This window comes from Nitrosomonas sp. Is24 (genome assembly GCF_033063335.1).
Classification (GTDB): domain Bacteria; phylum Pseudomonadota; class Gammaproteobacteria; order Burkholderiales; family Nitrosomonadaceae; genus Nitrosomonas.
In genome coordinates, this window is the sequence record NZ_JAWJZG010000001.1 from 1152672 (window position 1) to 1268014 (window position 115343).

At 49.6% G+C, this 115343-nt stretch carries 108 protein-coding genes, 1 tRNA gene and 1 pseudogene (2 of these 110 cut by a window edge); 42 read left to right on the forward strand and 68 right to left on the reverse strand.

All coding sequences use genetic code 11. From position 1 onward, the window contains the following. Positions 1 to 1211, forward strand: the 3' portion of a protein-coding gene (locus R2103_RS05125) for a diguanylate cyclase (RefSeq protein ID WP_317530433.1). 454 nt of this gene lie to the left of the window's left edge; 1211 of the gene's 1665 nt are visible here — the last part of the coding sequence; the start codon falls outside the window, past its left edge; its stop codon occupies positions 1209 to 1211. Between the two features lie 127 nt (positions 1212 to 1338). Here the strand turns inward: R2103_RS05125 and R2103_RS05130 are convergent, their stop codons facing one another. Beyond that, positions 1339 to 2166, reverse strand: coding sequence for an SH3 domain-containing protein (locus R2103_RS05130; protein WP_317530434.1), 828 nt, complete (start codon positions 2164 to 2166; stop codon positions 1339 to 1341). Positions 2167 to 2509: 343 nt separating this feature from the next. On the opposite strand from R2103_RS05130, the gene R2103_RS05135 reads away from it, so the two are divergent. The 4 genes from R2103_RS05135 to R2103_RS05150 all read left to right on the forward strand — a co-directional run bounded on the left by R2103_RS05135 (position 2510) and on the right by R2103_RS05150 (position 5642). Next, the gene (locus R2103_RS05135; protein WP_317530435.1) at positions 2510 to 2950 is read left to right on the forward strand and encodes a universal stress protein; all 441 of its coding nucleotides are present in this window, start codon (positions 2510 to 2512) and stop codon (positions 2948 to 2950) included. Positions 2951 to 2998: 48 nt separating this feature from the next. Beyond that, positions 2999 to 3772 (forward strand): DUF4126 family protein, encoded by a 774-nt coding sequence (locus R2103_RS05140; protein WP_132428627.1) that lies wholly within the window; start codon positions 2999 to 3001, stop codon positions 3770 to 3772. 88 nt (positions 3773 to 3860) lie between these two features. Further along, positions 3861 to 4997: an elongation factor P maturation arginine rhamnosyltransferase EarP gene (gene earP, locus R2103_RS05145; RefSeq protein ID WP_317530436.1), complete on the forward strand. Its 1137-nt coding sequence runs from the start codon at positions 3861 to 3863 to the stop codon at positions 4995 to 4997. Between the two features lie 81 nt (positions 4998 to 5078). Beyond that, complete coding sequence (locus R2103_RS05150; RefSeq protein WP_317530437.1) at positions 5079 to 5642, forward strand: elongation factor P; 564 nt, start codon at positions 5079 to 5081, stop codon at positions 5640 to 5642. Between the two features lie 59 nt (positions 5643 to 5701). Here R2103_RS05150 and R2103_RS05155 read toward each other — a convergent pair whose 3' ends face one another. From R2103_RS05155 to iscR, 8 genes are all read right to left on the reverse strand, one after another. Then, the gene (locus R2103_RS05155; protein ID WP_132428621.1) at positions 5702 to 6262 is read right to left on the reverse strand and encodes a NifU family protein; all 561 of its coding nucleotides are present in this window, start codon (positions 6260 to 6262) and stop codon (positions 5702 to 5704) included. Between the two features lie 112 nt (positions 6263 to 6374). Then, positions 6375 to 6854, reverse strand: a complete 480-nt coding sequence (gene sufU / locus R2103_RS05160; protein ID WP_317530438.1) for a Fe-S cluster assembly sulfur transfer protein SufU — start codon at positions 6852 to 6854, stop codon at positions 6375 to 6377. Then, a complete protein-coding gene (locus tag R2103_RS05165; protein ID WP_317530439.1) occupies positions 6854 to 8113 on the reverse strand; it encodes a cysteine desulfurase in 1260 nt (419 codons plus the stop codon). Before R2103_RS05165 ends, sufU begins: the two co-directional genes overlap by 1 nt. Further along, on the reverse strand, positions 8110 to 9417 hold the full coding sequence (gene sufD / locus R2103_RS05170) for a Fe-S cluster assembly protein SufD (protein ID WP_317530440.1): 1308 nt from the start codon (positions 9415 to 9417) through the stop codon (positions 8110 to 8112). The genes R2103_RS05165 and sufD overlap by 4 nt, the downstream gene beginning before the upstream one ends. Continuing rightward, a complete protein-coding gene (gene sufC, locus R2103_RS05175) occupies positions 9414 to 10208 on the reverse strand; it encodes a Fe-S cluster assembly ATPase SufC (RefSeq protein WP_317530441.1) in 795 nt (264 codons plus the stop codon). The genes sufD and sufC overlap by 4 nt, the downstream gene beginning before the upstream one ends. After that, positions 10205 to 11641 (reverse strand): Fe-S cluster assembly protein SufB, encoded by a 1437-nt coding sequence (gene sufB / locus R2103_RS05180; RefSeq protein ID WP_090449356.1) that lies wholly within the window; start codon positions 11639 to 11641, stop codon positions 10205 to 10207. Before sufB ends, sufC begins: the two co-directional genes overlap by 4 nt. A 121-nt stretch (positions 11642 to 11762) precedes the next feature. Next, the gene (locus tag R2103_RS05185) at positions 11763 to 12104 is read right to left on the reverse strand and encodes a HesB/IscA family protein (RefSeq protein ID WP_317530442.1); all 342 of its coding nucleotides are present in this window, start codon (positions 12102 to 12104) and stop codon (positions 11763 to 11765) included. Positions 12105 to 12287: 183 nt separating this feature from the next. Further along, entirely contained in the window at positions 12288 to 12749 is a 462-nt protein-coding gene (iscR, locus tag R2103_RS05190) for a Fe-S cluster assembly transcriptional regulator IscR (RefSeq protein WP_108699241.1), read from the reverse strand. 418 nt (positions 12750 to 13167) lie between these two features. On the opposite strand from iscR, the gene R2103_RS05195 reads away from it, so the two are divergent. Next, the gene (locus R2103_RS05195; RefSeq protein WP_317530443.1) at positions 13168 to 13560 is read left to right on the forward strand and encodes a hypothetical protein; all 393 of its coding nucleotides are present in this window, start codon (positions 13168 to 13170) and stop codon (positions 13558 to 13560) included. Positions 13561 to 13677: 117 nt separating this feature from the next. Here the strand turns inward: R2103_RS05195 and R2103_RS05200 are convergent, their stop codons facing one another. Continuing rightward, a complete protein-coding gene (locus R2103_RS05200; protein WP_317530444.1) occupies positions 13678 to 15126 on the reverse strand; it encodes an undecaprenyl-phosphate glucose phosphotransferase in 1449 nt (482 codons plus the stop codon). After that, a complete protein-coding gene (epsL, locus tag R2103_RS05205) occupies positions 15123 to 16409 on the reverse strand; it encodes an XrtB/PEP-CTERM-associated polysaccharide biosynthesis outer membrane protein EpsL (protein ID WP_317530445.1) in 1287 nt (428 codons plus the stop codon). The genes R2103_RS05200 and epsL overlap by 4 nt, the downstream gene beginning before the upstream one ends. Before the next feature lie 392 nt (positions 16410 to 16801). On the opposite strand from epsL, the gene R2103_RS05210 reads away from it, so the two are divergent. Then, entirely contained in the window at positions 16802 to 20557 is a 3756-nt protein-coding gene (locus R2103_RS05210) for an ATP-binding protein (RefSeq protein WP_317530446.1), read from the forward strand. A gap of 10 nt (positions 20558 to 20567) precedes the next feature. Here R2103_RS05210 and R2103_RS05215 read toward each other — a convergent pair whose 3' ends face one another. The 5 genes from R2103_RS05215 to R2103_RS05235 all read right to left on the reverse strand — a co-directional run bounded on the left by R2103_RS05215 (position 20568) and on the right by R2103_RS05235 (position 25611). Next, positions 20568 to 21800, reverse strand: a complete 1233-nt coding sequence (locus R2103_RS05215; protein WP_317530447.1) for an EAL domain-containing protein — start codon at positions 21798 to 21800, stop codon at positions 20568 to 20570. Positions 21801 to 22006: 206 nt separating this feature from the next. Continuing rightward, complete coding sequence (locus R2103_RS05220; RefSeq protein ID WP_317530448.1) at positions 22007 to 22588, reverse strand: hypothetical protein; 582 nt, start codon at positions 22586 to 22588, stop codon at positions 22007 to 22009. Next, positions 22585 to 23025, reverse strand: coding sequence for a hypothetical protein (locus tag R2103_RS05225; RefSeq protein WP_317530449.1), 441 nt, complete (start codon positions 23023 to 23025; stop codon positions 22585 to 22587). The genes R2103_RS05220 and R2103_RS05225 overlap by 4 nt, the downstream gene beginning before the upstream one ends. Before the next feature lie 219 nt (positions 23026 to 23244). Continuing rightward, positions 23245 to 23826 (reverse strand): hypothetical protein, encoded by a 582-nt coding sequence (locus tag R2103_RS05230; protein ID WP_317530450.1) that lies wholly within the window; start codon positions 23824 to 23826, stop codon positions 23245 to 23247. A gap of 276 nt (positions 23827 to 24102) precedes the next feature. After that, positions 24103 to 25611 (reverse strand): NAD(P)H-hydrate dehydratase, encoded by a 1509-nt coding sequence (locus tag R2103_RS05235; protein WP_317530451.1) that lies wholly within the window; start codon positions 25609 to 25611, stop codon positions 24103 to 24105. 91 nt (positions 25612 to 25702) lie between these two features. On the opposite strand from R2103_RS05235, the gene purL reads away from it, so the two are divergent. The 3 genes from purL (at position 25703) to R2103_RS05250 (ending at position 33013) form a co-directional block, all read left to right on the forward strand. Then, on the forward strand, positions 25703 to 29689 hold the full coding sequence (purL, locus tag R2103_RS05240; protein ID WP_317530452.1) for a phosphoribosylformylglycinamidine synthase: 3987 nt from the start codon (positions 25703 to 25705) through the stop codon (positions 29687 to 29689). 44 nt (positions 29690 to 29733) lie between these two features. Beyond that, a complete protein-coding gene (locus R2103_RS05245) occupies positions 29734 to 30957 on the forward strand; it encodes a ChaN family lipoprotein (protein WP_317530453.1) in 1224 nt (407 codons plus the stop codon). A gap of 97 nt (positions 30958 to 31054) precedes the next feature. Continuing rightward, positions 31055 to 33013 (forward strand): M1 family metallopeptidase, encoded by a 1959-nt coding sequence (locus R2103_RS05250; RefSeq protein WP_317530454.1) that lies wholly within the window; start codon positions 31055 to 31057, stop codon positions 33011 to 33013. Positions 33014 to 33925: 912 nt separating this feature from the next. Here R2103_RS05250 and R2103_RS05255 read toward each other — a convergent pair. Both R2103_RS05255 and R2103_RS05260 read right to left on the reverse strand, forming a co-directional pair. Continuing rightward, positions 33926 to 34516: a pyruvate-binding protein gene (locus R2103_RS05255; protein WP_317530455.1), complete on the reverse strand. Its 591-nt coding sequence runs from the start codon at positions 34514 to 34516 to the stop codon at positions 33926 to 33928. Positions 34517 to 34767: 251 nt separating this feature from the next. Further along, positions 34768 to 35529, reverse strand: coding sequence for a DUF5765 domain-containing protein (locus R2103_RS05260; protein ID WP_317530456.1), 762 nt, complete (start codon positions 35527 to 35529; stop codon positions 34768 to 34770). Between the two features lie 317 nt (positions 35530 to 35846). Here R2103_RS05260 and R2103_RS05265 point away from each other — a divergent pair. Next, positions 35847 to 36964 (forward strand): IS3 family transposase gene (locus R2103_RS05265; RefSeq protein ID WP_411172575.1). Its coding sequence is split into 2 segments (ribosomal slippage): positions 35847 to 36108 and positions 36108 to 36964, totalling 1119 coding nucleotides; the frame shifts between segments, so codons are not numbered across the junction. A 119-nt stretch (positions 36965 to 37083) separates the two neighbouring features. Continuing rightward, positions 37084 to 37617 (forward strand): annotated as a pseudogene (locus R2103_RS05270) (type II toxin-antitoxin system HipA family toxin). A gap of 221 nt (positions 37618 to 37838) precedes the next feature. Here the strand turns inward: R2103_RS05270 and R2103_RS05275 are convergent. The 5 genes from R2103_RS05275 to R2103_RS05295 form a co-directional block, all read right to left on the reverse strand. Further along, entirely contained in the window at positions 37839 to 38723 is an 885-nt protein-coding gene (locus R2103_RS05275) for a hypothetical protein (protein ID WP_317530457.1), read from the reverse strand. Between the two features lie 560 nt (positions 38724 to 39283). After that, complete coding sequence (locus R2103_RS05280) at positions 39284 to 39436, reverse strand: ATP-binding cassette domain-containing protein (protein ID WP_317530458.1); 153 nt, start codon at positions 39434 to 39436, stop codon at positions 39284 to 39286. A 50-nt stretch (positions 39437 to 39486) separates the two neighbouring features. Continuing rightward, positions 39487 to 39900, reverse strand: coding sequence for a hypothetical protein (locus tag R2103_RS05285; protein WP_317530459.1), 414 nt, complete (start codon positions 39898 to 39900; stop codon positions 39487 to 39489). An 83-nt stretch (positions 39901 to 39983) separates the two neighbouring features. Next, positions 39984 to 40484, reverse strand: a complete 501-nt coding sequence (locus tag R2103_RS05290) for a hypothetical protein (protein WP_317530460.1) — start codon at positions 40482 to 40484, stop codon at positions 39984 to 39986. 485 nt (positions 40485 to 40969) lie between these two features. Then, the gene (locus R2103_RS05295; protein ID WP_317530461.1) at positions 40970 to 42574 is read right to left on the reverse strand and encodes an ABC-F family ATPase; all 1605 of its coding nucleotides are present in this window, start codon (positions 42572 to 42574) and stop codon (positions 40970 to 40972) included. A 732-nt stretch (positions 42575 to 43306) separates the two neighbouring features. Between R2103_RS05295 and R2103_RS05300 the strand changes: the two genes are divergently transcribed. From R2103_RS05300 to R2103_RS05315, 4 genes are all read left to right on the forward strand, one after another. Further along, positions 43307 to 44731: a hypothetical protein gene (locus tag R2103_RS05300; RefSeq protein WP_317530462.1), complete on the forward strand. Its 1425-nt coding sequence runs from the start codon at positions 43307 to 43309 to the stop codon at positions 44729 to 44731. Positions 44732 to 45446: 715 nt separating this feature from the next. Next, complete coding sequence (locus tag R2103_RS05305) at positions 45447 to 46154, forward strand: hypothetical protein (RefSeq protein WP_317530463.1); 708 nt, start codon at positions 45447 to 45449, stop codon at positions 46152 to 46154. Positions 46155 to 46302: 148 nt separating this feature from the next. Continuing rightward, positions 46303 to 46779: a VOC family protein gene (locus R2103_RS05310; protein ID WP_317532060.1), complete on the forward strand. Its 477-nt coding sequence runs from the start codon at positions 46303 to 46305 to the stop codon at positions 46777 to 46779. A 94-nt stretch (positions 46780 to 46873) separates the two neighbouring features. Then, positions 46874 to 47725: a PA4780 family RIO1-like protein kinase gene (locus tag R2103_RS05315; protein ID WP_317530464.1), complete on the forward strand. Its 852-nt coding sequence runs from the start codon at positions 46874 to 46876 to the stop codon at positions 47723 to 47725. Here the strand turns inward: R2103_RS05315 and R2103_RS05320 are convergent. Next, positions 47722 to 48360 carry a glutathione S-transferase family protein gene (locus R2103_RS05320; RefSeq protein ID WP_317530465.1) on the reverse strand — a complete coding sequence of 213 codons (639 nt, stop codon included), beginning with the start codon at positions 48358 to 48360 and terminating at the stop codon, positions 47722 to 47724. The two genes, R2103_RS05315 and R2103_RS05320, sit on opposite strands and share 4 nt — an antisense overlap. A 298-nt stretch (positions 48361 to 48658) precedes the next feature. Here R2103_RS05320 and R2103_RS05325 point away from each other — a divergent pair, with 298 nt between their 5' ends. Next, positions 48659 to 50344: a GIY-YIG nuclease family protein gene (locus tag R2103_RS05325; RefSeq protein ID WP_317530466.1), complete on the forward strand. Its 1686-nt coding sequence runs from the start codon at positions 48659 to 48661 to the stop codon at positions 50342 to 50344. A gap of 193 nt (positions 50345 to 50537) precedes the next feature. Here the strand turns inward: R2103_RS05325 and R2103_RS05330 are convergent, their stop codons facing one another. The 6 genes from R2103_RS05330 to R2103_RS05355 form a co-directional block, all read right to left on the reverse strand. Further along, entirely contained in the window at positions 50538 to 52736 is a 2199-nt protein-coding gene (locus R2103_RS05330; RefSeq protein ID WP_317530467.1) for an endonuclease/exonuclease/phosphatase family protein, read from the reverse strand. Positions 52737 to 52787: 51 nt separating this feature from the next. Continuing rightward, the gene (locus R2103_RS05335) at positions 52788 to 53738 is read right to left on the reverse strand and encodes an alpha/beta hydrolase (RefSeq protein ID WP_317530468.1); all 951 of its coding nucleotides are present in this window, start codon (positions 53736 to 53738) and stop codon (positions 52788 to 52790) included. Continuing rightward, the gene (locus tag R2103_RS05340; RefSeq protein ID WP_317530469.1) at positions 53735 to 54127 is read right to left on the reverse strand and encodes a hypothetical protein; all 393 of its coding nucleotides are present in this window, start codon (positions 54125 to 54127) and stop codon (positions 53735 to 53737) included. Before R2103_RS05340 ends, R2103_RS05335 begins: the two co-directional genes overlap by 4 nt. A gap of 136 nt (positions 54128 to 54263) precedes the next feature. Further along, positions 54264 to 55517: an OFA family MFS transporter gene (locus R2103_RS05345; protein WP_317530470.1), complete on the reverse strand. Its 1254-nt coding sequence runs from the start codon at positions 55515 to 55517 to the stop codon at positions 54264 to 54266. 295 nt (positions 55518 to 55812) lie between these two features. After that, on the reverse strand, positions 55813 to 56670 hold the full coding sequence (locus R2103_RS05350) for a porin family protein (protein ID WP_317530471.1): 858 nt from the start codon (positions 56668 to 56670) through the stop codon (positions 55813 to 55815). A 607-nt stretch (positions 56671 to 57277) separates the two neighbouring features. Then, a complete protein-coding gene (locus R2103_RS05355) occupies positions 57278 to 58243 on the reverse strand; it encodes a methyltransferase domain-containing protein (protein WP_317530472.1) in 966 nt (321 codons plus the stop codon). 210 nt (positions 58244 to 58453) lie between these two features. On the opposite strand from R2103_RS05355, the gene R2103_RS05360 reads away from it, so the two are divergent. The 3 genes from R2103_RS05360 (at position 58454) to flhC (ending at position 59820) form a co-directional block, all read left to right on the forward strand. Next, positions 58454 to 58789, forward strand: coding sequence for a hypothetical protein (locus R2103_RS05360; protein ID WP_317530473.1), 336 nt, complete (start codon positions 58454 to 58456; stop codon positions 58787 to 58789). A 145-nt stretch (positions 58790 to 58934) separates the two neighbouring features. Further along, positions 58935 to 59252, forward strand: a complete 318-nt coding sequence (flhD, locus tag R2103_RS05365; RefSeq protein ID WP_317530474.1) for a flagellar transcriptional regulator FlhD — start codon at positions 58935 to 58937, stop codon at positions 59250 to 59252. A gap of 31 nt (positions 59253 to 59283) precedes the next feature. Beyond that, complete coding sequence (flhC, locus tag R2103_RS05370) at positions 59284 to 59820, forward strand: flagellar transcriptional regulator FlhC (RefSeq protein ID WP_317530475.1); 537 nt, start codon at positions 59284 to 59286, stop codon at positions 59818 to 59820. A 29-nt stretch (positions 59821 to 59849) separates the two neighbouring features. Here flhC and R2103_RS05375 read toward each other — a convergent pair whose 3' ends face one another. Next, on the reverse strand, positions 59850 to 61043 hold the full coding sequence (locus R2103_RS05375; RefSeq protein WP_317530476.1) for a pyridoxal phosphate-dependent aminotransferase: 1194 nt from the start codon (positions 61041 to 61043) through the stop codon (positions 59850 to 59852). A 78-nt stretch (positions 61044 to 61121) separates the two neighbouring features. On the opposite strand from R2103_RS05375, the gene uvrB reads away from it, so the two are divergent. Continuing rightward, on the forward strand, positions 61122 to 63152 hold the full coding sequence (uvrB, locus tag R2103_RS05380; RefSeq protein ID WP_132427534.1) for an excinuclease ABC subunit UvrB: 2031 nt from the start codon (positions 61122 to 61124) through the stop codon (positions 63150 to 63152). Positions 63153 to 63158: 6 nt separating this feature from the next. Here uvrB and R2103_RS05385 read toward each other — a convergent pair whose 3' ends face one another. The 6 genes from R2103_RS05385 to R2103_RS05410 all read right to left on the reverse strand — a co-directional run bounded on the left by R2103_RS05385 (position 63159) and on the right by R2103_RS05410 (position 67567). Further along, a complete protein-coding gene (locus tag R2103_RS05385) occupies positions 63159 to 63515 on the reverse strand; it encodes a hypothetical protein (protein ID WP_317530477.1) in 357 nt (118 codons plus the stop codon). 50 nt (positions 63516 to 63565) lie between these two features. After that, positions 63566 to 64390 (reverse strand): RNA methyltransferase, encoded by an 825-nt coding sequence (locus R2103_RS05390; protein ID WP_317530478.1) that lies wholly within the window; start codon positions 64388 to 64390, stop codon positions 63566 to 63568. 44 nt (positions 64391 to 64434) lie between these two features. Further along, a complete protein-coding gene (gene hisD / locus R2103_RS05395) occupies positions 64435 to 65739 on the reverse strand; it encodes a histidinol dehydrogenase (protein WP_317532061.1) in 1305 nt (434 codons plus the stop codon). Positions 65740 to 65773: 34 nt separating this feature from the next. After that, positions 65774 to 66418 (reverse strand): ATP phosphoribosyltransferase, encoded by a 645-nt coding sequence (gene hisG, locus R2103_RS05400; RefSeq protein ID WP_317530479.1) that lies wholly within the window; start codon positions 66416 to 66418, stop codon positions 65774 to 65776. 11 nt (positions 66419 to 66429) lie between these two features. After that, the gene (locus R2103_RS05405) at positions 66430 to 67071 is read right to left on the reverse strand and encodes a superoxide dismutase (RefSeq protein ID WP_317530480.1); all 642 of its coding nucleotides are present in this window, start codon (positions 67069 to 67071) and stop codon (positions 66430 to 66432) included. A 64-nt stretch (positions 67072 to 67135) separates the two neighbouring features. Continuing rightward, positions 67136 to 67567 (reverse strand): biopolymer transporter ExbD, encoded by a 432-nt coding sequence (locus R2103_RS05410; RefSeq protein WP_317530481.1) that lies wholly within the window; start codon positions 67565 to 67567, stop codon positions 67136 to 67138. A 228-nt stretch (positions 67568 to 67795) separates the two neighbouring features. Here R2103_RS05410 and purE point away from each other — a divergent pair, with 228 nt between their 5' ends. The 6 genes from purE to R2103_RS05440 all read left to right on the forward strand — a co-directional run bounded on the left by purE (position 67796) and on the right by R2103_RS05440 (position 76115). Next, positions 67796 to 68284 carry a 5-(carboxyamino)imidazole ribonucleotide mutase gene (purE, locus tag R2103_RS05415; RefSeq protein WP_317530482.1) on the forward strand — a complete coding sequence of 163 codons (489 nt, stop codon included), beginning with the start codon at positions 67796 to 67798 and terminating at the stop codon, positions 68282 to 68284. Then, complete coding sequence (locus R2103_RS05420) at positions 68284 to 69417, forward strand: 5-(carboxyamino)imidazole ribonucleotide synthase (protein ID WP_317530483.1); 1134 nt, start codon at positions 68284 to 68286, stop codon at positions 69415 to 69417. The genes purE and R2103_RS05420 overlap by 1 nt, the downstream gene beginning before the upstream one ends. Positions 69418 to 69428: 11 nt before the next feature. Continuing rightward, positions 69429 to 70319 (forward strand): phosphoribosylaminoimidazolesuccinocarboxamide synthase, encoded by an 891-nt coding sequence (locus R2103_RS05425; protein WP_317532062.1) that lies wholly within the window; start codon positions 69429 to 69431, stop codon positions 70317 to 70319. 126 nt (positions 70320 to 70445) lie between these two features. Continuing rightward, the gene (locus R2103_RS05430) at positions 70446 to 72911 is read left to right on the forward strand and encodes a DUF4062 domain-containing protein (protein WP_317530484.1); all 2466 of its coding nucleotides are present in this window, start codon (positions 70446 to 70448) and stop codon (positions 72909 to 72911) included. A 148-nt stretch (positions 72912 to 73059) separates the two neighbouring features. Continuing rightward, positions 73060 to 73269: a type II toxin-antitoxin system HicB family antitoxin gene (locus tag R2103_RS05435; RefSeq protein WP_317530485.1), complete on the forward strand. Its 210-nt coding sequence runs from the start codon at positions 73060 to 73062 to the stop codon at positions 73267 to 73269. A gap of 695 nt (positions 73270 to 73964) precedes the next feature. Then, positions 73965 to 76115, forward strand: coding sequence for a fatty acid cis/trans isomerase (locus R2103_RS05440; RefSeq protein ID WP_317530486.1), 2151 nt, complete (start codon positions 73965 to 73967; stop codon positions 76113 to 76115). 66 nt (positions 76116 to 76181) lie between these two features. Here the strand turns inward: R2103_RS05440 and R2103_RS05445 are convergent, their stop codons facing one another. From R2103_RS05445 to R2103_RS05485, 9 genes are all read right to left on the reverse strand, one after another. Beyond that, positions 76182 to 77684 carry an aldehyde dehydrogenase family protein gene (locus R2103_RS05445; protein ID WP_317530487.1) on the reverse strand — a complete coding sequence of 501 codons (1503 nt, stop codon included), beginning with the start codon at positions 77682 to 77684 and terminating at the stop codon, positions 76182 to 76184. Between the two features lie 62 nt (positions 77685 to 77746). After that, positions 77747 to 78856 (reverse strand): NAD(P)-dependent alcohol dehydrogenase, encoded by a 1110-nt coding sequence (locus tag R2103_RS05450; RefSeq protein ID WP_317530488.1) that lies wholly within the window; start codon positions 78854 to 78856, stop codon positions 77747 to 77749. Between the two features lie 48 nt (positions 78857 to 78904). Next, positions 78905 to 80449 (reverse strand): FAD-binding oxidoreductase, encoded by a 1545-nt coding sequence (locus R2103_RS05455; protein WP_317530489.1) that lies wholly within the window; start codon positions 80447 to 80449, stop codon positions 78905 to 78907. Positions 80450 to 80461: 12 nt separating this feature from the next. Then, positions 80462 to 81391 (reverse strand): hypothetical protein, encoded by a 930-nt coding sequence (locus R2103_RS05460; protein WP_317530490.1) that lies wholly within the window; start codon positions 81389 to 81391, stop codon positions 80462 to 80464. Between the two features lie 14 nt (positions 81392 to 81405). Next, complete coding sequence (locus tag R2103_RS05465) at positions 81406 to 81735, reverse strand: cytochrome c (RefSeq protein WP_317530491.1); 330 nt, start codon at positions 81733 to 81735, stop codon at positions 81406 to 81408. Between the two features lie 114 nt (positions 81736 to 81849). Next, positions 81850 to 82668, reverse strand: coding sequence for a class III extradiol ring-cleavage dioxygenase (locus tag R2103_RS05470; RefSeq protein ID WP_317530492.1), 819 nt, complete (start codon positions 82666 to 82668; stop codon positions 81850 to 81852). 59 nt (positions 82669 to 82727) lie between these two features. Continuing rightward, entirely contained in the window at positions 82728 to 83330 is a 603-nt protein-coding gene (gene wrbA, locus R2103_RS05475; protein WP_317530493.1) for an NAD(P)H:quinone oxidoreductase, read from the reverse strand. Positions 83331 to 83448: 118 nt separating this feature from the next. Beyond that, positions 83449 to 83613, reverse strand: a complete 165-nt coding sequence (locus R2103_RS05480) for a hypothetical protein (RefSeq protein ID WP_317530494.1) — start codon at positions 83611 to 83613, stop codon at positions 83449 to 83451. Between the two features lie 80 nt (positions 83614 to 83693). Next, complete coding sequence (locus R2103_RS05485) at positions 83694 to 83900, reverse strand: hypothetical protein (RefSeq protein WP_317530495.1); 207 nt, start codon at positions 83898 to 83900, stop codon at positions 83694 to 83696. 276 nt (positions 83901 to 84176) lie between these two features. On the opposite strand from R2103_RS05485, the gene arfB reads away from it, so the two are divergent. After that, entirely contained in the window at positions 84177 to 84590 is a 414-nt protein-coding gene (gene arfB, locus R2103_RS05490; RefSeq protein WP_411172542.1) for an alternative ribosome rescue aminoacyl-tRNA hydrolase ArfB, read from the forward strand. Between the two features lie 248 nt (positions 84591 to 84838). Here the strand turns inward: arfB and R2103_RS05495 are convergent, their stop codons facing one another. The 4 genes from R2103_RS05495 to R2103_RS05510 all read right to left on the reverse strand — a co-directional run bounded on the left by R2103_RS05495 (position 84839) and on the right by R2103_RS05510 (position 87152). After that, on the reverse strand, positions 84839 to 85057 hold the full coding sequence (locus R2103_RS05495; RefSeq protein WP_317530497.1) for a hypothetical protein: 219 nt from the start codon (positions 85055 to 85057) through the stop codon (positions 84839 to 84841). 68 nt (positions 85058 to 85125) lie between these two features. Beyond that, positions 85126 to 85413 (reverse strand): hypothetical protein, encoded by a 288-nt coding sequence (locus tag R2103_RS05500; protein WP_317530498.1) that lies wholly within the window; start codon positions 85411 to 85413, stop codon positions 85126 to 85128. 7 nt (positions 85414 to 85420) lie between these two features. After that, on the reverse strand, positions 85421 to 85789 hold the full coding sequence (locus R2103_RS05505) for a hypothetical protein (protein ID WP_317530499.1): 369 nt from the start codon (positions 85787 to 85789) through the stop codon (positions 85421 to 85423). A gap of 4 nt (positions 85790 to 85793) precedes the next feature. Continuing rightward, positions 85794 to 87152, reverse strand: coding sequence for a DUF3631 domain-containing protein (locus R2103_RS05510; RefSeq protein WP_317530500.1), 1359 nt, complete (start codon positions 87150 to 87152; stop codon positions 85794 to 85796). A 36-nt stretch (positions 87153 to 87188) separates the two neighbouring features. Here R2103_RS05510 and R2103_RS05515 point away from each other — a divergent pair, with 36 nt between their 5' ends. Next, positions 87189 to 88418, forward strand: coding sequence for an IS256 family transposase (locus R2103_RS05515; RefSeq protein WP_317530501.1), 1230 nt, complete (start codon positions 87189 to 87191; stop codon positions 88416 to 88418). On the opposite strand, the gene R2103_RS05520 is transcribed toward R2103_RS05515, so the two are convergent. The 10 genes from R2103_RS05520 to lpxK all read right to left on the reverse strand — a co-directional run bounded on the left by R2103_RS05520 (position 88415) and on the right by lpxK (position 95101). Then, positions 88415 to 88606, reverse strand: coding sequence for a hypothetical protein (locus R2103_RS05520; protein ID WP_317530502.1), 192 nt, complete (start codon positions 88604 to 88606; stop codon positions 88415 to 88417). The two genes, R2103_RS05515 and R2103_RS05520, sit on opposite strands and share 4 nt — an antisense overlap. Beyond that, positions 88606 to 89076 carry a hypothetical protein gene (locus R2103_RS05525; RefSeq protein WP_317530503.1) on the reverse strand — a complete coding sequence of 157 codons (471 nt, stop codon included), beginning with the start codon at positions 89074 to 89076 and terminating at the stop codon, positions 88606 to 88608. Before R2103_RS05525 ends, R2103_RS05520 begins: the two co-directional genes overlap by 1 nt. Before the next feature lie 17 nt (positions 89077 to 89093). After that, entirely contained in the window at positions 89094 to 89324 is a 231-nt protein-coding gene (locus R2103_RS05530; protein ID WP_317530504.1) for a transcriptional regulator, read from the reverse strand. Between the two features lie 259 nt (positions 89325 to 89583). Continuing rightward, a complete protein-coding gene (locus R2103_RS05535) occupies positions 89584 to 90201 on the reverse strand; it encodes a hypothetical protein (RefSeq protein ID WP_317530505.1) in 618 nt (205 codons plus the stop codon). Positions 90202 to 90315: 114 nt separating this feature from the next. Further along, positions 90316 to 90798, reverse strand: coding sequence for a hypothetical protein (locus tag R2103_RS05540; protein WP_317530506.1), 483 nt, complete (start codon positions 90796 to 90798; stop codon positions 90316 to 90318). 105 nt (positions 90799 to 90903) lie between these two features. Next, positions 90904 to 91590: a site-specific integrase gene (locus R2103_RS05545; RefSeq protein WP_317530507.1), complete on the reverse strand. Its 687-nt coding sequence runs from the start codon at positions 91588 to 91590 to the stop codon at positions 90904 to 90906. A 17-nt stretch (positions 91591 to 91607) separates the two neighbouring features. Next, positions 91608 to 92111, reverse strand: a complete 504-nt coding sequence (locus R2103_RS05550; protein WP_317530508.1) for an integrase arm-type DNA-binding domain-containing protein — start codon at positions 92109 to 92111, stop codon at positions 91608 to 91610. A gap of 196 nt (positions 92112 to 92307) precedes the next feature. After that, positions 92308 to 92400: transfer RNA gene (locus R2103_RS05555), tRNA-Ser, on the reverse strand. A 51-nt stretch (positions 92401 to 92451) separates the two neighbouring features. After that, positions 92452 to 93681 (reverse strand): aspartate kinase, encoded by a 1230-nt coding sequence (locus R2103_RS05560; protein WP_090317052.1) that lies wholly within the window; start codon positions 93679 to 93681, stop codon positions 92452 to 92454. Between the two features lie 418 nt (positions 93682 to 94099). After that, positions 94100 to 95101 carry a tetraacyldisaccharide 4'-kinase gene (gene lpxK / locus R2103_RS05565; protein ID WP_317530509.1) on the reverse strand — a complete coding sequence of 334 codons (1002 nt, stop codon included), beginning with the start codon at positions 95099 to 95101 and terminating at the stop codon, positions 94100 to 94102. A 225-nt stretch (positions 95102 to 95326) separates the two neighbouring features. Between lpxK and R2103_RS05570 the strand changes: the two genes are divergently transcribed. The 8 genes from R2103_RS05570 (at position 95327) to R2103_RS05605 (ending at position 101615) form a co-directional block, all read left to right on the forward strand. Further along, positions 95327 to 96217, forward strand: a complete 891-nt coding sequence (locus R2103_RS05570; RefSeq protein WP_317530510.1) for an alpha/beta hydrolase — start codon at positions 95327 to 95329, stop codon at positions 96215 to 96217. A gap of 512 nt (positions 96218 to 96729) precedes the next feature. After that, on the forward strand, positions 96730 to 97173 hold the full coding sequence (locus R2103_RS05575) for a M67 family metallopeptidase (protein WP_317530511.1): 444 nt from the start codon (positions 96730 to 96732) through the stop codon (positions 97171 to 97173). 68 nt (positions 97174 to 97241) lie between these two features. Continuing rightward, on the forward strand, positions 97242 to 97514 hold the full coding sequence (locus tag R2103_RS05580) for a MoaD/ThiS family protein (RefSeq protein ID WP_317530512.1): 273 nt from the start codon (positions 97242 to 97244) through the stop codon (positions 97512 to 97514). A gap of 115 nt (positions 97515 to 97629) precedes the next feature. Then, complete coding sequence (locus tag R2103_RS05585) at positions 97630 to 98085, forward strand: hypothetical protein (protein ID WP_317530513.1); 456 nt, start codon at positions 97630 to 97632, stop codon at positions 98083 to 98085. Next, entirely contained in the window at positions 98042 to 98731 is a 690-nt protein-coding gene (locus tag R2103_RS05590; RefSeq protein ID WP_317530514.1) for a hypothetical protein, read from the forward strand. Before R2103_RS05585 ends, R2103_RS05590 begins: the two co-directional genes overlap by 44 nt. A gap of 422 nt (positions 98732 to 99153) precedes the next feature. Beyond that, complete coding sequence (locus R2103_RS05595) at positions 99154 to 99945, forward strand: FxDxF family PEP-CTERM protein (protein ID WP_317530515.1); 792 nt, start codon at positions 99154 to 99156, stop codon at positions 99943 to 99945. A gap of 133 nt (positions 99946 to 100078) precedes the next feature. Next, complete coding sequence (locus R2103_RS05600; protein WP_317530516.1) at positions 100079 to 100672, forward strand: hypothetical protein; 594 nt, start codon at positions 100079 to 100081, stop codon at positions 100670 to 100672. Between the two features lie 127 nt (positions 100673 to 100799). After that, complete coding sequence (locus R2103_RS05605; protein WP_317530517.1) at positions 100800 to 101615, forward strand: amidohydrolase family protein; 816 nt, start codon at positions 100800 to 100802, stop codon at positions 101613 to 101615. A gap of 82 nt (positions 101616 to 101697) precedes the next feature. On the opposite strand, the gene R2103_RS05610 is transcribed toward R2103_RS05605, so the two are convergent. Both R2103_RS05610 and R2103_RS05615 read right to left on the reverse strand, forming a co-directional pair. Continuing rightward, the gene (locus tag R2103_RS05610; RefSeq protein ID WP_411172602.1) at positions 101698 to 103299 is read right to left on the reverse strand and encodes an alginate export family protein; all 1602 of its coding nucleotides are present in this window, start codon (positions 103297 to 103299) and stop codon (positions 101698 to 101700) included. A gap of 475 nt (positions 103300 to 103774) precedes the next feature. Then, positions 103775 to 104614 carry a radical SAM protein gene (locus R2103_RS05615; RefSeq protein ID WP_317530519.1) on the reverse strand — a complete coding sequence of 280 codons (840 nt, stop codon included), beginning with the start codon at positions 104612 to 104614 and terminating at the stop codon, positions 103775 to 103777. A gap of 63 nt (positions 104615 to 104677) precedes the next feature. Here R2103_RS05615 and queD point away from each other — a divergent pair, with 63 nt between their 5' ends. From queD to ald, 5 genes are read left to right on the forward strand one after another with little or no spacing between them, the layout of a single operon-like run. Next, positions 104678 to 105127 (forward strand): 6-carboxytetrahydropterin synthase QueD, encoded by a 450-nt coding sequence (gene queD / locus R2103_RS05620; RefSeq protein ID WP_317530520.1) that lies wholly within the window; start codon positions 104678 to 104680, stop codon positions 105125 to 105127. Between the two features lie 22 nt (positions 105128 to 105149). Further along, positions 105150 to 105932, forward strand: a complete 783-nt coding sequence (locus tag R2103_RS05625) for a TatD family hydrolase (protein WP_317530521.1) — start codon at positions 105150 to 105152, stop codon at positions 105930 to 105932. After that, on the forward strand, positions 105916 to 106569 hold the full coding sequence (locus R2103_RS05630) for an ankyrin repeat domain-containing protein (RefSeq protein WP_317530522.1): 654 nt from the start codon (positions 105916 to 105918) through the stop codon (positions 106567 to 106569). The genes R2103_RS05625 and R2103_RS05630 overlap by 17 nt, the downstream gene beginning before the upstream one ends. A 39-nt stretch (positions 106570 to 106608) precedes the next feature. Then, entirely contained in the window at positions 106609 to 107349 is a 741-nt protein-coding gene (locus R2103_RS05635; RefSeq protein ID WP_317530523.1) for an SDR family oxidoreductase, read from the forward strand. A gap of 22 nt (positions 107350 to 107371) precedes the next feature. Further along, the gene (gene ald, locus R2103_RS05640; protein ID WP_317530524.1) at positions 107372 to 108490 is read left to right on the forward strand and encodes an alanine dehydrogenase; all 1119 of its coding nucleotides are present in this window, start codon (positions 107372 to 107374) and stop codon (positions 108488 to 108490) included. Positions 108491 to 108555: 65 nt separating this feature from the next. On the opposite strand, the gene R2103_RS05645 is transcribed toward ald, so the two are convergent. The 6 genes from R2103_RS05645 to R2103_RS05670 all read right to left on the reverse strand — a co-directional run. Beyond that, positions 108556 to 108990, reverse strand: a complete 435-nt coding sequence (locus R2103_RS05645; RefSeq protein ID WP_317530525.1) for an HNH endonuclease domain-containing protein — start codon at positions 108988 to 108990, stop codon at positions 108556 to 108558. Between the two features lie 184 nt (positions 108991 to 109174). After that, the gene (locus R2103_RS05650; protein ID WP_317530526.1) at positions 109175 to 110041 is read right to left on the reverse strand and encodes a YicC/YloC family endoribonuclease; all 867 of its coding nucleotides are present in this window, start codon (positions 110039 to 110041) and stop codon (positions 109175 to 109177) included. Next, on the reverse strand, positions 110038 to 111105 hold the full coding sequence (locus R2103_RS05655; RefSeq protein WP_317530527.1) for a hypothetical protein: 1068 nt from the start codon (positions 111103 to 111105) through the stop codon (positions 110038 to 110040). Before R2103_RS05655 ends, R2103_RS05650 begins: the two co-directional genes overlap by 4 nt. A 3-nt stretch (positions 111106 to 111108) precedes the next feature. Next, positions 111109 to 112719 carry a peptide chain release factor 3 gene (locus R2103_RS05660; RefSeq protein ID WP_317530528.1) on the reverse strand — a complete coding sequence of 537 codons (1611 nt, stop codon included), beginning with the start codon at positions 112717 to 112719 and terminating at the stop codon, positions 111109 to 111111. Next, positions 112709 to 114781: an ABC transporter ATP-binding protein gene (locus R2103_RS05665; RefSeq protein ID WP_317530529.1), complete on the reverse strand. Its 2073-nt coding sequence runs from the start codon at positions 114779 to 114781 to the stop codon at positions 112709 to 112711. Before R2103_RS05665 ends, R2103_RS05660 begins: the two co-directional genes overlap by 11 nt. After that, a protein-coding gene (locus R2103_RS05670) for an ABC transporter permease (RefSeq protein WP_317530530.1) crosses the window boundary here: on the reverse strand, positions 114778 to 115343 show its end. The gene runs 943 nt beyond the window's last position; only the last 566 of its 1509 coding nucleotides appear in the window; the start codon falls outside the window, past its right edge; it ends in the stop codon at positions 114778 to 114780. The genes R2103_RS05665 and R2103_RS05670 overlap by 4 nt, the downstream gene beginning before the upstream one ends.

The window sequence follows — 115343 nt, forward strand, 5'->3', positions numbered from 1 at the left end:
TTGGGCCACCGCAGTGGAATGCGGATTATGCAACGGCCGTGCTGAGCATCGCGGTGCCCATATTGTCGGTGGACGATTTTATTTTGGGTGCGCTGATCGTGACGTTTGATTTGCGCGATATCCAGTCAAATTTAAAGGACAAGATCAAATCGCCGCCTGGCGATGTTCTGCTTCTGGACAAGGGTGGCAACGTCATGCTGGCCAGCGATGCCGCGATTGTCAATCCGGATAACCCGGTGTCGCTTGATGCGGAAGTAATAAAACGGTTGCGCGATAACCCGGGAGAATACGAGATATTCCGGGGACTGCGGCAGGAAAAAGTTGCCGGTCTGGCGTATGTGTCGGAAAAACCGCTGATTACTATTATTGCCACCAGAAGTCATCAATTGATCTATGCGTTTTGGGAACAACAGCGCAATTTATTCGTTGGTCTGATCAGTATCATCATCCTGGTGGTCGCCGCTATCGCTTTCCAAATGAGTCATGCGATTGTCGTTCCATTGCGAAGATTGATCGATGCCACCGGAAAAATTGTGCAAGGCGATCTCAACGTTGAATTGACGAGCACGCAGCGCAATGAGCTCGGGCAGCTGACACAGATGTTCAATCAGATGACAAATCAGTTGCGTCTGGATCAAGCGAAAATCGAGGAAGCGAGTGCTGCCATGCAGCAAAAGAACGCGCTCTTGGAAACGCTATCGGTTACCGACAGCCTTACGGGGTTATTTAATCGCAATAAACTGAATGCCATCATCAATGATCAATTGGCGAGATATGAGCGCAACAAGCGGCCGTTTTCCGTCCTGATGATCGATGTCGATCATTTCAAAACATTGAACGATAGCCTCGGGCATGTCGCCGGGGATGAAATCATTGCAGGGATAGCAAAAAAGATTTCGCAATCGATCCGCAACGTCGATTTTGCAGCCCGTTTTGGCGGCGACGAGTTTATTATCATTCTGGCGGATACCGCCATCAGTGAAGCGCTGAAGACTGCGGAACGCATCCGGGCGCATGCAGCAAGCGTGCATTGCGGCGCGATCAACAAGACGCTCAAAGTAACGCTCAGCATCGGCGTCATTCAAAGTGAACCGGAAGACATATCGCTGACCATTTTGTTGTCCAGGGTCGACGGCGCGTTGTATGAAGCTAAGCGCTCGGGGCGTGATCGAGTGTACAGCGTACAGCCTAAATCCGATTCAGCTACATAGACTTGCGGGCTGTTGAAAGAACGTTTTGCGTTGCCGCTGCAATGAACTACAAACGCATCATGCATTCACACGCCTAAATTGCCTTTCTGACCTGTTTTGCCCCTCGGAAATGTTTCTTAACGCCCTGCTAAGGATGGTGATTTTTGCCCGCTTCTAGACCGGTATTGAGAACCCAGCCTTGTTTCTGGTCGACTTGAACGCGTAACCATGAACCCTGACTGGCATTCGCTATGACCACGGTATTTTTTTTCAGCGTGGTCACTAATTGCGCCTTGGCGCTTGGCAATTTGCGTAAATTGATGTTTGCCTTGGTGTGTAATTTTATCGGTGTGTGAAATTCCAGCAGCGAGTTATTTTCATCAGCTGTTTTTTTGTGATTGGGGGTTGTGATCAAACTGATCAATTGCTTGGCCTGGGTAATATAATTCATGGCCGAGGCATACTGATCCTTGGCAAACAGTACCGAGGCGGTATCGACCAAATGCTTGGCTTGAATTTGCAGCACTTGGTCCGCTGGAGAAACCTTCGTTTGTTTCAGGTTTGCCAGTGCCACCTCGGTTTCCGCGATGGCAGAGGCGGTGCCGGGTTTGGTTGCGAGTCTGTGCAGCTTGACTTGTGCCCGCGTTGCTTCCTTGTTGACTTCTCGCAGTACTTGCGCCTGATTTTTCTGGCGTATTTGCTGATTCTTGATTAATTCGTCTTTTTCCGCGAGCAATTTTTCCAGGCGAGCGATTTCCTTGCGTAGATTTTCTTCCTGTGAAGCAGTGACGGGTGCTGTTTCAATAACCGGAGCGGGAAGTTGCTCCTGGGAAGCGCATCCGGTAAAACTCAGGGCAATAATGATAACAATCGGCAGATTCGATAATGAATAAGCCTCTTTACAAACACGTGGTAATGACGCTTGAAACCAAAGCTTTGTCGTCTTATTGTTCTGTAATTCTGACTGATTCAGCATACTATCTTCCCGGTGGATTTAATCGCTGTATCCGTATCGTTTCTGGCAACGAATAGTAAAATGCGATGGGGTTCAGTGGATACGAGAAAAATAAGATTCTCAGTTGATTATTTTATAATCCGGTAAATCAAGCATTCATAAAGAACGCAAAAGGTACCAAAATTAAGTGTACTGAAGAATTGGCCGGTTTTCCAGGTGTTCAGGCATACTGGGAGAAAGAAATTCGCTGTATGCATTTTTATTGTTTCAAAATACAATGCGGTACCGTCACTATCCGGGTTATGCGCAAACTTTCTCATTTTGATAAAGTATCTGAATATATTACTACTTTCACGGAGGTGTCATGTATCAGCGAATTTTAGTGCCGGTTGACGGCAGTGCAACATCCGGGCGCGCATTGGCCGAAGCGGTTAAATTTGCGCAACAGCACAAGGCACGTGTGGAAGTGGTGCATGTACTGGAGGAAATCGGGTATTTTGATGAGGAGAATTATCTCAATTATGCCGAGCTGGTCGATTCGTTGAGACACAGCGGCGAGAAAATACTTGCCGAAGTGCAGATGAAATTAAAACAAGCCGGGGTGCCGGTGGAGACAAAGTTACTCGAAGCCAATGGGGAACGTGTCGCCCATGTGATTACCGCCGAAGCGAAAAATACGCAAGCGGATCTGATCATTGTGGGGACCCATGGCCGATCCGGTTTTAGCCGCCTGTTGCTGGGTAGTGTTGCAGAAGGAATACTGCGCACGGCGGATATCCCGATCCTTCTGATCCGTGGCGGCTGATCTTCGCTATCAAGAATAAGCTTAGGTATTCATTAAGAAAATCAGATTATGGAAAATTACGAAGCATTATTGACGACAATCGCCTTGATGATGGGTGTTTCCTGGGCGAGCGGCATCAATCTGTATGCGGTTTTGCTGGTGCTGGGCTGGGGCGGTTCGACCGGTCATATCGATCTGCCAGCTGAGCTGACGGTATTGGAGGATCCCTTGGTGATCGGTGCTGCTGCCGTGATGTATTTCATCGAATTTTTTATCGACAAAATACCCGGTATGGATTCCGCCTGGGACTCCATTCAAACGTTTGTGCGCATTCCGGCTGGCGCCATGCTGGCGGCAGGCGCGGTCGGCGATGTGACACCGGCGCTTGAGATTGCGGCCGGTATTCTGGGAGGCAGCTTGGCCGCTACAAGTCATGCGACCAAGGCAGGCACAAGGTTATTGATCAATACCTCGCCTGAACCTTTTACCAACTGGTCAGCTTCGCTCACGGGCGATTTTATGGTGTTCTCAGGCATGTGGACTGCAGTGAGGCACCCGGAAATCTTTCTCATCCTGCTGGTCATTTTTATCGGTATTGCCATTTGGTTACTACCGAAGTTATGGTACTTGATCAAAGTGGTGCTCGCCAAAATAGGAAAATTTCTTGGCTTGGTAAAAGCCGGGCCGGTTACCTCCGCTGAATTAGACACCGGCATTCCCGTGCAGAGACATCATCACTTGTCGGCATTGGAACGGTTACAACAACTGCGCGACCAAGGGGCTCTGACGGAACAGGAATTTGAACAGCAGAAGGAAAAGATTTTGAACGAGGGGCACCATTGAGCTCATCCTGCCTTGGCAATGTTGTGCAAAATAGCGTAACACCTTTATCAATGCGTGCCGGAAACGTGTTTTTATAATCCGGAGTCTGATGCAACGCCGCTGGGATATTTTTTGCACGGTTGTCGATAACTTTGGCGATATCGGTGTGTGTTGGCGTTTGGCAAAGCAATTAACACAGGATCGTAACCAAATGGTGCGGTTATGGGTCGACGATTTACGGTGTTTTTCCTGCATTGCACCGGACGTGAATCCGGAAATTCAACAGCAGAACGTGCAAGCTGTTGAAATCTGTCATTGGCAGAAGACATTTCCGGATGTCGAACCGGCCGATGTGGTGATTGAAGCGTTCGCCTGCGAGCTGCCGGATGTATATATCGCCGCGATGGTGCGCAAGGACAAGCGGCCCGTCTGGATCAATCTGGAATACCTCAGTGCCGAGCCCTGGGTTGCGCAATATCACCGCCTGCCTTCACCGCATCCACGCTTTCCTTTAACCAAGACATTCTTCTTCCCTGGATTTGTGCCGGGTACAGGCGGATTGTTGCGGGAAAAGAATTTACTGGCGCAAAGAGAGGTTTTTGATTTTGCTGCGGAGCAAGCGTTTCTGGATCAAAAAGGCCTGTGTGAGCGCCGGTCCGGTGAGATCCGCATTGCGCTGTTTTGTTACGACACAGCGCCGGTTGAGGATTTGATCGGTGTTTTGTCAGAATCTTCAAGCCCGGTTTTGCTGATTGTGCCGCAGGGGCGTGTGGCGGATCGCATCGTGGCAATCTTAAGTCATGTTGCCTCGCCCAATGGGTCATTAATCAAACATAAGCAGTTAACCGTGCAGATCGTTCCATTTATGGCGCAAAATGATTTCGATCGGTTGCTGTGGAGTTGCGATATCAATTTTGTGCGCGGTGAAGATTCCTTTGTACGTGCGCAGTGGGCAAGCAATCCTTTTATCTGGAATATTTACCCGCAAGCGGAAGGCGTGCATTGGAAAAAGCTGGAAGCGTTTCTTGATTTCTATACTGTGGATATGCCGCCGGAAATGGCCAGCGTGGTTCGCGAAATGTGGTTTTGCTGGAATGGCGCAGATGAGATCAATAAAGATGTGTGGATGAACTTCTTGGGGTTGCGTGAGTCTCTGATGCAGCATAATAAAAAATGGGTTAAACAATTGCTCGAGCAGGATGATTTAGTATCCGGTCTGGTGCAGTTTGTTGAAAATCAGCTATAATTCGCCGTTTTTAAATCGGATGTTGGCGCCGCAACATAACATCAACTTTGCTTATAACTTAATTTTGGAATCGACAGAAATATGAAAACCGCAATGGAACTACGCTCAGGTAACGTCATCATGGTTGGTAATGATCCCATGGTTGTGCAACGAGCGGAATTTACCAAATCTGGCCGTAACGCATCTGTGGTTAAAATGAAGCTGAAAAATTTGTTTTCCAGCACCACGACGGAAACAGTTTACAAAGCAGATGAAAAATTTGACTTGGTCGTTCTCGATAGAAAAGACTGTACTTACAGCTACTATGCCGATCCCCTCTATGTTTTCATGGACGCCGATTTCAATCAGATCGAAGTGGAAGCGGACAATATGCCGGATGTCCTGAATTATCTGATCGATGGCATGACAGATGTGTGTCAGGTCACTTTCTACGATGGTAAAGCGATTTCCGTTGAGTTGCCGAATACGATTGTGCGTGACGTGGAATATACCGAACCTGCGGTGCGGGGAGATACCACCGGGAAAATCATGAAGCCAGCCCGGCTCGTGGGATCGGGTTATGAAATCCAGGTTCCGGGTTTTGTGGAAATTGGTGACAAGATCGAAATTGATCCGCATAACAACGAATTCAGAAAACGTGTTTGATCGATCACTGTGATCTACACAATAAAAAAGGTGACTGAGGTCACCTTTTTTATTGGGTGCTAACTGGCGATGACTTGGATATCCGGTTCAAGCGTTTTCAGCATGTTCTCAATCCCCCTCAGGGTACCGGATATCGAACTGGGGCACGTGCCGCACGCGCCTTGATAATGAATGCGCAAAATATTGCCTTCCAGGCCCAGGATATGCAAATCGCCGCCATCGTGCTGCAAGTACGGGCGCACTTCTTCATCCAGCAGGACATTGATTTTCTCCAGCCGCAATTGATCTTCCGGACTTAAATCGGCGAGTGCATTACTCGCAGCCGCTACGGTTTCGGCGGATTGCGCCGTGGCAGCGGGCGCCGCACGGATAGGATCGGCGATTTCGCGCGCCAGATCCTGCCAATTGGCGTCTCCGTCTTGAGTGACGGTGATCCAATGATCGATGTAAAAAACATTCGTGACATGATCGATATCGAATAGCGCGGAAGCCAATGGATCGTCCTTGGCCGCTTCGGCGTTATCGTACGAGCGTGCAACACCCCATGTCAGTGGTTCCTTGAGGATAAACTTCAAAGCGTTTTTATTCGGCGTACCTTCAATATCAGCAATTTTTGGCATTTTGATGGGTGTTAATATTGAGTCCAGCAGTTAATCAATGGGGCTACACAGGGCCGCAATATGAGATCGAATCGACATATACGAACCTGGCGTTGAACGTTGTTTTGTTATATCAAGAATGATTCGGCAGCGTTGGCGCGGAATCGTCTGCTTCAGTCGATGCGCTGTCGAGCGAATTCAATGCGGCATGTAATGTATGCCACGGTAAAATCGCGCATTTAACCCGTGTCGGCAGATCCCGTATGCCGGAGAAAACAGTCAACCGGCCCAGATGATGCGGTTGATTGGTATCCAATTTTCCGGTAGCCAGTTCACGGAATTCATGAATCAGTATTTCCGCATTTTCACGTGATTTTCCCTTGACCGCTGCGGTCATCATCGAAGCGGATGCTTTGCAGATGGCGCAGGATTCACCTTGAAACGCGATGTTATTGATCTGATCATCTTCCAGTTGCAGCGTAATATCGAGGCGATCACCGCAGAGCGGATTATGCCCGGTGGCATGATGGCTGGCATGATCCAGCTTACCGTAGTTGCGTGGTTTCCGGTTATGGTCAAGGATGACCTCTTGATACAGTGAATTGGTATGCATTATAAAAAAATCTTTTGGACAGTTTTTATGCCCGCCACCAAAGCATCGACTTCTGTTTTCTTATTATAAAAAGCAAATGAGGCGCGGGAAGTGGCCGGTACATTAAAGCGTTGCATGACGGGCTGGGCGCAGTGATGCCCGGTACGGACTGCAACGCCATCCTGATTCAGGATGGTGCCGATATCATGCGGATGAATGCCGTCGATGGCGAAGGAAATCACCGCGGTTTTCTCCGCGGCGGTGCCGATGATCCTGACCCCAGGAATGTCATTGAGGCACGCCGTGGCATACTCCAGCAGTCCTGATTCATAAGCGGCGATTTGTTCGATACCGATCGCCGTTAAATAATCAACGGCTGCACCGAAACCGATGGCGGCAGCGATGGGTGGCGTGCCAGCCTCGAATTTATGCGGAATGGTGTTATAGATCGTTTTCTCAAATGTGACGGAAGTGATCATATCGCCGCCGCCTTTAAACGGTTGCATCGCTTCAAGCAAGGCTGCTTTGCCGTAGAGGATGCCGATGCCGGTCGGGCCGCACAATTTATGAGCGGAAAAGGTGTAAAAATCGCAATCGAGCGCTTGCACGTCGATGGTGATATGCGGAGCTGCCTGCGCGCCGTCAATCAATACCGGCACACCGTGCCGATGCGCGAAATCGATCATTCCTTTGATGGGATTGATCGTGCCGAGTGCATTTGATACGTGGATCAAGCCGACAAACTTGGTGCGTTCGTTAAATAGTTTCTCATATTCATCAACTTCCAGTTCACCCTTGTCATTGACTGGAACAACACGGATCGTTGCGCCTTTCTCGTTAGCCAGCATTTGCCACGGCACGATGTTGGAGTGATGCTCCAATGTGGTCAGAATGATTTCATCGCCTGCTTTGATGAATTTCCGGCCATAACCATGCATTACCAGGTTAATGGAATCGGTCGTGCCGCTGGTGAAAATGACTTCCCGGTCTTCGCGAGCATTGATGAATTGCTGCAACTTGCAGCGCGCGTTGTGATACTCCAGCGTGGCGACTTCGGATAAATAATGAACAGCACGGTTGATGTTGGCGTGCTGCGTTGTCTGGTATCGCACCAAGCGATCAATCACCTGTTGCGGCATTTGACTGGATGCCGCATTGTCAAGGTAGGCTAAGGGCTTGTCATCAATCTTGAGTTGCAGAATCGGAAAATCGGCACGGATCTTTTCCCAATCAGGGCTGGAAGAAACGTCAGATTTCAATGAGGCATTCACTGGCGTCATGATGGGTTACTCTGCGTTTGATCGAGTACCGTTTGCTCGAGTTGTTGTCTAAGCGAAGAGACAGGAATACGGCTGATAATTTCGGCACCAAAGGCATACGTTAATAAATTGCGTGCGGCGGTTTCTGACAAACCCCGGCTGCGCAAATAAAAAATTTCTTCCTGATCGAGCTGGCCGACCGTTGCACCGTGTGAGCATTTCACATCATCGGCAAAAATCTCCAGCTGCGGCTTGGTATCCACTTGTGCTGTTTTACTCAGCAATAAGTTACGGCTGGATTGCGATGAGTTAGTGCGTTGCGCCTGAGGGCGTACGATAATTTTTCCATTAAACACGGCATGCGCCGCGTTATCGGCGATGCACTTGTGTTGCTGATGGCTGGTGCCATTCGGTTTGACATGATCGATACAAGTATGGGTATCGGCCAGCTGGCGATCCGATATCAAAGTCAATCCGTCTATGGTGCATTCAGCTGCTTCATCGGTTAAGCGTACATCCAGGTTATAGCGGGAAATCTGCGATCCTAGCGAAATGCTGACCGATTGATAATTACTGGCATGGGCGAGCGATACCGCGCAATTCGCGAAATGAAAAGCTTTTGCGCTTTCGCGCTGCACGCGTATATGCTTGGCCTGCGCGTTAGCGGCCAGACTGATTTCCGTGACTGAATTGGTAATGTAAGCCGCGTGCTGAAGCGTGACGTAATCTTCAATCAACGTCACATGACTACCCGCTTCGCCGATTAACAAGCAACGTGGATAACTGGTGACTTCATGTTGCGTTGCAATGAACAACAGGTGAACCGGTTCAGCAATGACGGTATTTTTGGGCACGATGACGACGGCGCCATCCTGCAGAAAAGCGGTATTCAATGCGGCAAACACATTGTAATCAAATGGCACGTATTGACCCAAATGAGATTCCAGGGTCGATGCCTGTGCGGATAACAAAGCCGATAGATTGCCAGCGATGAGTGCCGCGGGTTCGGCGATGGCCGATAATGGCTGTGAGAAGTGACCGTCAACAAACACCAGGCGATTTTTGGCATCGTCCAGAAAAAAATGCTGAATGTCTTCTATTTTCAGGGTTGAATCCGGCTGCGATGGCCGGTAGGGCAGAGCAGTGAGCGGCGAAATATCCGTGAAGCGCCATTCCTCATCACGCTTGGTCGGCAGTTTTTGTGTGCTGACGCAATCGATGGCCTGAGCGCGCAATTGATTCAGCCAAGCGCGTGATTCAGCCGGTTTTGCCTGCCAGGACTTCAGCAGGCATTCAAGGTAGCTGGTACCGATTGCTTCACTCATGCGCTAACTCCGGCAGCTGACTGCTTGTTCGCATTGATCCAGTCATAACCGCGTGTTTCCAATTCCAATGCGAGCTCTTTGCCGCCGGTCATGACAATGCGGCCTGCCTGCATGACATGCACAAAATCGGGCACGATATAATCCAATAAGCGCTGATAATGAGTTACCAGAATCGTTGCATTGTCTTTGTTGGTGATCCGGTTGACGCCATTGGCGACGATTCTGAGCGCATCAATATCGAGCCCCGAGTCGGTTTCATCGAGTATGCTCAATCTGGGTTCCAGTAACGCCATCTGCAAGATTTCGTTACGTTTCTTTTCACCGCCGGAAAAGCCTTCATTGACGCTGCGATCGAGGAAATCGGGTTTCATTTCCAGTAATTTCATTTTCTCGCGCACAAAATCGTCGAACTCGAGCGGATCCAATTCTTCTTTGCCGCGTTGCGTTTGCACCGTATTATAGGCAAGACGGAGGAATTGCGTATTGGCTACGCCTGGAATTTCAATGGGATATTGGAAAGCCAGAAATAATCCGGCACGGGCACGTTCTTCGGGGGGTAATTCCAACAAGTTTTTATCTTCAAATTGAATCGATCCGCCGGTGACTTCATACGCGGAATGGCCTGCCAGCACTTTGGCAAAAGTGCTTTTACCCGATCCATTCAAGCCCATGATGGCATGTATTTCACCGCTTCTTACCGTAAGATCGATCCCTTTGAGAATTTCAGTGCCGTTGATGCTGGCGCGCAGGCCTTGCACTGAAAGGATGGTGGGACTATTTGCAATAATCATCCGACACTGCCCTCCAGTTTGAAGCTCAGAAGCTTGGTGGCTTCAACCGCGAATTCCATCGGCAATTGTTGAAATACATCTTTGCAGAAACCATTGATAATCATTGAGACAGCTTCTTCGGCGTCAATGCCGCGTTGTGAAAAGTAAAAGAGCTGATCTTCACCGATTTTTGACGTGGAAGCTTCATGCTCAACCTTGGCGCTGTTATTGTGCACCTGAATATACGGAAACGTATGCGCGCCACATTGATCACCGATCAGCATGGAGTCGCATTGCGAATAGTTGCGTGCACCTTCCGCAGTTGGCGCGATCCGCACCAACCCGCGATAGCTGCTATTGGAATGACCTGCGGTGATGCCTTTGCTGACGATGGTGCTGCGTGTGTTTTTTCCAATATGAATCATTTTGGTGCCGGTATCAGCCTGTTGATAATTGTTTGTGACGGCCACCGAATAAAACTCACCGACGGAGTTATCGCCGCGCAAAATGCAGGAGGGATATTTCCATGTGATCGCAGAGCCGGTCTCCACTTGCGTCCAGGAAATGCGCGAATTGACGCCTTTGGCCAGTCCTCGTTTCGTGACGAAGTTATAGATACCGCCGACACCATTTTCATCACCGGCATACCAATTTTGTACCGTTGAATATTTAATATCCGCATTATCCAAGGCGATCAGTTCAACAACAGCAGCATGCAGTTGATTCGTATCGAATCGCGGAGCAGTGCAGCCTTCTAGATAGGAAACGGATGCACCTTCTTCCGCTATGATGAGCGTTCTTTCAAATTGCCCGGAACCTTCCGTGTTAATGCGGAAATAGGTTGATAAATCCATGGGGCATTTGACGCCTTTCGGAATGAAACAGAAAGAACCATCGGTGAATACTGCGGAATTCAAGGCTGCAAAGTAATTGTCGCCAACCGGCACAACAGACCCCAGGTATTTCTGAATGAGCTCAGGGTGAGTATGTACTGCTTCCGAGATGGAACAGAAAATAATGCCTACTTCCGCCAGTTTTTGCTTGTAAGTGGTGGCCACTGAAACACTATCGAATATCACATCGACAGCGACACCGGCCAGTGCAGCGCGTTCGTGCATCGGCACGCCCAGCTTTTCAAATGTGCGTAATAATTCAGGATCGACTTCGTCCATGCTGGCCAGTTTTTTCTTCGGCTTTGGTGCTGAATAGTAGCTGATATCCTGGAAATCGATTTTTGGATAGTGCACATTCTGCCATTCGGGTGCGGTCATGGTCAGCCATTTTTCATAGGCTTTCAGACGGAATGACAAAAGCCACTCGGGTTCATTTTTTTTAGCCGATATTAACCGGATTATTTCTTCATTTAATCCCTTAGGGGCGATATCGGACTCAATATCGGTAACGAAGCCATGTTTGTACGGTTGATTAACCAGACTTTGCAATACTGCACTCATTTGGTTTATTCCTTTTTAGTATCTTTTGTTTGAAACAGATCGCTTTGAATCTTAAATTGCCGGATAGCTGGTTTGGTTAATTCGCAAATTGAGAAACCATTGTAATTGAAGTTGTTGTTGCTTAAATCTTAGCAGATTCTTTAACACTGAAACTATCGCCGCAGCCGCAGGTATTATCAATATTAGGATTGATAAATTTGAAAGAATAATTAAGACCTTCTTTGGTAAAATCAATTTGCGATCCGTCCAGATAAGGCAAGCTGTTGGTATCTACAACCACCTTGGTTTCATGAGACTCGAATAATTGATCATTCGAATTGATCTCATCCGCATAGTCAAAGGTATAAGCAAAGCCCGAACAGCCGGATTTCTTGATTCCGACGCGCAGGGCAAAACCCTTACCCCGTTTTGCAAGTTGTTGCCGGACATGTTTCGCGGCATTTTCAGTTAATGTGATTGGCATAACAGTTCAATTTTCTCAATTTAAAATCAGGTGCGATACTTTAATTTTATGAATTTCGTGCTATTAAACGGGCTTCAGATATCAATGAAGTTACCGGAAAATTGGACACGGATTCAATTAAAATGTTCTGTAAAGTATTGTGATTTCATGGCAAATTGAGTGCTTTGATCAACTGGTTTCAATTTACGCAGCGGTTGATTCACGCATATCAAGGAGCGGCATAATGGTGTCACCTTGTTGATTGATTTGATTATCAACCAATTCTTTAAGTGTTACCGCACCCAGATATTCGAAAATAAGTTCATTCAGTTTTGCCCATAAGTCATGTGTCATGCACTTTCCGTCGTTATGACAATTTTCTTTACCACCACATTGGGTTGCGTCAATAGGCTCATCGACGGCGAGAATGATATCGGCCACCGAAACTTTGTCCAAATCTTTCGCCAAGCAGTAACCGCCCCCAGGACCACGAACACTATCCACAAGCTCAGATTGGCGCAATTTTGCGAACAGCTGCTCCAAATACGAGAGCGAGATTTTTTGCCGTTGACTGATGTCAGCTAGCGTTACGGGATGATTGCTTTGTTGTAAAGCAAGATCTAATAGTGCAGTTACTGCAAATCTTCCTTTCGTTGTTAATCTCATGATTGACTCCTTGTAAGAATCGGATGGGTTGATGGTTATATATAAAATACTTGTTGTTAAATAATACTTGATCAATATAGTCAACTATACAATACCCGATTGATTTAGTCAACTATAAATCTTTTTTATGTGAAGCTTGCAGGGATTTGCTGGGAATGCACTCTTGGTTAATGGTTAACTGGATGATAGATAAGTGAAAACAAAATGAATAAATTTGTTATGGGGTGAGACTACAAATAGAACTAATTTAGCTATAATCATCAAGCTCTAAAATAGCCTGGAAAATAAAAAAGAGTGATCGGTTTTGTGCATGCATACTCGATTTTTGCTGACGTCGAATACATGAATTCATGATCGTTTTTGATGGTTTTATAAGTTTGGATAATCTTTAAATTATTTTGTTAAGAGGGAGAGGAATATGAGTATGGAAAGTGAGTTTAGAATGAGATTCGGAGGTTTTTGGAACTCCCTCATTTTGCTCTTTGTGATTATTGTTTGTCTTCGCTTCTCAAGTCTTGAGTTCGCTGACGAGAATCTGACCAAGCGAATCTTTTGTGCGCTGCATCTATTTCTAGGCTGTATTGCCACGGGTGTGTTACTGGGGATATTAAAAATATTTTTGGCGTTTTCCAATCAGACATACACGCGTGCTCCGGCATCGGCCAATTTTGCACGGGGTCTCAAATATGGAATTGTTGCTGGCGGTTTAATGATACTTATCGTTGGCGTGCTGCAATTGAATAATTTCTTGGGTGTATTCCAACCTATATTGAATGGATTGGTAGCGAAATTGACTGCTATTTTTGTATAAGCAGTAAAGGGAAGGGCCAGTTAGAATGGCTGGCCTTTTTCAATTGGAATATTGTCTTTCAAAGATTTTTATCGTGTTTCTTCATCCGATGACATTGTCATATCGAATTTTCCTAAGTTAGTAAGCATTATCTTTTTTGAAGACGACCAAGACGGTTTTGAAGATGATCCAGAGGTCGAGCCAGATGGACCAATTTTTGAGGTAGTAGAGATCGTGTTCGATGCGGGCTTTCATTTTTTCCAGCACATCGGTTTCACCGCGCCAGCCGTTGACCTGGGCCCAGCCGGTGATGCCGGGTTTGGCCATATGGCGCAGCATATAACCCTTGATCAGCTTACGGTAGAGCTCATTATGCGCCACTGCGTGCGGACGCGGGCCGACGATACTCATTTTGCCTTCCAGCACATTAAAGAACTGCGGTAACTCATCCAATGACGTGCGGCGCAGGAAGCCGCCGATTTTGGTTAGCCGCTGATCGTTCTGCTTCGCTTGTTGAATCGTGGCGCCATCCTCGGTCACCGTCATCGAGCGGAACTTGTACACGATGATTTCTTCCCCATTCAAACCATAGCGGCGCTGCTTGAAGATCACCGGGCCGGGCGACGTGACTTTCACCGCCAAGGCAATACACGCCATGATGGGTGATAGCAAAATAATGATCAGCACAGCCAATATAAAGTCACTGATACTTTTCACCACCCCGTCGACACCGATGAAAGGCGACTCGTTCATGGCCACGACCGGCGTATCGCCGATGTACTCGAAACGCGCCTGCATCAAATCGAAGATATAAATATCGGGCAGAAAATAGATCGACGACGTGGTATCCGGCAACTCATCCATCAATTTCTGAATGCGCGGCTGCGACGACATCGGCAGACTGATGAACACCATCTCGGTATTATGTTTCTTGATATAAGGCACGACATCGTCCAATCCCCCCAAACGCGAACCGAAATCGTCCGGTCTGGTGATGGCAACGGCGGACGAGGGATCATCCGGCTCATCGGACTGGGAGCCGAAGTTGCCGGCGGCGATGCGTGAACTGTTGCGCTCATCGAAGAAACCCTGATAACTGATCAGCAAAAAGGGCAGCTCGGCAATGTGACGAATGAACGCCAGACTGTTTTCATTCGCCCCGATCACAATCGCCGAACGCAATTTACCCTTGTTGTACAGATTGTTGATAATGCTTCGCACCGTAATGTGGCTCGCAATCAGCATCAACGGCGTGACGATGAACCAAGTCAGCAGCACTTGCGGAGAAAATTGGTTGTGAAATTTGGTGGCATACCCCAGAAACACCAGGATAGTGATAATCATCAGCCAACCCACCACCGTATCGCGCATATAAGCAAACAAACGCCCCTTGCGCCAATTGCGGTAAATGAGAATGCGCTCGTAAATGTAGGTGGAAACGAAAAAGGTAATGATGACCAGCACCAGGTAGTAACTGGTGAAATCTTCATCGTACAACCAAGCGGTCAGTATCAGCATGCTCCAGATGATAAAAGGATCGAGCAGATGCTTGAAAAAGGCTACTATCGGTAAATCGTTAACTGTCATCGTTTTCCGTACGTGTATTGCAGATTGATATTGGCGCCATTGGCGTTAAATCCGCCCAATCTGTTATTGGTTTGTAAATCATTGTGATAAACCGAAGCCATCAGCTGCAAACCAGGGTAGGGGGCGTATATGAGTTTTACCGCGGCATTGCGAAGCGTATTGTGCGTGCCGATCGGTGCGAAGGAATCGGTAAAGATTGAAAAGTTATCAAACTTCAGATCCTGATAGGAAAAATCTCCTTGGAGTTTCACTTTTTGTGTGATATCCCAATACGGTATAAAACTGCCCCCGGTGTTAAGGCTGAAGCTAGCGGTAAGCATTTGCAGTGCAGCGGTCTCGCGCCAACCGCTCACCGATAATCCAACCCGGTCGGTGAGTTGCCAGCTATAGATTAGGCGGGCATTAAATCCGTTAAAGTCACGTACGGGGAAACTTGCATTGGTACGCTCTACCCATCCGCCCGTTCCGTAAAGATTCGATTTAGCGGTTACGGCCCAGTTGATTTTTGCCAATGCCTCTTTCTGATGATAGCTATTGTCTGTTAATGAACCATCGGCTGCCAGGACACGAACCGGAAAATCACCGATGGTGCCGCGAAACAGCACGCCGATGGTATTTCTGCCCGATGTCACAAAATCGATTCCGCCTTCGAAGCGATCTTCAATACGGTTAAGAAAGCGCAAGTTGGGACTGTTTGAATTGAGATCGTAGCGGGTGTAAGCGCCATTCAAACGCCAGCGTGGATGGAGACTCCAGCTGGCGTTAAAAAACTCGGTTTGCTCGGTTCTCACATTTTTAACACCCGGTTGAAACAAAAACGGCGCCAGTGACTGCACATAACTGGCACCCATATTACCTTCCAGGCGATTGCCAAGAAACCAATGCCAGCTGCCACTGAAATTCTTCAGGTTATTATTCATCTGATCGAATTTCTCAAAGCGGGTATGCGACCAGTTTAAATTCGCATTCAAGCGTTGCCGCCCGACCTCTTTCTCAAACATCACACCGCCGGTAAAACGGTGGGAGATATCAAAAAGGTTACTCGTGCCAAGCAACGGCACAGGATTCATGCCATCACGTATACGTAACATATTGTCGTCCGCGGTGAAGCCATAGCTGCCGAAAGGTTGTATCAGCTTACCAAATGCAGCGGCCCATGCGGTGTGGCTGCACAGCAGCAATACCATCCCCGCAGCCGTGAGCGCCTGCAGCCGGGTGGTTCGTGAGAAGCAGATTGCGATAGGCGTAATGGACTGAGTGATACGAGTAAATGTAACTTCCATGAATTGATGGTTCATTAACTTGAGATTCTCAGAGTTTCCAGTGGACAAAAATCAATGCGTTTGACACAACGACACAACCTAACCTTCCCATAGCATGTTCTCATAAAATTATTTCTAACAACACTTTTTTATTCTTTTGCTTTCCTTAACCGGTACTTCTTACAGTTTGGATGAGATTCATGAATCAAATTAAGTATCGGCTGTGGTGCGGAAATAATTGTGGATGGGATTACGGCATCCGAGCGCAGTAAGATTAGCCGGGATAATATAAGCCGCTCTCAATAGCACTTAATCAACCCAAAACTGTCTTTGTTTCATCCTGTTTGATTTTCTGATCAAATACAGGAGAATAGGCTAAAAAACCGGTTTGCAGCTCATGCAAGGAGGAACTGATGAAATTCACTTCACTGACACAGCGTTTTGCTGTTTGGTTCACATTGGTTTCTTTGCTGCCCATATTGGTGATTGGCAATAGCCTGCTACATACTTTTGAGAAGGAAATAAAAAAATCGGCTATCCGGAATGTTTCTGCGATCGCCGATAAAAAGATCGAGCAGATCGATAGCTACTTGAAGGAGCGCTTTCTTGATTCCAGCTTGGTGCGTGATTCCAGCACGACACATAATGCTCTGATGGAATTTACCAGAATATTTGAGCAAAGCGGGGTGGATTCAGATGATTACCGCCAATTGGACGCCAGTTACCGTGAAAATTTCAAGCGTTTTGTTGAGGAAGCGAAATATTACGATATTTTTCTTATTTCCACTAAAGGCGATATCGTCTATACACAGGCACATGAATCCGATTTTGCCACTAACTTGCTCACAGGTCCTTATCGCGATACGGCACTCGGTAAAGTTACCCGTTATGCACTGGATAATTTAAAAAGCAGCATCTCAGATTTTGAGCGCTATGCGCCATCTCGCGGTGCTATCGCAGCATTTGTTGCGACGCCGGTAATAATAAACGGTGAAATTAAAGGGGTACTGGCGCTGCAAATCTTTAGTGAACGTGTATTTGCTGTGATTGCGAACAATGTCGGGCTGAGCGAGAGTGGTGAAACAGTTGTGGTGCGCCTAGAGGACGATCAGACCGCATTGGTCATGGCACCGTTAAAATACGATTCCGCTGCGGCGCTGGAGCGCAGAATTTCTCTCAAGATACCTTCTGCGGAGTCTATCCGGAATGCCCTGAGCGGTGATTCCGGGGGGGCGCTGACTCTAGATTACCGCGGCAAGGAAGTGGTTGCCGCCTGGCGCTACTTGCCGCTCATGAGATGGGGCATCGTGGTGCATATTGATGCCGATGAAGCGTTCGCCTCCGTGCACAAAGTGCATTATGTTGGTTTGATGATTCTGGTTTTGACGTTACTCGCCGCGCTATTGGGGGCCGTTCTGTTTAACCGCCGTGTTGTTGATCCTCTGAAGCATTTGAACCGTAGCGCCATGGAGATTTCGGCGGGTAATTTGCATCAGCGCGTGGCAATTGAAGGCTGGGATGAAATGCGGCAATTAGCGAATACCTTCAACTTCATGGTGGAGCAGCTGAATGCCAGCGATCAGGAACGCAGCAAAGCGGAAGGAAATCTGGTGCAGCTCAATCTGGAACTGGAGCACCGCGTTGCAGCGCGGACCGACGATTTGCAGCGCGCCAATGTGGCTTTGGCGATCAAAGAAGAAGAAATGCGTTCGGTGGTCGAACATATGGTGGATTGCGTGGTGACCACCAATGAAATCGGCACGATACTTTCCGCCAATCCGGTGATGGAAAAATTATTCGGTTACAGCCACGAGGAAATGATCGGTCAGAATATATCCATTATCGTGCCCGAGCCGGATCGCAGCAAACATATCGGCTATATGGAAAACTATTGCCGCACCGGGCATGGTCAGGAGTATGTCGGCCGTGCTTATTTATCCGGTTCGCATGGGATCGGTTTGGGCCGGGAAGTGGAAGGCGTGCGCAAGGACGGGGAGCGGATTGAATTGTATCTTGCGGTCAGTGAATATTTTGTCGCAGGGAAGCGGCATTTTACCGGTGTCATGCGTGATATCCGCGAACATGTGCACATCATGAAGGAACTCAGGCAAGCCCGAATAGAAGCGGAGCAAGCCAGTAAAGCCAAATCGGCGTTTCTGGCCGCCATGAGCCATGAAATCCGCACACCGATGAATGGTGTGATCGGTATGATCGACGTGCTCAGGCAGACCAGTTTAAGCGGTTATCAAATGGAAATGGCCAATCTGATCCGTGATTCCGCTTATGCCTTGCTGGCCATTATTGAAGATATTCTGGATTTCTCCAAAATCGAAGCGGGTAAGCTGGAAATCGAAAAAATTCCGATGCCGCTGGCCAGCATCATCGAGAATGCGTGCGGCATGCTGGCGCATTTGGCGCTGAGTAAGAAGGTGGAGCTGACGCTATTCATCGATCCCGCGATCCCGGAAAATGTCTTGGGCGATCCGCTACGCTTGCGCCAAGTACTGGTGAATATCATTAATAACGCGATCAAGTTTTCCAGTAAACAGGAAAAACAAGGCAAAGTCTCGGTGCGGGTATTACTGACGGAATCCAATCCGGATCAGGTGTTGGTGACCTTCCAGGTAACCGATAACGGCATTGGCATGGATAAGGAAACGCAGGAAAAGCTTTTCAAATCATTTTCCCAAGGCGACCCTTCCACCACAAGGCGCTTTGGCGGAACCGGACTTGGCTTGGCGATTTCCCATCATCTCGCGGAGCTGATGGATGCGGAAATAACCGTGCAAAGCGAGCCGGAACAAGGCTCGACCTTTATCATACAAATGCCCTTCAAACCGCTGCCGGCAGCTGCCGTTGCCGACCATAAGATCGAAGATCTGGAAGGTATGAATTGCTTGATCCTGGGTGACAACGATAGTCTGAGCAATGATCTGGCTGTTTACTTAAAAAGCGCCGGTGCGCAAGTTGAGCAAGTGACCGATCTTGACCGGGTTGATCAGTTTATTCAGGAGCTCGCGCCGGGTTTGTGGCTCGTTGTCATTGACGCCGGACAGCATGTTCCACTCATCAAGGAATTGCGTGCCGCGTTTAACGCCCGTTCAAAAAAAATAACAGGCGCAGCGAAAACCGGGCCGGAAACATCGCAATCTTCCATCGAACCGCGCTTTGTCGTGATCAAACGCGGCCGCCGCCGGCAAGCACGTATCGAGGATATCGATATCATTACGCTGGACGGCGATGTCATGTACCGCCAATCGTTACTGCGCGCGATGGCGATCGCTGCCGGTAAGGTGGAAATGAACACGGAAACCGCGCCGGTTGTCAATTTACTGAAATCCGGACCGGTGCCGATGCCGCGCGAAGAAGCCTTGCGGCAGGGTAAGCTCATCTTGGTGGCGGAGGATAACGACATCAATCAGAAAGTCATCCGCCAGCAGCTCAACTTGCTCGGCTATGCAGCGGATATTGCCAACGATGGGCGTGAAGCGCTAAAACGATTGCAGAACTGCAATTATGCGTTGCTGTTGACCGATTTGCATATGCCCGAAATGGACGGTTTTGAATTGACGCAGGAAATCCGCTCCCAAAATTCCGTCTGGAAGCACATGCCGATTGTCGCGCTGACCGCCAATGCGCTGAAAGGCGAAAGGGAGCATTGCCTGAACGCCGGTATGGACGATTATCTGAGCAAACCGGTGCAGCTTGACGATTTACGCCGGGTTCTGGAGCAGTATCTGCCGGGTGACAAACCGGCTGCAGCGGCGCAATCCGTTATTCCCGCAAACGTGACCGTACGCGAAATGGAAATAGCCACAGTGCCGGTCGACGTGCAGGTGCTGGAAAAATTAGTCGGTGATGATCCGGCGATGATCCAAGACATGCTGCGGGATTTTCGCGCCAGCGCGGAAAAAATCGCAACCGAATTGCACGCCGCCTATCAAGCAGGCCAGTTTGCTGCGGCCGGATCATTGGCGCATAAACTTAAATCGTCTGCGCGTTCGGTGGGCGCGCTGGCGCTGGGTGAGCTATGCGCGGCGATGGAGCAAGCGGGGAAAAAGAACGATGCGGCGGAATTGGCTGTGCTGTTGCCGCAGTTTGACGTGCAGCTGATTGCGGTCAAATCATATCTCGATATGTTGTGCACGCAAGACGAGAAAAACGCCTGATACAGCTTGTCTAGGATGCCGGGGAATTATCCAGTAACCCGGCGCGTACCCTGTTTTGCCATTCATCCATCCAGCGGGGCAAGTCATCGGCAAGCAGCGGTTCGGATATAAAATTCCCTTGCGCCATATCGCATCCCGTCTCGCGTAACAGTTCCCAATCGTTGCGATCCTCAACGCCTTCCGCGACGATGTCCATGCCGAGCTGTTTGCCCATCGCCAAGCTGGCATCGTAAATGGCGCGCAGGGTATCGTCGCTCCAAGCGCGATGCACAAACCCCTGGTCGATCTTCAGTTCATTGAATGGAATATCGCGCAGTTGTGCCAGGGATGAGTGTCCGGTGCCGAAATCGTCAATGGATAAATGAAACCGTTTGAGCCGCAGGCGGGTGAGAATTTCCAGCGGAATGCGCGCGTCCGGCCCCATGACCTGACTTTCGGTGATTTCGATGACGATTTTTTGCGGCGGCAGATTATTCTCGTTGACGAGATTGACCACCATGTCTTGAAAATTCAAAGAAGCGAGATTTTCCATGGTGACATTGATGGACACGCGCAATGTGAGCCCGCTTTGGTGCCATTTCCCCGCCTGAACGATCGCTTGTGTCAACACCAAACGTGTCAGATCGTCGATCAGATTGTTGTCTTCCGCAATGTGAATAAACCGGTCCGGCATGATCACGCCATCTTGCGGGTGATGCCAGCGCACCAGCGTTTCCACGCCAATGACGTCACCGTTTTCAACCGATACCTTGGGTTGGTAATAATTCACCAGCTCCTGACGGGCAATGGCCGATTTAATATCGTCCGCGCTATAAATTTTACGGCTGGGTGACAATGGATTCACTGCATCCGCTGTCCATCCTAGCAGTATTTCCGCTAATTTAACGGGATCGACGGGTTTATGCACATAACCGAGCATCGATATCTTGTGCGCGTGGACCAGCCTCTCAGCGGTTTTTAACATCCGTTCATCTTCGCCGCTGACTAAAATCAGCTTGCCGTGATATTGGCGATCCACCAGATAGCGGACAAACTCAATGCCGTCCATATCCGGCATATTCAGGTCGAGCAGGATCAAATCCGGGCATGTATCCGCATGATCGATTTTCTTGAGTGCATCCGAACCGTTGTCACAAGTTGCGATAGCGCTATAACCCAGCTTGATCAGCATCCGCGACAGTAGCTTGAGCATAAAGGTGTCGTCATCAAGGATCAGTATCTTAATGTGAGATGCGCTATCCATATGGTTTTTTCTAATAGGGACGGATTGGAATGCCAAATGCAATGATTCTCGGAATATCAGCGCATGATCATACACTGTGTATCGATAAAGAAGATAGCGATCGTTTTTTTCCGCTATGCAACGGGACGATAGCGATGGTTACCGGCTGGGAACCGGTTTAAGGTCATAGGGATACAGGATTGCAGGCCAATGACGGAAAGATGGAATCAATCATCGATCAGTACATGGCCGAAGAGAGCGAAAACACCGATCGCGATGCCGGTGACGAATTGCGCATGTACCAAATAGGAAAATTTCTTGAACTCGACCGGTGAATAGCGCAAGGTCAAAAACAAACCGAAAACCCCCTGCCAGAGTACCAGCCCCAATAATGCCGGGAAGAAAAGAATATGGCTATAACGCGAAAATCCCATCATCCCGATGTGCAGCAAAATGACGGCAACCGCCGCGATGCCGAAATAAATATGTGTGCGGTTCAGCCAGATCAACAAACGGTTCAACTGCGATGATTCAATCGGAGCGATATAGTCCGGAAGCAGGCGCTGCGCTAATTTTCCTTGACCCAGCGCCAGTTTTAATAAGGTGCGGAAGTAAATGAATACCAACAGCGCCAGCCCTGCCTTACCAAACCCTTCACCGATTTCGGTGAGGAACGTTTCGCGTTCTTCCGGGATGGGATGAACCGAGTAAGCGTAAATAAAATACGCCAATGAAATCAGCGAGATTACTGCCGTATAGAGCAGAATGTTGCGAATATTTTTCAGTGATTGCTGCATATTATCAGTCATTTGTTTACCGGATAGCCCGTCACTTTTAGAATTTCCCAGTTGAAATCATGAACACCGGCGACATCATCGGGCAAAGCCATCGATAGCGCGCCCTTGGATAGCGGTGGCAGGTCAAGATCGATGCGATGCACTTTCGCATCATGCGACATGTTCGCATGCATGTGTATATGATGATGGTCATGCACCGGTGTCATGCTGACCACGAGTTGCGTGATATGGTATTGGTTGTTGCCGTTGTAGATCGTACCGCTGAAAATCCCCCAGCCGAATCCGGCGTCGATTTTTAGCTTCTGGATGGCTTCTTCAGGTAATTCAATCAGTTCTGCGTTCGGTGGCGGTTGAACCGCTTGCGCGTTCGACGAAACGATCAGTAAAGCCAGTAATAATCCGGTGAACAGTCTGAAAAATTTTTCCCGTTTAACGGTGTGTATAACCATTGGATACCTTCAAATATTATGTGCGTAATTTTGTTAAGAATAGGGATTATGCCAAAAATGAAACAGCCTCGTGAGACTTTGCTCAGAGGCTGTTTCATTAATTTCTAAAAAATTTAATGTCTCGTAGCTTGTTGCAGGAATGCCTTATTAAATTCGCTTTAGAAAGCCTTTAGAAGTTGATATCAAAGGTTGATTATTAAATGCCGATGCAGAACTGGATTAAGCAATTACATCGAGAAATGGTAAGAATCCGGCTTGCGTGCCTACCATATGAATTTGCAAATCAGAGCCACCGTATACATCCGCAGTAAACATTCCGTTAGCTGAATTGTAAGTCATTTGACTCGATGTAAAAGCCTGATTTCCTGGGAGGAAAAGATCGGCATCAATTGTTGATAAATCAATTTTATCGCCTTGACCCCAATTGAAGTAATAAAGTTGATCAACCGCGCCGCCCGCCGGGCTGTCGCTGACTGAGTCAAAATCAAATATATCCGCGCCTAGACCGCCAACCAATGTATCTTGGCCATTTCCACCATTGAGATAGTCATTACCGTTACCGCCATCTAAATAATCATTTCCGTTTTGACCAAAGATGCTGTCATTGCCATCATCACCATAGAGTAAATCCCCGCCTTCTGAGAAATACCAAAAATCCGGGCTTTGAGAATATCCATAAATCGTGTCATTTCCACCATTGCCATGAACCACATCACCCCCTCCAAACCCTTGGATAAAATCAGCAAAAGGTGTTCCGTTGAGGTTATTATCATTAAAGATTGATCCATTAATATTTGCCATAATATAACTCCTTGTTTATTTGTGATTGAATGTATATAGCGCATATCACATATGCCAAGGCAGATTAATTTAATAGTGATTATTTGTAAGTGATTAAAGTCACAAGATTCGTGAAATTGAATCTGTCGATTGAAACTTCATGGATAAAGGGCCGATGTGTTGATTGAGTGCAGTGCAGTATTTCTGTAAAAAATTTGAAACCCGGGGCATTCGGCGAGACAGGGAAGAAATTTTTCATGGGATCGAGTGGAATCTAAACTGCTATGAGAAACATGCTCAAATAATCCACTCATTCAGCAACAATCGCGCTTCAGCAATCACTTCCGACGCCACCATCCCCAGCATTCCGTGATGCTGCTGCACCCAGCCATCTGCCGCAGCGCCGTGCAGATAAACCGCCAGCAACAATGCGTGTCCGGGATTCAAACCTTGGGCGATTAGCGCACCCATTATTCCGGCTAATACATCGCCGGTCCCGGCGGTGCTGAGTGCGGGATTGCCGCTGGTGTTCAGGTAGCGTGTTCCATCAGGGAAGCAGCAAATGCTGCCCGCGCCTTTCAGCACGACATGGCAATGGAATTGCTGTGCGATTTGAAGCACTGCATTCATGCGGTTTTGTTGCACGGCGGCGGTGCCGGTGTTCAGCAGGCGCGCCGCTTCGGCGGGGTGGGGTGTCAGGATGGTGGCGGCATTGCGCTGACTGAGTTTCTTCGCCAGCGGTGAATGCTGTGCGATCAGATTGAGCGCATCGGCGTCGATGACCAGTGTGCAATCACTAGTGAGTGCTTTCTCCAGCCATATCAATGCTTCCGCCGATTGTCCCAAACCGGGGCCAACGATCAAGCAATCGAGCGGCGCTAATGTGAACAACTCGGATGGCGCGCGCAGCATCAGCTCCGGTTGGGAAAAATCGACCGGCGGCGCATTGTCGGCCAGCAAACCGAGATAAACGCGTCCCGCACCCAGATGCAAGGCAGCGCGTCCTGCCAACAGTGCCGCGCCGGTCATGCCGGTCGAGCCGCCGAGGATGGCAGCGTTACCGAACGTGCCTTTATGGCTATTCGCGCGACGCGCAGGCGGCAGTATCGATTGCGCAAGTTTATGATTCAGCAGCCAAGTGTGCGGCTCAGGCGGCGAGAGTAATTGAATATCCAAGTCGCGCAACACGATCGTGCCGCAGCATTCCGGGCCGGAATGGGTGAACAACCCCGATTTTAAACCAATAAAAGTGATCGTCAGCGTGGCGCGAATGGCGATGCCATAAATACAACCGTCGTCACTACCCAGCCCGGACGGAATATCCAGCGCGACGATGGGAATCGCCATTGGATTGACGGTTTCAATCCATTCGCGGTATTTTCCTTCAATCGGGCGATGTTGCGATTGATCCAAGCCGATGCCGAATAAGCCGTCAACCACGGCATCCCAGTTTCGATCGCCATCCGGTATCCCGGTGCAAATGTTGCCGCCAATATCGAACCAGGCTTGCAGCGCTTGTTTGGCATCCGGCGGAACACGATTGCCATCACCCCCGAATACCACGGTGACGGCGTTGCCCCATTCCTGCAAATAACGCGCCACGACGAAGGCGTCGCCGCCGTTGTTACCCGGCCCGGCCAGCACCAAGATTTGATGACCTGGGCCTTTCAATAACTGGTCGCGGATCACTTGCGCCGCCGCCAAGCCCGCTTTTTCCATCAATCGGGGCGGTTTGGGCAGCCTTGCCGCTTGCTGTTCAATGTCGCGGATTTCAGCGGTGAGAAAAACCGGGTCGGCGGATATCATGGTTGTACGCGGATTGGGATTGGATGATCAGCGATAAGTACATCTTCTCGTGTAAAATTGCAATCTTTAAATAACCGCCTTATTTCCTCTGATGCTCCAATTTTGTGGTGGACGTGCGCTTTCTCCGTTTCGTCTGGAAAAATTACGACAACAAATTAACTCGCTGAATCTGCCGGTATCCGCGCTGAATACCGAGTACTGGCATTTTTGTTCGCTTACACGGAACTTGCAAGACGCTGAGCTGAACGCACTGCGCAAATTGCTCAACCATGATCATACGCAGGAAAACACGCGGCATCCCGGTGAGTTCTTTTTGGTGTTGCCGCGTCCTGGCACGATTTCGCCGTGGTCGACCAAAGCCACCGATATTGCCCGGCACTGCGGATTAGCGGCGGTTGAGCGTATCGAACGCGGCATTGCCTATTACATTCAATGCGATGCGCCGCTGTCTACCGAAGATAAAGCGCGCCTCAAGGCATTACTGCATGATCGCATGACCGAAGCGGTTTTTTATTCATTCGACGATGCGGCCAAATTATTCCAGCATTTTGCAGCGAAGCCGCTCAACACCGTCGATGTGCTCGGTGGCGGCATCGATGCACTGCGGCAAGCCAATCAAAGCATGGGGCTGGCGTTGTCGGAGGATGAAATCGAGTATCTGGCGCATAACTTCCAGCAAATGGCGCGCAATCCGACCGATGTCGAATTGATGATGTTTGCGCAGGCGAATTCCGAGCATTGCCGTCACAAAATCTTCAATGCGGATTGGATTATCGACGGTAAACCACAGGACAAATCCCTGTTTGCGATGATCCGCAACACGCATCAAACGCATCCGCAAGGTACGCTGGTGGCGTACGCCGATAACGCCAGTGTGATTGAAGGCGCGGAAATTAACCGGTTTTATCCGGGCGGCGGGCAGATTTATGGCTACGCACAGGAAAAAACGCATGTGCTGATGAAGGTGGAAACGCATAATCACCCGACCGCGATTTCGCCATTTCCCGGTGCCGCGACCGGTGTTGGCGGCGAGATCCGCGACGAAGGCGCGACTGGACGGGGGGCAAAACCGAAAGCCGGGTTGAGTGGTTTCTCCGTGTCCAATTTGAATATTCCGGGTTTCGTGCAACCGTGGGAACTCAATCGAAGCGATGAACAATCAAACTACGGCAAGCCCGGACGCATTGCTTCGGCGTTGCAAATCATGCTGGAAGGGCCGATTGGCGGCGCGGCGTTCAATAACGAATTCGGCCGTCCCAATCTGGCGGGTTATTTCCGCACTTTCGAGGAACGCGTGGGCGGGGAAATGCGAGGCTATCACAAGCCGGTCATGCTGGCGGGTGGCGTTGGCCAGATTTCCGACCGCCATGTGCGCAAGGAAAAATTCCCACCGGGCGCGCTGCTGATTCAATTGGGCGGCCCCGGCATGTTGATTGGTCTGGGTGGCGGTGCGGCGTCCAGCATGGATACCGGCGCCAATACCGAAGCGCTGGATTTCGATTCGGTGCAGCGTGGTAATCCGGAAATGCAGCGGCGCGCGCAGGAAGTGATCGACCGTTGCTGGCAATTGCAACGCAGCGGTGAGGAAAATCCGATTTTGTTCATTCATGACGTCGGCGCGGGTGGTTTGTCCAATGCCTTTCCCGAATTGGTGCACGATTCCGGGCGCGGCGGGCGTTTCAATTTGCGCGCGGTGCCGTCCGAGGAAACCAGTATGTCGCCGATGCAGATCTGGAGCAACGAAGCGCAGGAGCGCTACGTGCTGGCGATCAAACCGGAGTCGCTGGCGTTGTTCCAAAGCATCTGTGAGCGGGAACGCTGTCCGTTCGCCGTGGTGGGCGAAGCGACCGGCGATGAACAGCTGGTAGTCGAAGATCCGCAATCCCCCACGCCGCCGGTCGATATGCCGTTGCCGGTTTTGCTTGGTAAACCACCGAAAATGACGCGCGATGTGGCGCATGGAGAACGAATCCTGCCCGCGCTCGATTGGTCGGGTGTAACACTGACTGAAGCCGCGTACCGGGTTTTGCGCTTGCCTGCGGTCGCTGATAAGAGTTTTCTGATTACCATCGGTGATCGCAGTGTCGGCGGTTTGTCGGCGCGCGATCAAATGGTCGGCCCGTGGCAGATCCCGGTCGCCGATGTCGCGGTCACCAGCATGGGGTATCAAACCGTTTTGGGTGAGGCGTTCGCCATCGGCGAGCGCACGCCACTGGCGTTGATCGATCCGAAAGCCGCTGCGCGCATGGCTGTGGGTGAGTCGATCACTAATATCGCCGCGTCGGCGATTGCCGGGATCGGAAAAATCAAATTGTCAGCCAACTGGATGGCGGCCGCCGGACATCCGGGCGAGGATGCCGGGCTGTACGACGCGGTGCACACCGTCGGCATGGAACTGTGTCCGCAATTGGGTATCAGCATCCCGGTCGGGAAAGATTCGATGTCGATGAAAACCGCTTGGGACGAAGCGGGCGCGCGCAAGGAAGTCACGGCGCCGCTGTCGCTGATTATTTCGTCTTTTGCCACGGTGACGGATGTGCGCAAAACTTTGACGCCGCAGTTGTGCACCGATTGCGGCGATACTGAATTGATTCTGATTGATTTAGGGCGAGGACAGAATCGTCTGGGTGGTTCGGCATTGGCGCAAGTGTATAAACAAGTCGGCAATCACGCGCCGGATATTGACGGCGAAACCGGCGCGCAACAATTGCGTAATTTCTTCAACGCCATCCAGCAACTCAACGCAGCGGACAGATTACTCGCGTATCACGACCGCTCCGACGGCGGTCTGTTTGTAACGCTGTGCGAAATGGCGTTTGCCGGGCATACGGGCATAACGGTGAATCTGGATCAATTGTGCTTCGATCCGCAATACAGCGATCTCGACGGATCGGAATTGCGCCCGGAGCAGCTCGGAGGGCGCTTCCTGGAGCGCATGCTTGCGGTGCTGTTTAATGAAGAGCTGGGGGCGGTGATACAAATTGCCGCCGCACAACGTCAAGAAGTCATGCAAGTGCTGGCCGATGCGGGGCTGCGCGATGCAAGTTTTATCATCGGACAATTAAACCGGTTGGACGAAATCCGTTTGATGCGCAATAACAAGGCGGTGCTGGCGGAAAAAAGGGTGGATGTGCAACGCGCCTGGTCGGAAACCACCTATCAGATGCAAAAACTGCGCGACAACCCGGTCTGTGCGCAACAGGAATTCGACCGCATTCTCGATACCGCCGATCCCGGTCTTCAGGTTGTACTGAAGTACGATGCAAGTGACGATATCGCCGCGCCGTTCATTCAAACGGGTGTGCGCCCGCGCATCGCCGTTCTGCGCGAGCAAGGCGTCAATGGCCATGTGGAAATGGCGGCGGCGTTCGACCGCGCCGGTTTTACTGCGATGGATGTGCACATGAGCGACATTATCGCAGGGCGTGTTTCCTTAAGAGACTTCAAAGGGTTCGTTGCGTGCGGCGGATTTTCGTATGGCGACGTGCTGGGCGCCGGAGAAGGCTGGGCCAAATCGATTCTGTTCAACCCGCGCGCGCGCGATGAATTCGAAGCATTCTTCCAGCGCGGCGACACGTTCGCGCTGGGCGTTTGCAATGGTTGCCAAATGATGAGCAACTTGCACGAAATCATTCCCGGCGCGGATACTTGGCCGCTATTTAAACGCAATTTGTCGGAACAATTCGAAGCGCGCTTTGTCATGGTGGAAGTACGGCCCAGTCCGTCGCTGTTTTTTGACGGTATGGCGGGCAGCCGGATGCCGGTCACGGTAGCGCACGGCGAAGGCAGAGTTGAGTTTTCCTCTGCTCAACCCGAAAGTGTGAAGGCCTTGGTGACGTTGCGTTTTGTCGACAATCACGGACAAGTCACCGAGCGCTATCCGTTCAATCCGAACGGCTCGCTGCATGGAATGACCGGTTTAACCACACCCGACGGGCGTTTCAATGTGTTGATGCCGCATCCGGAGCGAGTGTTCCGCGTGACGCAGCATTCCTGGTATCCCGATGTGCGTTCCGGTAAAGCGGAAGACGGTCCGTGGATGCGCTTATTCCGCAATGCGCGTAAATGGGTAGGGTGAACGAGTCCGTTGTGATCAATTGAACCTTTAAAAGAATGAATAAAATGACAAATTTCAAGATAACCCAACGCAACAGCCTCCTGTATCTCACCTTTTTGCTGCTGAGCCTGGCAATGCATCCTGCGGCTGCGGTGATTACTCCGGCAAAGAAACCGGTGCCGAATAACTGCGTGCCGCTGGGGGACTGGATTGTTCCCGGCTCCGGCAAAACCTCGCAACAGGAAGTCATCGCGCGTGCCGCCAAAGCCTCGGTGGTGTTGCTGGGCGAGACGCACATCAACGCCGATCATCACCGCTGGCAATTGCAAACGCTGGCGGCTTTGCACGCGCAACGTCCGAATATGGTGATCGGTTTTGAAATGTTTCCGCGCCGCGTGCAAGCTGCACTGGATAAATGGATTGCCGGTGAATTGAGCGAAAAAGAATTCCTGCGCGCGGCGGAATGGGATCAAGTCTGGAATACCGATGCCAACCTGTATTTGCCGTTGTTTCATTTTGCCCGCATGAATCGCATTCCGATGCTCGCGCTGAACATTGAAACCAGCCTTCGTCGCCAAGTGGCAGAAAAGGGTTTTTACGGTGTTCCGGTGGAAGAACGCGAAGGCTTGACGCGTCCGGCGGAGCCCAGTCAGGCGTACGTCGATTTTTTACTGCCGATCTATAAACAGCACGACCGCAAACATAAAAATGAAACCACGCAGGACGATCCGGATTTCCGCCGCTTCATCGGCGGGCAGCAATTGTGGGACCGCGCCATGGCGCAAATTCTGCAACAAGCCGTGATGCAATCCGGTGGCGCGGAAAAACCGCTGGTGGTCGGTGTCATGGGTACGGGTCACGTGCTGCACGGTTTTGGCGTGCCGCATCAATTGCGCGACTTGGGCATCAAATCCGTTGCCGGATTGCTGCCGTGGGATAGCGATAAATCCTGCAAGACCTTGGTTGCCGGTGTGGCCGATGCGGTATTCGGTGTGTTGCCGCATGTTTCCGAATCTTTCCGGCCGCAGTTTCAGCGTCTCGGTATCCGCTATGAGATGGGCAGGGGTGGCGCGGTGATACTGCAAGTGGAAAAAAACAGCATTGCCGATGCCGCTAAGTTACAGGATTCCGATGTGATTCTGGAAATGGCCGGTCTGCCGGTTAAAACGATGGAAGACGTGACCACCATCGTAAAGCGCCAAGCGCCGGGAACCTGGCTGCCGCTCAAAATCAAGCGAGATGAGCAGGAAATGCAGATTATCGCCAAATTTCCGGCCTTGCAGCATTAATTCTTTCAACATAACCATGACTACTTCCACTTTCATCAGAACTTGTTTTTTTTTGCTACTTACCAGCATTATTGTTCAACCCGCGTTATCAGCGCCTGTGCCGGTCAAACACAATGACGTCGAGTACGACATCACGGTGAAAATCGATCCGGTTAACCGCACGATTGAGGGGAAAAGCCTCATTACCGTGGATAAACCGAGAGAATTACAGTTGGTGCTGGGCGCAGGGTATGAAGTGATTCAAGCGGAATCTAACGACGGGCCGATGGGTGCAGGCCGCGAACAGGCCAATCAACCGCATATTTGGAACATTCCGTTTCTTTTCCGGCACCGGGTTCAATTCCTGATTCGCTGGAAAGGCGTATTAGCGCCGCTGGATACCTCACTCGACCACCAGCAGACGCTGGCCAGGCCGGTCGCTGTCAGCGGCGAAGCCGGTACTTTCCTGCCGGATAGCTCGGATTGGTATCCGCGCGTTGTTGGGCAGCTGGTGCGCTATAAAGTCAGCATCGAATTGCCGTCCGGCCAGAAAGGTTTGGTGGCGGGCCGCTTAATCGAAGAACATGAATCGCCGCAAAACTATCAGGCGGTGTTTCAATTCTCGCATCCCGCCGAAGGGATCGATTTGATGGCGGGTCCATACGCGATCGAAACGCAGACGTATCAAAATATCAATCACAAGCCGATTCAATTGCGTACCTACTTTCATCCGCAGATCAGCGGTTTGTCGAAGGATTATCTCGACGCCGTGAAGCGCTATCTGGAACTGTACGAATCCTCGATCGGCGAGTATCCCTACACGGAGTTCAGCGTCGTATCGAGTCCCACGCCGACCGGTTTCGGCATGCCGACGTTGACTTATCTCGGTGTCGATGTGCTGCAATTGCCATTCATCCGCAGTACTTCGCTTGGCCATGAAGTGCTGCACAACTGGTGGGGCAATGGCGTTTATCCGGATTACAAGAGCGGCAACTGGTCGGAAGGACTGACCACGTTCATGGCCGATTACGCGTACAAAGAACAGGAAAGCGACGCCGCCGCGCGCGACATGCGCTTGAGCTGGCTGCGCGACTTCGCCGCATTGCAGCCGGGGCAGGATGCGCCGCTGACGGCTTTTACCTCGCGCACGCATGGCGCATCGAAAATTGTCGGTTACAACAAAGCCGCGATGTTTTTCTTCATGCTGCGCGATCATCTGGGTGAAACGCTTTTTCAGCGCGGCATCCAGGGGTTGTGGAAGGTGCAGCGCTTTAGAATGACATCTTGGCTGGATGTGCAGAAAATGTTTGAAATGGTTTCCGGGCAACCGCTCGGGCCTTTTTTTGCGCAATGGCTGAATCGCAGCGGCGCGCCCGCAATCGAACTGGCTGAGGTGAAAAACGCGGCGGCGGGTTCCGGGTATGAATTGTCGATCACGCTGAAACAAGCCGAACCGGCGTATCAGCTGCAAGTTCCGGTCGCAGTCGAAACGCAGCAAGGCAGCACAATCCACCGGCTCGATGTGCAGCAAGCGCAACAGACATATACGCTGAAATTGACGGACAAACCGCTAGCCGTTTCACTCGATCCCGATCTGCGTCTGTTCCGGCACTTGGCGCCCGGCGAAGCGCCGCCGATTCTGCGCGAAGTGATGGTCAACGCCGCCACGCAGACGGTGTTATTGTCCGATCAACCTGAAGTCCGCAAAATTGCCGAAACACTCGCCAGCAAATTGCAAGACCGCAAGCTTGAAACAGTTGCACCCGGCAATCCGCTCTCCGCCGCACCGACGCTGGTTATCGGCCTGCAAGCCGAAGTCGATGCCTGGCTTGCCGCCAAACAGCTACCCGCCCGGCCGGACGAAACCGGCAAAAAAGGTACTGCACAAGTCTGGACATTGGCACGCGCCGATGGCGCATCACTCGCCATCATCTCCGCGCAAGATGCCGCATCGCTCGAAGCGCTAATCCGCCCGCTACCGCACTACGGACGGCAAAGCTATTTGGTGTTTGATGGCCGGCAAGCGACTGAGAAAGGGACTTGGCCGATGTTGGTGCAGAGGGTGGTGATAGAGTGATGATTGGATGTATAACGGTGAATGGGTTTATGTTTTGGGTAACCTACGATTCATTACCCGATGCTGGTTTTTGTTGGAATTGAATACTCTTGATTCTGGAACTGACAACGTTTTACCGTTCTGGTATAACACGCGATCGAATAATAATAAGGATAGAAAGATGTTTCAGAGAAATCTCATAATAATTGTGCCGGTGGTTACCTTAGGGTTCTGTTTATGACTTTACCTTTACCTGCCGACTTCTGCACATATACTAATATCGCTTATGTAGTTGCACTCAGTGGTTTTGTTATATGCATATTGATAGCTAGATTCAGAGTGCGTGTTGTGCCCCATAGTTCGGGATCTTCAATTGTTCGAACCCGAACCGGATACAAAGGCAAAACATTGGGTTTTGTCGCCTCTTTTTTTAATCTATTAAGTTTTCTCTTTGCGGTTATTGCAGTTGCTGGAATTGGAGTGATAGTTTACTGCAACTAAAAATGCAGTTGGCAAAGTTAAGCATCTTAAGGGGAAGTCAAATCGGTTCCGCCGCGTGAAAGTGCTTCATCAGTATGATTCTTTCCCTCATATGATCCGGTCAAATGATCGAGAATTTATGCAATGTTGCTGGCGGGGCTGGGTATTATCAGTTTTGCCGGTCGACGATTCAGAAATAGTTAATTTCTCTATCCAGCAAACAAAAACCTCGCTGTTAACGGCAGCGGGGTTTTTTATTGTTTCATATTCCATGCGGTGCCAATATTTATACTGCGTTACGGCTGGAGCTGTTCTTTTGAGGTCTGGCCAGGATTAAACACGAGGTGATTCTGGCAGGGAAGGTACAGCAGGATTCTTGATTGCAAGGTCGCGGAGCAAGAATCATGCGGTCATATTTTTGACCCGCGACTTATCTCTATCGTCTACGGTGACTTAAAGCTTATTTCTTGAGAAATAAGCTTTACTGGTGCGGCGAAGTGTAAGGCTCAGTAATAAAAAACCAACCAGTATCATCTCGACAATTTTCGGTTCAGGTATCGTGCTGGTCATTGAAATCATATCGAGTGAGCCACCGAGACTGTCGCTTCTTCCGACCGCACTGAAAGTCAGTAGCGCCTCACCATCAAAGTTAAATAGCGCCGAATAATTTTGCCAATTATGATCGCTTCCTCCACCGACACCGGTCAAAACAGTGACCGGAGCCGAACCGTCCAATGTGAACGACAAATCGTTGGTGTCACTAGCGGTACCGGGGCGGGCCGAAAACCAGAAGCTGAGTTGATACAAGCCAGGCGTGCCAATCAATAACTGAGAAATAGAACTGTTTGAATTTGTGTCCAATTCGATAAAATTTGAGCCATCAAAAGCGGATCCGGCGACATTGTTGCGCAGTTCGATATCCGGAGCGCCGCTCCATCCAATCAAAGTTGAATAGAGATTCCATGAGCCATTGTCTTGCAAATCGGCTTCAAAGCTTCCGTTAGTGACAAGATCGATGGCTGCCGAAGCGTATATCGGAGCCACAAGTAGAATGCTCATTACAGATTTATAAAAATTTTTCATTACAATCGTCCCTTAAAATTGAAAAATAGACTGGAAACAACCCGTTGTTTACAACGATGCAATGAGGTAAAAGCTTTAGCGCACCGGATCAAACGGTGCGCTAAAGTAGACTGATATTTTGATTGAGAAGGGTTATGTCCGAAACGGAGGGGCTTAGATCAGTGCGAGTGAGCCGCAACCGTTTGATGCGATGATGCTGTTTTAAGGCAGTTTCAAGTGTGCGAGGATGCGCGCAAAAATTTTGGTAACGGTAATCCGTACCAGCTGTTCACATACAAATATTGCCGGATCGGTGTTTTAATCATCAGCAACAGCAAACCGATGGAATACAAGCACCAGACGGCTGCCCATTCGTTCATGTCATCAGTGGTCATATAGGCCAGCAATGGTCCCGAGATGAAATGGTACACCACCATTTTCCAGGACCCGTACAACAGAGGCAGTACAAAAGCGGTATAGCCGTAAACATTTGCCATGTACACATTGCCGTTGGCGGGAATGGCCCAGGCGATATGCCAAGCACCCGAAGTCGAGCAAATCTCTTTACCGCAGAACGGCATGGTGTATTTCGCGCTGGTGAAAAATGTCATGTTGTAGTCTCTATCGAAGCAGTAAGTCATCCAATCGAATGGATAAATACGCATCATAAAGACAACCGCAGCAGCGGCGCATATGGTGTAAACCGCAGGCGCGATGCGGCGGCGCAAACTGTCCGGAATGAAATGCATCGCGACTGCATTGACAAAAAACGGTTGAAAAGCGATATGCATGTAACCCAGAAACGTGGCAATCTGATTACGCGGATCCGCGCACTGATCGATCACTGTATAGGTATACGCTTGCAACAATTCCATCAACGAAAAATACGCCAGCGCGGCACACAACACGCCAGACTCGCCTTTCCGGTAAAAATAGGCGGTACTGGCAAGACCCGTCACCGCAAGCACAGCAGATGCTTCACCGCTCCAGCACATAGAACCTCTATAAAAATATGAATATGCGCCAGATTGGTTGACAGGCTAACCGGAAGATTTCAGCGGCACGTCAACCGTCTGTTCACTCGATAACCGCTGGCATGGAAGAAACCGGAAAATGGCAGGACAGGGATACAAAGGGCATTGCCGCTGATTGTACACATTTGCCTATAAAATAGACAGCGCATTCTCAACGTCACACATGAGAATTGCTGTGAAAATATTGTTGAAGATGATAGGGAATTGGGTAATCCCCCCAAAAATTGAACGAGCAAAGCAGTAGAATTTTCTATCCTAGACGAAGAGGAATTTTACTGATGAAGAAGCAGCGATTTACGGAAAGCCAGATCATGCAGATATTGAAGCAAGCTGAAGGAGGAATTCCTGTGGCTGATTTATGCCGGGAACATGGAATGAGTACTGCAAGTTTTTATAAATGGCGCAGCAAGTATGGTGGGATGGATGCTGCCTTACTATCTGAAATGAAGGCGATGGTTGAGGAAAACAAACGGTTAAAGCGGATGTATGCGGAAAGCCAGATGCAGAATGAGCTATTGAAGGAGGCACTTGGAAAAAAGTGGTAAAGCCCTCACAGCGCAAAGTAATGGCACAATGGGCAGTACAGGATAAATCCGTTAGTATCGTTTTGGCCTGTACAACATTTGGCATTTCTGAGACCTGCTATCGTTATCATCCGGCGCTCAACGATGAGAACGAAGAAATCGCCGATTGGTTACTACGCCTGACGACTTGTCACAAGCGTTGGGGCTTTGGCTTATGCTTTCTTTATTTGCGTAATGTGAAGGGTTTTGGATGGAATCACAAACGTGTGTATCGTATTTACCGTGAGCTGGAATTGAATTTACGAATTAAGCCACGCAAGCGATTAAAGCGGGAGAAGCCGGAGCCGCTAGCTGTGCCAGAACGGCCCAATGACACATGGTCGATGGACTTCATGGCTGATCAACTCACCAATGGCCGGTCTTTTCGAACCTTCAATGTGCTGGATGACTTCAACCGTGAAGGGTTGGGAATCGAAGTGGACGTATCGCTTCCATCAGAACGCGTTACGCGCGCTCTGGACCGGATTATCGAATGGCGCGGCAAACCCAGGAAGATTCGTTGTGATAACGGGCCGGAGAATATCAGTGGCACGCTTTGTTGTTGGGCAGAAACTCGAGGTATTCAGCTCGATTACATCCAGCCAGGAAAGCCACAGCAAAATGCCTACGTGGAACGCTATAACAGGACCGTCCGGCATGAATGGTTGGAGATGAATGAATTTGCAACCATTGAAGAGGCCCAACTCACTGCGACACAGTGGTTATGGATTTATAATAATGAACGTCCAAGTATGGCACTTGGAGGTATCACGCCAGCAATGAAGTTGGCAGAAGCTTTTAAATTAAAACTCTCTACTGCATGCTCCTGTTAAAAATGGGGGGATTAGGATTGGAACAGATTTCAAATCAAAATTTGGCTGGTAGTGCCGGTGCCAAGGAGGTGATTACTTGGAATCCTGTAACCAACGAAGCGCGCTCCGGCTAGGTGAAGGTGCTGAAAGACTTCGGTTATTTTTTGCTGAAGTTTGACGGCGCTAGCGGCAACAAGGACAAAGAATTGGAAGATCCCAAAGGCTATGGTGAGATTGAGTATGCCTATTGCCGGATGACGTGTGCTGCCGGTATCCATATGAACGAATGCCGTTTGCTGGAAGAAAAAGAACGCCGTCATTTCATGACTAAACGTTTTGATCGTCTCGACGATGGTGACAAATTGCACATGCAATCTTTGGGCGCTCTGGCACATTAAGATGACAATCTGGTGTGCGCCTACAGCTACAAACAAGTGCTGCAGGTGATCAAACGACTGCATTTGCCCATGCGCGACGTGGGGCAGCAATTCAGGAGTATGATGCTCAATGTCGTCGACTGCAACCAGGGCAATCATGTCAAAATCATCGCGTTCCTGGTGGATAAGCAAGTTAACTGGTCATTGGCGCCCGCGTTTGATGTCACCTACAATTATCAACCCAGCCGGACGCTGGACTTATTCGCATCACCTAATACTGAATGGCAATTGGGATGAATTCGATCTGTCTGATTTTGTCGCGGTTGAAAAATTGGCCGGTTTGAAACGCGGGTAAGCCAAAGCGATCCTATATGATGTGCAGCACGTGGTATCCCACAGGCAGCAACTTTGCAGATGCTGCGAGCGTGAGCAATGATCATCGTGACAAAATTCACACTGTGTTACAGCTTGAATCGTTCCTCTGAAATCCAAAGACAACGGAAGCCATGAAATGTTTTCTAGTCTGGTGTATTGCCGATCCTGAATTGCCAGAAGGTTTTTGAGCTTAAAGATGCTTTGGGGGAAAAATATAAATGGTTCCATTCATGATCAATCCATGTATAACTATCAAAACTTGCTGGGTCATCCGATGAGATTGAAGCCGTTCCCCATTGGCAGCCTAATAAATTACTGATGTCATCGGGGGACATCGATGTATTAATGGCATGATAATCCGCTTCTGTAATTAGGTTGCATACGGTAGGCGGATTGCTATTGGGCGTGATTAAATAACTGACTAACTCGTATCGATTGCCATCGTGGAATTTGATGTAAACATCGGATACGGTAGCAACATTGTCTATTATTACATATTGTATGTAAAACAATTTTTTGCTGATATCGTAGGGATAAAAAGCAGTGTAAAGATTACATCCCATTTTATTTTTTTCGACTGATGAGAAACTAACGCTGTTAGATGATTGATCGAATCCGACAGAGAGTGTTTGACAAGACGCATCCAGCCAGGAAAAAGCTGGACCATTTTCCTCATTATTAAACGAAGACCTTTGTTGGCTGTACCAGTGGCATCCTAATAGGGAGTTGGCTTCATCTTTACCTTTGGCAGATTTGATGAGTTCCAATGTTGCACTGGTGAAATTGCCGCTACATACAAAGGGCAGTGCCGATTCGATGCCGCTTTGAATGATGTAAGTTCCATCCGGATTTAATTTTATGACAGCATTCAATAACGATTGAGTGCCATTTATCAAGTGAGGCAGAAATAATTCGCCCGTTGCGGAGTTGAAAGTGCCCGCCTGAGTATTTCCAGTGAAGGATAAACTGGTAATCAAAAGTAGTATCGATAAATTGTGATAAATAGTCGACTGATAAATATAATTCATAAGATTGATTAACCCTAAGTAAGATGTGATAGTTAGCTGATTGAGTGAAGAGTTTGCCAATTCAAGTCTTTTTGTTGTTCAAAGGCTTTGATTTTAGAGCCCTATACTTCATCTCGCCAATTTAAGTTTGCATGGATGTTTACCACAACGTAGTACTCTCCGCCTTGAGTGCCACTGCCTGATTATCCAAACTGCCTTCGATGGGTGAGTTCCTCCTAAAGACCAAAAGTAGTGCCTCAGATTCAAACAAAAATTCGCGACCAGGGCAAAATTTATCTATAGCGATAGTGGTGATTGGTCGGTTCGTTCATCAAAAAACATTGGATTTCTAAAGGAGCCGCTGGCCAAACGGCATACGGCTTTGTTTTTCGCGAGAAATCACGTGCGTAGATTTTTTCACATCGTCGCTGCGGAGAACAGTAACCGGCCCGGCGTGTCATGGATCGTTTAACCGTCGCCATTGATCCTTCCATTCGGTCAATGACAATTCTTCCGCGAATCGACCGCATAAATAGCCGGGGCGGGTTTTTCCGCCCATTTGATCACACCGGAATCCGAAGTTAAACGCCGGTAAGGCAACGCAGCAGCGTGGTTTTACCGATACCGTTCGGGCCGACGATGGCGACTTTCTCGCCCGCTTCGATGTCCAGGCTCAAGCCATCGATAACGGCTTGTCCATGCCGGGGAAACTCAAAAGGGATATCACTCCGCACCCCGCCAGCACGTTTGCGCTCGTGCTTTAGCGGGTAATGTCATTGCATCTTTACTGCACTTCTATCAAGCAGTAGTTTTGTCCAAGTCTTTTGTTATTTGCACCGTAAACACCGACTCCTATATTTGAAAAAATACCTTTAGGCGCGTCAGCTGGAAATTTCGTGGTCAAATATTCGGTTGTAACACGTTCAAATGGATTGAGTTTCACGGAAATTGGAATCACATAAGGGCCTCTGACATCCAAATTTCCCAAATGAATAATAAGACCACTCTTGGCAATGGTGGTGTCGGCATAACTCACCAAATTTAATTTGATATTTAATGTGCCTCCTGGGGTAATCGTTGTTGGGCATTCGAGTGTGACATCGACTACATCCGCGTAAGCGGCTTTCATGGTTGCGACAAACAATACTGCACCCAATGACAGCTTCAAAAAACGATGTTCTCTAATGGCTGAAAACAATTTTTTCTCCTCATTAAAAAGTTATCAATAGAATGACCAAAGTTAACGCTGCATTGTACTGTATTGCCGTATCTGAAAGTTGCTTAGAACCAAATGGATTTTTGGAAAACATGATTAAATAACTCAACCTCGACATCATCCAAAATATCGTTGTATTCGATTGGTGAAGAAATCTCGTGCAATTGGCAGCTACCGTCGTGCAAGAATCGATAAAAATCACCGGATCCGTGATGATGGCCATTTAGTTGATATGCTTCTGGAAAAAACAAGCCATTATGATTATTTGACCAAATTGCCAATGCGGCTGAGATTGTACATTGAGAAGATTTAAAAATTACATTGCGTTCAAATTTCAGGTTCGTTGTATCGGATGTCATCCTTGCATGGCTTGCACTTAATGTCATGACCTGACCATTGACCGGTTTGAAGTTGATTTGGATATCATCAATCAGTATTCGATTTAACCAACAACCTTCCAGGTTTTTATTTGATTTAATTCGTTCCTTTGAGATCCCGGTTGTTTTTTTAAAGCTTTCAAAATCCAATTGCAAGCTGGGCCCATGGATAGGTTGATCCAGCACCATGTTATGCAAATTAAGTTCGTAATAGTTCTTAAAGAGGAATTTCTGACCTTTCCGCGGGCTTTGGATTAAAGAATCGGCCTGCACCTGGTACAAAATAATCGAATCATCGGAATGAACGGAAGAGAATCCTTGGATTGAGAATTTTTGCCCGCATTGGTTTTTGCCGGCGTGATCAATGAATAGCGATTGTTCCTCTGCTTTCTCGATGGTATGCGCCAGGAATAGCATCAATAGACAGAGCGAGATTATCCATGCATGAGATAATTCTTGGATTTTATGACCATATCCAGAATTCCGGCTAAATACATTCAATCGCATCAATTTGATTCTCCAATCCATGTTGGCCAGTTGAAGCGAACCTGAACATGCTTGAATGCGCAACGCCTATTTTTAATTTCCCCGTCTTTCTTCCATAAATCTGCACATCGCGAATCCAGCAAAGAGAAATATATAGCAATATCTTAGAGACTACAGGGGCTTCAGCGTCACTCAATCCCTTGCGAACGCAAGTAATCCTCGTAATCGCCCTTGAAGTCGTTGATGCCGTCCGGTGTCATTTCCAGAATCCGTGTAGCCAGCGAGGAAACGAATTCCCGGTCGTGGGAGATGAAAATCAGCGTGCCGGTATATCGTTCCAGCGCGCTGTTCAATGATTCGATCGATTCCATATCCAGGTGATTGGTCGGTTCGTCCATCAGCAGCACGTTCGGTTTTTGCAGGATCAGCTTGCCGAACAGCATGCGGCCTTGTTCTCCGCCGGAAATGACTTTCGTGGATTTTTTGGTGTCGTCACCGGAGAACAATAATCGGCCGAGCGTACCGCGAATCGTTTGATCGTCGTCACTGCCTCGCCGCCACTGATCCATCCATTCCATCAATGACAAATCTTCCGCAAAATCGGCCGCATGGTCTTGCGGGAAATAGCCGGGGCGCGCCTTATCGGTCCATTTGATTTCGCCGGAATCCGGCGCGAGATCACCAGCCAGACAACGCAATAGCGTGGTTTTGCCGATGCCGTTCGGGCCGATGATGGCGACTTTCTCACCGGCTTCGATGCTTAGGCTTAAATCCTTAAACAGCGGTTTATCCATGCCAGGAAAGTGCTTGCCGATGGCTTGAAGGGAAACGGCCAGGCGATGCAATTTTTCCTTGTCGTGAAATTCAAAGCGGATGAATGGATACTGGCGGCTGGACGGCTTGACGTCTTCCAGCTTGATTTTTTCGATCTGCCGCGCGCGGCTGGTGGCCTGCCGGGCTTTGGACGCGTTGGCGGAAAATCGGCTGACAAACGACTGTAAGTCGGCGATCTGCGCCTTCTTCTTGGCGTTATCGGCCAGCATGCGTTCGCGCGCCTGGGTCGAAGCGGTCATGTAATCGTCGTAGTTGCCGGGGTAGATGCGCAGCTCGCCGTAATCCAGATCGGCCATGTGCGTGCACACGCTGTTCAAAAAATGCCGGTCATGCGAAATAATGATAATGGTGTTCTTGCTGGCGTTGATCACATCCTCCAGCCAGCGGATGGTATTGATGTCCAGGTTGTTGGTCGGCTCGTCCAGCAGCAGGATGTCGGGATTGGAAAACAACGCCTGCGCCAGCAACACGCGCAATTTGTAACCCGGCGCGATGGCGCTCATCAGTCCCTGATGCTGGGCAGTGGAGATGCCGACTCCGAGCAACAGCTCTCCGGCGCGCGCTTCAGCGGAATAACCATCCAACTCGGCGAACTCGGACTCCAATTCGGCGGCGCGCATGTAATCGTCCTCGGTCGCCTCCGGGTTGGCGTAAATCGCGTCGCGTTCCTGCTTGATGCGCCATAAATCCGCGTGCCCCATCATCACCGTATCGATCACCAGACAATCTTCAAACGCGAACTGATCCTGACGCAATTTGCCCACCCGCTCGCCGCTATCGACCGAGACATTGCCGGAAGTCGGCTCGAGATCGCCGCCGAGAATTTTCATGAACGTCGACTTGCCGCAACCGTTCGCGCCGATCAATCCATAGCGGTTACCCCCGCCGAATTTAACGGAAACATTTTCGAACAGCGGCTTGGCGCCGAATTGCATGGTGATATTGGCGGTTGTAATCAAAACGGATACCTACGGATGATAGTTACTAGAAAGGGGCGCACATTCTAAACGTTTTTCAAGGGGATTGCTGGGTTATGGTACGAGTTAATTTAACTCATTGCATGATGCGGCGGTTGGGTGGGTATGTTTCGTAAGCATGGAATTTTGAGGTATGGGTCTAAGATCTTCTGACAAAATATTGTGGCGAAGTTTAAAACAGTGATAACCTTATAAAAAGTAAGGAGATAAAATGAATGCTGCGGGATTAACTATTATGCTTGACGTAATAGATCACGTCATTCTGAACGCCCAATTTTAGTTAGATTTCAATGCAGTAGAATCCTGAAATTCTTAGAAAATTCCTGGCTCCCGGCATCACTAAGTATATCTCCGCGGACATACCTGATTTGTCGCAACGCTTTCCGGAGCCTCCGCATGGGATTAGCAATCACTTCCTGAACAACGTGTTCCGAGGTCACTTCAAGGACTGCTGGCGACAAGTGGTTTTGGCATACATCAGGCGAGCTCAAAATGCTTTATTCGTCCCATAAAGCTGAATGAATTCGCAAGTGAAGAATGGGGAATTGTAATAACTTAAAATGCTGTGTGATAACTCATAAGATTTACACAGAAAAGTATACACATATGCTTTATTATTCATGGTTTTTAGTTTGACACTTAATGCGGATCCTGCTACTTTCTCCCTAAGCATTTGCGGGGTTTATTTTTCCGGTACATACGGCAGGACGCACCATGAAATCATCCAAAATAGCGCAGCTCGAACATTACCAGCACCCCACTGCAAAATCACTTCGCACTATTTCAAAGCCTCCGGAAGCCCGGTTTATAAACAATCGTCCGGAAAGCATCGCTCAGCGCAAATTGGCGGATTCGATCAAACATAGTCCGAGGCAGCTTGCTCAGAGTAAGACGGCAAACTTGATCAAGAACAGTTCGAAACAACTTGCCCAACGTAAGATCCTGGAAGCCATGCAAGGCAGCGCTATTCTCTCGGCTCAGCGCCGGCAACCAACGATGCAAATGAAAGATGGAGTGTTTGCCAATGACGACCGGGGATCGGAGCAGGAAGCCGATAAGACGAGAGAAAATGCGGTGCAAATGAGGCGTGATACTTCTCGTAAACAACCGGAACCACACGGCGTAATTCAGCGTGCCAAATATTCCATTGAGAAGCGGGTTTCGTTGACGACCGCGGAGAAGCCATGGAAAGAAAAAGACGGTCAGTCGGCGAAGAAACGCGCGGTTGGGGCAATGCTGGCGACGCTTCGCGAAGAGTACCCCTTACCTTCCAGCTACACAAAAACCAAAGATAATAATACCGATGACAATTTCCGGGGAAAAGATTTCTTGGAACGTAAGGCGGAGATTCTTAAAAGATTTGTGGGTGTGGACGAGAACGCGACCGAAGTGATCAGCACGCGAGCCAGCATTGAAGGGGACAAGGAAGCCGGTAAGCGAAGAAGCACCTCGCAAGCGGCCGATGTCAGCCGCATCGCTCCTGGTTTTAAATGGATTGGAGCGCATTTGATCAAACGGGAGTGGGGCGGCGCCGACAATATGTGGAACGTAGTGGCCTGGCCCCAGGAAGCCGAAGACAAATGGGCCGATCAATTTGAAAAATCCGTCGATACTGATGGACTATACGGCCGCGATCCCGGGACTGTCGGCATTGCGGTCACCAAAGAAGACGATACCATCGATCAAGGCTTCATCGATGAGGTTGAGAAATTTTCCCTTCAAATCGGCCTCAACGATCCAGTGATAGCGGAAACTGCGAAACAGACAGGCAAATTTAAAGAAACCGTGGCGAAAAAACGCAATTACCTGAATCGCGCACTGGAAAGTATACCGGTCAATGCCGCAGGAACCAATAAGCTGGGAACTACGACATTGTCCACCGGTGAAACACGCTACAATGAAGCGAAAGAAAGCGCCAAATCGGAATTCGCGGATACCGTGACGGATGCATTAGCCGATACAACCGAAGTAACAAGGAACCCGAAAGATAAAACACCCATACCAAAAACGATGGAAGAAGCCGAGAAGGTAGAAAGCGGAAAGAGGCTTAAGGAAAGGCAAAAAGATTGGAAGGAAGAAAAACAAAACTACAGAGCCGACAAATATGAGTTCACCAATACCTTGTTTCCGGATGGCTGATAATCAACGAGAAAAATATGGTTAACAATCGGGCGGCGAGTAACCTGCTGCGATGACCAATTAATCGCATTGAATTTGCGATTCTCCACGATTTGCCAAAGCGTGCTTAAGGAAATCCTGAACATGTGTCATTTCGAGTCAGATCGAGAATCTATTGTACTGATTATTAAAGATTTCTGCTGCATCCTGAATGACAATGCAAGTTATCCAGAGCTTTCCTAACCATTCACCCAAATGCCTCCAGAATCTTCAAGAACGCCGGCTTGCCGCAACCGTTCGCACCGATCAACCCATAGTGGTAACTCCCGCTGAATTTGACAGAAACATTTTCAAATAGCGGCTTGGCGCCGAATAGCATAGTGATATTGGCGGTTGTAATCAAAACGGATACTTGCGGATGATAGTTACAAGAAAGAGGCGCGCATTCTAAACGTTTTTCAATGAAATTGCTGGGGTACGGTGGGCGTTAATCTATAGATAAGCCGATTCATTGCACGGAACGGCGGTTGGAAGGTATGCTTCGCAAGTTTGGAATTTTCGGGTATGTGTCTATACCTTCTGGTAGCGAAACTTAAAACGGTGACAGTCTTGTAAGAAATAAGGAGATCGAATGATTTCTGCAAGATCAGAATATAACTCTTGACGTGCAGATTTAATTCGGAAATTTAATTGTAGTTAGTTCTACTGTATTTAATTCAAATTTAAAGGAGGCATTATGCCATTACCAATTATTGCTTGGGGTCTCGCCATTGCTGTTTCAGTATATGGAGCAAAAAAAGCATATGACCTTTACTCTGAAGCGCAAGAAGAAAGCAAAGCTAGAGATCGGCAACAGCTTGAAGAGGAAGAATTGCGAATGAAAGAACAAAAAGCGCGAGAAGATCAAGAGAAGCTATCTAAAGCAAAAGATGAAATAGCTGATTTTGAGCTGTTATGGAAAAAGCGTTTTGAATCACTGCTTCTGGTTGATTCTAATATTTGGATGAACCGAGAATATGACAATTTCTTTAAAGAATTGGAGTGGATAATGCAGAATTTTTCAAGCTGTATAAAAATGTCATCCGTGCAGTTCGATGAAATAATAAACTTAAAAAATCTGGATTATGAGCATCCAAAAAGTAAGTTAGCAAGATGCGCACTCAGTAGAATTGAATATTTTCAGAACATAAATTTAATTGAAATCATCCCTATGGATATAAATGCAAAAAAAGGTGCTTATGCAGATCCAGATATTATTGAAATATTAATTGATTCGCTATCTAGAAACCCTGCAATGACATTGATTTCAGATGATAGAGAGCTTCGAATCAGAGCAAATCAGATAATGAAGGATAAGCAAGCTAATGACTTTAAATCAATTACTGGTCAAGAAATCTTTGATCTGATAAAAAAATACCATTTAAATATCGATTTTGTGAGCTAATAACCCAAGTAAGGGGTAAGCTGAAAGTGTTCCGCCAAACGGGCGAATAATAGCACTGGATGATAGGCTGGCGCTTTTTTGATTCGATGGGTTACCCTTCTGTGCACTCTGGAGCCACTCAACTCTAAGGAAATAAGACACGACCAAGATTGCAAAGAACACGATCTGCCTCTGGTACGACAACGACGCCGAAGGTGCGGCGCGATTTTACGCCGAGACCTTTCCCGATTCGTCAGTCGGCGCGGTGCATCGCGCACCCGGGGATTATCCCTTGGGTAGGGAGGGGGATGTATTGACTTTCGAGTTCACCGTCATGGGCATCCCGTGCCTCGGACTCAACGGCGGGCCTGCGTTCACACATAACGAGGCCTTTTCGTTTCAGGTGGCGACCGAAGACCAAAGTGAAACGGATCGCTATTGGAACGCAATCGTCGGCAACGGCGGCCAGGAGAGCGATTGCGGCTGGTGCAAGGACAAGTGGGGTATCTCCTGGCAGATTACGCCGGTTGCCTTGACGAAAGCATTTACCAGCCCTGACCGCATAGCTGCCAAACGAGCATTCGATGCGATGATGACCATGAGGAAAATCGACATTGCCGCAATTGAAGCGGCATTTCGCGGTTGAAATGTGCGCGATCTGACAATTCAATTAAGCCGCGTAAAACGGAAGCTGAAAGCATTCCGCCGAATTTCAAAATATAAGCGTAGTATTTACCCCCATGAAAATCCCAAAAAGAATTGAACCCTTGATCCAGGATGGCTTTATCGATGAAGTTATCCGTCAATTAATGAGCGGCAAGGAAGCATCGGTTTACGTGGTTCGCTGTGGAGAAGAGATACGTTGCGCGAAAGTGTACAAAGAAGCCAACAAACGCAGTTTCCGCCAAAGCACGGACTATACCGAAGGCCGCAAGGTAAAAAACAGCCGTCGCGCTCGCGCCATGGAGAAAGGAACCCGCTACGGACGCAAAGCACAGGAAGAATCCTGGCAAAGCGCTGAGGTGGATGCGCTGTACCGGCTCGCTGCCGCGGGGGTGCGTGTGCCTAAGCCGCATCATTTTCATGAGGGCGTATTGCTGATGGATCTGGTGACCGACAGCAATGGCAACGCAGCCCCGCGGCTTAGCGAACTGGTGCTGACTGCCGAGTTAGCCCGTGAATATCACCGCGCACTAATAACGCAGGTGGTTCGCATGCTTTGTGCAGGGATTATCCACGGCGATTTGTCCGAATATAACGTGCTGGTCGACAGCAACGGGCCTGTGATCATCGATTTGCCGCAAGCGATCGACGCAGCCGCCAATAACCAGGCGTGCAAAATGCTGCTACGCGATGTCGAGAATTTGGCGGTTTATTTCGGCCAATCTGCGCCTGAGTTGCTCACGACGAGTTATGGCATGGAGATATGGTCACTCTACCAAAGCGGACAACTCCATCCGGACAGTGTTTTGACCGGGCACTTCGAATGTATTGAAAAACCAATCGACCTGCAAGGCGTTCTGCGTGAAATTGATGACACGCTGAAGGAAGAAGAAGCAAGGAATCTGTATCGGGCATTACATCCCCATTAGTGATGCGCAGATTTGGATTCGCTGTAGGGGGCAATTCCCGCTTTCCTGCATGCCGGTCTCGATAAAATCGCATCCAAATACCGCACCACATGGCGATAGGGCGAAAAATCAAATTCGCCGCCCAGCGCATAAGACAAAACCCCTGCCATATTGATATCCGCGACGGTAAATTTGCAGGCCACCAGAAAATCTTTACCGGCGAGATGGTTGTTCAATACCTCAAGCGGTTTCACCAGTTTCTTTTCCGCCGCCTGGATGATGTCCGGGTTTCTAACTTTCGCATCGAAAACCTTCCGGTGCAGAATCAGATCCACGCAGGCAGTTTCCATTTGAGTGACCGCAAACAGGCTCCATTTGTAAATTTGCGCTTCGTCTTCCAGCCGGTCCGTCCACAGCTTCCCAGCACCGTATTTTCTCGACAGATAGAAATTGATCGCCATCGCTTCAGTCAGCACCAGATCGCCATCGACCAAGGTGGGTACCTGTGCCAGCGGATTCAGCTTTAAATACCCGGGCGCATTTTTCTCTTTCTCGAATGGGTTGATCCGCACATGCTGAAAATCCAGACCAAGCTCCGCCAGCGTGAACAAGACATATTTCGCCCGTGACCATTCAATGCCATATAGAGTAATCATGTTTTCACCTTATTGCATAACGGAAGCATTATTGCATTTTAGCGGGGTTGATATGGTGAGTGCTGATCCACAAATTCGGCGATCCATTGCACGGGACGGCGGTTGGAGGGTATGCTTCGCTGGTATGGAATTCAGGAATAGAGATCTAATACCTTCTGGCAATATCTTGCGATGAAACCTAAAAATGTAACAATTCTATGAAAAATAGGGAGATAGAATGATTTCTGTAGGATTATCGATTACGTTTGACGTAACATATCACGTCATTTCGAACATCTAACTTCATTTTAGCTCCATCGTGCCACGTAAGAAATTACAGACAGAAGTGATAGAAGGATTTCAAGCAGTGCATGGCGACAGCTACGATTACTCCAATGTCTACTACACGAACAGTACAGCGAAAGTTGAGGTGGTCTGCCTGAAACATGGTTCGTTCCTCATTCTGCCTGGACACCACATCAACGGAGTTGGCTGTAAGGAGTGTTTCTTTGAGTCACAAAAGGTAACGAAAGAAGATTTTGTTTCTAGATCCAGAACGCATTTTGGAGATCGGTACGATTATAGTCTTTTCCATGAATTGCCGCCCTTTGGGGAGAAGGTTAAAATTCGATGTGTTGCACACGATTTAGTTTTTTTACAGGAGCCTCGTAATCATCAACGTGGCCACGTTGGGTGTCCCAAATGCAAATCCCTCAAGCATGCACTGGGACTAGGTCATCTAAAGCCCGAGCATAATGAATCTCGTTTGCTTGATAGTTTTCGCGAGCGAGCTCAGATCGTTCACGGTGGAAAGTATGGCTACGACCAATTTGAGTATGTAAATACCACAACAAAGGGAATCATTCATTGTCCTGAACACGGAATATTCCATCAAAGTCCAAACAACCACCTGCGAGGTAGCGGGTGCCCCAAATGCGCCACGAATTTGTGCAAGATCGGAACGTTCAAACAAAAATGCGAAGAATTGGGGATCGATTACTGGAGAGCTCTCAAGCGACGCCAAGCAGGAATGAGCGAGGATCGAATTCTCAGCGAAGGATACGTGAGGGCTTCACGAAAGGTCAGAAGTGTGACGGTGCACGGAGATATTTATCCCAACCTGGAAGAGGCGATTCGGGCTCTTAGTCCTCCAGCAAGTTCAACGACTATTGCGCGATGGATTGAGTCCGGCGTTTCGGCAGAGAAGGCTTTTTCCCGAGTACCCAATCCAGGCTACGGTGAGGGAATCATTTATATCGTAACTCACCAGGGCACTGGTAAAAAGTACGTTGGCATCACGGTTCAATCGCTGGATCGGCGCTGGGAGTATCACCTGGACCAAGCGAGAGCTGGGCATATCAAAAATAAGCAATCGCTTCACGCAGCAATACGGAAATATGGCGAATCTGAATTCACCATTGAGCAAATCGACACGGGAAGCAGCAAAGGAAGTCTTGAAGCCAAAGAAAGAAGGTGGATCCAAAAATTGGGCACTATGGTGCCCGCTGGTTTCAATATTTCTACAGGCGGAACAAGCGGGGGCTCTAACTCTCGTTCAATAAAGGTGGATGGCATTACCTTTCCAAGCATAAAGGCAGCGGTGGCATACGTAGCAGAAACGCGTGAAATTAGCCTTTACGCCGCAGCAGCGCGCATCCGAAAAGGCAGAGTAAACGTCAAACAACCAGCCAAGCCAGGCGAGAGCTTGGTGAAAACACCAGCTTATAAAGTCTGGAGCAGGCTGGTGCATGGTGTTATCAACCCAAAGTCTAGTGAATACATTGTAGGCATCGAGCTTTTTAATGCATGGAGAGACTTCGATCAGTTTCTGGCCGACAACGGACAGCCGCCAGCTAAAGGAATGGCCTTTGCTCGAGTGGACAAGACAGGAGGCTATTTTCCAGGGAACTGTGAATGGATGACTAAGAGTAAAGCCAGCAAGATAAATGCTGCACATATGAAAAAGATTGGCTTGTTGGTTGGAAGAAGGGGAAAAGTCTGGTGATTGCTATCTTGCTGATGGAGTCCAACAAATCGCTGTAGGTGACGTTTGACTCACCACCCATTTTTGCTATCGTAAGAAACCGCGTAAGGCGGACGCTGAAAGCATTCCGCCCGCATGATTTGACGAATCACCCTCCGAGTATCCGTCCTACAAGCTGAAAACAAGCCTTCAAAATGATCACCGCATCGCATCTTCACCGGTTCGGATTCCGGCTCAGCTTATAACTGATCTGATACTCCGCGCCTTCCGCTTCGATGATGAGTGACGATTCCCGGTTGTTTTCGCCTTTCTTCAACGCCGGAATCGTGGCGGTGAAGGGGCCGTCGTCGTCTTCGCCGCTATCCAGTTCAAACACGGTGATGTTGAGCCGGTCGTTGAACGCGGTGTTTTTCGGGTAATACGAGTTGAGCATCCGCCGTTCGTCGTCGTCGAAATCTTCGTCGGTGAAGTCGAGGAAATTGGTCGCCATATCGTCGGCGGTCATAGTGAGGTGGATTTCGTCCGCGCCGAGGCCGCTTTGGTCTTCGATGCTGTAGATTTCCAGGTGATTCAGGTAGGAAATACTGTAGCGATAGCCCGCCAGGAATTCATGGTCCGTGGTCTGGCTGCGTTCCAGCAGAATATAAACATCCTTGATGTCGGCGGCGCGATTATAGTCGATTACGGTGAGCCGGTCTTCGTTGGTGACCTGCGCAAAAGCCGCCGGGGCGTCGATGCCTTCAAACAGACTGAGGCGGATTTTCCGTGCAAAATCGTTTTGGATGTAAAACTGTACCGGGTAAGGATTACCGCTCAATAGTTGTTCCGCGAGCGGCGCGCGGAACCAGCATTCGTCGTTCTTGCCGTTCTTCTGGCCGACCGGCAAGCGCGGGTCTTTGGGAATGTCGTTCGGTTGCAGGCCGATGGCGAGGAAACGGTTTTCCCCGGTGTGCTTGATGAAGGAAAAAGCGATGTTGCCGGTGAATTGATCTTCTCTTTCAGCGGCTTTCAGGCGGATGAACATCGGCCGGTGCACGTCGACCTGATCGCCGGTTTCGGAAAGCTGAAATTCGTGTTGTAGACTGTTTAACCAGTCGTGGTCGAGCCCTAATTCTGTCCATTTGACTTGATTGAACGGGTCAATTTTGGTGGACATAGCGTTGTCGTAATAAAACGCGGCTTCGAGATTGGGTGAGTAAGTGAACGTGTAGGTGCCCGGTTCGTGGATATAAATCCACTGGAACACGCCGGGAGAGGGGATCTTCAGGTCGTTGGCGATGTTGACTTTGACCAATGAATCCGGCGCTTGAAAATGCACAAAGCCGCTTTGCAGTTTGGCTTGATTCGGCGTGTTGTACTTAAATTGCCAATGCACTTGCGCCAAAATGCCGCGATGGTCGCTTTGAATTCGTTCAAACGCCATATCCAGCGCGGAGAAATTCGACGGCAAAATCCGCATGTGCTGCGCGACCAGGCGGCGGGGCGTTTCGCCAATCGCATCGGTGCGCTGCTTCGGAAAGCAGATGTAATCCAGCCGCTCTTTCAATCCCGCCGGTAAATGCTCGCCTTCTTTCAGATTGGTGTTGGTCAAGCCCGGATCGGCTTCTGTGAAAGCGCCGGGCGGGGCCATGAGCGTGCGCCAGCCGTCGATCAGCTGCCCGGTGAAAATCAGCTGGTTTTGCCTGAAGGGAATGCCTTGGGAAGCATTGTTGTACGGGCCGCCGTTGTTGATGAACACGTTGGTCCATTCACCGTGGCCCTCGGTGGAATAGGGTGGCGTATCGCCACGGATGTTCAAATCGCCCAGCACGATGACTTTGTCCCAATTGCCGTTGTCTTCCGGTGCGCCGATGAGGTCGATCAACGCGCCTTCGATGACTTTCAATTGCCGTAAGCGGATGACGTGGTGTTCGCCGACTTCTTCGTAAAACGCCTGCAAGTGCGTCAAAGCAATGGTCACGACTTCAAAGTGTAATCCCGTGCTGATTTGCACGATGGCCACGCCTTTTTCCGCCAAACCGTCATTACCGGCGCTCATCGGGTAAAAAAGACCGCTTTGATAGGGGTAAAACCGGCTGCGGTTATTGGAGAAGTTGTTGTCCGACGGCGGCAATTCGCGCAACTCGAATTTGCTGAATATTGCCAGTCCACCGTCGTCCAGATCGCCGCTGCCGCCGTTGAACGACACGATGTAATGCGGGTAGAGAGGCTTCAGTCCATTTTCCAGGATCTCTTTTGCATCTTCATTGTCCGCTTCGTTGAACACCACCACATCGGGATGCTCGTCAAAAGCGAAATTGCCGGGATCGAGCGCTTTTACCACCGCTTCAGCGCGCCATTTGGCGTCGCTATGAGGGCCTGCGGGCCAGGCTTGCGCTTGGATGTTCATGGTCAGGATTCTGATATTTCTCATGATAGGTTAGCTCTCAACGGTGAATAATGAATCATGCAGGTCGCCCGGTGTTCAGGGGGCGATGGCCATGCGGTGCGATACGGCTTCCAGGAAACTGCGCAAGTGCGGCAAAAGCAGCGATGGCTTTTCTTCTTGCACGGCGTGACCGACACCGCTCATGATGACGAGCTTTGAATCCGGTATATTTTCATGCAGCCTTTTGCCGACAGCCAGCGGCACGATTTCATCTTCCCGGCTCCAGACAATCAGGGTGGGAATGGTCAGACTGGCGTAGTTTTCCGAGAATTGCTGCAAATCGGTTGGCAGCATTTGCCGCACCGACGTGAGCAGCGCATATTTGGCGTCGGGTTTGCCGAGATCGGCGGCGTAGTGGTCGATGGCTTCTTGCGGAATGAGATCATCGTTGAAATACACGATCTTCAACAGATTCTTCACCTGGAAGGTATTGGGCACGGCATAAGTGATCAATGGCCCAAGTACCGGGGTTGCGAGTATTTTTACGAAACCGGGCAGTTCCTGCGGGTAGGCAACGCTATCGATGAGCACCAGGCTTTTTTGCAGCCCCGGATTGGATGCCGACAAATAGATCGATACCGCCAATGCGACTCCGCCACCATAGGAATGGCCGATGATGTGGAGATTTTTTAAATTGTTTTCGAGAATGAAGTTTCTCACCAGTCTGGCTTGCTCGTAAACGGAATACGCATCATCGCGCGGTTTCGGAGAATCGCCGAAGCCTTTCAAGTCAATAGTGATGACCCGGTTCTTTTGCGCCAGCGGTTCAATCACATGACGCCAGCTATAACTGCTTGCGCCAAAACCATGAATCAGCAATACCGGTTCGCCGGTCCCGGTGCTCTGGGATGCCAGTTTCAGTGCGTTGGTTTTGTCCAGATTCTGGTATTGCGCCCAGCCGGGAATGTTTTTATCCATGACAGCACAGCCGCCGGAAGTTAAAACCGCCAGTAGCAGCGCGAGTGCCGGGAGGAGATTTTTTCTCATTTCAAGGCGTGAATCAGCATCACCAGATCGAATACCCCGCCGCCGCAAAATGAGAGTGCGCCAAAAATAGGCAATACCGCAATGTAATTGCATGCGGTCTTGAGCCGTTTGGCCTCATCTTCATTTTCAATCTTCATGTGGCGTGGAATGGATAAAATGACATAGCTGATCAGGTAAAGAAAAATGATGTTTCCGATCGTAAGCGGCAGAAGGTTGGTCAGATAGATTTCCACCGGACCGAGCGTTTGTTCCGGGCAATAACCGCATTTGTCGATCAATTCAAACACCATGTCCCGTCTGGCGTTGATGAATTGAAAGAAACTCAATGTCGTATTGACAGCACCCCATAAAGCCGCCAATAAAACAATCGGAAGTCCCAATTTATCCATTTGATTGCTTTCCCCTGATCATTCCTTGTTGAAGGTTATCACGGGGAGATTTAAAACGAAATGAATTGTTATCAACCGGGATGAAAGTGAAGATCAGCGGCGGCAGGCCGTGGAGCCGCTGCGGTCAGCGGCAAGTTCAAGATGTGCGTTTATCCGGTGCGTTGAGTCCTATTGCGGCGATCAGCATCCCGAGAACCGCCAATCCCGCGACAATGGCAAATGCATGCAGATAGCTGCCAGTGATGTCCTTGATGCTGCCGGACAGCAGCGTTCCCAAGATGGCGCCTGCACCGTAGGCGGTAAACATCACACCGTAATTTTGCGCATAGTGCAGTTTTCCAAAGAAAATGCCGGTGGCGGTGGGCGCCAGCGCCAGCCATCCGCCCAGGCACATCCACAGTACGCAGAATGCCAGCAGATACAGCATGGCGTTACCTTGTCCGAAAAAGAACAGCAGCAAAGACGCGCTCAGGATCAAGGTAAACGAAACCATCGCGGTATGCTTCGGGCCGAGCTTATCGGTTAACGCGCCGAACAGCGGCCGCCCCAGTCCGTTGAATACCGCAAACAATGACACCGCAAGCGCTGCGGTGGGCGCGTCCAACTGTGCCACTTCGGTACCGAACGGCGATGCGATGCCGATCGACATCAATCCGGCCAGGCAACCGATCGTGTACGTTGCCCATAGCGCATAAAAGCGGGTGGTTTTTAGCATGGCTTGCCGGTTTATATTCAAAGCGGGCGGAACCGGTGCCGCGTTCAGCGTGCCGGATCCGGCAGGATTCCATGCGTCCGGCGGGAAACGCAATAACTGCGCCAGCAGGGCGATGACGATGGTGAATGCAATACCAAGATACAGAAACGTATGCATGATCCCGATCTCCGGTTGCAGAATCATCGCTTTCATCAGCGGTGCAATCAATAATGCCGATACGCCGAAACCCATGACGGTCAATCCAATCGCCAGCCCGCTGTGGCGTGGAAACCATTTGACCACGACGGCAATCGGGCAGCCGTACACGATGCCGACCCCGGCGCCGCCGATGACCCCGTACAACAACGTTAAAGTGGCGATATCCGTGGAAAAACTTGCCGCGATCCACCCGGCTCCCGCCAGTAAACCGCCGAGTGTAGCTGTTATTCTCGGTCCCCAGCGCTCGATCAGATTGCCCGCCAGCGGCATCGCAACGGCAAATACCGCCAGAAACACCATGAACGGATATCCGCTCTGGCTCGACGTGATCCCCCACAAAGCTTCCAATGGTTTCCGGAAAACGCTGAAGGCATAAATCGATCCCAGGCACACATTGATCAATAACCCGATCGCCACAAACACCCAGCGGCCTTTTGCCGCTTCCATACCGAATAATTTCAAATCGTGCCGGGTCATCTCAGTTTTTATCCATTGTTGTTTTTTAACCGCTGCTTTTTGCTGATCTTACCGGTTCTCGGTTTCTGCGGGCGTTAATCCGGGTGATAGCTGCAATTATTGCAACGGGAAGTTAACATGTTTCCCGGCGGGATGGTTAATGAGCGGAGTGAAGCCGTATTAGTTGTATGCCACTGGCACTTGAAATGGATGATGCAGGTATTAAATCGGCTGATTTACCCACTCGAGCGAGGTGAGCGGCATTGCCACTTACCTCACTTCATGGGACTTCAGATCGTTTGATGAAATGTGAACGTTAGAAGCCGATGCCTAAATAACCGCCAGCCGTCAAGCCATCGACATTGATACCATCTTTTTTACCACCGGTAATATGGTAACGAGCGTCGACACCGGCGTAAAAATCTTTCCAGACTCGATATTCCGCTCCTCCGGCAAATACGACGCCGGGAATAAAAAAGGAGGCCGATTCGCCCGGCGGGCTGATGATGTGCATGCCGAAACCGGCCGGAATGATCCACGGCCTGAACCGGTTGCCTTCAAGAAACTTGATTTTGGGCGATGCATAAATTGATAGTTGGCTGACTGTCACGCTGTGTGGATTGATGGCGCCGCCGATCAGTTGGGTCGGCATATTGGCCAACGCATTACCTTGCACATGTGAGCTGAATTCTTTGTACTCGAACATCAATTCAGCTAACACATTGGTTCTAGGTGCCAGATCCCAGGCATTCTTGGTGAGATTCCAATCGAAACCGGCACCGAAATACCAGCCATTCTTATCGGGCCGGTCTTGTGCACCGGCAGAGACCACATCACTATGGAATACCATGCCATCGCGATGTTGCGAGCTATGCGCAAAGCCACCACGGAAAAATACCATATTGCTTTTCTTTTGATCTTCTTGATTTGTTTCTGCTGAACTTGCTGTTTGCGAGACTTTTCCAACTTTTTCAGTTGGCTGAGGGGTTTGTTGGTTTTGCGGGTTTTGTTGAATTTTTTCAACTTTCCCGGTTACCTGGGAAGATTGAATTTTCAAGCTTTCCAGTTCATTTTGCATCGTTTGCATGCCACTCTGCATGGCCCGCAATCGTTCTTCCAGTTCTTTAATCCGTTGCGCTACCGCATCTTGTGCCAGAACCTGAGATGAGGCCACACTACCAAAAAAAAAATCACACCAACGAATAAAACGGAACGTACCTCGTTAAGAATGTTTTTCATTCAGACTTCCTTTCATTTTAGTAGGTTATTTTATTTCCAATCAAATTGCATGGAAGCTTCCACTTGCTGACTCAATCCAGCTGTTAATCAGGTCGCATGCCTTGCTTCTCTCTTTCATTTTGATTGGGCGGCCAGTATAAGGGCCTAAATGTTAATTCTTTGTTAAGAATCACGGGTATTGAAGACGGTTTGCCGGGAGAAAATTAGCGAAGATTAGAATGAAATCCGGGTTTTTAAGGGCGAACAAAACGACTGTTCCAGCACTCCATTGAGACTTGCCAAGCGACATCTGTCAAGGCTCTGGAAAGATTTTATGCCTTTAGAGGTGATTACAGCAATCGGTTCGTTTGCTAGGGTTATAAATGTGAATTTTTTGTTAAGAGTGCGGCGTATTGAAGAGGGTTTGGCGGGAGAAATTAGCGAAGGGTAGAATGAAATACGGTTTTTTAGGAGCGAACAGAACAGCTGCTCCGGCACATGATTGAGCCTTGCCAAGCGACGCCTGGCAAGGCTCCGGAAAGATTTGATACCGTTAGAAGTGATTACAGGATACTGGCATTTTCAGCGGCTTGTGGGCGAAATTCTGTTGAGCGATTCATTGCTTCCATAGCAAATTCCAATACTGGGGTTTGCTTGCTTATTAGGCGGACTTGTAGTGAATCCGTCAGGGCATTCAGGGGTGCGCCACCTTGGTAACTGAAGCGGATGGAAACTTGGTCGCCTCTGGAAACTTTGATGGGTTCGGCTAACGGAAAGACGATGTATTGCGTGTGCCAATCGATGGTGCTGCATGTTGCCATATTGATGGCCAGTAAATTCTTGGTAATGAGCCGCAAGGCATTAAGTTGACCGTCTTCGGTAATCAGAATTTCCCCGTCCCATTGGCAAGTTTGGCTATACGGTTCGGCATAGGCCAGTAATTGGAATACTTCGGGATCTCCCAAGCCCTTGCTGCGTTCCTGAGTGGCGTAGGGGTTCTGGAACTGGATGGTGGGTGCGTAGAATCCTGCAAAATGAAAATCGTGTTGCATGGGTTGGATCGCCTGAATGCTTGCTTCGGGAATAAAGGCAGGCAATGGTCCGCCAAATTTCTTCAAGTAACGTTGTTTGAACGAATCGATCACCGGCATTTGCTTTTCGCGGAGCAGACCGGTATGCAGCATTTCACAAATCACCACATCGACCGGTTCCGGCGGCAGGTAATGCATGGCATCGGCCTGAATTACTTCCACTTTGTCTCCGTTACTGTTTTGCGCCAGCAGATTGCGCGCGGCGCTAATCAGTTCCGGGTTGCGCTCGACACAATAAACTTTCTGCGCTTTTTGTGCGGCAAAGAACGATTGCACGCCGGTGCCGCCCCCCAGTTCCAGCACTTTGGCGCCCGGCTGGACGGCGAGGTCAATCGCATCTTTAAACCCTTGCATGCGGGCAGTGTCGTTCAGCATATTGTGGTGATAGTGCAGAGGAATGAATTGGCCGAGTTCCAAGCTCTCAAATTTATTTTGCATAGGAATTCCTGATCGATAAGTGCTGCGGTTAATAATGGAAACTTTGTTGTACATGCTAAGAGCAACGATCATGCCAGTCTGCAGCAAAGCATATAGAGACTATGTTTGCGTTTTTATATTTAATTTTTTTGTGCAAACAAGCGGCAAACCCGGCAAAAATTGCCGTGCCTGAAAATAGTCACAACTTAGTATTTGCCGGAATTTCCGGAAGTGGAAGAGAAAATCACAATGAGCGTTGGTTCCTCTGTAGCTCAAGTGCGGGATGAACAGGAAAATAATGTTGCCGCGTGGTATCCATCCGATGCGATGGGTATCTCAATCGATCACGGTACCGATGGATTTTGCATTTTTAGCAATTTAGAACACTTTTCCGCCGGTATTCCTAAGATAGACTGTTCTATAACACGTGATAGTATTGCCGATCTTGCAAATCTGGAGATTATTGCCGAGGCTGTAGTCTTGGTCAGGAGACTCAAGTTTCTTGGCGTATCCCGGCAGTCAGCAACGAGTCTTCCAATCCCGTTCTATGAAGCGCTTCTTCTGTAGGTAAAATTCCTACATTTTGATGAGAAGATTACCTAACCTCGATTAAGCTCATCTTCCATTTACTTCCACTGCCCCATAATTGAAAATCTCACCTGTGCGTTACGGTGTTTTAATTCAAATATTTTCAATTAAAAAGGGTGATGAAATGGAAACCAATCAACTGCTAGACGAAATCAGAGATATCAATTTAAGTTATTTGCTGCTGGCTAAACAGATGTTGCGGGATGACAGAGTAGCCGCCATGTATCGATTGGGAATTAATCAGGATATTGCTGATATACTGGAAAAACTGAGTTCAGCACAGCTGATCAAAATGGCGGCTTCCAATATGTTACTGTGCCGTTTCCGCTTTGACGATCGATTGATTGCCGATATGCTGTCCAACGATTCCCGCGACCAATCGGTTACCAAATCGCATGCCGCGATTCTAATGGCAGGAAAACCGGCAGAAGCGATTGCATAGCATTCAATAGACGAAATCAGGGAGTAATATCATGCGCAATCGAAGCATTATCACCGAAGCCAAGCAAATTCAGTTGGCGACAGAATTAATTGAATTGGGTGCCCGGTTACAGGTTCTGGAAATGAATACCGATCTGAGCCGTGAAAGACTGGTTAAACTTTATAAGGAAATCAGAGGGGTATCGCCACCTAAAGGGATGCTGCCGTATTCGGAGGATTGGTTCATGAGCTGGCAACCGAATATGCATTCTTCGTTATTTATCAATATCTATCATTATGTAACGAAAAATACCGGGATTGACGGCATCGATGCGCTGATTAAGAGTTACCGGCTCTATACCGAGCACATCACGGTCCATCAACTCGAGAAAGTGTTAAGTTTGACCCGCGCATGGACTCTGGTGCGTTTTGTGGAAAGCGGCGTATTGTGCATAGCGCCTTGTGTGAATTGTCACGGCAGTTTTGTCGTGCACTCACTGGAGATTCATTCCAACCATGTGTGCGGTTTGTGCAATATTCCTTCGCGTGCTGGGAAAACGAAAAAAGCAGCGCTTGCTAATTTGCACTAGAAAAACATAAATTTGCCAAGTCAATCCGGTTATTTCAGCAGGTCTTTGATGCGGCTGAGCGCTTGCTTTAAATTATCCATTGATGTGGCGAAAGACAAACGCATGTAGCCGTCACATCCGAAAGCGGAACCGGGAACTACGGCAACCCCGGATTTTTCCAGCAGATATTCGCTAAACGCGATATCGTTTGGTGCGCCAATCAGGTTTTTCTTGTAGAGATCATCGATCGATTGGCGGGCATCCGCAAAGGCATAAAAAGCGCCGTCGGAAGATAAGCAACGCACACCGTTAATTTGATTCAGTTGCTCGGTAACAAAAATATTGCGTTCCTTGAACGCCGCGATCATCGGATTCATACAGGACTGATCACCGTTCAATGCCGCTTCAGCCGCTGCTTGCGAAATAGAGCTTGGGTTGGACGTGCTTTGCGATTGAATATTCTCCATGGCGGTAATAATGTGCGCAGGTCCGCCGCAATAGCCGATACGCCATCCAGTCATCGAATACGCCTTGGAAACGCCATTCAGAACCACGGTCTGGGCAAATAATTCCGGGCAGGCGTTGACGATGTTAATAAATTTCTGACCCGATAACAGAATATGCTCGTACATATCGTCCGTAGCGATCAGAATCTGCGGATGCTTGCGTAACACTTCCCCCAATGCTTTCAGTTCATCCAGTGTGTAAACCGCTCCGGATGGATTACTCGGACTATTGATGACAAACATTTTGGTTTTCGGGGTGATCGCGGCTTCCAATTGTGCCGCGGAAATTTTGAAATTCTGCTCGATGCCGGTATTGATGAAAACCGGCTTGCCTTCCGCGATTAACACAATGTCGGGATAAGAAACCCAATACGGTGCCGGAATGATGACTTCGTCGCCGGGATTGATCACCGACAATGCCAGATTAAAAAAGCTCTGTTTACCGCCGCAGGAAACCAGAATTTGTTTGGCATCGAAGACAAAATTATTTTCCCGTTTGAACTTCGCCACAATGGCATTTTTCAGACCGGGTGTGCCGCCAACCGCCGTGTATTTGGTTTGACCTTTATTGATCGCGGCAATAGCGGCATCCTTAATGTGCTGAGGGGTATCAAAATCGGGTTCGCCCGCTCCCAATCCAATGATGTCTTTACCTTCGGCTTTGAGTTTCGCAGCCCGGGCGGTGACAGCAAGAGTAGGAGATGGCTTGATGGTTTGAACGCGGTTAGAGAGTTCCACAAAAATCCTCGCACTAAAATAGATAGACCGGCATGTTAAAATGACACAAAGAAACAATTCAATGATGGAATTATACCTGTGATCGCAACCTTCCCCAATAGTCCGTACAAATTACATCAAGCGTTCGCTCCCGCGGGAGACCAGCCGGTTGCAATTGCGCAATTGGTCGAAGGCATAAACGACGGCTTGGCGTATCAAACATTATTGGGCGTTACCGGATCTGGTAAAACGTATACGATTGCCAACATGATCGCGCGTTTGGGCCGTCCGGCCATCGTGATCGCGCCGAATAAAACGCTGGCGGCGCAGCTGTACGCGGAAATGCGCGAATTTTTCCCGGAAAACGCCATCGAGTATTTCGTCTCGTACTACGATTATTATCAGCCTGAGGCGTATGTTCCGGCGCGTGATCTGTTTATCGAAAAAGATTCCAGTATCAACGAACATATCGAGCAAATGCGCTTGTCCGCGACCAAATCGATGCTGGAACGCGATGATGCCATCATCGTGGCGACGGTGTCGTGCATCTACGGTATCGGCGACCCGGTGGATTATCACGGCATGATTCTGCACTTGCGCAGCGGCGAGAAAATTTCGCAGCGCGACATTATCAAGCGCCTGACCGAGATGCAATACGATCGTAACGAGCTGGAATTCAAACGCGGTGTTTTTCGCGTGCGCGGCGATGTGGTCGATGTTTTTCCGGCGGAAAGCTCGGAAGCGGCTTTGCGCGTGTCGCTGTTCGACGACGAAGTCGACAGCATGTCGCTGTTTGATCCGCTCACCGGCCGTATGCTGCAAAAACTGTCGCGCTTCACCGTCTATCCTTCCAGTCACTATGTCACGCCGCGCAGCACCACGTTGCGCGCGATGGAAACCATCAAAACCGAATTGCGCGAACGGCTGGAGTATTTCTATCAGGAAAACCGGCTGGTCGAAGCGCAACGCCTGGAGCAACGCACGCGCTTCGATCTGGAAATGCTCAACGAATTGGGTTTCTGCAAAGGGATTGAAAATTATTCCCGTCATCTGTCCGGCAAAAACCCCGGTGAACCGCCACCCACACTGCTCGATTATTTGCCGCCCGATGCGCTGATGATTATCGATGAAAGTCATGTCACTGTGCCGCAGATCGGCGGGATGTACAAAGGGGACCGCTCGCGCAAGGAAAATCTGGTGAATTATGGTTTCCGCCTGCCGTCCGCATTGGATAACCGTCCGCTGCGGTTCGAGGAATTCGAGAAACGGATGCGGCAAACCGTGTTTGTCTCGGCAACCCCCGCCGATTATGAGAAGCAGCATAGCGGTCGGGTGGTGGAACAGGTGGTGCGTCCGACCGGTCTGGTGGATCCGGTCATTGAAGTGCGCCCGGTCGCCACGCAAGTGGACGATTTAATGTCGGAAGTTCATTTGCGCACCGCCAAGAACGAACGCGTGCTGGTCACCACGCTGACCAAACGCATGGCGGAAGATTTGACCGATTATTTTTCCGATCACCAAATCAAAGTGCGTTATTTGCATTCCGACATCGACACCGTCGAGCGCGTGGAAATTATCCGCGATTTGCGTCTGGGACAATTCGACGTGCTGGTTGGGATCAACCTGTTACGCGAAGGACTGGATATTCCCGAAGTGTCGCTGGTGGCGATACTGGATGCCGATAAGGAAGGTTTTCTGCGTTCGGAGCGATCATTGATTCAGACCATCGGCCGGGCGGCGCGCCATATCAATGGCACGGCGATTTTATATGCCGATCGCATTACCCGCTCGATGCGCGTTGCCATAGATGAGACTAACCGGCGGCGGCAAAAGCAGGTGGAGCATAATCTGCAAAATGGCATCACGCCGCGATCGGTACATAAACGGATTAAAGACCTGATCGACGGCGTCTATAACCATGAATCCGCACAACAGAATCTCAAGGCCGCGCAAGTGCAGGCGCGTTATGACGCGATGAATGAAGCGCAACTAGCCAAAGAGATTCAGCGGGTTGAGAAGAAAATGCTGAGTGCCGCCAAGAATCTGGAATTCGAACAAGCGGCACAGTACCGGGATGAACTAAAAAGCCTTAAAAACAAATTGCTGATTGGTTTTACCGATGTCGCGTAAGTAGGATTATTTCTTCACTTCGGTGGAAGAAACGAAAACGAGCGTGCCGAAAGTGCGGTTCAGCGTTTTGCTGGTGAAGTTGGTCATGACCATGTCTTGAACGAAACGAATGCGATCGCCCTTGTTCACTTTAGTCGTCGGTGCGGCGATCCAGAAGCGGTTGCCGGCATTTTCCAATTCCATGTAGGTATAGCCGGTAGTATCGATGATATCGACAACGGTTCCTTCGTTGTTCGCCACTTTTCCGCTGGATGCATGCGGTGACTGGGAATCTTGCGGTTCATGGTGAATGGCCATGACCTGGGCGGAACTGAACAACAAACATCCCATCAGGGCGATGAGAGATAAAGAAGAAAATTTCATAAGTGCTCCAAAGTGACTGTTTTGATGGGTGCGGTATCATACACCGCCTGTTATTTTGTTCCAATAGCGGTTGACGCCGCGTATGCTCTGTCCTGGCGGACCTTTTCAAAAAAACAAATGGCCGCCGCGGCTGCCGCATTTAATGATTCGGTTTTACCGGGCATGGGAATCACGATATTTTCGTCTGCTGCCTGGATCATTTCTTTGGACAATCCAGCGCCTTCGTTACCGAATACAAAAGCGGTGGGGCCAACCAGAGAGATTTCAAAAAGATTCCGGTTGGCTTGTATCGATGTGGCAATGACTGTTCCGGAAAATTGCTGTGCGACCTTTTGCAAATCACTGTCTTCATGAATGTGCAAAAAAAAGTGCGCCCCCATCGCGGCTCTGAGCGTTTTGGGCGACCAGGCATCGGCGCATTGCTTGGACAAGTAAACATCCTTAACGTTGGCGGCAGCGGCGGAACGCAGAATTGAGCCCAGGTTGCCGGGATCCTGGATGGTTTCCAGCAGAACGCTGAACATCTCCTTCCCGTTACTGACATCCTTTTTCAATCCGGGAAGCGCAATCAGCGCGAGGATACCGGATGGCGTTTTAACCGGAGATATCTCACGGAATAAGAGATTGCTGACCACCGTCAATTTGGGAGGGGTATGGCCGAAAAGAATGGTGAGAAAGTGCTCATTCTCGGCATCGTCAATATAAGCCTGGCTGACAATCAGATTTTCCGGAGCGCCCAACACGGAGCAATAGATCTGAATCAGATGGATGCCGTCGAGCAGCGTTAAGCCGGTTTTCTTGCGATATTGCGACGATTCTTCCAGTCTGATCAGTTGTTTGATGAGCGGGTGATCGCGTGACGTAATGACGGGCATGAGGTGCAAATCCGCTATGAAAGATCAGTTCACGCTATGCGTCATTACCGGTGCTTGATATAGCGATATTCCGCCGATTTTGCGTGCGCCTGTAATCCTTCGCCGTTGGCCAGTATCGATGCAATTTTCCCGAGCTTTGCGGCGCCTTGCTGCGATACTTGAATCAGACTGCTGCGTTTTTGAAAATCGTAAACACCAAGTGGCGACGAGAAGCGCGCAGTGCGTGAGGTCGGCAGCACGTGATTGGGGCCGGCGCAATAATCGCCCAACGCTTCGCAAGCATGACGGCCAAGAAAAATAGCACCGGCATGGCGGATTTTATCGACCCATTTTTCCGGCTGCTCAACCGATAACTCCAAGTGTTCCGGTGCGATTTTGTTAGCGATCGCACAAGCTTCGTCGAGATCTTGCACCTGAATCAATGCGCCGCGATTTTCCAGCGAAGCGCGGATGACGCTGTGGCGTGGCATTGCCGCTAATTGACGGTTAATGCTTTGTGCGACTTGATTGAGAAATTCCGCATCCGGCGACAACAAGATCGACTGTGCCAGCTCGTCATGTTCCGCTTGGGAAAACAAATCCATCGCAATCCAGTCGGGATTGGTTTTGCCGTCGCAAATCACCAGGATTTCAGAAGGCCCGGCCACCATATCGATACCGACGATACCGAACACCCGGCGTTTGGCCGCTGCAACGTACGCATTGCCAGGGCCGACGATTTTGTCGACCGGCGGCACGGTTTCGGTGCCGTACGCCAATGCGCCGATCGCTTGCGCGCCGCCGATGGTGAAAACGCGATCCACTTTGCTAATGGCCGCGGCTGCCAGCACCATATCATTGCGTTCGCCATCCGGGGTAGGAACAACCATGATCAATTCTTGTACACCGGCGACTTTGGCCGGGATCGCATTCATTAGCACCGACGACGGATACGAAGCTTTGCCGCCTGGCACATAAAGACCTGCACGATCCAGCGCGGTCACTTTTTGCCCCAGCAATGTGCCATCGGCATCGGTGTATTGCCAAGAACTGAGCGGTTGTTTCTCATGATAGCTGCGCACCCGTTCCGCTGCTTGCTGTAATGCAGTCCGTTCCGCATCCGGCAATGTTGCTAACGAATGCTGCAATTGATCCTGCGTCAGCTCGAGGTCTTTGGCGGATTGAATGGTCAGCCGGTCGAAACGATTGGTGTATTCGATCAGCGCGGCATCCTTACGGCTGCGGATATCGGCGAGGATGTTGGCAACCGTGACATCGACGGCATCATCCTGCGCATTTTCAAAAGCCAGGAGTTTGTCGAGACAGGCATTGAAATCGGAGTCGGTGGAATTGAATCGTTTTATTTGAATCATGGTATGAGTGGTTTCAGATGCGCACGGCGATCTACTTTTTCACCGCAGCGGAAAATGCATCCAGCACCGGCTGAATGGCATCCTGTTTCAGTTTCAGTGCAGCCTGGTTGACAATCAACCGGGATGAAATCTGCATAATCTCTTCTACTGCGACAAGATTATTGGCTTTTAAGGTGTTACCGCTGGACACGAGATCGACGATGGCATCGGCCAGTCCGACTAAAGGCGCCAGTTCCATCGAACCGTACAACTTGATCAGATCGACATACACGCCTTTTGCGGCAAAGTGTTCGCGCGCGGTTTGCACATATTTGGTGGCGATGCGTAACCGTGCGCCTTGACGCACGGCGGAGTCGTAATCGAAACCATTGGGTACAGCCACCATCATACGGCAGCGCGCGATATTCAGATCCAGTGGTTGATACAGCCCGGCGCCGCCATGTTCCTGCAGCACATCCTTCCCGGCAATGCCCAGATCGGCCGCGCCATATTGCACATAAGTCGGCACATCCGAGGCGCGCACGATAATCAGGCGGACATTGGCCCGGTTAGTGGATAGAATCAATTTGCGCGACGATTCGGGATCGTCCAGCGCAACGATACCCGCCGCTTTTAACAGTGGCGCCGTGTCTTCAAAAATTCGCCCTTTTGACAGGGCGATCGTGATATCAGTCATAAAATCCGGAATTATCCGAGGTTAGCTTCCGCGAAGTCCCAATTGATTAATTTATCCAAAATCGCATTGGCGTAATCGGCGCGGCGGTTTTGATAATCCAGGTAATAAGCGTGTTCCCATACATCGATAGTCAGCAGGGGGCGGATATTCTTGGTGATCGGTGTTTCCGCGTTACCGGTTTTAGCGATGGCGATTTTACCGCCGTCCACAACCAGCCACGCCCAGCCGCTGCCGAACTGTGTCAGCGCCGCTTGCGCGAATTCTTTTTTGCATGCTTCCAGACTGCCGAACGATGCTTCGATTTTTTGCTTCAGTGCTGCGGAAGGTTCGCCGCCGCCGTTCGGTTTCAGGCTATGCCAATAGAACATATGGTTCCAGACTTGCGCGGCGTTATTGAAAATCGCGGCTTTGTCTGCTTGCCCGGCGGATGCGCGGATAATATCCTCCAGCGATTTACCGGCCAGATCACTATTTGCCAGCAGATTATTCAAGTTATCGACATAGGTTTTGTGGTGCTTGCCATAGTGAAAACTCAGCGTGTTGGCGCTAATGACCGGATCCAGCGCAGTGTTTGCGTAGGGCAGAGGCGCCAAAATATATTGTGTACCGGCTTGAGCGGCTTGGGAAAAATTATCGACATTGATAGTGGACATATGGGTCTCCTTAGTGAGTTTTTTGGTGTAATTTTTTAACAAATCAAACATTTGATCACTTCCCTTAGGGGATATTGTTCGTTTCCGTGGTGAACGTGATTTTATTGTAGCCTGCCAAGCGCGCCGCTTCCATTACCGTGATCACCGATTGGTGCGTCGCCTTCGCATCCGCATTGATGATGATGAACGGATCCGGCTGATTCTTGGCCGCAGCCATCAAGGCATCGCGCAGACTCTCGATAGTGGCGGATTTAATGGCTACCCGGTTGATGGTGTAATCGCCCAGCGCGCTTACCGTGATATCGATATTGTTCGGTTTCTCGATATTTTTATCGACTTGTTCCGCGCTGGTTTCCGGCAAACTGATTTCAAGCTCGGCAAATTTTGAATAGGTCGTCGTCACCACCAAAAAAATCAAAATCACCAATAATACATCGATCATCGGTATCAGATTGATTTCCGGATCGTTATTTTGTTTTCCGCGTTGAAAATTCATGCAAATGCCGGTCGTATTGATAGCTCGTAACGTTTTAAACGCAAATCAATGAAAAGCTCGCTATTAAATCAGGTGAGTATAATACCAGTTGTGTTTTTTGTTGCAGTGATCGAAATAAATTACACGATTATTGCACAGACTTATAAAATAGCCAGCCGGGCTTTCAGGGTGTGATAGTACAACATTCTCTTGGATATTTAATTTTAATTTTTTGCCAGTTACAGTGAAATGATTAAACCATTAATCAGCGTAGTGATGGGAAGTAAAAGCGATTGGGATGTGATGCAGCATGCGGTGGCTATTCTGGATGAATTTCATATCGCCTACGAGGCCAAGGTGGTTTCGGCGCATCGCACGCCGGATTTACTGTTTCAGTTCGCCGGAGAAGCCAAGGCGCGTGGCATTCAATGCATCATCGCCGGTGCGGGCGGCGCGGCGCATCTGCCGGGCATGATTGCGGCCAAAACTACGCTGCCGGTGCTGGGCGTACCGGTGAATTCCAGACATCTGCAAGGCTTGGATTCATTGCTGTCGATTGTGCAAATGCCGAAAGGCATACCGGTTGCCACGTTTGCCATCGGCGAAGCCGGGGCGGCCAATGCTGGATTGTTTGCGGTGGCGCTACTGGCGGTGAATAACAGTGAATTGAGCGCGCAGCTGGACGAGTACCGGCGGAAACAAACCGAATCCGTACTTAACGCCGAGTTGCCGGAATAATGGCGATCATGCCTGGCGCGATGCTCGGTGTGCTGGGAGGCGGGCAGCTCGGGCGCATGTTCGTGCAAGCCGCGCAGCAAATGGGCTACCCAGTCACGGTGCTGGATCCGGATAGCGGCAGCCCGGCCGGGCGAGTTGCGGACGATTTCATCTGCGCAGGTTATGCCGATCAAGCGGCGCTGGAAAAACTCGGCAGCCAATGCGCGGCGATAACCACCGAATTTGAAAACATCCCCGCGAATTCGCTGCGAAAACTGGCCAAATCCTGTGTCGTCAGCCCGGATGCATACAGCGTTTCGGTCGCGCAAAACAGAATTGCGGAAAAACAATTTCTCGGTATCAATGGCTTTGCCGTCGCCCCGTTTGCGGTCATACAGCAGGCGGATGACTTTGCCGATCAGGATGCCGCGGAGTTGCTGCCCGGTATTCTGAAAGTCAGTCAGTTCGGCTACGACGGTAAAGGACAGATCAAGGTATCCAGCGGCGCGGAATTACTGGCGGCGTATGAGCAGTTGAATCATGCCGTGTGCGTGCTGGAAAAATTCATGCCGCTGAAAAGCGAGATCTCGGTGGTCGTGGCACGCGGCAGCGCTGGCGAAATGCAAACGTTTCCGGTCGCCGAGAATCAGCATGTCAACGGCATCCTGGATGTCAGCATCGTTCCGGCGAGAATTTCGCCGCAATTAGCCTCGCAAGCGCAAGATATTGCGGGGCAGGTGGTTAAAAAACTGAATTACCGGGGTGTGCTGTGCGTGGAATTTTTTGTGTTGCACGACGATACGCTGCTGATCAACGAAATCGCGCCGCGTCCGCACAACAGCGGACATTATTCAATCAACGCCTGCGTCACGTCGCAATTCGAGCAGCAAGTGCGCACGCTGTGCGGTTTGCCGCTCGGCGCTACGACGCAACACAGCGCCGCGGTGATGATCAATCTGCTCGGCGATGTGTGGCACAACGGTGAACCCGATTGGAATGTCGTGTTGCAACATCCATCGGCCAAATTGCACCTGTACTGCAAAAGCGAAGCGCGCCCGGGGCGCAAGATGGGGCATTACACCGTATTGAGCACCGATACCGCCACCGCATTGCACGACGCGCTGCACATCAAAAAACAACTTGAACCTCATTGAAACGGAAACTTATGACCGGCACCTCCGCATTGTTTGAAACCTCGATCAAAAGCCTGCCGTTTTTACATCGCGGCAAAGTCCGCGACATCTACGCCGTCGGCGACGACAAATTGCTGATCGTGCAAACCGACCGCCTGTCGGCGTTCGACGTCATCCTGCCGACCGCCGTGCCCGGCAAAGGCAAAATCCTCACTGCGTTATCGCAATTCTGGTTCGACAAACTCGCGCATATCCTGCCGAACCACCTGACCGGCATTGCGCCGGAATCGGTCGTCGCAGACAACGAACGTGAACAAGTGGAAGGCCGCGCCTTCGTGATCCGCCGCTTGAAACCGCTACCGATCGAAGCCATCGTGCGCGGCTACGTGGTCGGCTCCGGCTGGAAGGATTACCAACAAACCGGCGCGATCTGCGGTATTCCGCTGCCTGCCGGATTGAAACTCGCCGACAAACTGCCCGGTGGCGCAATTTTCACCCCGTCGACCAAAGCCGCTGCCGGGGCGCACGACGAAAACATTGCCGTCACCGAAGTGGAAAAACTACTCGGCCGGGAATTGACTGCCAAAGTCAGCGCCAAAGCCATCCAGCTCTATTCCGAAGCCGCTGAGTATGCCTTGCAACACGGCATCATCATCGCCGACACCAAATTCGAATTCGGCCTGGATGAACAAGGCGAGCTGTACCTGATCGACGAAGTGCTCACCCCCGATTCATCCCGCTTCTGGCCCGCCAGCCAATACCACCCCGGCCAAAACCCGCCGAGCTTCGACAAACAATTCGTACGCGACTGGCTGGAAACGCAGGATTGGAATAAAAAGGCACCCGCACCGGTATTGCCGGAGGATATTTTGCTAAAGACGGTGGAGAAGTATCGAGAGGCGGTGCGGCTGTTGATGCAGTGATGGTTTGGATTCATTGAAAATAAATCATCCCTGCAATACCGTGTGTGATCAGTTGATGAATTTGTCGCTGAGCGAACCGGAATTTCTCTTCGCCAGTATTCAACAATTGAGCCAAGAGGGTTATTTATGAAAGTTTTCATCAGCTCCACCTATAAAGACTTGATCGATTACCGCGATGCCGCAATTCGGGCGGTAGAAGGGACAAACTATCAAGCGGTCAAGATGGAAGTCTTTGGCGCGCGTGCCGAGGAACCGCTGGGCACCTGCCTCAACGAAATTGAAGAAAGTGATCTTTTCATCGGCATCTATGCCCATCGCTACGGCCATGTACCGGACGGAGCGGACATTTCCATCACCGAGATGGAGTACGAACACGCCAAAAAGCAAGGTAAGCGGATTTATTGTTTTGTGGTGGACGAAGAGAATCAGCCGTGGCTTCCCAAATGGATAGAAGGCGAACCCGGCAAAAGCAAGCTTGCCACATTCAAGGCGAGAATTGGTAACAGCGCATCCGGTCACATCTGCGGTTCCTTCACCACACCCGATGATATACGCGCCAAAGTTGCCAATGCCTTAAGCCATTTTGTTGCTAATCATTCCTCAAGCGCCACGCACACATCGCCAATTTACCAACCACCAAAACCGACAGGCAATACGCTTCCGAAAGAAGGCTTTTTTGTCGGGCGTGAGAAAGAATTAAAAACTATCGCTGCCGCACTTTCTCCTGAGTCTCGCACCTGGGGCGTGTTGATTGACGGACCCGGCGGCATCGGTAAGACCGCGCTCGCGATTAAAGCCGCACATGACGCGCCCGCAGATCTTTTTGAGCGCAAAATTTTTATCACCGCCAAAGTGCGCGAGCTGACGCCCGATGGCGAGAAGAAACTGACCGATTTTACCCGTCCGAGCTACCTTGCCATGCTGGATGAACTCGGCAAGGAGCTGGGAGAAGAAGGTTTGGAAAAACTTCCACCCGATGATCGCCCCAACACCTTGCGCCTTGCGCTAGCTGGAAAAAAGGCGTTAATCATTTTTGATAATTTGGAAACACTCCCTGAAGACGAACGCACACGGCTGTTTCAATTCCTCTCGCGCCTGCCCGAAGGAAACAAAGCCATAGTCACCTCCCGTCGCCGTACGGATGTGGACGCGCGCATCGTGCGCCTCGATCGCCTCTCGCGAGATGAATCGTTGCAGTTGATCGAGGAGCTTGCCAAAAAAAATCAGCGCATACAGCGCGCCTCCCAACAAGAGCGCGAAGACCTGTACGCCATCACGCAGGGCAACCCGCTCTTTATCCGTTGGATCGTGGGGCAGCTGGGGCGCGACGGCTCGCAGTGCCGCACCATTGCCGAAGCCTGCGCCTTCATAGACAACGCCCCCAAAGGCAATGACCCGCTCGAATACATCTTCGGTGACCTGCTGCAGACCTTCACCGCCGACGAGACGAAAGCCCTTGCCGCGCTGACGCATTTCAGCTTGCCCGCCAAACTCAAGTGGATCGCGGATATGATCGACCTGCCCGAACGCGCCGCCGAGACCGCGCTGGAAGACCTGACCGACCGCTCCATCCTGACCGCCGATCTGCCCCAGCAAACCTACTTTTTACCTCCGCTGACAGCGAAATTTATCCGCACCCACCGCCCCGAAGCTGTAGCCCAAACAGGCGACGCCCTCACCGATCGTGTCTATGCCCTCGCCCTGCAATACGGCGGAAATGACAACTACGAAGGCTTCCGCACACTGGACACCGAATGGGATCTCGTCTCCGCCGCCCTTCCGCGCCTACTGACAGGCGATAACTACCGTCTGCAAATGGTCTGTGACCAACTCAAGTTTTTCCTCGACTTCACAGGCAGATGGGATGAAGGTATAGATCTGCATGAACAAGCCGAAGTGTGTGCCATTGCTGCCAACGATAAAGAAAATGCGGGCTGGCAAGCATATCATGCAGGATGGATATACCACCTCCGCAGCCAACACGCCGAAGTGCTGGCGTGCGCCGCCCGTATGGCCGGTCACTGGCAGGACAGCACACCGCGCAACAAAGCAACTGCAATTAACCTACGTGGACTCGGTCACAAACTGGGAAAAGATTACACTACCGCTATCATCGCCTACCGCGAGGCGCTAGAAATTTACCGCTCCATCTCTTCCGAAAACCTTGGTGTATCTGCGACACTAAACTTTCTGGCGGAAGTAGAACGTGAAAGCAATGATTACTCCGCCGCCGAGCGCGACTACCACGAAGCCCTGCGCATTGCGGAGAAAATCAATTTTCAGGAAGGCGTCGCCGCCCTCATAGGCAATCTGGCGGAACTCGCCCTCGATCGCGAGCAGTGGGCAGAAGCCGAGTTCCTTGCCCGCGAAGCCCTCGCACTGGCAGAAAGAGTCGGGCGGCAGGAATTGATTGCCAGCGATTGTCACTGCCTTGCCAAAGCCCTGTTTAAACAAAACCGTGTCAACGATGAAGCTCTCGCTCTTGCCCGCCGCGCCGTCGAGATTTTCACGCGACTGCGTTATCGTGATTTGCAAGAAGCTCAGGAAATATTGTCGGAAATCGAGAGAGCAATGAGCAAGTGCCCCGGATAAGCCAGCACCACCCGGGATAAAATTTCCTTCGTCAAACACATTGAAGCTCGAATCATGCAGAATCCGATCATGTGATTTGCTTGCACTGCGATGTACAATAAAACCCGTTTATCTTCCTTTACAAACCAAATATTCTATGAACAAACAAATGACCGTCATCATTGAACGTGAAGGCAGCGGTTATGTGTCTTTCTGTCCTGAACTCGACATCGCCAGTCAAGGCGATACCGTTCAAGAAGCGCGTGAGAACCTGAGGGAAGCGCTGGAATTGTTTTTTGAAACTGCATCGGCGGAGGAAATTCAGCAGCGGCTGCATGATGAGATTTATATAACCCGCTTAGAGATTGCCGTTGGGTAAGCTGCGGGTTTTATCCGGACAGCAACTGTGCGCTGAAGTACGCATTGGAACGCTTCAGTCCATCATTCGCCAGTCAGGAATTGCCAGAAGCGAATTCGAAATTTTGTAGCAAGTAACCTGGACAAACCTGCATTATCCAAGACAAAAATTCCGGAACAACAATATCGGAACCCAATACATCATTCGATGTGACAATACCACCCTCGCTGAACGGAATAAATTTAATTCACATTGTATCCAGCATGTGTGCTTATATTGCACCATGAAACAATTCATTCGTTATCTGCTAGGGAAACGCTGATTAATTGGCTATACGAGCGAATCACTTCGTTGCGCGGTACTCGCATCCTCGCCTATCTTATTGATATGTCTTGGTTGCTGTGTTCCGTGCGCCTTGTGCTTCATCTCGTCCGCCGAATTAATCAGTGTTTCCCTAGAGTCTTTTCAATTTATTTAAGTGATGGTTTTTCATGCGGACAGTTTATTCAGGTATATATCTCATCGTTTTGCTTTTTGTATTGTCTGCTTGTCAAAAATATCAAGATGCAATTTCTGGCAATAACCAGATTCCTAGCCCTGCAATACTGCCAGCACCGGTTGAGCGTCCGGTTTCTTATACCCAGGAAATCCGGCCAATCATCGAATCAAAGTGCTTGTCGTGTCATAGTTGTTACGATGCGCCGTGTCAGCTAAAGATGGAGAATGCCGAAGGGCTGTTGCGTGGCGCCTTTCGCGAATCGATTTATGGTGGCGCACGAGTCGAGGCCATGCCGCCCACCCGGTTGGGTATTGACGAATTGACTGTTCCGGGATGGCGTGAGCGTGGTTTTCATTCTGTTCTTCAATCCGACAATGCACAGTCTGAACCATTGATCGCAGGGATGATATCGCTGGCGAAACAGTATCCATTCCCACCGAACAGCAAAATACCGGACTCGATCGAGCTGGGCATTACCCGGAAAAATCAGTGTGTTTCCAGTGAGAAGTTTTCCGGTTATGCTCGTGATTATCCGCGCAGCGGCATGCCGTTTGCCGTTACCGGACTCAGCGATGAGGAATATGCACTACTGTCTGGATGGGTCAAGCAAGGCGCGGTGATTACCGATGAACCGGTGACGCTGACCGATGGCGAGAAGGAATCGCTTCATCAATGGGAAGCATTTTTCAATCGCGATGATAAGCGCGGCAAACTGGTGGCGCGCTGGTTGTATGAGCACCTGTTTATGGCGACGCTGTATTTTCCCGATCTGGATGGGGAGCTGCGGTTTTTTGAGTTAATCCGGTCATCGACACCACCAGGCAGGGAGATCATCCCGATCTCCACCGTATTTCCCAATGACGATCCCGGGCAACCATTTTTCTATCGTATACGCCAGATTTCCGGCAGCATCCTGCACAAACGGCGGATTCCGTATCCTCTCGATCAAGCTAAATACCGCCGCATCAAGGAATTATTTTTCAGTCAGGAATGGCCGCTGGGTGATTTGCCTGGTTATAGCTATGCGGAACGGGTGAATCCGTTCGCCACGTTTGCGGCCATTCCGGCATATGCTCGTTACCGGTTCATGCTGGATGATGCCGAATACTATGTGCGCAATGTTATCCACGGACCGGTATGCCGTGGTCAGATTGCCACCGATGTGTTGCGCGACCGTTTCTGGGTTTTATTCCAGAATCCGGAATCCGATCCTTTTATTACGAATAACGCATATCGACATCAAGCGATTCCGTTACTGGAAATGCCTGGGCAAAACGACGATCTGCTGGCGATGGGCGAGGAGTGGTTCCGGTATCTCAGCCATCATAACGATTACCAGGCGCAACGCCGCAGTCAGTATGTATTGCAATACCCCGGCGGCGCATCTCTGGATCATTTGTGGGATGGCGATGGACGGAATAAAGATGCCTTACTGACGGTCACTCGTCATTACGATAGCGCTTCGGTTACCAGGGGATTGATCGGAGATATTCCTCAAACGCTATGGCTCATGGATTATCCGTTACTTGAACGTACGTACTACATTCTGGTGGTGAATTACAACGTGTTTGGCAATGTTGCGCATCAACTGTTGACCAGGCTGTATTTCGATCTGATACGCAATAGCTCGGAACATAACTTTTTGCGCTTGATTCCCGATGGGCAACGCACGGATATTCTGCACGATTGGTATCAACATTCAGGCAAACTGAAATTCGGCATTTTTTACGAAAAAATCGACGATGTATCGCCTTCGGCGGAGCGCTTCACAACTGATGATCCGAAGCAGGAACTTGTGTCACGGATCCTCCAGCGTTTTGAATCCGTCAATGCGATGGCGGAAGATCTGATTAATCGTTGTGGGCCGGTGAACTGTGTCCGTTCGGATCAACCGCTTTGGATACAAAAAGCGGATCAAGCGTTGTCCGCCATCGCAGCCCGGCCGGCGGCCGAGCTGGCTGGCATCAACCGGTTGCCGGAAGTGACTTTCGTGCGAGTCAGGCATGATCAGGATAAGCGCACCGTCTATACATTGTTGCGGGATCGTGCGCATAGCAACGTTGCATTCATACTGGGCGAGGAATTGCGCTATCAACCGGAAAAGGATCGTCTGACCGTATACCCTGGCATTACCGGCAGCTATCCGAATTTCATTTTTGATGTGCCCGCCTCGAATATTGAAGAATTTGTATCGCTGCTAGGCATAGCCAAAAAGGAAGAGCACTTCGAACATATTGTGAACAGATGGGGAGTGCGGCGCACGCATCCGCAGTTCTGGGAAATCCTGCATGACATTACAGACTGGCAAAAAGAACTTGAGCCTCATATAGCAGGTATTTTTGATATCAATCGCTATGAAAATTTTTAGATCTGAAAAGCAAATGGTAAGAAATCGCAAAATGGCTGTTTTTATATCTACATATTTCCAATTAAATTACCCAATGGCTTGCGCATTGAATGGATAACGACGCGGCGTATGCTGAACGCTTATCCATTGATCAGTTGTAAATGCTGCCACAGCCCAGACGCCATTGAAACGACCGACTCCTGAGTTCTTTTCACCGCCGAAAGGGTTATAAGGTAAATCATTGACCGGCTGGTCATTGATATGCGCCATGCCCGATTCGAGTTGTTGTGCAAACCGAAGGCCGCGTTCAATATCTTGTGTAAACACCGCGGCAGCCAACCCAAGGTCGGTGTCGTTGGCGATATTCAATGCATCCGTTTCATTGCGCGCACGTATGATCGGTGCGATGGGGCCGAACGATTCCGTTTGCGCCAATGGCATCTGATTGGTGACTTGAGAGAATACATGAGGGGGAAGCACCAGGCCTTGTGCGTCACCCCCCACCATTTGGTGGGCTCCCGATGAAACGGCGTCGTAGATCCGTTGCTGCAAGCCATTCAACTGGGATTGATTGATAATCGGACCAATCATGGTATCCGCTGCATCCGGATCGCCCACTTTCAGTTGACGTACCCGATCAGCAAAGCGCTCGACAAACTCATCGTGAACCCGGTCCTCAATAATCAAGCGGTTAACGCTCATGCAAGTCTGGCCCTGGTGCAGAAATTTCCCAAACACGGCGGCTTCCACGGCTTGCCCCAGATCGGCATCATTCAATACCACAAACGGGCCATTACCACCCAGTTCCAGTTCAAGCCGCTTGAGCATGGGTCCTTCGGCTGCCAATCTTGCGATATTGCGGCCAACTGGCGTTGAGCCGGTAAACGATATGACGCGAGGAATAGGGTGGGTAACAAAGGCATCGCCAATCTCGCTGCCTGCACCGACGATAACGCTGAGTACACCCGCAGGCAATCCTGCCTCTTCAAGGATTTTTGCAAACAGCAATCCACCTGTAACGGGGGTATCGCTGGCTGGCTTGACCACGACAGCATTACCGACCGCGAGCGCGGGTGCTGCGGAACGAGCGGTAAGCTGGAATGGCCAATTCCAAGGGCTGATTACACCGACGACACCGACGGGTTTACGGTACATGCGGCTTTCCTTACCGGGAATGTCGGCGGGCAGAATCCGGCCTTCCACCAAATAAGGCAGCGTGGCTGCCTCAAGCAGCACGCCATGCACGGCATGCCATTCCAGATTCGCTTTGATGCGCGTGCCACCGGATTCATGAATGATCCAGGACACAATTTCTTCGCGCCGTTCTTCCATGATTTGCGCCGCGCGGCGCATGATGGCTGCTCGCTCGCCCGGTATTAATGCCGCCCATGCGTGCTGCGCCTTGGCGGCGCCGCGATAGGCTTCGTCCATGTCATCGCGATTGGCATGGGGTATTTCGACCAGCGTGCTGCCATCATAAGGGTTGAGGTCGCGCAGAATCTTTGTTCCCTTGCCGTGGCGCCATTGGCCATTGATGAGTAGCTGGTCGAAATTTGAATAAGGCGATTGGGATGCTAATTTCTTTTCCATAAGGCGTTCCTCATGCGTATTTTCTTGGGAAATACACTCAAAGTGAAGCACATAACTGTTGATTAGAGTCGAATGATCGGTTTAATCGTGATGCCCTTCTCACTATCTTCAGCGGCCTGATTGATTTGATCGAGGGAATAGAACTTCACCAGCTTGTCAAAAGGAAATCTTCCCTGCTGATAAAGCTCAACCAGTGCTGGAATAAAAAGATCCGGTTTGCTATCGCCCTCAATGATTCCGATAATGCGTTTTCCTGTCGTCATCACCCCGTTCACATCGAAGCTCGCTTCGGTGCCCAAGGCAGGTGCGCCGACAATGCCGCATGTCCCGCGTATAGCTAAAGCATCAATGGCTTGACGCAGTACGGCAGGGCGTCCGCTCGATTCTAATGTGAAATCAGCACCGCCATTCGTTATTTTGCGAACCGCTTCGACCGGATCGGTTTCCCGGCTGTTGATGGTGTGCGTAGCCCCGAGCTCCATCGCCAGTGCCAGGCGCGCAGGAACCACGTCCGCCGAGATGATGGTGGTAGCACCGGCGGCCCGTGCCGCCATCACAGCGCTGAGTCCCACTGCGCCGCCGCCAAAAGCCGCGAAACTGCTGCCTGGACTTACCTTAAGCGCATTCATCACGGCTCCCGCGCCGGTCTGAATGCCGCAGCCCAGCGGGCCGAGCAACTCCAGGGGAGCATCGTTGGGTACTTTGATGACGTTGCGCTCGTGCACCAGCGCAAATGTGCCGAATGACGATTGCCCAAAGAAATGATCGTGAATCCGCTCAGGCGTGTTACCTGTTGTAAAGGTTGACGTGCTGCTGTCTTCGCGTGCGCCATTGAAATTCAGTGCATAAAAATGCTCGCAATAAGTCAGATCACCATTCAAGCAAGGTTTGCAGTGACCGCACCACATATAAGTCAGCACCACATGATCGCCAACGGCGACTTTCTTCACGTTGCTGCCAATTTGCTCGACTACCCCCGACCCTTCATGCCCAAGCACGATGGGAAGCGGCACTTGATAAAGCTGATCGCGCGCGACCATATCGGTATGGCACATTCCTGTTGCGACAATGCGCACGCGCACTTCATCAAAATGCGGCTCATCCTGTACCAGTTCTTCTATCCGGAAAGGGCCGCCTGGCTGGCGGACAACGGCTGCCTTGATTGTTTTCACGTGCACCTCCGCTTTGGGATCGTTATTTCATGCTTGTTCAGGATAAAATTAGCGAATGCCTGACTTCCCGGGTGCGATGATGCCATTGGGATCCAGTGCTTTCTTGAGCGTCTTGTGCACCTTCCGCTGCACCGGACCATAGGTTTCGGCGACTTTGTCCATGAAGGCGGTATTGACGCGATAAGTGCCGTACCCCCGCGCGGAAAACTCGGTCAGCAGTTCATCGAAGCATTGATAAGCCGCTTTCGTTTGCTCAGGATCGGTCTTGTCGTATAGCACATCGACGATATGATGCATATCGCGCATGCCGACGATGAATTCGCCGGAATAGTCCAATCCATACTTGGCCAATATTTGCTTGGTCAGCGCCATTTGTTTCAGGGTTTCACTGCCACGTGCTTGGGAAACCGGCGCAAACCACATCGACCCGCCGCCTCCGCGCCAGTTATACAGCGAAAATTCCGTCAGCGTCATTTCTCCGCGCATGAGCTTGGCGCGATAGGCAAAGGCAGGATCATCCGCCGCCTCCCGTTCCGTCAATATTTTTGCCTTGCCGGATTGACCGAATGCCTGTGTCACGATCTTCCAGTTCACGTCGATCTGTTCCTGTGTGCCATAGAGCGCGGCATATACGTTCCAGATCCCCAGTTTGTGATCTTTCATGATCCGGTAGACGGCTTCATCCGGGATTGAACCCGGCCCGGATACATAATCGCTCCGCTTGGCTTTTACCGGCGCTTCATACAGCGCATGGGCGATGACCACGGCATTCGGAATGACCCCGCTGATGCGCAATGGCCGGATCGTTTCAACGATCTCGACGATGTCTTCTTCGTGCTGATATTGGATGACGAACGGCTTGAATGCCGGCGGTTCTGGCATCAACCAAAAACCGAATTTAGTGACGATGCCATAGTTGGATTGCGTGAAAATGCCATCCAAGTAGGGGCCATATCCCCATTTGAAGACCTGCCAGGTATTGGAGTTGGGCATTGAGCCCATGCCGGTGCGCAACACTTCGCCATTCGCCAGCACGACCTCCATGCCGCAAGCGAACAAAAAGTGCTCGCCATAGGGTGTGTAACCCACGCCGCGATCCAGCGTGTTACCAACCGGTCCTGCGATGGCGGAAGGGGCGGGCATGGATAGCCATAAACCCAACTTGTGTTCTTTGATGTAATCGTAGAGCTGCTGATAAGTTACACCCGGTTCGACCAAGGCAAAGGCTAAATCCTTATCCACTTCGAGAATGCGATTCATGCGCTTCAAGTCAAGCACTACCTGACCCCGCTCTGCCGGGGCTGCCGAGCCGTAGCCCAGGTTTTTTCCGGTGGAAATCATCCAAACCGGTACTTTGTATTGATTGCAAATCGCAACAATTTTCTGGATTTGCTCGACGGTTGTGGCCAATAGTGCTGCAGACGGGGTGTGTTCGGCATCGGAAACCGGCATCATCGTCTTGATGTAAGGTGCAAGTTGTTCCGCGCTGGTGAGTACAGCAGCGTCGCCCAGTACTTTGCGAAAATCACGGATGGCCGCATCGAAGTTTTTTTCCGATACGCCTTTGGGCAATGCGATATATTGACTGGCCATGCTGTTTTCTCCCTACACGTCGATGACAAACGAAACGAAATGTTTTCCCGATAACCCTTGATGGTTCGAATTGCGTTGATTCGATCGATATACAAATGCGCGACTGGAGCAAGATGCTTGCTGCACTCCCATACCCAATGCCGTAGCAACAATGGCATAGCCGGTGTTCTCTATCCAGTTCTCGAACTGGGGATGTTCAATAGCTGTAGCATTCGCTGTTTTATCTTCGCGAGAGAGTGCAGATTCCCAATTTTCTGATGTCTTCCAGCCAATCCGTTGACTGGCTTCCAGCGGAGATACTCCGGCGCAATGCAAATGCGTCGAGGGTTGTTCAGCCAGCCGAAAAGACGAAAACCCCGCTAATGATGAATCGCTCAGTGCATTATCAACTGTTGTTTGTTCAAGAAAATTTTCGACAATAGAGAAATCATGTTGATTATGGGTAAGCAGGGAGGCTAGTAATCCTCCGGCGCTGTATGCCGGTGACGCGGTAGTCCATACATGGCGCTGCGGGAGGGAGGTGTTATCGCTGGGTGCGAACATATGCGAGCCTAATGCGAGGAGATGCCGTTCAGAGTTTCGCACCAACTCAGTGAATATGGCCGCATTGGCATAATCCATGATGGCTACCCAACGCATATTCCGGGATTGTGTTAATAGATCGATTATTCGTAGGGGGTTGGTTAGTAGCTCATCTGCAAATTGAAATGCCGGTAATGCGCCTTCTTGGTTGAAGCTGCTGAAACGGGTATACGCGGCTTGGGCGCCTTTGGCAAAGGCTTCGTCTATGGGGGTATTCCCCAGTAACAAGTGACAATTGCGCATATTACCGGAAGGTGTTTTGCTGGTGGATAGTGCTTGAGTGACGGTAGGAATACCGAAGGCCAACAAGGTTCCACCAGTCAGCATGCCTTTGATGAAGCTACGTCGCGTTTCATCCATGGAATGTGATCTCCTTAACGCTGTGCATCTTTGGTTGCAATGAAATCCGCCAGTTTGACTAACGATTCGTCGTCGATTTCTGAAGGACGAAAGGCCGGCATGGCCCGGTTACCATTGCGAACGACTGCACGGATATAAGCTGCGGGAAGGTCACGATGGCGAATGTGCGGTCCGACTTGGGCTTCATGACAATATGCGCAAATTTTGGCGTAAATTTCTGCGCCATCCTTCCATGCAAATCCGGGACTGTTTTTCTCATCTTGCGCTGACCATGCATTGCTTGCCGCAAAAATGACTGTGAACATGAAACCGAATAGCCAATTTTCCAATTTTGATTTTTCCATACTGATTCTCCAGTATTTCATTGAGATGATAATAAGCTGGCAGCTTGGTGCGGTTAATTCAAATGCTCATGGCTGATGGCCAACAATGAAAATCAGCATCAAAATACCATGATTCTACTGCCACAGGAAGCTTGTCACTTTTTTACCCATCACCTCCTCATTAAATACAATTTTTGCTATTGGCGTACTGGCGCAGGCGATACCGTAGCAAACATGTAAAGGCAATAAATGTTCTTCTCTCGGATGACAAAATCGGGCAAACGGTGCCTTTTCCCATTCAATCAATCGCTGTTCACGCGCTGCAGATAGAATCTCCGGATCGGTACAAGTTTCAATCAACCAGTGATCAAATCCCTTATTTTCTTTGCCGCTATCGATATCGTTCGAAAAAAATGTTTTCAAATTGTGAAATGACATGCCTGAACCGATAATCAGGATATTCCTCTCGCGTAAAAATGCAATTGCTTTTCCAAGTGCAATATGCAATCGAGGATTTAAATTTTTCAGTAATGATAACTGGAGACAAGGAATCTGGGCTTGCGGAAACATCAGTTTGAGCGGCACAAACAACCCATGATCAAAACCTTGTTGCTCATCAAGTCTCGCCGGTATGTCGCTCGCTGTTAACTGTGTACAAATATCATTCGCCAGCTCGGGATTACCCGGTGCTGCATATTGAATTTGGTAGGCCTCAGCAGGAAATCCATAGTAATCATAGATTATTCCGGGATGACTATTGCTCGTTATGGTTGCTTGTTCCTCTTCCCAGTGAGCGCTGATGACTAAAATCGCGGATGGCTCGCCCAGCTTAGTTGCTATTTCTTTTAGAAAAGCAACCATCTTTTCATGCCCTTTGTCACCAAGTATCGGTAGTGGCCCACCACCATGCGGTAAAAACAAAACGGGCGATAGCGTTTGTGAAATGTTGCTCATGATTAAAAACTTCCGCTGAAATAAAGTGCGAGCGTTTGTTAACTCAGTGTACTACCTCATCAACGAGATAGCTTGTTGGCTACTTTGGCGACATGAGTCCCCTGAAAGTGCGCTATTTTTATTTCATTGTCTGATGGCAGACGTTTGCCATCGCCACCGGCCAGCGTGCTTGCCCCATACGGTGAACCGCCGGTGATTTCACTCATGTTCATGATTTCCTGGCAGGAGTAGGGAACACCCACGATGATCATGCCATGATGGAGTAAGGTAGTATGAAACGAGGTGATTGTGGTTTCCTGGCCGCCGTGCTGAGTGCCGGTAGACGTAAATACGCTACCCACTTTGCCGATCAGTCCGCCGTTAAGCCATAAGCGGCCTGTTTGATCGAGAAAATTGCGCATTTGCGCGCACATATTGCCGAAGCGTGTAGGTGTGCCGAAAATAATGGCATCATAGTTAGTCAGCTCATCCACGGTCGCAATGGGCGCTGGCTGATCAAGCTTGGCACCAACCCTTCGCGCCACTTCCTCCGGCATGAGTTCGGGGACGCGTTTAACGGCAACTTCGGTATTCTCGACACTGCGTACACCTTCAGCTACCGCATTGGCCATGATTTCGATATGACCATACATGCTGTAATACAAAACAAGAATTTTTGTCATGGCACACCTCCGGATTGTTGGGGTTGTGAACTAAAGCTTTGCCAGAATTAGATAGTACTCGCTTTATATAATATATAAAATCAAAAATTGAGAAATGTTGTTCTTAAACTTTTCATATTTACTCCAGCTTGGTTATGCACGTAGCCGCAATGCATTGACGATCACGCTCACAGAAAATAGCGACCGCTGCCGCAGCAAAAAACGGAGATGGCAAGATGTCTCCGGAGTGCGCCAGCCCGATCAAATGACCGCCCATTTCCAGGATAAAAACGGGTGCGGTCAATATGAAGCCAACTCAGAAGCGGCGGATCCTGTCCGTCAGTTCCGCGCTCGGTCCAGTACTGAGTAATACTACCGCCGGTTCTAATGACTGCCGAAAACCGAACAGATTCCCGGCCTGGCTTGCCACATTCCCGGATGCATGGGGCAGGAGTAAATGGCGTACCCGGTTGGGGACTTGCCGGTTAGATAGGTATTGGGTTCAGCCACAAATTTGCCGTGGCAATGGGTAAAATAGAAATAGTAAGCTTGCTGATCATGTTGTTGATGTTCGTGATGATCATGCGTCATAACTTGCAGTTTTTTTAGAACGCGATAACACTGATGCCATTAATATAAACTTTTGCTGCCGATTGTATTTCTATGCTCGGGTAATCTCTGTCTTCAATCCTAAGTAAAGTGAATTAAGGCGATTGTCCAATTATTGAAGTTTGGTGTTATTGAATACTGCCTTGCGAGATATCACTTAGAGTTATATTGAGGCATGGAATCGGAATAGTCCGGCGATTGCTATCGTAACCAATTGATAAAAATATTATTGTCTTTTTCGTGCATAAAATAACCTTCCTGAAAATAACAAACAATCTCACAATACCATTGACTGAGATTGAGATTTTTGCTGTCCGCTCGCAAGGCTCCGGCGGGCAGAATGTCAACAAAGTGGCGACCGCGATTCATCTGCGATTCGATATACAGGCGTCATCATTGCCCGAACACTACAAGGACAAGCTATTGCAATTAAAGGATAGCCGCATTAGCAGCGAAGGTGTCATTATCATCAAGGCGCAGCGGTTTAACAGCCAAGTTAAGAACCGGGAAGATGCACTCAACCGCTTACGTGAAATGATTAAAAGTGTCACGATTGTACTGAAAACCCGGGTACCCACCAAGCCGACCAAAGCTTCTCAAATAAAACGCTTGGAAAGTAAATCGGTACAGAGCGAAAGAAAATCGTTCCGCAGTAAGATTGGCGAGGAATGATAAAAGCAGGAATGATGACATACGAGAGAGGGAGTCGAATGATTCTCTGTAAACCAATAAATAAGGCTATCTAATTTTTTGTGTTTTAAATTTTACCCGCTTTTTTACCCGTTTTTAGAAAAGTACCCCCCCCTTGCCGGGGTTGCTTGCAGATAACGCTTGCAAGCAATTCTCACAGACAATGAAAAAGAAGTAGTCAATATCCATAAGAAAAACTTATGAATAATTGGTAATCCATATTGAATGACTTATGCATCATCAGATCCCTTCTTCCTTGCATCGTATGCAACGATTTTAATAACATGCGCATCCTTTGGTAGTTTAAAGCCGTTTCTTTTCTCATACTCCGCCGCTGCTTCTTCAAAGGTTTGGTTGGGTGATATATAAATCAACCCCGGCACTGGTTTACGTGAACCTCCTATGCGTATTTCGAGTTGTTCCACTCGTGCTTCAAGGTTTTTGCTCATTACTTTTAGGTCTCCGTTAATTCGGCAAATAATCAATAAATGAATTTAGCGGCTTGAGTTCTTCAAGCCTAACGATTCTTTGTTCTAAGTTCCTCACTTTGTTCCTCCAATTTTTTAATACGTTCCTCGAGTTCATGATCTTTAACCATGTTTGAGATTGCTACCAGGATATAAGTCAGTCGTGTGGCATCCTGTGGGTCAACGGAACCGTGCCTTGCATCAGCATATACTTTTGCCAATTCACGCCTACAATCTTTGATGCTCGATAATCGTATTTGCTTCCTGGGGGTGGTGCTGACAGGTATCACTTCTCCTTCAATAGGTTGCTGATCATTATCGTTACCATTCTTGCTCATTTCTATCCTATTGGATTAATCCCTTATGAAGAAATTCCAGTATTGCAAATCCATCATACTTATCTTTGGGTATCAGCATCTCAAAGCTTGCCTGATTCCTTATAGCCAATGTCATAATCACGTTATCAGGATCGCTTTCGGTATCGGTCACAAATGCCCGCTGAGTTCCGGGATTCTCTGCCAGCATTCGCAATACTTTTTCCCTACGTTGTTCACGCTTCAGCTCTTGAATAATCGCCGGTTTATGCTTGCGTAACCGTTCAATCAATTCATGCGTGATTTTTTCGGCTGGTGAAAGTTCGAGGCTATCGCCATCGGTCAAGGTAACATTCAATTCTCGTTGTCTCAGATATTCGATAATTTCAGCAGCTTCCATCTTCTTATATCATTATCACATTCTTCCGGATGGGTGTTTTATCCGCAACACCGCCACAATCCTTATCTGGTGCGGGTTCTAGCGTTGCGGATCGTGTTGCGGATGAATCTTGTGGCGGATTATCCGCAACACTCAAAGCCTTGTGGTTATTGAGTCGTGGCGTTGTGGCGGATAAAGTGGCATTTCCCGGAAGGGTATGAAGGTATCGCGCAAATGTGTCTTGAAATTGCTCAAGTTCATAGCCTTTCGGAGTGTCGCTATAACCGAATCGGATTGATTTGGGTTTGATAGAATACTCAGCCAAACGCTTTGCAACCTGTCGCGGAGTGATGGGTCTACCGTGATTATAAGTTTGCCATCCGGCTTCAGGATCATCGCAGAGTGCCTGCACTAATTCAGCCGTGCGTATCCTGTTTATCTGTTTGTTCTCGAATATCTGTTGAATATCAGCCAATAATTCCGCACCTGTGGATACCACCGATTCTTTATCTTTGGTCAAAGCAAGAGCTGCTTTACGGGCAAGTTCAGGCCATTCCCCGCCTGCGACATCAGCAACAGACAACAGCGGTTCCCAGTTATCCGCAGCACGGTTATCAATACCAGCGGGCAGAATCGGCTTCGCATGAGCAATAATTGATAGATAGTCAACTTCCATTCGTGCCAGTTTTGAGCGGATTAGATCGATACTCTGTCTGTCAGCATTTCGCAATGACTGTATGCGTTCCCCGGCTATTTTTCTTCGTAATACAATCTCGATGGAACGGTTATGCAGCGTGTCTTTACTCTTGCCTATGAAGGCTATTACTTTTGCGCAGAATGTCGAGAATGCCTTGAGATCGTGATTATCTCCAACGCATCGTAATACCTTGCCGCCTCGCTTATGCCCGCTGTTTATCAGGCTGTGCCTTTCGTCGTTAGGATCACGTAACAACCAACTATCAGCATCATCTAGTAATAGCGTGGGTTGTTCTTGCTCCACTACACGAAACAAAGCAGCAATGGTCACACCTTCATTAGATAATGGACGGCGCACAAACAATTCAACGATATCTTTCACTGTAGTTTTGCCGCATTCGGATTCTGGCGCGCGAATTATCAGCAACGGTGCGAAGTGAACGGCCTCAATAAACCAGGTGAAAGCGCACCACAATGTCATTGCGATATCAGCATGTGGTGGCAAAATTGCTTGGCGATTGAATGCCGCTCTGATTTCGTTTAATACATCCGCCGGATTGATAGCCAAGTGATAGGGCTCGGTCTGTTCAACAAGAGATTGTTCACTACCATCATCTTTACGTGCTGCCTTAACCAATGCGTCTAAAGTAGCCGGTGGGGGTGTAAATAATTTTGTGTAAATGGTCATATTGCAGGAAACTGCTTATATATTTTTAGAGTAAAAATGACCACACCCAAACCCCTGCCGGCCGGCTTAATTGATAGCCTGCTGGCCGATTACAAAAAGCCAGAAGATTTAATCGGTGAGCATGGTCTTCTCAAGCAACTCACCAAAGCGTTGGTTGAACGTGCCTTGCAAGCAGAAATGGCCGATCATCTTGGTCACGATAAGCACGAAACGGTAGTCAATGCCACTGGCAATACCAGAAATGGTAAAAGCCGTAAGACCCTGAAAGGTGAATTCGGTGAGTTACCCATCGAGATCCCCCGTGACCGTGAGGGCAGCTTCGAGCCTCTGATCATTTCCAAGCATCAGACCCGCTGGGCGGGCTTTGATGACAAGATCCTCTCGCTGTATGCCCGTGGCATGACAGTGCGTGAAATCCAACAGCACCTCACTGAAATGTATGGCACAGAAGTATCGCCTACGCTCATTTCTACGGTCACTGATGGCGTAATGGATGAAGTGAAGCAGTGGCAATCCCGGCCTCTCGATGCGGTGTATCCTGTGATCTATCTCGATTGTATCCATACCAAAGTTCGTGACGCTGGTAGCGTTCGTACCAAAGCGATTTACCTGGCGATCGGCATTAACATGGAGGGCCATAAAGAAATACTGGGCTTATGGATTGCTCAGACCGAGGGTGCCAAGTTCTGGCTCAGCGTTGTCACTGAACTCAAAAATCGTGGCGTGCAAGATATCTTTATCGCCTGTGTCGATGGCTTAAAGGGCTTTCCCGAAGCGATTGAAACCATCTATCCACATGCCATTGTACAACTCTGTATCGTGCACATGGTTCGTAATAGTCTCAACTACGTCAGCTGGAATAAACGCAAGGAAGTAGCTGCTGATTTACGTTTGGTCTACAGCGCCGCCACGATTGATGAGGCTGAGCACGCGTTAGTCGGCTTTGAAGATAAATGGAACAATGCTTATCCACCGATCGCCCGATCTTGGCGCAATAACTGGCAACGCATCATTCCATTCTTCGACTACCCGCCTGAGATACGGCGCATCATTTATACCACCAATGCGATTGAGTCAGTCAATATGAGCCTACGCAAAGTCAGCAAAAACCGTGGATCGTTTCCCAACGATGAAGCCGTGATCAAATTGTTTTATTTGGCTCTCAGCAATATCGCCAAAAAATGGTCTATGCCACTAAGAGATTGGAAACCGGCACTAAACAGGTTTACTATTCAATTTAACGAAAGAATGCCTCGGCATTATTAACCACCGTTTACACAAAATCTAGGACACCCCCTAGCCGGTCGACATTTAAGCTTCCCTGCTTCCTCGTTGCGAGTTCGGTCATACTCAATCGGTGATAGTTTTGCAAGCCGTGCAATTGTTTCTTGTGTGTCATCAGCTTGACTATTAACAGCCACCATCTTAATTGCTTCGGTTTCAAGGTCACTCATTACTTGAATCTCCTTGAATAGCTGGCTGCTTCGTTAATCCGGATAACTGCCTTTGATAGAAAATCAATATCTGATTTCGGCAGTGGCTTGCCGGTCAGCATCCAGCGAGCGGCCAGTAACACAACAATCGCATCATGTTGAAGGGTGGAAAGTATTTGCCATTCGTTAAAGTACGATCGGGTTTGTGGATCATATTTGCTCTCGGTGCGCGGGAAAAGATCGGCGGGACTCAAGCCAATCGAGGCTGTGATTTCGTGAATAGAACAGCCTGCAAAACAATGCATCATGATTTGACCTTCACGGCCAACCGATACGGCTAAGCTTCTGCCTTTGCGGTCATCGTGAGACGGGCAGAATGCCAGCATACCGCCGTTATGCCGCTTGATCACTCCTTTTAAGAGTGGTGTTATTTTTGCTAGAATTTCATCGCCGCTTACAAAGCAATGCTGTTTCGATAAAGGAGCGTTCATGGTCTGGCGCTCCTTTTTTATTGCTCAATACGGTAATTGATAGGATCGGCAAGCCAGCGGTGCAACTCCGCATTATCGTAGAAGGTGCAACGAATGCCCATGCGTTCGGGCTGCGGGGCGCGGCCTTCCTTGGATAGCTGTCTGAATTTTTCGCGGCTTACCGGAATGAATTTTTTGAATTGTGAGAATCGGCTTTTGCCGGTGGCTGGTAATGTTGCGGGGGCGGGTAGTTGCGGTTTATTTGTCATGCTAGCCATCCTTGGTTGTTGGTCATGGCCTGCATTATTAAACCTACAAATCAGATTATTGCTGTGTCCGTCCGTTAGTGGCTTTTGCCATCCTTTAACAGCGCTAAACGTCTGTTATCTGTCGTTTTAATCTTTTTGTTAGCGCGGCTTTGCTTAGATATTTTTTTTCGTCATTATCACTTGTATATTCAAGGCCTTTTGTTCCAGTTATGCCGCTAAAAGGTTTTTCTTCGGACAGAGCTAATTCCTTTAATGCTAGCTAAACATTAATTGGAATTGTGTTTCCAGCATTTTCAATTGCTTTGTTTATTGCAGGGTCTAGTGAGTTTCTACGAAGTTTTTTTGTATTTGTTCTATCGGATTCAGTTTCTGGTGTTATCTTGATTGCTGATGTGTCTTTATTCGTCAAGCTGCGCTCTGCTTGATATTGACCAACAAAATCATCCAAATCTTGCTCAGGAATTAAGGCTTCATCAAGATTACAAAATAAGTTCTGCGGCAGATAACCATTATATTGCGAATCAAAATATCGGCCTGATAATTCATTATCATCAAGTGTTCGGGGATCGCGGTTACTTGCCCAAACATCTACTACTTCAATTAGAGTCACTTCGCCAAACTGAATTTCTCCGCCTTCCGGTGTGATCCGCTTACAAGGAATCTGGATATAACCCGAAAATTTATAATCATCAATAGATTGAAGCTTGTTCGTGCCTTTATCCCGATTAAATTTGTAAAGCGTGCCATTGAACCACATGCATAAGCGAATCTTTCCTTTTTTTGCATTAAGAAGTACATCTTTGACATTTTTCTTTTTGCCGGTCTTTGAAGCTATAAATTCTGCGGCCTCTGCAATGGTGTAATAATCTCCGCTCAATATCACGCTCCTTGACATGCCCTTTAATTTGAAACCACCCCGGCAGGGTAAGGATTGTCCTGTTTTTGTCCCGTCGGGCTAGGGGTGGTTAAAACAATCAGGTTTAAACTTGCTTTAATTGCCAGAAAATAACAATTCCTCGGCTTCGGCAATCGATGTCATTGCCGCGTCAACCGCGGCTGATAGTGACCCTCTACAAAGCCCTCCTGTGGAATCGCCCCCAGAATTTTCCAGTGTGAAGATAAGATCCAACATACCATGTGCGCGTGTAAGTAAAATACTAGCTTGATCATATGAGTCGGTATCTATTTCGATGGTTTTCTTAGTATCGGTAATCTCTCTTTGCTGCTCAGCGTTCAGAGGCAAACCATTTTTGATATTTTTATATCGTATTTTTAAAGCCTCGGACAGAATTAACGCGGTCTCGTAGGGCGTGGTATTTGTAAAGCCATCGCCGTTTTCGTCATTAACAGCCCACTTATACTGATCTGCGTCAGCGCAATACCAAACACCAAACGGATTTTCATTGTACGGGTATTGCTCTGCTAATTGCTCGGGTGTTGCGTTGTTTGCTGCTGTAGAATCTTTGTCAGCCATGATTCAAACTCCTTTTAAGTTTGCGTTGTGGTTAGGGGCTGTCATGTGTTCCTGCACTTGATAACCCCGCTTATGCCTGAATCCGTCAGGCGGCGGCAAAACTCTTTATGCGGCTTTGAATGGCAATACTTCCGCCCCGGCTTTCAGCTTATCCAAATAATCCGCCCATGCCTGCATCATGCGTGCCCGTGGTTCCAAGTAAAGCGCATGGTTGTATGCCGCGCTTACTGCATCGCGTTGAGTGTGTGCAAGCTGCAATTCGATATGATCATGATTGAATCCTTGTTCGTGAAGGATCGTCGATGCTATACCCCTGAAGCCGTGGCCAGTCATGCGGGAGTGATACCCCAGCCGGTAAAGGGCGTAAAGAATCGTGTTATTGCTCATCGATTTGCCGTCTCTTCGTTCGCTTGGAAACAATAGAACATCATCAGCCGCCATCTTGCGGATTTCTTCCAGTACCGCTAAAGCCTGATCGGATAGGGGGACAATATGCGGGGTTTTCATCTTCATGCGTTCTGCCGGTATGCGCCATTCACGCTTGATCAATTCGATTTCATCCCATCGCGCACCAATCAATTCACCAGTTCTAACGAACGTTAAAGCCATCAATTGCATCGCTAGGCGGGTGAGGTGCCCGTCGTAACCATCGATCTTGCGCAATAATTCGGGTAATTCTTTTTCACTCAGGCGGGCGTGATTGTTTTTCTTGGCGGGTTTCAATACATCGGAAGGCTTTATGTCTGCGGCTGGATTACGTTCCGCCAGCCCATGCGCCACGGCATAGCGCATAACTTGCCCGCATAGAGTTAATACTCGCTTTGCTTATCCAGTGCGCCGCGTGATTCAACCTTGCGAATCATCGCTATTAACTGCGCGGCTGTAATGTCATTAACCGGTTTTGCACCAATAACCGTGAATATATCCGCTTCCATGCGCCGGATCGTGTAGCCTGCATGACGTTCGTTTTTATCGTGCTTCCAGTGATTCCACCATTGGCGCGCTACTAATTCAAAGCTGTTCTCCGCTGCAATGGCTGCCTGCCGTTTCTGTTCTTTGCGGTTTTCTGAGGGATCGATACCTTGCGCCAGTAATTGCTTGAAGCGGGCGTGTTCCAGTCTTGCAGCCGCTAGCGACACGGCGGGATAGAAGCCAAGGGAAAGCATATTTTCATTTTCGTTAAAGTAATAACGCATCCGCCATGCTTTCTGACCGTTTGGCTGTATCAGCAAAACAAGTCCTTTACCATCGGCTAGGTTGTAACGCTTATCCTTCGGTTTTGCTGCTTTGATGATTGAATCGGTAAGCTTCATGCAACCCCCTGAATACCGAAGAACAAAACAAAAAACGGGTAACAAAAATACGGGTAAATTTTTACTCGCTTTTTTACCCGCTTTTCGATAATGTTACCCGCTTTAATCAGGGTTGCCAAGGATTGGCAAAATTACCGTAATATTGTTTATTCTAAAGGGATTTATTGGTGTTTCTGGGCAACGTTTGGAACATCTTTGGCGGAGAGAGAGGGATTCGAACCCTCGATAAGCTTTTTGAGCCTATACTCCCTTAGCAGGGGAGCGCCTTCGACCACTCGGCCATCTCTCCGGTAATGACTACACTATGATGATTTTCCCGAAAATCAGCATTATCGATTGCTTAAAGCGCTTGCTCAAGATCGAATGCTTTATGTAGAACCCTGACAGCCAGTTCCATATACTTTTCATCGACAACCACGGATACTTTGATTTCCGAGGTGGCGATCATCTGGATGTTAATGCCTTCTTCCGCCAAAACCCGGAACATCTTGCTGGCGATACCTGCGTGTGAGCGCATACCAACACCGACCACCGATACTTTCGCGATTCTATCACCTCCGAGTACATCACGGGCGCCAATATGCGGTTGGATTTTTTCTCGCAGGATGTTCATGGTGTTTTTAAATTCATTCCGGTGAACCGTAAATGAAAAGTCCGTCAAACCGTCATGACCCACGTTTTGGATAATCATATCGACATCGATATTGGCATCGGCCACGGGTCCGAGAATCTGATAAGCGATGCCGGGATGATCGGGAACGCCCAATACGGTAATTTTCGCTTCATCTCGATTGAATGCGATACCTGAAATGACAGCTTGTTCCATATTCTCATCTTCCTCAAAAGTAATCAGCGTGCCTTGGCCTTCTTCCTCAAAGCTGGATAGCACTCTCAGCTTAACTTTATATTTTCCTGCAAATTCGACCGACCTTAATTGCAGTACCTTTGAGCCAAGACTTGCCATTTCCAGCATTTCTTCAAAGGTTATCGTGTTCAGTCTTCTGGCTTCCGCAACGACGCGAGGATCCGTCGTATAAATTCCGTCCACATCCGTGTAGATCTGGCATTCATCGGCCTTCAGGGCGGCTGCTAATGCAACCCCTGTGGTGTCCGATCCGCCACGGCCCAGCGTGGTGATGCTTCCTTTCTCGTCCGCGCCCTGAAATCCGGCTACTACGACGACATATCCGGCATCCAGATCAGCACGGATTTTTGCTTCGTCGATGCTTAAGATACGCGCTTTGGTGTGCGTGCTATCGGTCAGAATCTTAACTTGCGGCCCGGTATAGCTTTTTGCCTTAACGTTAAGTTCCATCAATGCCATTGCCAATAGCGCGATCGAAACCTGTTCACCGGTAGAAATCATAACGTCCAATTCACGTGGACTGGGGTTTTCCTGTACTTCATGAGCTAACGCAATCAGCCGGTTGGTTTCGCCGCTCATGGCCGAAACGACAACGACAATTTGGTGTCCTTGCGAGTGAAATTTCGCGACCCGGCGCGCAACGTTCTTTATTCGCTCGGTACTACCGACTGAGGTACCGCCATATTTTTGTACGTAAAAAGCCACGAATTAATAATCCGCTAAATTTCAGAATTGGGAAACCGCGTAATTCTACACATTTCACTGCTAGAAAACCAGATTGCGCTGCTTTTAAAAAAGGTAGCGTATTGTTTTTCCATCCTGCTGTGCGGATGCGTACAGCAATGAGTATTTATTTGTACTTCAGGTTTATTCAAGATTGATCAACTATTGGATAATCCTTCCAGAATATTTCTTACGGGATGCTACTCTGGAAGGATATAAATGAAGTAACTGAAATACTTAACTATGATCTGGGTTTGTTTGCTGGATTGCGAAGGAGAACCCATTTCGATAGCTTTGAGAGTACTGAAATGATGAATCAGCCCAGTCTCTCAGTGGCCGCGATTTTAAATGAAAACGGTATTTTGTCAAGACTGACCGGCGCTCCGCAATCATCATCGTCTTATAAAGCAGGGTTGCCGCGCAGTTTTCTTAACAGAACGGATTGCAGTTCGCTATTCACCCAGGCTTTTTGAGGGATTGCCCACAGTTTGCCGTGCGCGAAGCCTTTGCACTGCAACGCATTTTCTTCCGGCATGAGGACAATATCAGCATCCGTGAAATGAATGTCTTCCGTTTTAAAGCGGTGATTTTCTGGATGTGAATGCAACTCCGCGTTGAGACCTGTTTTCTGCATAAGCTCATAAAGCCAATGAACATTGTCGGCATCAGTAACAATCCGGATTGATGCATTTCCGAAATCGGCAATAGTTTTGCGCTGTTGCGGATCGAGCACAAGATAAGCGGTTTCGTTTACCAGCTTCATATTGTAGATTTTATTCTGCTGATTCGGATCAATATAATGATTCTGCAAGTTATTGGCTACAAGAATGCTGGATTTTTCCAGATCTTTCAGGACACTGCGCAAAGGGCCGGCAGGCAGCAACATCCCATTGCCAAAGCTCTGCTCGTTAAAATCAATGGCAATGACTTCAATGTCGCGTTCCAGGCGATGGTATTGCAAACCATCGTTGCTGATGATGATGTTGCATTCGGGATACGCAGTGAGCAGCGCTTGCGCAGCGGCAATTCGATCGTTGCCCATCCAGACTGGACAGGATTTTCCCCATAATTGCGCTAATAAAAATGCTTTTCCGTTATTGGTAGAAGTGACTGCGGCCGGTGGTCCGGCATTGTCCGAGCTACCTTGTGTGACGATTCCAGGGTGAAAGCCATGCGCCAGTAATAAATCGACGAGCCAAAGCAGCAGCGGTGTTTTTCCGCCATCGTCCATACTGATGCTGTCGACAATGATCACGGGAACCGGCAGTTTGATCGACGGAAAAATATCCAACCAGTAGCATAATTTTTTTCCGGCCAGGAAAAAACGGTACAGAACACTCAAGGGCCACAAAACAAAGTGTAACGGGGTGATGCGATGCCAATACAGCGCCGATAATTTCATATTTTGCATTCAGATGAGGTATGGATTACGGTATGCATAGTACATGCGATTCCAATCGTTATCCATCATGCGGCTGGATGAACAAAAATTTTTATCTGATCTATATCCAGCCTCTAAGAATTGTGTGAATATTCGCCATCATAAATTTCATTTTTTGTTTCGGTTTGCGCAGCAATAATGTAATCCATGCGTGTCTGACACTTAATTTACAAGAGCAAAAGAACCATGAATATATCGGTAAACCGGCTGCTTGTTCCCACACTGTCGGGAGATGGCCAATCTAAAAAGCCGCATCACATTGCGTACACCGATTGGGGGGATCCGCGCAATCCGCATGTTGTCGTCTGTGTGCATGGTTTGTCACGTAATTGCCGTGATTTCGATTATCTTGCGAAGGTACTGCAAGCGGATTGCCGGGTGATTTGCGTCGATGTCGTAGGGCGCGGTCAGAGCGATTGGCTTGAACACGCGCATGATTACGATTACTACCCGTTGTATCTATCCGACGCGATGTCGCTGATAGCGCATATCCAATCGCAGTATCAAGAAAAAATCACCTTGGACTGGGTGGGTATTTCCATGGGCGGGCTGATCGGCATGATCCTGGCGATACAACCGGACCAGCCGGTTACGATCCATAAATTGATCTTGAGCGATATCGGTCCGTTGATTCCTGCCGTTGCGTTGAAAAGGATTGCCGATTATGTCGGTAAAGATCCGCGTTTCAATAGTTTTGAAGAATTCAAGCAGTACATGCAGGTGATTTCAGTGTCGTTTGGTCCTCTGACCGAAGCGCAGTGGAAGCATATGGCGGTTCATAGTGTCCGCGAGTATCCGGACGGTACTTGCGGCTTCCGCTATGACCCGAGGATTGCCGTCAGTTTCAAAGAACATAAAATCACCGATATCGATTTGTGGGCGCAATGGGATCAGTTGGCGGTGCCAACGTTGGTGCTGCGCGGCGTTGAATCGGACATTTTATCCGCTGAAACGGCGGCGCAAATGCAGTTGCGCGGCGCAAAAGCCCAAATCGTCGAATTACCCGGCATCGGCCATGCGCCGATGCTCATGGATGACCATCAGATAAAAATCGTACGGGATTTCATTTTGAAATAGCCTGCTGCTGTTATGACAGTTCAATGATCTCCAACAAGGCCGGAGATCATTGAACTGAATTTCTTTAGCGCCGCATTTTTTGCGGCACTTACCCGGAACGAAAGAAAACATCCATCGTACCGGATTCCTCGTCATCTTCAATTTCTTTTCGCACATCAATCGCAGTTGCTTGAATCGAATTGTTTAATGTCTATTTCCCCTTAAGAAATTTTGTTTTTGCTTATTGATAAGCATTCCGGGGAATAGATGAATCAACGCTGTGACAAATTGCCGCGCGGCAATTTGTCACATTCCCAACACCGTTTGTTTAATTTAAATTCCGCCAGAATTAATTGCAACGAAGGGTTTGAAAGGACGTGCGCGCGCAAAGCACTGCCAATCCATTTTGACTGACCAGAACAACTACCCAGTCCGGCAATCGATTGCATTGAAGCCGATCAGTCGCTACCCATCTGCAAAAAGACGCCATAAACCGGCCATGAAATCATAATAACTAAAGGAGACAAGGAATTATGTTGACGATACACGCTAAATTGGTTGAAGCCATGATCACTCAAGCACTGAATGATCATCCGGTAGAAACCTGTGGCATCATCGCCGGTCCTGCGGGATCCAATTGGCCGCTGCGTCTGATTCCTATGCGTAATGCCGCGCAATCGGACAATTTCTTTATGTTTGACCCGCAACAGCAATTGCAAGTCTGGAAAGAAATGAGCGCGCGTTGCGAGGAGCCGGTCGTTATTTACCACTCCCACACCAGCAGCCCAGCTTATCCGAGACGCAGCGACGTCGAGTTGGCTACCGAGCCGCAGGCGCATTACGTGATCATTCCTACCCAGCATCTTTATCAAGAGGAGATCCGCAGTTTTCGCATTGCCGATCAAATGGTGATCGAGGAAAGGGTGCGGATCGTGCGGCAATATCAACCCGAGCTCGAATTACAGATGGTCGCTTAAGTGCGGATCGATCCTGACAACGTAATACGCGTTTTCCTATCGCTGAAAATATTCGAGCAGGTGCAGAAATGCCAATCACGGTAATTATTCCAACGCTATTAAGACCCTTGATGAATCAGCAAAAGCATATCGCGATCGAAGGCGTTAAGGTTTCCGAAGTCATTGAGCAGATGGAGCAGCAGTATCCGGGGATCAGAGCGAAATTGATTTTCGACGGCAGCGCGTATCGTTTCATCAATATCTATGTCAACGATAACGATATCCGCTTGCATGACGGCTTGGCAACCAATCTGCAGGATGGCGATATCGTGACTATCTTGCCTGCACTGACGGCAGGCTAAAAGAATTTCTCGCGGCATATACCATGCACTTAACCGGAATATTTGCAGCACTTTTGCCATGACATTGCCTTTTAGAGAAAGATTTATATCTATACCTCATAACGAGGCTGATCCATTGCTCAGTTCCAAAGAAATGATTGAGGTGCTGGAATTGATGTTTCGCCGCATGGATGCGATCAATGCGATTTGCGCAACCGATTTTCCATTGTATTCGTCGAAGAATACCAATGCCTGGACTGTTTCCTCCGGCGGTTCCTGGATGGGCGGTTTCTGGGGAGCGTGCTGGTGGTTGCGGGCAAAATTAACCGAATCGGTCAGCGATCAACAGAATGCTGCCGATATTTGCCAGCGCCTGGCCGGAAAAATTCCTGTCGATTCGGGATATCGCAGTTTGATTTCCTGGTATGGCGCAGCCTTGGGGGAAATCTGGTTCCGCGATACGCAAGCGCGCCCTGACCCGGAAATCCATTACCGCGCTCGCACTCAGTTTCAATCCGAAATTAAATTGCATTCCGCTGGGTGCTGCGATGGGCGCAGTTTCCACTGGTTATCAGTCGATCGCGATCGATAATTTTGCTGCGCTGCTTCAGCTCCTGACCAGCGGCGAACAAAATCTCCATTACTACATGGCACAGCATCATACCGAGACGATGTTGACGGCGTGCCGCCGCCATAATGGCGCATTCCATGCCAGCGCGTTTTTTGACGGCAGGGGGTTTCAGCCGGACGATCAAGCGGGCACATGGTCACGCGGTCAATCCTGGGCGATGCTAGGATTAACCCGGGCAGCGGCTGTGTGGGGTGAACCGTATTTGACGCATGCCAAAACGGCCTGTGAGTATTGGCAGTATTCCCGCCCGGATTCCTTGCCGCCTAACCGGCTCGGCCAATTGGTGTCGTGCGATGATCCTTCCGCTGCCGTCATCGCATCGATTGCGATGCTTTCCCTGGCGCGTTTGCTGCCCGAAGGCGAATATTGGCGCGCTTACGCGCATCGTCAGATCAGTGTAATCATCCGCAGCCAGTATTTCATCGGATTTCAGCAAGATACCGGATACAGTGAAAATCAGAAAAATAGCTCAACCGGCGTTTTCTGGGGGTGTTGCTACAAAACCGGGCAGAACGAAGAAGAATTGGTGGAATCGGTGTGGGGTAATTTTTTCCTGATGGCCGCGCTCGCCGCGCTGACGGGTTTTATCGAACCCGGTCATTGTTAGATTGCGAACATGCTTGATCTCTTGAAGAGAAGAGGAAAACCAATGTCACCACACATCACGGCGGGTAAAAGCACGGATTATGGGTATCGCATACGAAATTTTTGCCTTGATGTTCATTCTTTCCTGTCGTGATCACCGGTGGCCGTATTATCGTTAACTATTTTATTTTTGTAATTTAATACAATGCTTTAGATAATCTGCATTGCTTGCATATTCAGAGTTTGTGCTCTTGACGTTATTTTTACGTTCAGGAAAAGGATCTTTTTGTCTTGTAAAAGTAAACGTAACTCATTGTAACTGCGACAATTTACCGCATTGACCCTTAACTGTGTTTGATCAATACTGCGCGTACGTTGGCCAACGCTGCAGGTGTGAAATCTTTTCTCGCCTATTCATAATCAAATAAGAAATTAGGGTCATTTATGAAAGAGACATTCGTTAAAAGTACATTGAAATATGCATTGTTATTGGCGGGTTTGACATCATTGCCTGCCATGGCACATATCGGCTATGGTGGCCGCGATTTTGGTTCGTTCACGGGCACTTCGGCAGCATCTTCAACCATTACGAACCAGGCTGTTACAGGCTTGCACGGCTGGATTGACGGAACGGATGCGGATTGGGGTGATTCCCATCGGCTCAGAGCATACCGTTTCCACTTGGATAACGACGCCGATGTCAAAATTGCATTCCAGGAACAAGCCTTTGTTACTTCGGCTGGCGCCTCGGTTGCGGCCGGTATTCTGCCAGGATTTTCTGTCTATCGCGGGCTTGCGCATACTGCACCATTCGCGGCGGATTACGATTTTGCAACAGGCTCGGTCGCTATCCGTGATGCTGTGGGCGGTGTTGGTTTGACAGAAGGTTCGTTCAGATCATTGACGGACTGGAGCATTACTAACGACAACACTGATCCGGCTAGTGCTTTCACTTATGTCGGTCATGCGTATGACGGTAGCGTCGACTATGGCACCGGTGTTATCGCTGGTGGTGATGGTTTAGCGGATCATTTCGTATCAGGAGTCTTCCATTTGACAGCCGGTGACTATTCCATTTTTGTTGGCGGTACGGATTATTTTAGTTCAGCTACCCCATTTCCTTCATTAGGTGTGACAGGTGTCGTGTCCGTGGTGCCGGAACCTGAAACCTATGCCATGTTGCTGGCAGGCCTTGGCTTGATCGGTTTCAGCGCAAGCCGCCGCCGTAAACTCTAATCGGAGTTGATTCTATAGCCAACTACTCCTGGCTATTGGTACTGCACAGCCCCGTATCACGCGAATTCTACCTCTTCGGCGTGATACGGGGCTGCCGTTTGTGCTGAATCAATTTCATCCATACTGGATTAAAATGACAAATATAAATTTCAGTTTTAACAAAAAGATAACCATTGCGCTGATTCTTTGGCACAGGATCAGTTTCAACGCATTCGGTCATGATGGAGAAGATCACGGCGGTTCGGTTACGTTAGCGCCCGGTCTGCCGGAATGCCAAATACTGGCAGCCGCCCGGTTGTTCGACGGCGTCAATTTTCCGCAAGACAATATGGCGGTGCTGATTGAAGGCGATAAGATCAAGCGCATTGGGGCTTTGACCGAGTTGAGCGGGTCCTGTGCCAATCAGATTAATTTAGGGGATGCGACTATTCTGCCGGGATTTATCGAGTCGCACGCGCATATTACATTCCAGAGTGTTAATAAAAATGCTGTGTTGGAACACGGTGTAACGACCGTTCAGGATACCGGCGGTCCATTGCAGGCTAAGGAAGGCGGTGATGGGACGCTGCGGCTGTTAAACACCGGTCTGATTATTCAAGCGGCCGGTGGTTATCCGCTAAATGTTTTCGGCGGTGGCGGTGGCGATGGCGGTTATGACAAAATCGGTATTCCAGTCGCATCCACGACCGAAGCCGAAAAAGTGATCACGGATCTGATTGCCGGTTGAGCTACTGCAATCAAAATGGCACTGGAACCGGGAGGCGAAACCGGTGCGCCCTGGATAGCAACCACACGATGGCCCGGTACCTGTTACGCCCTGGCCGATATTATCGCAAGATATCGCTAATGCCATTGTGGCCAAAGCGCATGCATTGGGTAAACGTGTTCTCGTGCATGCCGGTGAGAATACCGGTTTTGAGCGGGCGCTTAATGCAGGCGTTGATGAATTTGCGCATATTCCTTGTGGCGAAATCAGGGAAGATTTACTGCAGCGCGCGGTGGACCAAGGGGTTACGTTCGTCACTACCATTGATACGCTGGCAGCTTGTGTGAACACGGCCACCGGCAAGGGTATTCACTCCAATACCATGAGCCTGGCCAGTAAAGGCGCGAAATTTATCTATGGCTCGGAGATTGGCCATGACAATGTGCCTTGGGGGATCAACGGGGAAGAGCTGCATATGATCTTGCATTTAACCAGTGGGGAATCGATCGATTTTGCCGACGTGGTCAATGTCATTAAAGCGGCCACATCAAAAGCGGGTGAGCATTTGGGTCTGGCGCCGCTAGGAACATTGGTGGCGGGTGCCCCGGCCGATGTGATTGCGGTAAAAGGTAATCCATTTCAGAAATTCAAACTGCTGGAATATCCGCAATTGGTGATTTCCGGCGGACGCACGATTGTGAGTAAATTCATTAACCAATCATCCCCGGCAAGTATTGAATGTTTTCTGACTTGGGCGGAAGGGAAATACCCGGAATTATTATCGCCCGCTGGCCAGACAACAGTGGTTTCAAGTCTCTACAGTTACCGTTATTATCCAGTCACGCAAGTGTATGCAGGCATTTCTTCGGCGGATAATCATGTTTATTTCATGAAGCAAACGGATGGGCTATTGCGTAGCGAGGGGCCGCTGGTAAATTGGCTTCCGGTATCCGGTTGCCAGTAAATTATCATTCAATAACTGCACTTCTAAACAACAACGGCAACCCATGGGTTGCCGTTGTTGTTTTAACCTGATTGAAACTAACTCAGAAGCGGAAATTGTATTGAACGTAGAAAAGATCAGGAGAGGTTCCCGGTCTTTGCTTATCCAGGAATTCACCGCGCCACAATTTTGAGTAGCCCAGTAACACGTCCTGATGACGGCTCATATGGAGATTTAAACGGAAATCAATTTCATCGCCGATATGACTGCCGGATTGGCCTGTGACGTCCCGCAATGTTGCCTGACCGGCAGCGTTGTATAAGTAATCACGGTTATTCGCCAAGTAGAAGCGATGATATTGCGTGATGAACGTTATCCAAGGCATCGGATGCATGGTGAACTGCGCATTGAAGTCATGCACGTTCTGACGTCCGACACGATCCAGGAAACCGAGATAGTAGTGACCGAATGGGAACAGCTGATTAAACGTATTGCTTCTGCCGTCTTTGGAATTGCCGTCGCCGGATGCAAAATCATAGCGTAGCCAGCCTTGCGGGTTCATCGGAAGCGGTAAACGGTAACCTACGCCGGTTGCCACAGCGAAAGCGGATACGTCCAGATTGGAGCGTTGACCGAACTGATACATACCTTCCAATTCATACAGCAGATTATCAAAGTTACCTGCCAAGCGGCCACCGAGCGTATGGGTATCGGCATTGCCTTGCAGAATATTTCCCGCTAGTAAATTAGCAGCGGAAACGTTGCGATCATTGATTAGACTAAGGAAGTAAAGATCGATTAAGTGACCTGGTTTCGGTTTATTGGTAGCCCACAAGCCAAAGAAGTTCTGTTGTGTATCCCAGTTATCGACGTTCCCTTTCTCAATGACCATCGGACGCATCCAGAATGCATCCACATCCCATTCCGCCGTGCGCCAGAACGTTTTCACACCTTGGAATGTTCTACGTGTGTTGACCCAATCCAATGTGGAAATCAAGCGTTGCGAACCATACATCATCTCTTGACGGCCCACACGGATATACGCCGGTCCATTATTGATATTGGCCAGCTTGATATCGGTAAACATATTCAATATGTCAGCATGATTTCTATCCGTTGCAAGCGGTGGCAACTCGGAACCAAAGGCGCGGGCATCAATGAGCTCGGCAAATAACCGCACTTTGTCGCGATACCATAAATCCGCATGAACCCTGGTGCGTATCAAGTGGAAGTCATTATTGGTACCCGCAGCATTCAAACGGCTGTCCGTTTCGTGAATATAGCGATACCAGAAGTTACCACCCAGTGACAATAACCAGTCATCGCCGAGATTCATTCTCTTAACCGGATCGAATATGTCTTTTTCGTGTCCCGGTGTGGCTAGATAACGAAAGTCAATGTCGTACGACGGTGTGGTTAATAACGCAAACGGCGCATAAGGGGCAACGGGCGGTTTTTCACGCTTGTTACCGGTTACCAAATCCCACAGTGAGAAGTAGCCAGGAGCGGCAGGCGGTAACAGAAACAAGCCTGGACGTGACGGAGCAGAGACGGCCGGTACTTTGGCCATGTCAAATTTACCGTCAGCAACTTTCGGTGCCTCGGCCGCTTTGGGCACTTCAGCAGCTTTGGGTGCATCCAAAGCTTTAGGAGCAGACGCGGGCGGATTTGCATACACCGACAGCGGCACTCCCATACTCAGCATGCATACACCAAGTTTAAGTAACCATCGCTGCATGCTTCCTGCCATAGCAAGTTTTCGCTTACGAGTGGCAAATGCAGAGAAAGTGAAGAATCTCGAGTTATTCATTAATAAGCTCCGTTGTTAATAATCCGGGTTGGTAATCAAATGGAATCATATGATTGGTATCAGAAAATTGTAAATATTATACCGCAGGCTACCGGTCTTTATGGCATGACATCGCCAAGGGCGGCCAATTAGGGTGTCGTATTATAAATAGCTGCAATGTATGGAGAAGTGGGGAAATAATACGTTAAAACAATGCTTTTCCCTTATTGATAAAGTAATTGATAGATTTCAGTCAATTACGTGGTGAAATGATGGTCAAATAACTGATTGATTTTAGTGGAATTGATTGAATATTGTTTTGTTGTAAATCAACAACATAGGGTGCTATATAACCCTGTTTTAGACTGGGTTTCTAAAGTAATTCATCGCACTATTGGCTGATTTTGACGGCGTACCCCGTGCGTTGAATTTGCTCGCCGAATTGTGATAACCAAGCATCGTAAATTTTAGAAAGACGAGATGCTTCCGGCTGTAGCGACGGGCGTGCGATGCCATACAATAAAACGCCTTGGACCGGAATTTTATCGTGGCTCAGTTGTTGCAAAAAACTTAAATAAGCGGCAGTTTCTTCATCCGAGGGCGGCATGCCGTCCAGCTGAAAAACGCAAGTTTGTAACCAAGTCGGACAGAGTAAAGCCGCTATCCGTAAATGATCCTGGATTTTTCTCAGGCTGATCGATGTGTTGTTGATGCGCTGTCTTTCCTTGCTTGAGGCGCGATCGAACTTGAACCAGACTTCTCCATTCAGTTCTCCCATGCGCTTCAAACCGGCTTGTACGGTTGGGCGGTGAATCAAGCTGCCATTGGTGATGAGCACGATTTTTAACGCTGCCGGTAATGCGAAATCATTTTTGACGCGACCGATCAATTCGATCACCTGCTCGAATTCTTTCGCGCTTGTCGGCTCACCGTTACCGGATAAAGCGATATCGTGAATTTTTCTGGCTTCAAGCGGTACATGCTGCTGCATGTAATCTCCCGCTATCAGTTCGTGCAGAAATGATCGTAATTCGATCTCCAGCCGGTTCAGATCGATGCGCGGCGCGGAACCGCGTTTCAGATCAGGCACTTGGCAATAGACGCAGCGCCAGTTGCAGGCATTGTTCGGATTCAGATTAATGCCGATCGAGACACCACCGGCGCGGCGCGAAATCACCGGGTACACGTAGGTGAGTCCCGCGCTGTCGCGGCTGTGATCGGTCGTATTCAATAGTTTAGAGTTTGCTCGCAATGTTACAATTCCATATATTCATTTTGCTTCTCAATTGTACGTATGTTCATTACTCGCAGGCTGGAATTTGACGCAGGTCACCGCATTTCAACGCATAACAGCCAATGCCGCCATCTGCACGGCCACCGTTACTGTATCGAGATTACGCTATCTGGCAACATTATCGCTGACGAAGGTGTCGCGCAGCAAGGCATGGTGATGGATTACTCCGAAGTCAAACGCATTGCCAAATCGGTACTGGTCGATCAGTGGGATCATGCCTTCTTAGTGTATTCCGGCGATACGAAAGTTTTACAATTTTTGCAATCGATCGAAGATCATAAAACCGTTGTGCTGGATGTGCAGCCCACCGCGGAAAATCTGGCGCTGATTGCGTTTAATATTCTGGATGGAGCCTATCAGGATAGCTATGGCAATCATCTGCAACTCGAGCAGGTGCGTCTGTACGAAACACCGAACTGCTGGGCCGACGCGGTGCGTGGCCCGGTATAATTTTCAGAGACTCATTATTGTTATGTTTATCGATTCACATTGTCATCTCGACTTTCCTGATCTGGCCAAAGATCTGGATCAATTATTACTGAACATGCAGGACAACCACGTTACGCACGCGCTCTGCGTCAGCGTCGATTTGCCGAACTTTCCACGGGTGCGCGCCTTGGCGGAAGCACACGAGAATCTATTCGCATCCGTCGGTGTTCATCCGGATTATGAAGATCAGATCGAACCGTCAGCCGAGCAAATCGCCGAACTGGCTAATCATCCGAAAGTCATCGCCATCGGTGAAACCGGTCTGGATTATTTCCGCCTGCAGGGCGATCTGGAATGGCAGCGGGAACGCTTCCGCCAGCACATTCGCGCGGCACGTAAGGTGAATAAACCGCTGATCATTCATACCCGCTCCGCTGCCGCCGATACGCTGCGGATCATGCAAGAAGAGGGTGCCGATCAGGTGGGCGGCGTGATGCACTGTTTTACCGAAAGCTGGGAAGTTGCGCAGCAAGCGATTGCGCTGAATTTTTACATTTCATTTTCCGGCATCGTGACGTTCAAAAATGCCGTGGCATTAAAAGAAGTTGCCAAGAACATTCAATTGGATAGAATGCTGATTGAAACCGATTCGCCCTATCTGGCCCCGGTGCCGTTTCGCGGCAAACAGAATCAGCCGGCATTCGTGCGGCACGTGGCGGAAGAAATCGCGCGTTTGCGGAATGCGGATCTGGAAGATATTGCAACTGCAACCACGGATAATTTTTTTAATCTATTCAAACCACCTAAATATGGCATACCTGCTTAAATCGCATTGGTTATCGATATGTGCTGTAGTGCTGCTCTCTTACCTGCCACTTCATGCGGCTGCGGGTATTCAGGAAGATTTCATGTGGGCGGTGGAAAAGGGAAATTTATCCGAAGTTTCCCGGTTATTGGAAAAAGGTGCCAATCCGGATCTGGCGAACCGCGATGGCTATACGCCCTTAATGATCGCGGCCAAGGATAAAAATTTGGACATGGCACGAGTGCTGATCGCTGCCGGTGCGCAATTGGATATCCGCAACCGCTACGGCGAAACGGCGATTATGCTGGCCAGCTATCATGGCCTGACCGAATTGGTGCGGTTGTTTTACATCAAAGGCGCCGAGATCAATCATAGCGGCTGGAATCCATTAACCTACGCCGCTTACGGCGGGCATTTGGACACCATCCGGTTACTGCTGTCCGGTGGCGCTGCTATTAACTCGATTACCGACAATGGCTCGACTGCATTGATGATGGCGGTCAGGGGCAATCATTTTGATGCGGTTTCATTGTTGCTCGACCAGGGCGCCGACCCAGCGATCAAAAATGAGCATGGCGACAATGCCCTGGCCTGGGCGGAAAAATACAATCACCCGGATATGGTCAAGTTTCTTAAGAACCGCGAAGTGGCGAAATAAATTGAACGCAAAAGCAGCTATCCGGCCGGTAATTTGACCATGCAAACGCTGCAAGGAAAAGTCGCCATTGTAACCGGCTCGGGACGCGGGATCGGTGCGGAGATAGCGCTGACATTAGCCAAGGCGGGCGCAAAAGTCATCGTCAATTATGCGCAAAACCAAGCCGCTGCGGACCGCGTATGCGCCGCCATTACCGCAACCGGTGGCGAATGCCTGGCGGTGCAGGCCGATGTCAGCGATCCGGCTGCGGTGCAGCAGCTCTTCACAGCTGCAATCGAACGTTTCCAGCACATCGACATTCTCGTCAATAACGCCGGTATCCTGGTGTTCAAGGAAATCGCGGAAATCAGCGACGACGAATTCGATCGCATCGTCGATATCAATTTCAAAAGTGTTTTTTATACGTTGCGCGAAGCGGCGCTAAAGCTGGCGGATCACGGGCGCGTGGTCACTATTTCCAGTACCGTGACGCGCTTGATGCTGCCTAAATACGGCGCGTATGCTGCGACCAAAGCGGCTGTTGAGCAACTGACGCGGATTTTTGCGCGCGAAGCGGGAAAGCGCGGTATTACTGCAAACATCGTCTCACCCGGACCGGTCGATACGGAACTGTTCCGCAGCGGTAAAACTCCGGCGGATATCGAACGCATGGCCGCGATGGTGGCATTGGGAAGGCTGGGCGCGACCGATGATATTGCGCAAGTGGTGTTGTTTTTGGTCAGCGATGAAGCCCGCTGGATCACGGGACAGAATATTGGCGTCAACGGTGGAATTATTTAACGGATAGGGAGAGGGGAAGCAAATGCGTATCGGCGTGCCTAAGGAAATTAAGATTCATGAATCCCGTGTGGGACTGACGCCGGCAGCGGTACGCGAACTGGTTGCTCATGGCCATCACGTTATGGTGCAGAAAAACGCCGGAATGCAAATTGATTTGAGTGATGAGAAGTATCGCAGCGCGGGCGCCGAGATCGTGGATGCACCGCAGGAGATTTATGCCAAGGCCGATCTGATCGTCAAAGTCAAAGAACCGCAAGCATCCGAACTGCCGTTGTTACGCGAGGGACAAGTATTGTTCACCTATCTGCATCTCGCTCCCGATCCGGTGCAGACCAAAGCCTTGATGGATTCCGGCTGTATCGCTATCGCTTATGAAACCGTGACCGACAGTTTCGGCGGCTTGCCGCTGCTGGCGCCGATGAGCGAAGTAGCGGGCCGCATGGCGATTCAAGCCGGGGCGCACGCGCTGGAACTGGATCAAGGCGGTCGCGGCATGTTGCTTGGCGGTGTGTCCGGTGTGCCCGCTGCGCGTGTTGTCGTGATCGGCGGCGGTGTCGTCGGCACCAATGCCGCCCGCATTGCAATGGGCGTCGAAGCGCATGTCACCGTGCTGGATAAATCGATCCACCGCTTGCAACAACTGGATTTTCAGTACGGCTCGAAAATCAATACCGTTTTTTCAACGGTGGATGCACTGGAAGAGCATGTTTCAACCGCCGACCTGGTCATCGGCGCGGTATTGGTTCCCGGCGGTGCAGCGCCTAAATTGGTCAGCCGCGAACTGGTCAGCCGCATGAATCGTGGTGCCGTGCTGGTCGACGTCGCCATCGACCAAGGCGGCTGTTTCGAGACCTCCAAACCGACCACACTGGCCAATCCGATTTTCACCGTCGATGGCGTGGTGCATTACTGCGTCTCCAACATGCCCGGCGCGGTTGCCAGAACTTCCACATTTGCCTTGAACAACGCCACCTTGCCGTTTGTGCTGGCACTGGCCAATAAAGGCTATCGGAAGGCACTGACGGACGACGTGCATTTGCGCAATGGACTGAATGTTTATCAAGGCCGTTTGACGTATGAAGCGGTGGCGCGGGATTTGGGGTTGAAGTATACGTCTGCAATCGAAGTGCTGGCTAAGTAAGGGTCTGATGAGTATTACTGCTAGGTGCTATTCACCCAGGTATGGGTTATGTGCTGGCCGTAGTCTTAATTCTTTTGTACAAGCTTGGAAGCGGCTGCATGCCATCTCTTAATATAGGCATTTCCCAACACTGCGGGATCTGCTTTTGCTTGGTGCAAAAACCAACTCAGCAAGCCGTCCCATTTAGTGAGATCCCCTTCTGGGAGAAGACGCCACTGTAATTGCTCAAGAGTCCAGTTTGATTTAATACTGTTTGTGAGCATGGAACAGCATACATAGTTATCCTCTGAGTCGGAGCCTCCTCTGGCTACTGGCACGATGTGATCAATGGTTGGGAAAAGCTCCCAATACGCCATATGTCCTTCGCTCATCTTTCCATTTTTATGATACGGAAATTCTGCTGGCAGATAATGTGACAAGAGCCGAAGCACCGGTGGAAATACGAGTTTTGTACCTCGGTAACGATCAATGAAGCCATCTCGTAAGAAAATTTTGGTCATAACAGTAGGCGTATAATTTCGACCAGGATTTTGAGATGGACAAAAAGGATATTCAGATGAAATTATGTGTGACGCACCAACGAAATCCCTTGTAGTTATAAGTCGGCATGCGGTTTCAATCGTTGAGCTGTGTTCGATTGTCATGGACTTGGATTTTTGTCAAACATGATGAAGGTTAACTCCATCACTCAATATTCTGCACCTGCTCGCGCATTTGCTCGATAATCACCTTCAATTCCATCGAAATCCGCGTAATTTCCAGATCGACCGATTTTGAGCCGATGGTGTTGGCTTCGCGATGTAGTTCCTGCATCATGAAATCGAGTTGTTTGCCGACGGCGCCGCCTTTATTGATGATGCGTTCGACTTCGTCCAGATGTGCTTGCAGGCGTGAGAGTTCTTCGTCGACGTCGATTTTGCTGGCGAATAGGGTGATTTCCTGGTGGATGCGTTCGTTTTCCTGTGTGCCAAGAATTTCTTCTAAACGAGTACGTAGTTTTTCCTCGAAGGCGGCGATCAGTGCCGGGATGCGCGGGGAAGCGGATTGCAGTAATTGGCGCATTTGCTTGATGCGTTCCAGCAAAACGGATTTTAGTTTGTCGCCTTCACGTATCCGCGCGGCTTTTAAGTCATTCAATGCGGTTTGCAGCAAGGTCATGCCGATTTCATCGGATTCTTCGCCGGGTGCCGTGTCGCTTCCGAGCATGCCGGGCCATTTCAGGATTTCCGCCACCGATAACGAAGGTGCGGCGGGGTGGCGTGTTTTGATGGTTTGTTCCAGTTGCAGCAATTTTTCCAGCAAAGCCTGATCGAGCTGCTGTGAATTTTCCGTGTTCGCCGACGGGGAAAAATTCAGGCGGCATTCGACTTTACCGCGGCTGAGTTGTTTCGTCAGCAGTTCGCGCATAGCCGGTTCCAGCTTGCGAAAATCATCCGGCAGACGCAGCTGGATGTCGAGATAGCGGTTATTGACCGAACGGATTTCCAGATTGAACGATCCGTACGGCATTTCTTGGGTTGCGGCGGCGTAGCCGGTCATGCTGACAATCATGATAAAAGTGCTTTTAAAGTTTGAAGGGGTGCATACCGGGATAAGCTGAGTAAGTTGTCGTCACAGATCGCCGGAGCGGGTTTTCGGTCCAGCAGACCGGTTACGGTAAAGGGCGTGTCTTTGTTTTCCGGATCGAATGCCACCAGACTCGCATCGATGTATTTGTAATCGCCCGGCGCATTCAGGCGCCAAAGATTGGGAATGCTGGGGTAGGGCTGGTGCAGGCAATACGCTGCGGTGTCGCCGTGAATAATGAGAACTGGCTTCTTGAATTGTCCGGCTTTTTGCTTGATCAGATCGCGCAGCGAGCGGAAGCCATCGCAATCGGTGCGATTGCTCGCTGTGCAGACCGGTTTCTCGTGATCAAAGTCGAACATATCCGCTTGGAAAGCGATGACCACCGCTTGCGCGGATTCCGCTGTGGCAAAGCGTTGTTGCAGCCATCCGGTATTGGCATGATCGCGGCGATCCGCTTCGTTCAAAGCATCGTCGATGTTGCTGCGCAGGATTTCCCTGCGGCCATTATTGGTGCCGGGAATATGCAGCGTGGTGAAAGCGACCGGACCGACACTCCATTGCGCGTTTTCGATGAAATCGCGTTGCCGGATAAGGCCTGGAATATCCTTGGTTAAGTGTTGCCGGTCCTGATGAAAAAAGAGCTGGCGCAAATAGCCGAGACGTTCCAGCTCGTCATGCCGCATGCCGATATTGAACCGGTCGCAATCGGTCCAGTCGTTATCGCCGGGGGTGTATACCGTTTTATGCGGATTGAGTTGCGCGATCTGGCGGTAGTGGTCTTGAAACAAATCGTCGTTGCAGCTCAACCGGCCTTTTTTAAAATCACCCAGGTGGATCAGCACGGGCGGGTTCAATGCGCGGATGGCTTTGGCGATTGCGCCATTGGGCTGCTCCAGCAGAGCATATTCGGCATCGGTGTAGGGCATATCGCCCAGTACCACAAAGCGGGTAGTCTTCTCAGCAACAGGAGTTGAATCGTCCGCGCATGCTGCGGTTGTAAAGAGCGCCCATACCAGAAAAAACCGCAGCCATGCCGTCATATGCATCTATTATCCGTTCATATGGCTCTGAAAAACCAGCCCGGCGTGCTCGCGCAGTTTATGAAAACGGATGGCGGGCCAGTTTTCTTCGGCGACACTCAGTTCCGCGCCAAACGAGGCCAAAAATGTGGGCGCATCGACGGCGTCGTAGGCGATGCGATGCGAATTGGCTTCGATAAAGCGCTGCAATTCACGCGGATCGTCGCAGGTAATCCAACGCGCCAATTGATATTTGGCCGAAGCGATGCGCGCCGCGACACCGTATTCATGTTGCAGGCGGTGCGCGACCACTTCAAATTGCAGCGTGCCGACCGCGCCCAGTAACAGCATATTGCCCAAATGCGGGCGGAACACCTGGATCGCGCCTTCTTCACCCAGTTGCGCTAATCCCAATTTCAATTGCTTGCTGCGCAGCGGATCGGCGATTTCCACGGTGCGGAAGATTTCCGGCGCGAAAAAAGGTAGGCCGGTAAATTGCAGCACTTCACCTTCGGTTAAGGTATCGCCCAGTTGCAGCGTACCGTGATTCGGTATGCCGATGATGTCGCCGGGATACGCTTCCTCCAGAATATCGCGACGCTGCGATAAAAAGGACACGACGGTGCTGGTGCGGATATCCTTGCCATTGCGCGCGACTTTCAGATTCATGCCGCGTTTGAAGTGTCCCGAGCAAACGCGCACGAAGGCGATACGGTCGCGGTGCGCCAGATTCATGTTGGCCTGGATTTTAAACACCATCCCGGAAAATTTCTTTTCGTCCGGTTGCACTTCGCGCTGAATGGCGTTGCGCGATTCCGGCGGTGGCGCCAGATCGACCAGCGCATCGAGAATTTCGCGCACACCGAAGTTGTTGATCGCCGAACCGAAGAAAACAGGGGTTTGTTTACCGGCGAGGAAGGCTGCATGATCGAAAGGCGGGGACGCGCCTTTGATCAAATCGATTTCCTGCATTGCGGTGGATAGTCCTGCGCCGAAGCGTTGCTGGATTTGCGGATCGTCAAAACTGGCGATCACCTCATTTTCTGTGTCGACACGATCCGATCCCGGCTGAAATACGCGCATGCCATTGTTTTGCAAATCGCATACGCCGTGGAAATTTTTTCCCATGCCGACCGGCCAGGTGAATGGAATGGTGGTCATGCCGAGCGTGCGCTCGATTTCGTCGAGCAGATCGAGCGGTTCGCGTACTTCGCGGTCCATTTTATTCACGAAGGTGACGATCGGCGTGTTACGCGCGCGGCACACTTCCAGCAGGCGCAGTGTTTGCGCTTCGACACCGTTGGCGGCATCAATCACCATCAATGCCGCATCGACGGCGGTCAGCACGCGATAGGTATCTTCCGAGAAATCCTGGTGACCGGGGGTATCGAGCAGATTGATGACGCAATCGCGGTATTCCATTTGCATGACCGAACTGGCCACCGAAATGCCGCGCTGCTTCTCGATTTCCATCCAGTCCGAGGTGGCGTGGCGGCTGGCCTTGCGCGCTTTGACACTACCCGCGATGTGAATCGCGCCGGCGTACATCAGCAATTTTTCCGTCAACGTTGTTTTACCCGCATCCGGGTGGGAAATAATGGCGAACGTGCGGCGCCGCGATACTTCTTGATCAATGCTCATAATCGGTAGTTCTGTGTTCCTGTGAATAAAGATAACAATGCGTGGTATGCGTGGCGCTGAACGAGCTGGCTGGCGGGTAGGCTGCACGGCAAACCGGCATGGCATGCGCGCAACGCGGATTAAAATGACAGCCCGCCGGTGGTGCCGCTGGCGATGGCAAATCTCCCATGAGCGGAATGATGTGCCGCGCTGGATCCGCTTCGATGTGCGGAACCGACGATAACAACGCTTGCGTGTATGGGTGCTTGGGGTTATTCATCACCTCGTCGATACGCCCGTGTTCAACGATACGCCCCAGATACATCACCGCCACTTCATCGGCCAGATACTCGACAACCGCGATATTGTGGGTAATAAACAAAAATGCAAGTCCTAAATTATTTTGCAGCGATTTGAGCAGATTCAGAATCTGCGCCTGAACCGAAACATCCAGGGCGCTGGTCGGTTCATCGCAAATCAGCAATTTTGGATTGACCGCCAAGGCACGGGCAATTGCGATGCGTTGCCGTTGTCCGCCGGAAAATTCATGCGGAAAGCGCCATTTTACCTCAGCAGGCAGACCGACACGTTGCAATAATGCATCGATTTCATCTTCCCGGGATTGGGCGGATGCAGCCGTATCGTTGCCAGGGTAACCGGTTTGATAGGTTTTTAAGGCATTGATACCTTCTTGCAGAATTTCAATGATGCGCATGCGCGGATTCAAGGAAGCATAAGGATCCTGAAAAATGATCTGAAGCTGCGAACGTACCGGCCGCAATTGACTGCGCCTCAACCCGTTCAATTCCTGTTGCTTGAAACGCACGCTGCCTGCCGTGGGCTGAATCAATTGCAGAATGCTTTTGCCGATCGTGGTCTTGCCGCAACCGGATTCGCCCACCAGCGCCAGCGTCTTGCCTGCGGCAATTTTCAACGACACGCCGTCGACTGCTTTGACATGACCCACGACACGTTTGAACAAGCCTTTACGAATCGGGAAATGTACTTTCAGGTCAGTGACCTGCAACAGCACTTCGTCTGTTGCCAGCGGAGTCGATGGCATTACATGCGCGGTTTCCTGTGATGCTGTGTTGGCAACGGAGGGCGCTTGATCGTTGTTGTTGCGGTATAAATGACAGCGAACCTGATGTTGACCGGAAATCGTGTGCCATTGCGGAATGGTATCGCGGCACTGCGCTAGTGCTTGGTTGCAGCGGTCTACAAACCGGCACCCGGTAAATTGCTGCGCCAGTGACGGCACATTGCCTTGAATGACGGTTAATGCCTGATTGCGTTTCTGTTTTCCGGGCAATGCGGCGAATAATTGCTGCGAATAGGGGTGGCGCGGGTGATGAAAAAAATCGTGCCGGGTTGCCAGCTCGACAATTTCTCCCGCGTACATCACCGCGACGCGTTGCGCCATTTCCGCCACCACGCCTAGATCGTGCGTAATCAGTAAAATGGCCATGCCTTTCTGCTGCTGGATGTATCGCATCAGATCGAGCACTTGTGCTTGTATCGTGACATCCAGGGCGGTGGTCGGCTCATCGGCAATCAGCAGTTCCGGTTCACCGGCGAGCGCCATCGCGATCATGACGCGTTGCTTCATGCCGCCGGAAAACTGAAACGGATACTCGTGCATGCGGCGTTCCGCATCGGGTATGCCGACTTGTTCCAGCAATTCCCGGATGCGTGCTTGCATGGCTTCGTGCGATAAATTCAAATGCTGCTGTAGCACTTCTGCAATTTGTTCGGCGATGGTCAGAACCGGATTGAGACTGAGCATCGGTTCCTGAAAAATCATGCTGATGCGCTTGCCGCGGATTTTACGCATGCCGGTTTCGGGCAATTGCAGCAAATCCGTGCCGCCGATGCTGATTTTTCCGCCAACGATTTCACCAACATCCGGCAGCAAGCGCATGATCGATAGCGCCGTCATCGATTTGCCGCAACCGGATTCACCCAATAGCGCAAATGTTTCCCCGGGTGAAATGGTCAGGGTCAAACCATCGACGGCGCGTATCGGCGCATCGCCGGTATGCAGCACGGTTTCGAGATTTTCTATTTCCAGCAAGGTATTCATGGATGAGAAGAAGATTTTGCCGCTGCGGTTGCTTCGGGTGCGTTGTCTTTCACACTTTTTTCTTTTTTGCCAAAACGCGAGAGTACCGTGCGTTGCCGTAATGTCCGGATGCGTGGATCCAATGCATTCTGGACCGCATCGGCAAACAAGTTGGCGCTCAGCACCAGGGTAAACATGAAACTGAATGCCGCCAGCAAAGCCCACCACACCATCGGTTCACGCGCCATTTCCAGCCGCGCTGCATTGATCATGGTGCCGAAACTGATCATCGACGGATCGACACCGACACCGACATACGACAACACCGCTTCGGCCAGCACCAAGCCGCTGAAATCCATCACCGTGGCGATTAGCACGATATGCATCACGTTCGGCAAAATGTGGCGGCTGATGACGCGCCAATGCGAAACGCCGAATGCATGCGCCGCCTGGATATATTCCAGTTCGCGCAGTTTCAACGTTTCACCACGCAACAACCGGCACAATCCGGTCCAGCTGGTGATACCCAGGATCATGCAGAGAAACAGCAGCCGCAGATCGGCGCGCGATGCAATGGTGTCGA

What these genes read in the sequence shown, in the direction of transcription:
- R2103_RS05610 (WP_411172602.1), bottom strand. Translation starts at nt 103,299, where the DNA reads ATGCTGAGTATGGGAGTGCCGCTGTCGGTGTATGCAAATCCGCCCGCG.
- hisG (WP_317530479.1), bottom strand. Translation starts at nt 66,418, where the DNA reads ATGACTGATATCACGATCGCCCTGTCAAAAGGGCGAATTTTTGAAGAC.
- R2103_RS05600 (WP_317530516.1), top strand. Translation starts at nt 100,079, where the DNA reads ATGACAAATATAAATTTCAGTTTTAACAAAAAGATAACCATTGCGCTG.
- R2103_RS05635 (WP_317530523.1), top strand. Translation starts at nt 106,609, where the DNA reads ATGCAAACGCTGCAAGGAAAAGTCGCCATTGTAACCGGCTCGGGACGC.
- sufD (WP_317530440.1), bottom strand. Translation starts at nt 9,417, where the DNA reads ATGAGTGAAGCAATCGGTACCAGCTACCTTGAATGCCTGCTGAAGTCC.
- R2103_RS05405 (WP_317530480.1), bottom strand. Translation starts at nt 67,071, where the DNA reads ATGTCCACTATCAATGTCGATAATTTTTCCCAAGCCGCTCAAGCCGGT.
- R2103_RS05135 (WP_317530435.1), top strand. Translation starts at nt 2,510, where the DNA reads ATGTATCAGCGAATTTTAGTGCCGGTTGACGGCAGTGCAACATCCGGG.
- purL (WP_317530452.1), top strand. Translation starts at nt 25,703, where the DNA reads ATGCTCCAATTTTGTGGTGGACGTGCGCTTTCTCCGTTTCGTCTGGAA.
- R2103_RS05550 (WP_317530508.1), bottom strand. Translation starts at nt 92,111, where the DNA reads ATGAAGCTTACCGATTCAATCATCAAAGCAGCAAAACCGAAGGATAAG.
- purE (WP_317530482.1), top strand. Translation starts at nt 67,796, where the DNA reads ATGATTAAACCATTAATCAGCGTAGTGATGGGAAGTAAAAGCGATTGG.
- R2103_RS05335 (WP_317530468.1), bottom strand. Translation starts at nt 53,738, where the DNA reads ATGAGAAAAAATCTCCTCCCGGCACTCGCGCTGCTACTGGCGGTTTTA.
- flhD (WP_317530474.1), top strand. Translation starts at nt 58,935, where the DNA reads ATGGAAACCAATCAACTGCTAGACGAAATCAGAGATATCAATTTAAGT.
- flhC (WP_317530475.1), top strand. Translation starts at nt 59,284, where the DNA reads ATGCGCAATCGAAGCATTATCACCGAAGCCAAGCAAATTCAGTTGGCG.
- R2103_RS05195 (WP_317530443.1), top strand. Translation starts at nt 13,168, where the DNA reads ATGAGTATGGAAAGTGAGTTTAGAATGAGATTCGGAGGTTTTTGGAAC.
- R2103_RS05570 (WP_317530510.1), top strand. Translation starts at nt 95,327, where the DNA reads ATGAATATATCGGTAAACCGGCTGCTTGTTCCCACACTGTCGGGAGAT.
- R2103_RS05200 (WP_317530444.1), bottom strand. Translation starts at nt 15,126, where the DNA reads ATGACAGTTAACGATTTACCGATAGTAGCCTTTTTCAAGCATCTGCTC.
- lpxK (WP_317530509.1), bottom strand. Translation starts at nt 95,101, where the DNA reads ATGAAATTATCGGCGCTGTATTGGCATCGCATCACCCCGTTACACTTT.
- R2103_RS05305 (WP_317530463.1), top strand. Translation starts at nt 45,447, where the DNA reads ATGCCATTACCAATTATTGCTTGGGGTCTCGCCATTGCTGTTTCAGTA.
- R2103_RS05660 (WP_317530528.1), bottom strand. Translation starts at nt 112,719, where the DNA reads ATGAGCATTGATCAAGAAGTATCGCGGCGCCGCACGTTCGCCATTATT.
- R2103_RS05155 (WP_132428621.1), bottom strand. Translation starts at nt 6,262, where the DNA reads ATGCCAAAAATTGCTGATATTGAAGGTACGCCGAATAAAAACGCTTTG.
- wrbA (WP_317530493.1), bottom strand. Translation starts at nt 83,330, where the DNA reads ATGACAAAAATTCTTGTTTTGTATTACAGCATGTATGGTCATATCGAA.
- R2103_RS05330 (WP_317530467.1), bottom strand. Translation starts at nt 52,736, where the DNA reads ATGAGAAATATCAGAATCCTGACCATGAACATCCAAGCGCAAGCCTGG.
- R2103_RS05440 (WP_317530486.1), top strand. Translation starts at nt 73,965, where the DNA reads ATGGAGAATGCCGAAGGGCTGTTGCGTGGCGCCTTTCGCGAATCGATT.
- R2103_RS05515 (WP_317530501.1), top strand. Translation starts at nt 87,189, where the DNA reads ATGACCACACCCAAACCCCTGCCGGCCGGCTTAATTGATAGCCTGCTG.
- R2103_RS05140 (WP_132428627.1), top strand. Translation starts at nt 2,999, where the DNA reads ATGGAAAATTACGAAGCATTATTGACGACAATCGCCTTGATGATGGGT.
- R2103_RS05355 (WP_317530472.1), bottom strand. Translation starts at nt 58,243, where the DNA reads ATGCAAAATAAATTTGAGAGCTTGGAACTCGGCCAATTCATTCCTCTG.
- R2103_RS05590 (WP_317530514.1), top strand. Translation starts at nt 98,042, where the DNA reads ATGGGCGCAGTTTCCACTGGTTATCAGTCGATCGCGATCGATAATTTT.
- R2103_RS05435 (WP_317530485.1), top strand. Translation starts at nt 73,060, where the DNA reads ATGACCGTCATCATTGAACGTGAAGGCAGCGGTTATGTGTCTTTCTGT.
- R2103_RS05505 (WP_317530499.1), bottom strand. Translation starts at nt 85,789, where the DNA reads ATGGAAGCTGCTGAAATTATCGAATATCTGAGACAACGAGAATTGAAT.
- iscR (WP_108699241.1), bottom strand. Translation starts at nt 12,749, where the DNA reads ATGAGATTAACAACGAAAGGAAGATTTGCAGTAACTGCACTATTAGAT.
- ald (WP_317530524.1), top strand. Translation starts at nt 107,372, where the DNA reads ATGCGTATCGGCGTGCCTAAGGAAATTAAGATTCATGAATCCCGTGTG.
- R2103_RS05130 (WP_317530434.1), bottom strand. Translation starts at nt 2,166, where the DNA reads ATGCTGAATCAGTCAGAATTACAGAACAATAAGACGACAAAGCTTTGG.
- R2103_RS05235 (WP_317530451.1), bottom strand. Translation starts at nt 25,611, where the DNA reads ATGATATCCGCCGACCCGGTTTTTCTCACCGCTGAAATCCGCGACATT.
- R2103_RS05215 (WP_317530447.1), bottom strand. Translation starts at nt 21,800, where the DNA reads ATGGATAGCGCATCTCACATTAAGATACTGATCCTTGATGACGACACC.
- queD (WP_317530520.1), top strand. Translation starts at nt 104,678, where the DNA reads ATGTTCATTACTCGCAGGCTGGAATTTGACGCAGGTCACCGCATTTCA.
- R2103_RS05485 (WP_317530495.1), bottom strand. Translation starts at nt 83,900, where the DNA reads ATGACGCATGATCATCACGAACATCAACAACATGATCAGCAAGCTTAC.
- R2103_RS05645 (WP_317530525.1), bottom strand. Translation starts at nt 108,990, where the DNA reads ATGACCAAAATTTTCTTACGAGATGGCTTCATTGATCGTTACCGAGGT.
- R2103_RS05150 (WP_317530437.1), top strand. Translation starts at nt 5,079, where the DNA reads ATGAAAACCGCAATGGAACTACGCTCAGGTAACGTCATCATGGTTGGT.
- R2103_RS05525 (WP_317530503.1), bottom strand. Translation starts at nt 89,076, where the DNA reads ATGAACGCTCCTTTATCGAAACAGCATTGCTTTGTAAGCGGCGATGAA.
- R2103_RS05410 (WP_317530481.1), bottom strand. Translation starts at nt 67,567, where the DNA reads ATGAATTTTCAACGCGGAAAACAAAATAACGATCCGGAAATCAATCTG.
- R2103_RS05430 (WP_317530484.1), top strand. Translation starts at nt 70,446, where the DNA reads ATGAAAGTTTTCATCAGCTCCACCTATAAAGACTTGATCGATTACCGC.
- R2103_RS05165 (WP_317530439.1), bottom strand. Translation starts at nt 8,113, where the DNA reads ATGACGCCAGTGAATGCCTCATTGAAATCTGACGTTTCTTCCAGCCCT.
- R2103_RS05230 (WP_317530450.1), bottom strand. Translation starts at nt 23,826, where the DNA reads ATGGCAAATATTAATGGATCAATCTTTAATGATAATAACCTCAACGGA.
- R2103_RS05665 (WP_317530529.1), bottom strand. Translation starts at nt 114,781, where the DNA reads ATGAATACCTTGCTGGAAATAGAAAATCTCGAAACCGTGCTGCATACC.
- R2103_RS05580 (WP_317530512.1), top strand. Translation starts at nt 97,242, where the DNA reads ATGCCAATCACGGTAATTATTCCAACGCTATTAAGACCCTTGATGAAT.
- R2103_RS05315 (WP_317530464.1), top strand. Translation starts at nt 46,874, where the DNA reads ATGAAAATCCCAAAAAGAATTGAACCCTTGATCCAGGATGGCTTTATC.
- R2103_RS05650 (WP_317530526.1), bottom strand. Translation starts at nt 110,041, where the DNA reads ATGATTGTCAGCATGACCGGCTACGCCGCCGCAACCCAAGAAATGCCG.
- R2103_RS05420 (WP_317530483.1), top strand. Translation starts at nt 68,284, where the DNA reads ATGGCGATCATGCCTGGCGCGATGCTCGGTGTGCTGGGAGGCGGGCAG.
- R2103_RS05630 (WP_317530522.1), top strand. Translation starts at nt 105,916, where the DNA reads ATGGCATACCTGCTTAAATCGCATTGGTTATCGATATGTGCTGTAGTG.
- R2103_RS05245 (WP_317530453.1), top strand. Translation starts at nt 29,734, where the DNA reads ATGACAAATTTCAAGATAACCCAACGCAACAGCCTCCTGTATCTCACC.
- R2103_RS05390 (WP_317530478.1), bottom strand. Translation starts at nt 64,390, where the DNA reads ATGCCCGTCATTACGTCACGCGATCACCCGCTCATCAAACAACTGATC.
- R2103_RS05220 (WP_317530448.1), bottom strand. Translation starts at nt 22,588, where the DNA reads ATGACTGATAATATGCAGCAATCACTGAAAAATATTCGCAACATTCTG.
- R2103_RS05445 (WP_317530487.1), bottom strand. Translation starts at nt 77,684, where the DNA reads ATGGAAAAGAAATTAGCATCCCAATCGCCTTATTCAAATTTCGACCAG.
- R2103_RS05425 (WP_317532062.1), top strand. Translation starts at nt 69,429, where the DNA reads ATGACCGGCACCTCCGCATTGTTTGAAACCTCGATCAAAAGCCTGCCG.
- sufB (WP_090449356.1), bottom strand. Translation starts at nt 11,641, where the DNA reads ATGAGTGCAGTATTGCAAAGTCTGGTTAATCAACCGTACAAACATGGC.
- epsL (WP_317530445.1), bottom strand. Translation starts at nt 16,409, where the DNA reads ATGGAAGTTACATTTACTCGTATCACTCAGTCCATTACGCCTATCGCA.
- R2103_RS05185 (WP_317530442.1), bottom strand. Translation starts at nt 12,104, where the DNA reads ATGCCAATCACATTAACTGAAAATGCCGCGAAACATGTCCGGCAACAA.
- R2103_RS05470 (WP_317530492.1), bottom strand. Translation starts at nt 82,668, where the DNA reads ATGAGCAACATTTCACAAACGCTATCGCCCGTTTTGTTTTTACCGCAT.
- R2103_RS05530 (WP_317530504.1), bottom strand. Translation starts at nt 89,324, where the DNA reads ATGACAAATAAACCGCAACTACCCGCCCCCGCAACATTACCAGCCACC.
- earP (WP_317530436.1), top strand. Translation starts at nt 3,861, where the DNA reads ATGCAACGCCGCTGGGATATTTTTTGCACGGTTGTCGATAACTTTGGC.
- sufC (WP_317530441.1), bottom strand. Translation starts at nt 10,208, where the DNA reads ATGATTATTGCAAATAGTCCCACCATCCTTTCAGTGCAAGGCCTGCGC.
- R2103_RS05455 (WP_317530489.1), bottom strand. Translation starts at nt 80,449, where the DNA reads ATGGCCAGTCAATATATCGCATTGCCCAAAGGCGTATCGGAAAAAAAC.
- R2103_RS05465 (WP_317530491.1), bottom strand. Translation starts at nt 81,735, where the DNA reads ATGGAAAAATCAAAATTGGAAAATTGGCTATTCGGTTTCATGTTCACA.
- R2103_RS05210 (WP_317530446.1), top strand. Translation starts at nt 16,802, where the DNA reads ATGAAATTCACTTCACTGACACAGCGTTTTGCTGTTTGGTTCACATTG.
- R2103_RS05275 (WP_317530457.1), bottom strand. Translation starts at nt 38,723, where the DNA reads ATGAATTATATTTATCAGTCGACTATTTATCACAATTTATCGATACTA.
- R2103_RS05520 (WP_317530502.1), bottom strand. Translation starts at nt 88,606, where the DNA reads ATGAGTGACCTTGAAACCGAAGCAATTAAGATGGTGGCTGTTAATAGT.
- R2103_RS05290 (WP_317530460.1), bottom strand. Translation starts at nt 40,484, where the DNA reads ATGGTGCTGGATCAACCTATCCATGGGCCCAGCTTGCAATTGGATTTT.
- R2103_RS05575 (WP_317530511.1), top strand. Translation starts at nt 96,730, where the DNA reads ATGTTGACGATACACGCTAAATTGGTTGAAGCCATGATCACTCAAGCA.
- R2103_RS05625 (WP_317530521.1), top strand. Translation starts at nt 105,150, where the DNA reads ATGTTTATCGATTCACATTGTCATCTCGACTTTCCTGATCTGGCCAAA.
- R2103_RS05655 (WP_317530527.1), bottom strand. Translation starts at nt 111,105, where the DNA reads ATGCATATGACGGCATGGCTGCGGTTTTTTCTGGTATGGGCGCTCTTT.
- R2103_RS05225 (WP_317530449.1), bottom strand. Translation starts at nt 23,025, where the DNA reads ATGGTTATACACACCGTTAAACGGGAAAAATTTTTCAGACTGTTCACC.
- R2103_RS05545 (WP_317530507.1), bottom strand. Translation starts at nt 91,590, where the DNA reads ATGCGCTATGCCGTGGCGCATGGGCTGGCGGAACGTAATCCAGCCGCA.
- R2103_RS05320 (WP_317530465.1), bottom strand. Translation starts at nt 48,360, where the DNA reads ATGATTACTCTATATGGCATTGAATGGTCACGGGCGAAATATGTCTTG.
- R2103_RS05500 (WP_317530498.1), bottom strand. Translation starts at nt 85,413, where the DNA reads ATGAGCAAGAATGGTAACGATAATGATCAGCAACCTATTGAAGGAGAA.
- R2103_RS05300 (WP_317530462.1), top strand. Translation starts at nt 43,307, where the DNA reads ATGAAATCATCCAAAATAGCGCAGCTCGAACATTACCAGCACCCCACT.
- R2103_RS05385 (WP_317530477.1), bottom strand. Translation starts at nt 63,515, where the DNA reads ATGAAATTTTCTTCTTTATCTCTCATCGCCCTGATGGGATGTTTGTTG.
- R2103_RS05540 (WP_317530506.1), bottom strand. Translation starts at nt 90,798, where the DNA reads ATGGCTGACAAAGATTCTACAGCAGCAAACAACGCAACACCCGAGCAA.
- R2103_RS05260 (WP_317530456.1), bottom strand. Translation starts at nt 35,529, where the DNA reads ATGTGCTGGAGCGGTGAAGCATCTGCTGTGCTTGCGGTGACGGGTCTT.
- R2103_RS05495 (WP_317530497.1), bottom strand. Translation starts at nt 85,057, where the DNA reads ATGAGCAAAAACCTTGAAGCACGAGTGGAACAACTCGAAATACGCATA.
- R2103_RS05595 (WP_317530515.1), top strand. Translation starts at nt 99,154, where the DNA reads ATGAAAGAGACATTCGTTAAAAGTACATTGAAATATGCATTGTTATTG.
- R2103_RS05340 (WP_317530469.1), bottom strand. Translation starts at nt 54,127, where the DNA reads ATGGATAAATTGGGACTTCCGATTGTTTTATTGGCGGCTTTATGGGGT.
- R2103_RS05460 (WP_317530490.1), bottom strand. Translation starts at nt 81,391, where the DNA reads ATGGATGAAACGCGACGTAGCTTCATCAAAGGCATGCTGACTGGTGGA.
- R2103_RS05510 (WP_317530500.1), bottom strand. Translation starts at nt 87,152, where the DNA reads ATGACCATTTACACAAAATTATTTACACCCCCACCGGCTACTTTAGAC.
- R2103_RS05345 (WP_317530470.1), bottom strand. Translation starts at nt 55,517, where the DNA reads ATGACCCGGCACGATTTGAAATTATTCGGTATGGAAGCGGCAAAAGGC.
- sufU (WP_317530438.1), bottom strand. Translation starts at nt 6,854, where the DNA reads ATGCATACCAATTCACTGTATCAAGAGGTCATCCTTGACCATAACCGG.